The organism is Tsukamurella pulmonis, from assembly GCF_900103175.1.
In the GTDB taxonomy this organism is placed as follows: domain Bacteria; phylum Actinomycetota; class Actinomycetes; order Mycobacteriales; family Mycobacteriaceae; genus Tsukamurella; species Tsukamurella pulmonis.
Genome location: NZ_FNLF01000002.1, coordinates 2,262,545 through 2,375,278, shown reverse-complemented (window position 1 = coordinate 2,375,278; position 112,734 = coordinate 2,262,545). Strand labels below are relative to the sequence as shown.

The following is a 112,734-nucleotide window of genomic DNA, read 5'->3' as shown; positions in this document are numbered from 1 at the left end:
GCCGCCATACCCCGATCCTGCCAGAACCGGACATCCCCGGCGAGGCCCCCACCGTGTTAGGTTCGCCCGGACACCGACGACGGGGACCTCATGCACACGCAGGGCGACAGCACGTACCTTCCGACCCGCGACGGCCGGCAGCTGCACGCCGCGGTCCTACCGGGGCCGGTCGACGCCCCGGCGGGCAGGCCGCTCGTGGTCTTCGAAGCCGGCGCGGGCGGCACCCGATCCACCTGGGGCACAACGCAACCACTCCTGCGCGACGCCACGACGACGGTCGCGTACGACCGTTCGGGGCTCGGTCGCAGCGAGCCGGATGCCGCGGACCGCACCTTCGGACGGATGGCCGACGACCTCAACGACCTCCTCGACGGCCTCGCCGCCGGCGATCCGGACCGGCGATTCGTCCTCGCCGGCCACAGCCTGGGCGGGGTGATCTCGCGCCTGGCCGCGTCCCGGCGGCCCGAGCGCATCGCCGGGCTGGTTCTCGTCGATCCGTCGGAGGAGGGCGCTGAGGACGTTTTCCGTGGGAACCCCGAACGGCGCGTAGCGATCTCGAAGGTCGTGATGCGGGTGCTGGCGCGCACCGGGCTCCTGCGCCTGCTCGGCGGCATCGCCTTCCGCCGCCTCCCCGCGGACGTGCGCGCCGACCTCGCCGCCGAGGCGACCACGCCGCGGGCGGTCGCGACGATGGAACAGGAGCTCGCGACCTTCTACACCGAGCTCGCATCCTGGCGGCAGAGCGCACCCGACCTGGGCGGGCTTCCGGTCACCGTGATCTCGGGTGTCAAGAGCGGCGGACTCGGCGCGAAGGTGCGACTGCGGGTCAACGAGGCCCACGCCCGCCGCGCCGCGGCGTCCCCGCACGGGCGGCACGTGCTCGCCGAGGAGTCCGGCCACCAGGTGCCCCTGACGGAGCCGGCGCTGGTCGCGGCGGAGATCCGGCGGATGGTCGAGAACGCCTGAGTCAGAGCGGATACGGCGGCGCGCCGACACCGACGAGACGGTAGGTGCCCCACACCGTCTTATCGGTCACCAGGGCGGGCGACGCGTCTCCCCCGCCGACCGAGACCGTGACGCTGCCGCGCGGCATCTTCTTGAGCGCCGCACCGATATCGAGGTCGTCGACGGTGCCGTACCAGTGGTAGTTGCCGTCGAGCGGCTCGAGATGGCCCGCGAGCCGCACCGGCGAGACCGCCTCGTAGTCGCCCGACCGGAGGACGGCGTCGCCGGCGTAGACGCCCTCGTCGCGGACGTGGTCGTTGGACAGGTCGATCGCGTCCCGGTCCGGGCGCGACGGGAGGCGGCGCCCGCGCTGGATCCACCGCGCAGTGACCGGCGGCCGCGACACGATGCGTGTGGCGGCCTCGGCGTACATCCAGCGCAGCCAGGTGTGGAGCGTGTCCAGTTGCGCCTTCGATCCGTCGGTGAGCACGAGGTTCGGCACACCGTCGACCAGCATGCCGAGGTACGCGCGCTCGGCGTCGGCGGGCCCGACGGTGCTCGGCGCCTCGACCCGCGGGTCGAGCGCGGGGACCGCGATCTCGGCGGTGGTGCCGGGCAGGACCACCAGGTCGTAGTCCGTCTCCCCCGCGTGCGTGGACAGGGTCCAGGCGTCGCGGTCGGGCCGGAATCGCAGACCCACCACCTCCGACGGTGCCACCACGGCCCCGTCGAGGCCGGGCGGGCGGGAGCCGACGACGACGATGCGCGGCTGCTCCTCCGGGCTCACGCGAGGAACCCGGCCTTCTTCCACGACCACCGCGCGAGCGGGCCCATGAGACCGACGGAGTCGAGGAAGCGGCCGAGGTCGCGGAAGCCGTCCTGCTTGGCCCGCCGGTGCTCCGGGTTGGTGATGGCGGCGCGGTAGGCGGCCTTGGGATCGAGTCCGACCCGGGCGTACATGCGCGGGTTCGCGAACAGCATGCGGAAGCCGAACGCGGCCCCGGCGTGCAGGTTGCCGACGAGCAGCGTCTGCAGGCGGCTGCGATCGGCGACGCCGCGGCGGGCACCGTCACGGGCGTAGCCGATGTGCCGGGCCTCCTCGGTGACGTGGATCTGCATCAGTCGCGCGACGATGGGCTGCAGCTCCGGATCGTCCTTGATCTGGCGCTGCTGCGCGTCGAAGATCTCCTCGCCGACGAGCGCGGCGATCCACACGGCCTGGCCGCGGATCACCGGCGCGAGGACGTACTTCACGACCGCGAGCTGCCAGCCGCGCAGGCGGTAAGGACGCTCACCGATGCGGTCGATGACCTTGCCGAACATCACCATGTGCCGGCACTCGTCCCCCATCTCGGTGAGCGAGTAGAACGCGTCGCGCGAGGTGGGGTCCTTGGTGAGGAGGTCACGCAGCAGCAGCCGGTTGAGCAGGTTCTCGAACCAGATGCCCATCGAGAGCAGGTTCACCATCTCCTGCTTGGAGAGGGCGATCTGCTCCGCGCGGGACATGCCGTTCCAGATGTCCGTGCCGTACAGGGTGCACATGTGCGGGGGCAGGAAGAACTTGTCGGGGTCGATCGGGGCGTCCCAATCGATGTCGACGACGGGCGCGTAGGAACGCTTGACGGAACCACCGAGAAGTCGATCGGCCACGCTGTCGCGGGTGCGTTCGGGCAGTGTCGTATCGGTCATGTGGCGAAGGTAACACCAGCGATGGACACTGTCCAGCATTCTGTCTATTCGCGCAGCGTGTCCGCGTGACTACCCCACGAACTGCGCCCGGGCGGGGATGACGAACGTCTGCGCGTACCGTCGGCCCGCCTCGACGTTCGCGGCGCTGGGACCGCGGTGATCGGGCTCGTCCTCCACGCCCTGGACCGGCGGCAGCGGCGTGAGCAGGAGCGAGTGCAACTGCCGCACGAAGAAGTCGGCGAGGGCATCGACGTCCGCGTCGTCGCGGTACTCGCCGCGCCGGATCTCCTGCAGGAAGAAGCGCCGGCCCTGCTGGATCTGCGGGGAATCGCCGTGGATGTAGGGCAGGATCAGCGCAGGATTCATCGCCATCACCCGCTGCAACGCGCGGTGCTCGCGCAGGTACGCGTACGCGAAGGCGAAACCGGCGGCGAGCCGCTCGTCGTTGTCCTCGATCGGATCGGCGTAGTCGTGGATTCGGCCGTAGAACTTGTCCAGCTCACTGGTCACCACCGCTTCGACCAGGGCGTCCTTGCCGGTGAAGTGCTGATAGAGCGTGGCCCGGGCGAGCCGGGCGCGTTTGGCCAGCGCGCCCATAGAGATCCGCGTCAGCCCCGCTTCGTCGACCCAGTCGAGCGCGGCTCGCAGGATCTGCTGCCGGGTGTCGGGTTTCGTCGTCGGGGTCGATGCCACCTGCGGATTCTAGCCCGACCAGCCGGTTCCCGGCGTCAGTCCTCCGGCTCGGTGACGAAATCGACGAGTCGCTCGACCGCCCCGATCAGCGAGGCGTCCAGGTCGCGGAACGAGGTGACCGCGCCCTGGACCCGGCGCCAGCCGTCCTGCGGCGTGCCCCAGCCCAGGCGACGGCAGGTGCCGGTCTTCCAGTCCTCGCCCCGCGGAACGGCGGGCCAGGCGTCGATGCCGACCGACGCGGGCTTGACGGCGGCCCAGATGTCGATGAACGGGTGGCCGGTGACCATGACGTACTTGCCGAGCGCCTGCGTCATCCGGGACTCCTTCGAGCCCTCCACCAGGTGATCGGCGAGCACGCCCACCTTCCGGCCCGGCCCCGGCTGGAACTCGGCGAGCCGCGCGCCCAGGTGGTCGAGCCCCTCGAGCTGCTCGACGACGACGCCCTCGACCCGCAGGTCGTGGCCCCAGACCCGCTCGACGAGCGCCGCGTCGTGGATGCCCTCCACCCAGATCCGGCTGGGCAGCGCGACGCGCGCCTTCACCCCCTCGACGCGGGTCGAGCCCGACGCGCTGCGCTGCGGGCCCGACGGTGCCTTCGCCCGCGGCTTCACGAGGGTGACCGGCTTCCCGTCGATGAGGAAGGCGGCTTTGCGCATCGCGAACACGCGGACCGCGCCGCGGGCGTCCTCGAGCTTGACGAAGTCGCCGTCGTAGCTCTTGTCGAAGCCGACGACCGCCCCGCAGAAGCCCGTCGCCGCGTCCTCGACGACGAGGTCGCGGTCGGCCGGAACCTCGGGGATCACGCGCGCCTTCTTGCTCGCGTGCCCGGCGTAGATGTCTCCATAGCTGTTCGCCACGGCGATCCACGGTAGCCGAGAAGCGACCCCGATCCGGGGATCTACGGCGCCGGGTCGACGTAGTGCGTGAAGCCGTAGCGCTCGTGCGGGCCGATGGCGCCGAACTCGAAGAGCCCCTCGCCCCGCTCGGTGCGGCCGTCGGGGTGGCGGACGGTGCAGGTGGCGAGGTACTCGACCGGCACCAGCATGGTGAGGTTCACGTCGAGCTCGGACACTCGGAAGCGCCGCCCCTCGACCTTCTCCTCGCCCTGCCACATGCCGTGCCGCCAGTCCTGGTCGAGGCCGTAGCCGGTGCCGAATCCGAAGTGGTTGGCGGTGAGGATCGCGATGTCGACCTCGGTGCGCGCACCGTCGGCCCCCGTGAACGCGAGCCGTGCGGCCCGGGCCTGCCGGGTGCCCGAGACGAAGTCGATCTCGTGCGCGACGTGCCCGAGCCAGCGGGGCTCGGCACCGTCGTGCGGGATCCAGGTGGCGTCCTCGACGACCGGCCGCCCCGTCGCGTCCTCCTGGAGGACCACGCAGACCGTGGCCTCCGGCAGGCGGAGCACCGAGTAGATCCAGAAGAAGTTCCCGGCCTCGGTGACGCGGCGCCCGGGCGGCTCCGCCTCCCCGACGGGACGCACGCCCCACGAGCGGTCGCGGTTGCCGCGCCAGGTGCTCACATCGAACCGCTCACCGGCGACGGTCAGTTCCCCCGACCAGTCGCCGACCTGGACGAAGCGCTGGGTGTCGAAGGTGACGCGCTCGATCTGGCGGTGGAAGTGCCGCGGTTCGAGGTGCGCCGGACCGGTGGCGTCGAAGGTGAGATCGAAGGCGAGGTCGTAGTCGTCGCCGGCGGCGAGCACCACGCGCAGGCGGGAGAGCCCGTCGAGGACCTCCAGCCGCAGCGGCCCGACGGTCGTGTCCGCCCGATCCGCGCCGAGCGCCTTCGACGCGCGGAAGACGATCTGCTCGTCCCCGTGGCGGGCGACCGCGAAGCAGTCCATCACCCCGAGGTTCGGATAGACGCCGAGGCCGAGCACGAGGAACGGCGACTGCACGCTGCCGTCGTGGGCGTTGAAGTAGTAGCGGTCGTAGAAGTTGCGGTCCGAGGTCGCGGGGTGGCGGATCACCTCGGCGACCTGGTGCACGGGGTAGTCGTCCGCCGGGGACAGCGGCGAGCCGGCCCACCGCGTCACGGCACGGCCTCCCAGTACGTCCCGTCGAGCATCTTCTCGATGCTCGCGCGGTGCAGGATCATGTCGTCCGGATCCTCCGGCGCCGCAGACGCCCCGAAGTCGATGGCCCGCGTCTGGATCCGGTACATGATGACGCCGTGCACGATCGCCGCGTAGGCGGTGTAGAAGTCCATCTCGCGCGGGACGTGGCCGGTGCGATCGGCGTACCGTCGCTCCACGTCCGGGCGCCGCAGGAAGCCCGGCAGGCCGGGCAGACCGGCGAGCTCGGCGAGGTCCTGGAAGAAGCGGTGCAGGTAGACGAACCAGCCGAGGTCCAGCTCGCACGGCCCGACGGTGGCCATCTCCCAGTCGAGCACCGCGACCGGCGTGTTGCCGCGGTAGAGCAGGTTGCCGATCCGGGCGTCGCCCCACGTGAGCACGGCGTCGGCGTGGCCGGGCAGCCGCTCCCGCGCCCAGGCCAGCGCGCGGTCGAGGACCGGCGCGCGGCGATGCCCCTCCGCGGCCCAGTCGTAGAAGTCGCACAGGCGGCGCAGGTGCGCGGCGAGCGCGGTCTCCCCCGGTGCGGGCATCGGGATCCGGACGCCGTCGGGCGGAGGCACCGCGTGGATGGTCGCGATCACGTCGACCGAGGCGTCCGCGAGTTCCCACAGGTCCGCATCGGTGGACTCCGGCCGCCACGCACCGAAGGTGTACGGCATGACGTCGGGCGGCACCTCGCCGTCGATGCGCTCCATGACCAGGAACGGGGCGCCGATCACCCCGGGATCCTCCTCCACCCACAGGCAGGCCGGGGCCGCCACGCCGTACGCCGCGACGTGCCGCATCACCGCGAACTGCGCGGGCAGGTCGTAGGTCGGGAAGACGGGGTCGGACTCGGCGCGCGGAGCGACGCGGATGACCAGGCGCCGCTCCTCGTCCGCGAGCCGGACCGTCGCGAGCAGCGTCTCGCTCGACATGCCGTTGCCCTCGGGCAGCTGGAGATCGAGCACCTGCGCGTCCGGCTCGCGCGTCGCGAACCACTGCTGCAGCCGGGCACGCAGCTCGTCCGGCGTGCGCTGCGAGGAGGCCGGGCGGGCCTGCTCGGCGAAGGTGTCCGAATCGCTCATGCGGGTCAGGGTAGAGCCGCGACCGCTTTGCTAGAACATGTTTCAGCAATCTCGTACGGCGTTCTCCCGGTCACCGGAAACCCCGGGCCGGGCCGACGCGACTACGCTTGACCGTCATGAGCTCCCCCGTCGCCACCCTCGCCCGTCGTGCCACCGCGGGGCCCGCCCAGGGCTTCGCGGTGTGGTCCGCCGCGTGGCTCGCCGGCGCGGCGGGGACGGACGAACTGCTCGCGGCGCTCGGCGAGTGGGCGCCGGTGCAGTCCGTCGTCGACGGTGATCTGCCCGACCTGCTCGCGGAGATCCGGGCCCTGCAGCCGCACACCGTCCGCCTGCTGCTGCCCGCGCCCGGTGATGCGCGGGGACTGCCCGCCGGCACCGATCTGGAGCAGGCGGCGATGGCGCGGGGCGAGGTGGTGCTGTTCGACGGCGAATCGGCCACGATCGCGCTGGTGCCCACACCCGAGGCCGGCGACGTGATGCGGTGGCAGGCCTACCTGCACGAGCCGCCGCTCGTCGATCCCGAGCCGGTCTCGCTGGGCGCCGCGGAACACGCGCTGCGGGACGCGGTGCGCGAGGCACCGTCCGCGCTGGCGAGCCTGCCGCCGGCACCCGATGACGCCTCGGACCCCCGCGGGGTGGTCATGGAACTGACCCGCTACCTCGGCGCGCACCGACTGCCGCGCAGCGCCTCCGAGCGGGCGCACCGCGTGCTCGACAGCGCGGGCATGGTCGAGGCGATCCTGCTCGTCGCGGGCGCGGAGAATCCCTACGCCGGGCTCACCCTCGCGTCCGCACAGGGCGGCGACGCCGCCTACCGCGACCTGTGGCGCACCGTCCGGGCGGCGCGGGTGGCCGCGGTCAACGCGGTCTGCCGCGACGAGCTCAGGCGCTGATCCCCGCTCACGATGTCGCGTTCTGCCGCGGTACGAGTGCGCTGCGGCACGCGTACCCGTCGCGAACACGACATCGTGAGGCAGCGGATCAGGTGCGCGCGGGCCGGCGCACCGCCGGACAGCAGCCCTCGACGCACGAGGCGCCGTTCACGCTGACGCCGAGGCCGGTCGACCTGCCGGCGAAGGCGTCGTCGACCAGATCGGCGACCATCGCGGCGAACCGCGGGTCGGCCGACGGCGTGGCGGCGCGGGCGAACGGCATGCCCAACTCCGCCGCGAGCTCGCGGGCCTCCGTGTCGAGATCCCAGATGACCTCGAGATGATCGGAGACGAAGCCGATCGGGACGACGGCCGCGCCGGGCACCCGCTCGTCCCACAGGGCCTTGATGTGATCGCAGATGTCGGGCTCGAGCCACGGGACCTGGGCAGGTCCGGAGCGGGACTGCCAGACCACGTCGCAGTCCAGGCCGAGCCTGGCGGCCACGTTCTCGGAGGCGTCGCGGACCTGGGTCGAGTAGAGGCGTTCCACCTCGGGCGGGCCGGCGTTGACGTCGGCGGCGTCCGGGATCGAATGCGCGGTGAACACGAGACGCGCGCCGGACGGCAGTGCCGACAGCGCCTCCGCTGCGGCGTCGGCGAAGCAGTCCAGGAAGAGCGGGTGATCGTAGAAGTGCGGCAGCTTCGTCAGCCGCGGGGCGCCGTCGCCGACGGCGGCGAGGGCACGTGTGATGTCCTCGTCGTACTGCCGGCAGCCGGAGAACCCGCCCCACGCCGAGGTGGCGAAGACGAGCGCGTTGCGCACGCCGTCGTCCTTCATCCGCTGGACGGTGTCCTCGACCATCGGGTGCCAGTTCCGGTTGCCGAAGTAGATCGGCAGCTCGCGGCCCCGTCGGCCGAACTCCCGGGTGATCGCCTCGATGAGCGCCCTGTTCTGGGCGTTGATCGGCGAGACGCCGCCGAACCGCAGGTAGTGCTGTTCGACGGCGTCCAGTCGTTCGGGTGGCACGCCGCGACCACGCACGACGTTCTCGAGGAACGGTCGCACGTGGTCGGGGTGTTCGGGTCCTCCGAAGGAGAGGACCAGCAGCGCGTCGTACGCGGTGGACACGTCTGCTACTGCTGGTTGATGAAGTCCTCGGGGAACCAGGTGTTGTGGCTGGCGCCGCCGTCGACGTAGACGATGGAACCGGTGGTGCCGGGCAGCCAGTCCGAGAGCAGGGCGCACACGCTCTTGCCCACGACCTCCGGGTCGTCGACGTTCCAGCCGATGGGCGAGGCGCCGTCCCAGTAGGTGTTGAGCATGTTGAGCTTCTTGGCGTCGTCGGTCGCGGTGCCCGAGATCGCCTTGGCGGCCAGCGTCTTGATGGGGCCGGCGGCCACCAGGTTCGAGCGGATCTTCTTGGCGTAGCCGACCTCGCGGGCGACGTACCGGTTGACCGACTCGAGGGCGGCCTTCTGCACGCCCATCCAGTTGTAGTCGGGCAGCGCGGTGCGGGGATCGAAGTCCATGCCCACGATGGAGCCGCCCTCGTTCATGACGGGCAGCACGGCGCGGGCCAGCGAGGCGTAGCTCCACGCGGAGATCTCGAAGGACTTCGCCACGTCGGGACCGGGGCCCTCGAGGAAGGGCAGCGCGTCCGGGCCCATGAGGGTGCGGGGCGCGAAGGCGATGGAGTGCAGCACGCCGTCGATGCCCTCGGGCGCGAGCTCGCGGACCTTGTCGGCCAGCGCGCCCAGGTACTCCTCGTCGGTGATGTCGAGCGGGATCGCGGGCGGCACCTCCTGCGGGAGGCGCTTGGCGATGCGGTCGATCAGGCGCAGTCGCTCCGGGATGCCGGTGATGATCACCTTGGCGCCCTGCTCCTGGGCCACCTTGGCGGCCGAGAAGGCGATGGAGGCATCGGTGATGATGCCGGTGATGAGGATGGTCTTGCCTTCGAGCAGTCCGGTCACGGACGTGCCTCCTTCAGGTTTCTTCGGTGCTGCAGGGCTGGTTCGACGGTGCGCCGCCGGCGTGCGGGACGGGCCTAGTGGCCCATGCCCAGGCCACCGTCGACGTTGATGACGTTGCCGGAGACGTAGGCGGAGTCGTCCGAGGCGAGGAACGAGACCACGGCCGCGACCTCCTCGGGCTGGCCCATCCGCTTGGCGGGGATGGCCTGCTTGACGGCACCCTCGACGTACTCGGCGGGCAGCTCGCGGGTCATGTCGGTGTCGATGAGGCCGGGCGCGATCACGTTGGCGGTGACGTTGCGGGCGCCGAGCTCGCGGGTGACGGAGCGCGCGAGGCCGATCACACCGGCCTTGGACGAGGCGTAGTTCGCCTGGCCGGGCGTGCCCATGAGGCCGACGACCGAGCCCAGGTAGATGAACCGGCCCCAGCGCTTCTTGAGCATGTCGCGTGTGGCGGCCTTGGTCACCCGGAAGGCACCGGTGAGGTTCGAGTTGATGACCTTCTCGAAGCTCTCGACGCTCATCCGCATGAGCAGGGTGTCCTCGGTGATGCCGGCGTTCGCGACGACGACCTCGACCGGTCCCTGGTGCTCGGCGACGGTCTTGAACGCGGCCTCCACCGAGTCGTTGTCGGTGACGTCGCACTGCACGCCGAACAGGCCCTCGGGGGCGCCGGAACCGCGGTGGGTGACCGCGACCTTGTGACCGTCGGCGGCGAGACGCTGTGCGATCGCGAGGCCGATGCCGCGGTTGCCGCCCGTGACGAGGACGGACCGGGGCGTGAATTCAGAAGTCGACATGGAAGCCAACTTATCAATCGCGCTCGCGAGCGGGGAAATCTCCGCTCGCGCGAGTCGCGGACCGGCGCCCGCCCGCGGCTGCCGCGATCACGGCAGGCGACGGTTGAACGCGACGGCCCCGGCCGCCCCGAGCACCAGCAGGCCCGTGGCCCAGAGCACCCAGACCCGCGAGTTGTCGCCCTTCTGCATCTCCCACCCGATCTCGTCACGCAGCGTGCCGTAGGCCTCGTTGAGGTCGCTCAGCGACGATGCGGAGAAGAACTGGCCGCCCGAGAGATCCGCGATCTTCTTCAGCGAGGCGTCGTCGACGGGGACGGGGATGCTCTGCCCGTCGATGTTCACCACACCGTTCGGCGTGCCGAAGGAGATGGTGGAGATGGGGATCCCCTCCTCCTTGGCCTTGCGGGCCGCCGTGAAACCGCCGCGGGGATCGTCGAGGTCGGTGGGCACCGTCTGCTTGCCGTCCGATTCGAGGATGATGCGCGCGGGCGGGGCGTTGTCCTTGCCGCCCAGCACGTCCCGGATGTTCTTGATCGACTGGATCGCCGAGTAGATGCCCTCGCCGGTGGCGGTGCGGTTGGCGGTCTCGAGGTGGTCGATGGCGTTGGTGGCCAGCGAGCGGTCCGGTGTGGGCGAGACGAGCAGTTGCGCCGTGCCGGCGTAGGAGACGATGCCGAGGTTCATCCCCTGGGGCAGCTCGGTGACGAACTTCTTCGCCGCCTCCTTGGCCGCGTCGAGCCGGTTCGGGCTGACGTCGGTGGACTCCATCGACCGCGAGACGTCGACGACCAGCACCACGGTGGCACGGCTGCGCGGTACCTTCCGCATGGCCTGCGGCCCGGACAGGGCGACCATGAGCAGGATGAGGCCGATGCTCAGCAGCGCGATGGGCAGGTGCCGCCAGCGGTTGCGCCCGGGCGGCGCCACGGAGTCGAGCACCGACATGTTCGCGAACTTGAGCGCGCGCTTCTGCCGCCGCCGCTCGTTGTAGACGTACCCGGCCACGATGGCGAGCACGACCGGGATGCCGAGCAGCCAGATCGGGGTGGCGAGCGAGGTCAGTCCGCCCATGTCAGGAAGCACCAGCCAATCCACGTCGACGCGCGGCGACGAACCGCACGATGTCGGCGAGCCAGTCGCGGTCGGTCCGCAGGGCGAGGATCGGCGCACCGACGCCGCGCAGCGTGCGGGCCACTCGCGTGCGGTGCTCCTGCGCCGCGGCGGCGAACCGCTCCTGCAGCTCGGGGGTCACGGTCAGTTCGCGGACGGCGCCGGACTCGGCGTCGCGCAGCGCGATCTCACCCACGTCGGGGAGCTCGACGTCGCGCGGGTCGAGCACCTCGACGGCGAGCACCTCGTGGCGCGCCGCGAGGCCGCGCAGCTCGCGGACGTAGTCCACGTCGCCGAGGAAGTCGCTGATCACCACGACGAGTCCGCGCGGCTGCTCGGGGCGGCGCAGCGCGTCCAGGGCGATGCGCAGGTCACCGCGCGTCCCCTCGACGGCGCGGGGCGCGGAGGCGATCGCGCGCAGCACCTTCTGCCGCTGCGCCCGGCCGGACTTGGGCTGCACGCGGATCAACTGCGCACCGTTGGTGACCAGGCAGCCGACGCGGTTGGCAGCGCCGCTGACCAGGTGCACCACGGCGGCGGACGCGGCCACCGCGAGGTCGCGCTTCGTGCCGCCGGTCGAGCCGAAGTCCATCGACGCGGACAGGTCGACCACGATCCAGGTCTGCAGCTCGCGGTCGGCGATCATCTGCCGCACGTGCGGGTGCGTGGTGCGGGCCGTGACCGACCAGTCCATCAGGCGCACGTCGTCACCGGGCGTGTACGGGCGCGACTCCCCCGGCTCCGAGCCGGGACCGGGCAGGAGCCCTTGGTGATCGCCCTTGAGCACGCCGTCGAGCCGCCGGCGGACCAGCAGTTCGAGCATCTTCAGCGAGGCCTGCATCCGCGCCTCGTCGACCATGCCGCCGGCGAAGCTCGGCAGCGGCGTGTGCGGCGCGGCGGCACCCGTCGGCCGGTCGGGGGGTGTAGCCGGCATCGTCAGCCCTGCGGCTGCTGCGCGGGCGCGAACTGCTGCGGGGCGTGCGGCGGCTGCTGCGGCACGGGCTGCCCGACGACCTGCGGCAGTGCGACGGTCTGCAGCACCCGATTGATCGCCTGGTCGGCCGTGACCTCGTCCGCCAGGGCGTCGTAGCTCATCACGAGGCGGTGGCGCAGCACGTCCGGGATGATCTCGACGACGTCCTGCGGGACGACGTAGTCGCGGCCGCGGAGCAGCGCGAGGGCGCGGGCGGCGGCGACGATGCCCAGCGTCGCGCGGGGCGAGGCGCCGTAGGTGATCCAGGACGCCACGTCGTCGAGCCCGAACTCCCGCGGGGTCCGGGTCGCGGCGATGACGCGCACCACGTAGTCGACGAGCGCGTGGTGCACGAAGACCTCGCTCGCGGCGCGCTGCAGGCGCTGCACCGAGGCGGGGTCGAGCACCTGCGAGGGCACGGGCGGAGTGGTGCCCATGCGGTAGACGATCTCCCGCTCCTCCTCGATCGACGGGTAGCCGACGACCACCTTGAACAGGAAACGGTCGCGCTGCGCCTCCGGGAGCGGGTACACGCCCTCGTTCTCGATGGGGTTCTGCGTCGCGAGCACGAGGAAGGGATCGGGCATCGGGTAGGTCTGGCCGCCGATGGAGACCTTGCGCTCGGCCATGACCTCGAGCAGCGCGGACTGGACCTTCGCGGGGGCGCGGTTGATCTCGTCGGCGAGCAGGAAGTTGGCGGAGACCGGGCCGATCTCCGTATCGAACTGCTCCTTGCCCTGCCGGTAGATGCGGGTACCGATGAGGTCGGAGGGCACCAGGTCGGGCGTGAACTGGATGCGGGAGAAGGAGCCGCCGACCACGGTGGCGAAGGTCTCGACGGCCAGGGTCTTGGCGACGCCGGGAACGCCCTCGAGCAGCACGTGCCCCTTGGCGAGCATGCCCACCAGGATCCGCTCGACGAGCTGGTCCTGGCCCACGATCACGCGCTTGACCTCGTAGACCGCCCGCTCGAGCAGCTTGACCTCATCGCTCGAGGCGATCTCCGGTCCCTGTGAGTGCGTCACGCATTCCCCTTCGTCGTCGTTCCCCCGGCCCGTGCGGGCCCGTCCGAGCGCGGGCCGCGACGGCCCGTTCCCACGAGCGTACTGAATCCCCGGCGGTCAGCTGTTGATCACACGCACGCCCTGCGACAGGAACGTCGAGGCGTCGAAGGGGGCGATCCGCACGGCGCCGCCGGACTGCGGGGACTCGAGGATCTGGTTGTTGCCGAGGTACATCGCCACGTGCTGGGTGCCGCCCGGGCCGCGGAAGACCATGTCGCCGCGCTTGAGCTGGCTGATCGGCACCTTGTTGCCCGTCGTGTACTGGTAGCCCGAGTACTTGGGCAGGGCGATGCCGACCGCGGCGTACATGTAGGCCATCAGGCCCGAGCAGTCGAAGCCGACGCGGTTGTAGTCGCCGAAGCTGTCGGCGACGCCGCCGTCACGGACGCCCTTGGTGGCGCCCCAGGCGTTGCCGCCGCCCCAGGCGTACTGCACGCCGATGACGGACATGCCGCGCTGGATCACGGTCTCGATCATCTGGGCGCCGCTCATGCCGGCAGCACTGGTCGCCGCCTGCACGGCGGGCGCCGCGGCCTGCGGCGCGGGTGCCTGCTGGCCCGTCAGCGCACCGAACGGGTTGGTGAACAGCGACGACGCCTGGCCCACGATGTTCTGGGCGAACGACCGGGCCGCTGCGAGCGGGTCCGCGGAGTCGACCGCGCCGGCCTGCGGAGCCGCGGCCTGAGCGGCGGGGGCCTGGCCGGCGGGCGCCTGCGCTTGCGGCGCCTCGGCCGGGGCGGCGGGTGCCGCGATCTGCTGCGTCTGCTGCTCGTCGACCACGTACTGCGCGTAGATCTTCTGCTGTGCCGCGCGGTCATCGGCGCGCTTGGCCTCGTCGAGTGCGCGCTGCGCCAGTTCACGCTGGGCGCTGAGCTTGGTCTGCTCCTGCTCCTGGGTGGAGAGCGCGGCGACCGTCGTGGTGATGGAGTCCTCGGCGGAGCGCTTGCGGTCGACGGCGGCGGCGGTCGCGGCATCGGCCTGGACCTTGGCGGCCCGCGCCGCGGTACGGGAGGCCTCGGCGCGCGATTTCGCGGCCTGCAGGTCGCCCAGTGCGGCACGCTGCTTGTCGGCGACGATGCGCAGGGTGGACGCCCGATCGACGGCATCGCCGGGATCGTTGCCGCCGAGGGTGTTGATCAGGGCGCCGGCACTGTTGCCCTGGGCGTACGCGGCGCGCACGACGGTGTCGAACTTGTCCTGCGCGGTCTTGATCTTCGCGTCGGACTCGGCGACCGCTGTCTCGGAGACCTTGATCGCTCCGGCGGCGGCGGTCGCGGCGTCGCGCGCGGACTGCAGATCGACCACTGCGCGGTTGACGGACTGCCGCTTGGACGCGACGTCACCGCGCAGGTCCGCAATGCGCTGATCGGCCTGCGCGATGCGGTCGACCAGTGCGGCGACCACATTGGCGGGGTTCGCGTCGGTGCCGTTGGGCTCGGCGAAGACCGGTCCCGCGGCAGCGACGGATCCGGCCACCAGCGAGCTGGTGGCCACGACCGCGAGCAGCGACCGCGCAGCGAGATTCGTGGCGGGGTATGCCGTACGCCTCAAGGTGTCTCCCTCAACTCAAGACTTGTTCAGACCCGATGAGTACGCGTGGGCAACACGCACAACATTGGCTTCAGACGTACCGTACGGCACTTTCACAACAAGAGAAAACAGCAACCACAAATTACACAGGTGTGAGTTTCTTGAAGACCGCCTCTACCAGGGCGTATGACAAAACTGAGAATGGTATTCGAATCGGACAGCGTGATCGAATCACACAGCTGGAATTTCGAATGAATGTGCGTTATTCGTTCGATCGAACGGCGGAGGCGCCATTCTCTTCGGACGCGCTCGACGCCGAACCGGGCGTCGCGGACGCCGGGATGGGGCCGTCGGTCGCCGAACCCGCGCCCGCAGAGGAGGCCGTCCGGCGCTCCGCGTCGACCTCACGGCTGCGCCGCCGGGTCACGACGCGAGCGACGCCGGCCAGTGCGGCGACCAGCAGCACCAACACCACGGTGAACCCCGTCCACGGGAAGGTGGCGTCGTTCGCGACGTCGGCGAAGTCCTCGGCGGCCTTCGGCGGGTTGTGCAGCGCGAGCCGGCCGGTGTGGCCGTCCTGGCCCTTCTCGATCTGGTAGCGCGAGAGCTGGGTGGAGTAACCGGCCACCTGGCTGGGCGACATCACGAGGACCGTCATCGGTCCATCCGACTGCTTGCCGAGCTGAGTCCCGAGATCACGCAGCGAGGTGTCGGGGTTGTAGTCGTGCGCGAGCACGACCACCTGGAAGTTCTCGATCCCCTGCGCGCGTGCATCCTTGACGACCTGCACCAGCTGCGGCGCGGAATCGGCGTGCGCCGGGTTGAGCACGGCGACGCCGTCGACGGCGAGATCCGCCTGCAGCGCGGACAGATCGACGTCGGTCGGCACTTCGGTGAGAATCGGCAGCGGACCCATGGGCCTCACAGTACGACACGCCCGCGAGGGTGCCCGGAACGAGGCACAATGAGCTACGTCCCGCGAGTTTCAGCCCCGACGACTCTCACAGGACAAGCGTACTGTATTATCGACTTCAGGCACCGACACAGCCCGTCGGTGCACACCACAAACGTTGAGTGGAGCTGACGTGAGCAAGAGCATCGATTCCTTCTCGTCGCGCGGCACGCTCGAGGTGGGCGATCAGTCATACGAGATCTTCCGCCTCAGCGCCGTGCCCGGCACCGAGAAGCTGCCCTACGCCTTGAAGGTCCTCGCAGAGAACCTGCTGCGGACCGAGGACGGCGCGAACATCACTACCGATCACATCAACGCCCTGGCGAACTGGGATCCCTCGGCCGAGCCGAGCGTCGAGATCCAGTTCACGCCGGCGCGCGTGATCATGCAGGACTTCACGGGCGTCCCGTGCATCGTGGACCTCGCCACCATGCGCGAGGCCGTCACGGCCCTGGGCGGCGACCCCAACAAGGTCAACCCGCTCTCCCCCGCCGACATGGTCATCGACCACTCGGTGATCCTGGACGTCTTCGGCACCGCCGACGCCCTCGAGCGCAACGTCGACCTCGAGTACCAGCGCAACGGCGAGCGCTACCAGTTCCTGCGCTGGGGCCAGGGCGCGTTCGACGACTTCAAGGTCGTCCCCCCGGGCATGGGCATCGTCCACCAGGTCAACATCGAGTACCTCGCGCCGGTCGTCATGACCCGCAACGGCCAGGCCTACCCGGACACCTGCGTCGGCACCGACTCGCACACCACGATGGAGAACGGCCTGGGCGTCCTGGGCTGGGGCGTCGGCGGCATCGAAGCCGAGGCGGCCATGCTGGGCCAGCCGGTCTCCATGCTCATCCCCCGCGTCGTCGGCTTCAAGCTCACCGGTGAGATCCAGCCGGGCGTCACCGCCACCGACGTGGTGCTCACCGTGACCGACATGCTGCGTCAGCACGGCGTCGTCGGCAAGTTCGTCGAGTTCTACGGCAAGGGCGTCGCCGAGGTGCCGCTGGCCAACCGCGCCACCCTGGGCAACATGAGCCCCGAGTTCGGCTCCACCGCCGCGATCTTCCCGATCGACGAGGAGACCATCAACTACCTGCGCCTGACCGGCCGCACCGACGAGCAGCTCGCGCTCGTCGAGGCGTACGCCAAGGAGCAGGGCATGTGGCACGACGCCGACCACGAGCCCGCCTACTCCGAGTACCTCGAGCTGGACCTCGGCACCGTCGTGCCGTCGATCGCCGGCCCGAAGCGCCCGCAGGACCGCATCCTCCTGTCGGAGTCGAAGGTCGCCTTCCGCAAGGACATCCACAACTACGTGGAGACCAACCACCCGGCCGAGCACACGCAGCTCGACGAGGCCGTCGAGGAGTCCTTCCCGGCGTCCGACCCCGCCGCCCTGTCCTTCGCGGACGACGGTGCCGTCAACGTCCAGTCGGCCGCCACCGGTGCCGAGGGCCGTCCGTCTAAGCCGGTCACCGTGACCGGTGAGCGCGGCACCTTCGTGCTCGACCACGGCGCGGTCGCGGTCGCGGGCATCACGTCCTGCACCAACACCTCGAACCCGTCGGTCATGCTGGGCGCGGCCCTGCTCGCCCGCAACGCCGTCGAGAAGGGCCTGACCACCAAGCCCTGGGTCAAGACCAACATGGCCCCCGGCTCGCAGGTCGTCAACGACTACTACGAGAAGGCCGGCCTGTGGCCGTACCTCGAGAAGCTCGGCTACTACCTGGGCGGCTACGGCTGCACCACGTGCATCGGCAACACCGGCCCGCTGCCCGACGAGATCAGCAAGGCCGTCAACGACGAGGACCTGACCGTCGTCGCGGTGCTCTCGGGCAACCGCAACTTCGAGGGCCGCATCTCGCCCGACGTGAAGATGAACTACCTGGCGTCCCCGCCGCTGGTCATCGCCTACGGCCTCGCGGGCACGATGGACTTCGACTTCGAGACCGACGCGCTGGGCAAGGATCACGACGGCAACGACGTCTTCCTCAAGGACATCTGGCCGTCGGCGCAGGAGATCGACGACACGATCAAGAGCGCCATCAACCAGGACATGTTCCGCAAGTCCTACTCGACCATCTTCGCCGGCGATCACCGTTGGCAGAACCTCGCCACCCCCGAGGGCGACACCTTCGCCTGGGACGAGGACTCGACGTACGTCCGCAAGGCGCCGTACTTCGACGGCATGACGATGGAGCCGGAGCCCGTCTCCGACATCTCCGGTGCCCGCGTCATGGCGCTGCTCGGCGATTCGGTCACCACCGACCACATCAGCCCCGCCGGCCCGATCAAGCCCGGCACCCCCGCGGCCCAGTACCTGGACTCGCACGGTGTGGCGCGCAAGGACTACAACTCGCTGGGTAGCCGTCGTGGCAACCACGAGGTGATGATCCGCGGCACGTTCGCCAACATCCGCCTGCAGAACCGCGTTCTCGACACCATCGGTCTCGAGGGCACGCAGGGCGGTTACACCCGCGACTTCACGCAGGAGGGCGGCCCGCAGTCGTTCATCTACGACGCGTGCATGAACTACCAGAAGGCCGGCACGCCGCTGGTCGTCCTGGGCGGCAAGGAGTACGGCTCCGGCAGCTCGCGCGACTGGGCGGCCAAGGGAACCAGCCTCCTCGGTGTCAAGGCCGTCATCGTCGAGTCGTTCGAGCGCATCCACCGCTCGAACCTGATCGGCATGGGCGTCGTCCCGCTGCAGTTCCCGAAGGGCGAGTCGTGGAAGTCCCTCGGGCTCGACGGCACCGAGACCTTCGACATCGCGGGCATCACGGAGCTCAACAACGGCGTGACGCCGAAGACGGTGCACGTGACCGCCACGAAGACGGACGGCACGAAGGTGGAGTTCGACGCGGACGTCCGCATCGACACCCCCGGTGAGGCCGACTACTACCGCAACGGCGGCATCCTGCAGTACGTCCTGCGGAACATGGTCAAGAGCTAGTAGCGACGGTCTCGACCAGTGACGGCGGGTCCGGCCCCAGCGGCCGGGCCCGCCGTTCGCGTAGCCGACACGACTGAACCGTTCCCCGTTCGATCAGGAGCATCGACATGCCCAAGGTCAGCGACGATCACCTCGCCGCGCGGCGCCGTCAGATCCTCGACGGTGCGCGGACCTGCTTCGCCGAGTACGGCTACGACGGTGCCACCGTCCGCCGGCTCGAGGCCGCCACCGATCTCTCCCGTGGCGCGATCTTCCACCACTTCCGCGACAAGGACGCCCTGTTCCTCGCGCTGGCGCGGGAGGACGCGGAGCGGATGGCCGACATCGCCGCCGAGGAGGGGCTGGTGCAGGTCATGCGCGACATGCTCAGCCACCCCGAGCGTTTCGACTGGCTGGGCACGCGCCTGGAGATCGCCCGGCGCCTGAAGAACGACGGCGATTTCCGCGCCGAGTGGACCGAACGGAGCGCCGAGCTCACCGAGGCGACCCTGCGCCGCCTCGAGCGGCAGAAGGAGCGCGGTCGCCTGCGCGACGACCTGCCGACCGACGTGATCCTGGCCTACCTGGACCTCGTCCTGGACGGCCTGGTCACGCATCTCGCCTCCGGCCGCCCGACGGCGGGGCTGGAGGCCGTCCTCGATCTCGTCGAGGAGAGCGTGCGCCGACCGTGACCGACCATCGGTCGCCTGTGCTCAGTGGATGGACCGGGCCTAGCGTCCCTCGGGCGGCGTCGCGTAGAGGAAGACGGCGCCGCCGGGATCCTTCGCGGACCCCATCGTGGCCCACGGGGTGACCTCGGCGGCCCGCAGGATCTCGCCGCCCGCGTCGACGATGCGCCGCTCCGCGGCCGCGGTGTCCTCGACCGTGAGGTAGACCTGCCAGAACGAGGGCGTCGCCTCACCGAACACACCGGACTCGAACAACGGCGCGGCGTCCATGATCCCCGCGACCCCGTCCTGCGCACCCTCCGGGCCGACGAGAACCTGGCTGTAACGGTCCGGCCCGAAGGAGCCCTCCTTGCCGCCGCTGCCGATCTCGTGCAGCGTCCAATCGAAGACGGTGCGGTAGAAGGCGCCCGAGGAGTCGTAGCTGCGGCTCATGCAGTCGAACCAGTACGGCGTGCCCGGCACGCCGCGCTCGACGAAGCCGGGATGCGTTCCCGGCTGCCAGACGCCGATCGCCGCGCCGACCGGGTCGACGAAGAAGCCGAACCGGCCCAGGTCGCCCACGTCCGAGGCGGGAACGATGATCGAGGCACCCGCGTCCACCGCGGCGGCGAGAGTGGCCTCCGCATCGTCGGTGCGCAGATAGGTCGACCAGACGTCGCCGGGGCCCTCACCGCCGTCCTCCGGCGCCATCAGGCCGGCGACGAGGTTGCCGTTCACGCGGAAGTTGCGGTAGCCGCCGAAATCGGGACCGGCCGGGTCGGCCTCCCATCCGAACACGGCGCCGTAGAACTGCACCGCCGCCTCCACGTCGGAGGTCATCAGGTCGATCCACACGGGTGCGCCGGGCTGGGCGTGGTACGCGGTCATGCGGGATACGTTCGCACAGCGGTCCGACACCTGCCGGATTTCCGTGCGGAACCGTCTCAGATCTTCGCCACGCCGCGGGCGTCCCGGTAGACCGCCGCGACACCGCTCGCCGACATCGGCCCCGACTGGATCTTGGCGTCCGAGGCCACGACGGCCTGCAGGGTGATACCTGCGACGAGGAAGTCGGCGACCGAGCGGCGGGTGTGATCGGCGGAGGTGACGAGCACGGCGCCGTTGCCGAAGCCGTTCTGCTGCATGAGCACCGCGGTGTTGATCGCGTTGCCCTGGGTGGACCCCGCCTTCTCCTCGGTGTAGATGCGCGTGCCGGAGACGCCCTGCCCGAGCAGCCACTCCTTCATCGCCGCGGCCTCGGTCTTGCCCGCCTTCGGCGCGCCGCCGGTCACCACGATCGGGAAGGACGGGTACGCCTGCGCGACCGCGAGCCCCTTCATCAACCGCTCGACGAGGATCGGCCGCAGGGCGCCGTTGTCCTCGAGGCCGTAGCCCAGGATCACGATCACGGTGCCGGGGGCGACGCCGCCGGGAACCTGATCGGTGAGCGGGAAGGTGAGCGCCTTGTTGACGTTCGTCATCAGCGCCACCACCTTCTGCGCCTGGTCGATCGGCATCTGGTTGACGGCGGCCTGCGCGCCGGCGGTGTCGCCCGCGGCCTGGCGCTCGATCGCCTGGTCGGTCAGCGACGACGTCGACGTCGAGGCCGACGGTGCCGCCCCCGCGGTACCGGAGGTCGCGGTCGCGATCGCGGCGACCGCCACCGTCGCCGACAGAACCGAGCGGATGAAACCAGAGACACGCATCTTGACCTCCGTGACAAATGTGACTGCTGGTGGAAAACTACACCACCGAGGTCTGTGTTGCACACGTGAAGCGTGACATCTGTGACCGAGCAGGCGTTCCGCACTGCCGGCCGACCGGATCAACCGGCGGTCAGCTGATCTCCCAGCTGTCCTCGCCGGTCATCGGGCCGACCTTGAGGGTCAGCGTCCCGGTCGCCCCGCCTTCGGCCTTCACCGGGCAGGTGAACGACCCGCCGGGCGCTTCCGCCTTCAGGCCGGTGCCGCAATCGACGGTGACCTTCTGCTTGGTCTGCTCCGAGACGCTGGGTGCGAGTTGCGCACCCAGAGTGCTGAGGTTGAAGAGCTTCTTGGTGGTCACGAACGACGAGTTCATGTCCTCATCCTTGACGGTGACCTCCACCGGAACCGTCGCCTCACCGACCTTCGCGTCGCACATGAACTTCGAACCCGGCTTCGGGCTCTTCTCCGACTCGTCGCACGTCACCGAATCGACCTTCTGGCCGATCTTCCCGTACTCCGCGTCCAGCTTCTCCGTGATCTGCTTCTCCACCTTCGAGAAATCGATCGTGGTGCCGAACAGCGAGCAGCCCGCCATCGCGGGCGTCAGGACGGCGAGGGCGAGAAGTGTGGATTTCGTCTTCATGAATCGAACATATCGCATACACGAAGAGCAGCGAACCCCGCCTCAACTCGCCGCGGGCAGCGCCATCCCGAGTTCCCGGAACACCGCGCGGGCGCGATCCGGGTAGTCGGTGATGAGCCCGTCCACCCCGTCGTTCAGCAGCGCGCGCATCGTCGCGGGATCGTTGACGGTCCAGGGGATGACCTTCAGCCCCTGATCGTGGGCACGCCGGATCAGGGCCGCGGTGGTGAAGCGGACGAAGTCCGCGTCGCCGATGCCGCCGTCCTGCGGATCGCCCTGCACCGGCGAGATCGTGGTCAGGCCCGGAATCGTCGTCTTCGCGGCCCGCACCCAGTCGCCGTCGTAGTCGTCCACGTCGAGGCCGAGCCACGGCGACGCACCGGCCTTGCCGGTCTGCAGGAACTGCTCGCCGTTGGTGAGCGCGATGAGCCCGACGCCCGGCAGCATCGGGCCGATCTCCCGCAGGGCCGTCCAGTCGAAACTCTGGATCGTCACCTGTCGGGCGAGGCCGGAACGCGTGATCTCCTCCGCCACCGCCCGCACGAACTCACCGCGCGGCGCCGTCTCCGACGGTGCCCCGGCCTCCACCTTGGTCTCGATGTTCATCCGCACCGGCGAGCGCCGGGCGCGGACGAGGTCGAACAGTTCACGCAGTTCGGGGATCCGGGCCCCGCTGACCACTCGCTGCGATGCGGCGAGCTTCTCATAGCCGCAGTTCATCGTGCGGATCTGCGCGTAGGTCAGGTCGCGAACGTACTTGCCGACGTACGGGTACTGCGGGTCGCCGGGTGTCGCCGGCGCGGTGTCGACGCACTTGCGCGCATCCACCTTCCGGTCGTGCGTGATCACGACCTTCCGGTCCTTGGTCACCTGCGTGTCCAACTCCAGCGTGGTGACGCCGAGCCGCATCGCGGCGGAGAAGCCCTCCAGGGTGGACTCCGTCTGCAGGCCGAGCCCACCCCGGTGCGCCTGCAGGTCGACGGTCCGCGGCGCCGCCCCGGCCGGGGCCGCCCCCACCAGCAGCGCGAGGCACACGGACACGATCGACAACCGGCGCAGGTTCATGGCTCGCACGCTAGGCGGCGACGGTGAACCGGACCTGTCCGCGACGTTACGTGCGCCCCGATACACTGGACCGTCGCACACGCAAGGGGAGGTACACGATGGCGCAATCACGCCGCCCGCTCGCGTCGCTCCCGGCGCGGATGTCGGCCGCGCAGCTGTACGCCGCGTTCACGGACAACGCCGACAATGACGTCGCGCTCCGCCTGCTCCGCTCCCCCAACGCCGTCGCCTACCTCGCGCTCATGGCAGCGCGACTGGGCACGGGGCCCGTCGACGCGGAGGAGCTGGGGGACGCGCTCACCGTCGACCTGCAGTCCCTCGCGCACCACTTCACCGACCGCGCCCGTCCGGTCCCCGCCGGCCCCGATGTCCTCGACAGCTGGGTCAAGGCCGGGTACGTCTCGCGCACGCTCGACGAGGACGATCGCGAATCCATCCAGCTCACCCGCGGCGCCACGACGGCGCTCGGCCAGGTGCAGGCGGTCTCGCTGGACCGCAACGTCGCCACCGAGACCGCGCTCGAGCTCGTGACGGCCCGACTGTCCGCGGTGGCGGTCACCGTCAGCGCCGATCCCGACGATCACCTGCGTGCTCTGGACGAGCAGATCGCCGAGCTCACCCGCCGCCGCGAAGCCCTCAAAGCCGGCCTGGTCCCCGAGTACGACCGGGACAAGGTGGTCGACGACCTCAAAATCGTCAGCTCGCTGGCCGAGCGCATGCCGGCGGACATCCTGGGCTACGGCGAGAAGCTGCGCGAGCACACGCGCGCCCTGCTCACGCACGGGCTCGACGCATCCGATTCCAGCGAGGCCGAGGCGTACGCCAAGACGCTCCAGCGCCTCTTCGACGGCCACGACGAGCTCGCGAACACCCCGGAGGGCAAGGCCTTCGACGCCTTCTACACGCTGCTCTCCGACCATCGCCTGCGCCGCCAGCTGGAAACGTCGGTCGCGTCCGTCGTCACCGAAGTCCAGTTGCCGGACGACCTCAGGGACTCCCTCACCGGCTTCCTCGACCGCATGTGGATGCAGGTCCAGCGGGTCGACGAGATCCGCGGGCAGGTCTACCGGCGCATCAACACCTTCGTCAAGGACGGCGACTTCCTGCAGTACCAGTCGCTGCGCGCCCGGATCACCGAGGCGCAGCGGGCGGCAGTCGACGCGTTCGACACCACCTCCGCCTCCCGCGACACCGGCCTCGCCGTCCCCATGTCCGCCGTCGACACCAGCTCCGTCGGCGCGCTGCGCTTCCACGACGGCATCGTCACCCTGCCGCCCGAGGTGCGGGAGACCTCCGGCGAGTTCACCATCGACCCCGCCCGCCTCGTCGGCCGTGAGGCCATCGACTGGGACGCGCTCGCCACCGCCGTCAACGAGGCCGTCCGCGCGTCCGACGGTGCGACCCTCACCGAGATCCTCGCGGCGATCGACGCGCCTCGCGCCGGCGACGTGGTCGGCGTCTGGTCACTCGGCGCGCGGTACGGCACCGTCGACGAGGACCGCCTGGTGACGATCCTCGCGCACACGGCCCGCGGGCCCCGTGAGATGACGGTGCCGCACGTGGAGTTCGCCGCCGCGCTCCCGCCCCTGACCCCCGCCTCGGCCGCGCCCGAGCCGACCACCCTGTTCGAGGAGTGAGAGTGACCGACGAGACCGTGGACGACTCCCTGGACATCGCCGCCGACGAGGCCCTGCCCGAGATCGACCTCGCCGACTTCAGCATCGCGGACGACGAGGCGGTGAAGTCGCTGCGCGGCGCCGACACCGCGCCCCGCTTCGACGGCGACACCTCCGCGCTGCCGAACTCGGTCTGTTACGCGCTGCAGGAGCTGATCGCCGCGCCGCACGTCTCCGCCAGATCCAAGAACTGGGCGGTGATCGAGGCCGAGGAGACGCTGCTGCGCAGCCGGCTCTCCGAGCTGAACCTGCTGCTGGAGATCAACCGCGAGACCAAGCACGCCTTCACCCGCCAGGTCAGCGAGAACGACCCGCGGCAGCGGAACCTGCTGCGCGCGCAGAGCCTCTCGCTCGCGGCGTCGGTGCTGGCGCTGTTCCTGCGCCTCAAGCACCTCTCCAGCCCGGACGAGACCGCCGTCGTGGAGCGGCAGGAGATGATCGACCACCTGCTGACCTTCCGCCCCGCCCGCGACACCGACGAGGCCGGCTTCGTGAAGAAGGCCGATGCGGCGATCAACCAGCTGGAGACCCGCCGCCTGATCCGTCGCGTGGGCACGAGCGACCGGTACGCCGTGCACTCGGTGATCGCCTCGCTGCTCACCCCCGAACAGGTCGACCTCTACACCGCCGCGTACCGCGACCTCGCCAGCACCGATCAGGACCTCGGCGAGGCCGCCGCGCCCGTCGACGGAGCGGATGAGCCGGACGGCGAGGACGGCACCGTCGACCTCGATTCCGCACCCGAGCACGAGACGCAGGAGCAGCAGTGACCCGCAAGCATCTCGGCCAGTACCGCCTCACCCGCCTGCAGGTGGTCAACTGGGGCACCTTCGACGGCTACAAGGACTTCCCCATCGACGAGCGGGGCGTGATCCTCACGGGCCCGTCGGGTTCCGGCAAGTCCTCGCTGATGGACGCGCACTCGGTGGTACTGCTGCCCACCTACGACCAGTCCTTCAACGCCTCCGCCGACATGACGGCCAAGGGCGCCAAGCGCGCCGCCCGCTCCATGGCGGACTACGTGCGCGGCGCCTGGTCGGTGAACGACGACGAGCACCAGCAGTCCAAGGTGCAGTACCTGCGCGGCGAGTCGGCGACGTGGTCCGCGGTGGCCGCGACCTACGACAACGGCGCGGGCAACGTCACGACCGCCGTCGCCGTGAAGTGGTTCCCCGGCTCCGGCACCGATGGTGCCTCGCTCAAGTCCTGGTACCAGATCCACACCGGCGCTTTCGATCTCCTCGACCTGCAGGGCTGGGCGACCGCGGGCTTCGACACCCGCGGCTGGCGCGCGCGGCACACCGGTGTCGAATCCTTCGACACACAGGCCGCCTACCAGGACGCGCTGCGCCGCCGTGTCGGCATCGGCACCTCCAGCGCCGCGCTGGCGCTGCTCGGCAAGGCGAAGGCGATGAAGAACGTCGGCGACCTGGACGCCTTCATCCGCACCTACATGCTCGACCGGCCGCAGACCTACGCCCGCGCGGAACGACTGGTCGAGAACTTCACCCAGCTCGACGAGGCGTACCGGGCGGCGGCCCGCGCCGAGGCGCAGGAGAAGGTGCTGCGGCCCATGCCGGAGGCCTACGCCAAGTACCGTTCCGCCACCGTCGGGACCACCCGCGCCGCCGACCTGCTGGGCGCGCCTGTGCGGTCCTACCTGCGCGGCCACAAGCTGCGTCTGCTGCAGGAGCAGATGGACCGGATCGAGGGCGAGCGCGCCGGCATGGACGGGCAGATCGCTCGCTGGGAGGACCGGGCCGAGGAGCGCAAGATGCGCTACAACGAGCTGCTGCACCGGCTCCGGCAGGAGCAGGGCGAGGTCGGTGTGCTCGAGGCCGAGCTGCAGTCCCGCGAGCTGCAGACCCAGGCCCGCCAGCGCGCCTACGAGCGGTTCGCCGCGGCCGTGGAGAAGCTGGGCGAACGCGCGCCGGAGTCGGCGGAGGAGTTCGCCGCTCTGCGCGAACAGGTTCCGGGCATCCGCGACCGCGCGACCGAAGCGGCCGAGGCCCTCGCGGGCCGCGTGCACTCGGCGTACACCGACGAGTCGGACGCCCGCCGCGCCGTCGAGTCCGTCGACGACGAGCTCTCCGTGCTCGACCGCCGCGCCTCCCTGCTGCCGCCCGCCCTGCTGGATCAGCGCGACGCGATCGCCCGCGCCACCGGCGTTCCCGCCGAGGAACTTCCGTACGCGGCGGAGCTCATCGACGTCCGGCCCGAGGAGCAGGCGAGGTGGGCCGGCGCCGCCGAGCGCGTGCTGCGCCCGCTCGCCACCACGCTGCTCGTTCCGGCGGAGCACCAGCGGGCCGTCGCCGATCACGTCAACGCCACCCGCGTGCAGGGCGTCCTCACCTATCAGGTGGTCGACGGTGCCGATTCCACCCGCCCGGCACCGGATTCCCTCGCGGCCAAGCTGACGGTCGACGAGTCGAGCGAGGCCGGCCGGTGGCTGGCCGGCGCGGTCGCCCGCGCCGCGCGCCACACCTGCGTGGACTCCCCCGCCGAGCTGGAGCGGCACGAGCAGGCCGTCACCCCGGAGGGACTGGTCAAGGGCGCGGGCGGCCGGTTCCGCAAGGACGACCGCCGGGCCGTCTCCGACCGCTCGCAGTGGGTGCTCGGCACCAACACCGGCTCCAAGCGCGAAGCGCTGCAACGCCGTCGCGACGAGCTGGCCGCCGTGCACGCCAAGGCCGCCGAGGCGTCCGCGACGCTGCGCGACGACCTCGCCGAGCACAAGGCAGTCGCCGACAGCGCAGCCGGCGTCCTCGGCTACACGTCGTGGGCGGAGCTCGACCACTGGGCGGCGAAGGCCGAGGCCGAGGAGCTGGCCGACCGGATCTCCGACGCCCGCTCGGGCAACGCCGATCTGGGCGAGCTTGAGCTGCAGGCCGACAACGCCTACGGCGAGCTGGCGGAGGCGCAGACCCGGATCGGCGCACTCACCGAGACCATGAACCGCGCCGGCACCGAATTCGACGACCTACTGGCCGAATTCGAGAAGATCGACGGCGAGAGCGCGCCCAGGCTCACGGAGGAGGACGAGGACTTCCTCGCCACGGCGCTGTGGCACCTGCTCACCGCCGACGAGGCCCGCCCCCGGCGGCTCACCCTGGAGACCTTCGGCGAGATCCGGGCCGACCTGCGGGCCGAGCTGGAGCGCCAGCAGAACGCGGCGACCGCGGAGCGCGACGCCGCCGAGGCGCGGATCGTGCGCACCGCGGAGCAGTTCCTGCGCGAATGGCCGGACGCCTCCACCGAACTCACCGCCGACGCGGCCTCCGCGCCCGACTTCGTCGCGGTGCACGAGAACCTCGTCGCACACGGGCTCGCAGCCGCGACGGAGAAGTTCCGGCGGCTCATCACCACCGACGTGAGCCACTCCGTGTCGAACCTGTTCAAGGAGGTCGACGACACGCACCGCGCCATCACCCGCGGCATCGCCGACGTCAACGCCGGCCTGCGCCGGGTCGAATTCAACGAGGGCACGTACCTGCAGATCGCCTACGCCGCCCGCCCCACGCCGGAGGCGACGGAGTTCGCGAAGCTGGTCGACGACATGGTGCGCGACGCCCCCGCCGCGAAGCGCGCCGAGCCCGCGGCGATGGCCGCGCAGTTCAAGCGGATCCGCGGACTGGTGCTCCGGCTCACCGGCGACGACCCGGAATCGCGGCGCTGGACCGAGAACGTCCTCGACGTGCGCACCGGCTACTCCTTCTACGGCCGGGAGAACGCGGTCGGCGCCGAGCCGGACGCCCCCGCCGTGGTCACCTACCGCAACACCGCGACGAACTCCGGTGGCGAGCAGGAGAAGCTGGTCGCCTTCTGCCTCGCGGCGGCGCTGAGCTTCGCCCTCGGCAGCCACGGGATCGACGGATCGAACGAGCCCGCGTTCGCGCCGCTCATGCTCGACGAGGCGTTCAGCAAGTCCGACGAGCGGTTCTCCGCGCAGTCTCTGCGCGCCTTCGAGCAGTTCGGCTTCCAGCTGATCATCGCCGCCCCGATCCGCATGGTCGGCATCGTCGAGCCCTTCATCGGGCAGGTCATCCTCGTGGACAAGCAGGTCACGCCCGACGGTGCCCGTTCCGACGCCCGGTACGCCACGTTCGGCGAGCTCGCCCCGTCGCGCTGATCGAACGCCGAGTCAGTCGGCGGCGCCGGCGCGGTGCGCGCGCGGCGTGCGGCCGAACCGCCGGTTGAACGCCGTGCTGAAGGCACTCGCGGAGCCGTAGCCGACGGAATCGGCGATGAACGCGATGCCGCGGGCCGCCCAGCGCGGATCGGTGAGCCGGTCCCGGGCGAGCTCGAGGCGCTCGCCGCGCACGGCGTCGGAGAAGGTCTCGCCGGTGCGGGAGAGCACCGCCTGGATGTGCCGCGCCGACCAGCCGACGGCCGCGGCGACACCGGCGAGGCTGAGGTCCGGCTCGGTGGCGTGCGCGCGCACGTGGCGCAGCACCGCGGCCCGCACCTCGTCGTCGGCGGTGCCGGCACCGTCGGCCTCCCCGCTCGCGGCGAGGCAGAACAGGTCCACGGCGCGATCGCACGCGGCGTCGAACTCCGCCGCCGTCAGTTGCTCCCGCTCATCGATGAGCGCCGCCGCCAGATCCCGCGTGACGCGGCCCAGCCCGCGTCCGCCGCGCAGCCGCACGCCCTCCTTGGCGACCGAGCCGAGCGTCCGCGAGACCCGGTGCTCGGGGATGAGCAGAGCCAGCGCGGAGGCGTCGTCCTCGTGGGCCAGCACGAACGGCGAGTCGATCGAGACCAGCACCATCTCCCCCGGCAGCAGGGCGCTCTCGGTGACGTCGCCGCCCACGTGCAGCGCACCCTTCAGGGGCATGAACAGCTCGTAGTGGCCGCGCGGGTCGTTGCGGATGCCCCGCGCGTCGCGGCGCACGTGCTCGCGCTGGCTGGTCCACGACACGAGCTGGTACTCGTCGGTGCGCTGGCGCAGCACGTCGCCGCGGTAGCCGTCGCCGTCGAAGGAGATGTCGAACTCGCCGTGGACGCCGCTGCACCAGTCGCGCCACGCGCCGTGGGCGCGGGCGCCCGTGAGGCGCCGCTCGGCCCCGGTGACCAGGCCGTCGATCGTGTACGGCACGCCCGCTCCTCCCCTCTCGCGGCGCATGCGCCTGCGCGAAAGAACCGTGCGCGCGGGCGAACGTTCCGCCGTCGCGCGCTTCCTACCTTCGATTGTGACACGCATCACCACCGGCCGAGCCCGGTGCACCGTCAGGAGGACCGATGACCGATCAGACCGTGACCGCACCCGCCCTCGGCGACCTGCTCGCCGAGGCACCGTCGAACTGGGGCAAGTGGGGCCCCGACGACGAGGTGGGCTCGCTCAACTACCTCGGACCGGAGCAGGCGGTGGCCGCTGCGGCGCTGGTCCGCAGCGGCAAGGTCTTCACGCTGCAGCGGCTCATCGGCGATCCGAAGGGCGACCCGGTGTGGCCGGGCCGCAGCCCCGCGGTCCGCACGCAGATCATGGACGAGGCGACGTGGGACGGCGCGGAGGCGCCGCAGTTCCCGGGTGGGCTGCACTACGCGGACGACAAGATCGACGCCTTCCTGCAGGGGTCCACGCAGTACGACGCCCTGGGGCACGTCTGGTACGACGGCAAGCTGTGGAACGGCTTCGACGCCCGCACCACCGTCGGCGGCATGGACGTCGCCAGTGTCGAGCCGATCGCGCAGCGCGGCGTCGTGGGACGGGGCGTGCTCCTCGACATGGCGCGCTTCCGCGGCAAGGACCATCTCGACACCGCCGAGACCTTCGACCACACCGATCTCGAGGCGTGCGCCGCCGCGCAGGGCGTGCAGCTGCGCCCGCGCGACGTACTGCTGATCCGCACCAACTACCTTCAGCTCTTCTTCGAGCTGGGCGATGCGTTCTACGAGGGCTTCTGCGAGCCCGGCCTGCAGTACAGCCCGGAACTGGTGCAGTGGTTCGCGGACAACGAGATCCCGAACCTGGTGACCGACACCATCGCCAACGAGGTGACCACCGACCAGAACAACGGCGTCGCGCTCACGCTCCACTGCGCGCTGATGCGGAACCTCGGCGTCGTCTTCACCGAGATCACCGATCTCGAGGCCCTCGCGGCCGACTGCGCCGCCGACGGCGTCTACGAGTTCATGTACACCGCCGCCCCGCTGAAGATCGCGCAGGGCAGCGGCGCGCCCGTCAACCCGGTCGTGGTGAAGTGACCGCAGTGACGGGGTATGCGCAGCGGTCGTGGGCGGGCCGGTACGAGACGCTGCCCGCGGACGTGGACATCGCCTTCGACAGTGCACTCGAGATGTTCCGGGCCGGCGTCGCGAGCCACCCCGACCAGGCGGCGATCCGCTACTTCGACGGGACGATCACCCGCCGCGAGCTGGACGAGCTGACGGACGCGCTCGCGGCGGGCCTGCTGGCCGAGGGATTCTCGCCCGGGGACCGCCTCGCGCTCTACCTGCAGAACGTGCCGCAGTTCGTGATCGGGATGGTCGCCGCGTGGAAGGCCGGCGGCTGCACCGTCTCGATCAATCCGATGAGTCGCACGCGGGAGCTGGAGAACCTGCTCCTCGATTCCGGTGCGACCGCGCTCCTCGCGCTCGACGACCTGTACGAGGACGTCGCGCGCGACGTGGTGCCCGACACCGCCGTCCGCACGGTCTTCACCACCAGCGGGCTCGACCTCCAGAGCCGGGCCGATCGGCGACTCTTCCCGGCCCCTCGGCGCGCGACGCCGGACGGGGCGACGGACCTGCTGGAGTTCGTCGCGGCGCACCGCGGCGAGGCCCCGCCGCCGGTGACGCCCGCTCCGGAGGACACCGCCTTCCTCACGTACACCTCGGGGACGACCGGCAAGCCCAAGGGCGCGATCAACACCCACCGCAACGTGGTCTTCACTGCGACCGTCTACCGCGACGCCGCGAAGTTCGCGCCGGCCCCCGACGCGGCGGTGTTGGGGATCGCTCCCCTGTTCCACATCACGGGGCTGATCGGGCACATCGCGCTGAGCATGCTCGCCCCGATGCCGCTGATCCTGGCCTACCGGTTCGATCCGGCGGTGATGCTGGAGACGATGCGCGAGCACCGCCCCACGTGCACGATCGGCGCGGTGACGGCGTTCAACGCGCTGCTCAACCACCCCGACTTCGACCGGGACGCGTTCGCCTCGCTCACGTCGGTGTACTCGGGCGGAGCGCCGATCTCGCCGACGGCCGCCCGCCGGTTCGCGGACGCCACCGGCCGCCCGCTGCACAACGCCTACGGGCTCACCGAGACGACGAGCCCGATGACGGTCTCGCCGTACGGCGTGGAGATCCCGGTCGATCCGGACTCCGGCGCGCTGTCGGTGGGGCTCCCGGCACCGTCGACCGTGGTGCGGATCGTCGGGGACGACGGTGCCGACCTCCCGCTCGGAGAGATCGGCGAGATCGTCGCGGAGGGGCCGCAGGTGGTCGCCGGGTACTGGAACAAGCCCGAGGAGACCGCGGCCGGGATCCCCGGCGGGGCGCTGCACAGCGGCGATGTGGGCTTCATGGACGAACGCGGCTGGGTGTTCATCGTGGACCGCAAGAAGGACATGATCAACGCGTCGGGCTACAAGGTGTGGCCGCGCGAGGTCGAGGACGTGCTCGCCGAGCACTCCGCGGTCCGGGAGGCCGCCGTCGTCGGCGTGCCGGACGAGGTCCGGGGCGAGACGGTCCGCGCCTTCGTGAGCCTCATGCCGGGCGTCGAGGCCGCCCCCGAGGAGCTCATCGCGCACTGCCGCGAGCGGATGGCCGCGTACAAGTACCCGCGTGACGTGCGGATCGTCGACGAGTTGCCGAAGACGGTGACCGGCAAGATCCTGCGCCGCGAGCTCCGGGACGCCTGACCGGCGCCGGCCCGTCGTCGCTTCTGAGCGCCGACGGCGGGCCGGGCCGGTTGTGGAACTGCTATACAGAGCGCATGTCCTCGGTCGTCGCGCTCAACGCCCATCCGGACGACGAGACGTTGCTCGGAGGCGGCACGCTCGCACGACTCGCGGCGGAGGGTCACCGCGTGGTGATCGTGGTCGCCACCGACGGGATGATGGACGGCGACGAGGAGAGCGATCCCCGCCTGCGGCTCGACGAGTTGAGCGACGCCGCCGCCGAACTGGGCGTGCACGAGGTGCGCTGGCTGGGCTACGCCGACAGCGGCCACGGCGGCGAGCTGTACCCCGACCCGGCGGGACGGGTGCGGCTGGCCCGCGCGGGGATCGACGAGCCGGCGGAGCGCCTCGCCGCGATCCTGCGCGAGGTCTCGGCCGAACTGCTGGTCGGATCCGACGAGGCCGGTGGCTACCGGCACCGCGATCACATGGCGGTGCACCACATCGCGCGCCGGGCGGCCGCCCTGACCGGGGTGCGCCTGGTGGAGGCGACGGCGCCGAGGGAGTCAGTGCTGCGCATCCTCACCGGGGTCGCCAGGATCCGCGTGATGTCGCGCGAGGACCTCGACCAGGCGCGCACCTGGTTCACGCCGGCGGCGGAGATCACGCACCGCATCGATGTGCGCCGGTACGTCGCCGCGAAGCAGCGGGCGCTCGCCGCGCACCGCTCCGAGATCGCGAAGGACGGCACGATCGCGCGGGTGCTCCGCACGGTGTCGCGTGTGCCCGCCTGGACCATCGCGCCCATGGTGGGGACGGAGTACTACGTGGAGCCCGCGGGTCCCACGTCGCCGCCGGATCGGCTCCTCTAGCGGCGTTAGATCAACTGATCTCTTCTTAGATCATGCGATCTACAGGGTCGTTCACAGAGCAGGCGCGGCGTGCGCAGATCGCGCAGTGCGCCATCGACAGCATCGCCGAGCTCGGCTACGGCCAGGCGTCCGTCCGCAAGATCGCGGACCGCGCAGGCGTCGCGATGAGCGTGGTGCTGTACCACTTCGGCGACAAGGACAGCCTGATCGTCGCAGTGGTACGCGAGTGCTACTCCGCTCTGCTGGCGGAGATGGTGCCCGCGGTCACCGCGGCACCCACCGCCGCCGCGAAGCTCGAGGCCCACATCCGCACCCACCTGGAGTACATGCGCACCCACCGCAACCACCAGATCGCGCTCACCGAGATCTCGGGCGGATTCCGCACCAAGGACGGCGGTCGCCTGCAGGACGTCGCCGTCGACGCGAGCCACGATGAGGACCGCGCCCGCGTAGAGCTGGACGTGATCCTGGCCGGCGGCGTCCGATCCGGCGAGTTCCGGCCGCTGAGCGTCCCGTCGACGGCGAGCGCCGTGCGCGGCGCGATCGGGGCGGCGATGCTCAGCGTCCTCGCCGATCCCGCCTTCGACCTCGACGTCTACGCCGACGACCTCGTCGAACTGTTCACCCACGCGATCCGCGCCGACAGCTAGGAGCCGGGATGGCCCACGTCCTCATCGCCACCTACGGCTCCCGCGGCGACTGCACCCCACTCGCCGGGGTCGGCCAGCGCCTGCAACGCGCCGGGCACACCGTCACGATCACCACCAACCACGAACTGGAGGCCGAGATCAGGGACCTCGGCCTCGACGCGCGCGGGGTCCGGCCGGACCTCGGGCCGGAGTCGGTCGATCCCTCGCTCAAGGACGCGCTGAAACTGGTGAAGCCTGCGGGCATCGCGTCTCTCAGCCACGCACTCCTGGACGCTGTCGGCGACGTGGCCGCTGACGTCGTCCTCGCGCACCCTTTCGCGGAGCCCGCAATGCACGCCTACGCCGAGGCCCGGGGTATCCCGGTGATCGGCACCCGGTTCCAGCCGATCTCGGCGACCACCGAGTACCCGCCCAGCCTCATCGGCGCCTGGTCCGCGGGCGGGACCGTCAATCGTGCCGCCGGGCGGCTCGCCGGACGCACCGTCGACCGGATGTACGAGGGCGTTGTCGCGGACCTGCGCCGCGATCTGGGCCTCCCGACGCGGTCCACCCGGCGGCTGCGGGAGGACCGCACCGCAGCGGGATGGCCGATCCTCTACGGCTACTCGCCCAGCGTCCTCCCCCGCCCCGCCGATTGGCGCGCCGGCATCGACGTGGTCGGCTACTGGTGGTCACCGTCGCCCGAGGACTGGTCGACGCCACAGGAACTGGCGGACTTCCTCGACGACGGTCCGCCGCCCGTCTTCATCGGTCTCGGGTCGCTCATGGTTCCGGCCACGGAGCGCGAACGCCTCTCCGCGGTCTTCGACGAGGCGCTCTCCCGCGCGCGGGTCCGCAGCGTCGTCCAATCCGGAGGAGCCGGCCTGCGCATCCCCGACCGCGCCGACGTCCTGAACATCGGCGCCGTGCCCTACGAGCACGTCCTGCCGCGCGTCGCCGCGATCGTGCACTCGTGCGGCGCCGGCACGACCGCTTCCGCCCTGCGCGCCGGGATCCCGACGGTGCCGCTCCCGTCCGCCGGCGATCAACCGTTCTGGGCACGACGGCTCCATGCGCTCGGGGCGGCCACCGCGCCGCTGCCCCGGACGAAGGTCACGGTTTCCCGCCTCGCGGAGGCGATACGTGCCGCCGTGGACGATCCACGCCGGCACGCCGCCGCGGACGCGCTGAGCAGGAGCATCACCGCCGAAGACGGTGCCGCGGCGGTCCTCTCGGCGGTGCAGCGCGCCATAACGATCCAGTAACGCGGCTAACGGATCTCGCTGCGGACCCCGATCTTCCTCATGTCGGCGGACATCGCCGTCGGGGGAACGACCGAGGAGGACGCGATGCGGAAGACCAACCGGAGGAACCGGATTCGGAGCGCACTGGCGGTGCCGGCCGCGCTGATCCCGATGCTGGGAGTGCTGCCGGCCGTCGCGGGCGCGGACCCCGGCACACCGGCGCCCCCGCCGGTCACGACCGAGCAGCCCGCCACCACCTCGGCGCCCACGCCGACTACCCCGCCGGCGACAACGCAGCCCACGACCCAGGCCCCGCGACCGAGCACACCGACGACGAGCGCACCGACGACGACGATCACACTGCCTACCTCGCCGCTGCCGACCACCACGACGCCGCGACCGCCCGGGCGGCTCACCGTCGCCGCGGTTCGGATCATCGACGCGAAGACGCAGGGCGTCGGCGTCCCCGGCGCAACGGTCTACGTGCAGGGTTGCAGCGGCGGTCCCGCTGCGTCCCTGTCCGACGGCGGCTCCACGACAGTGACGGGTCCGTGCGTGCACGCCAAGATCGACAGGGTCCCGACCAACTGGCGGATCGTCGGCAACCGAGCCACGACCCGCACCAGCGACACCGGACGGGTCGAGTTCCTCTTCAGCCTCGAACGCGGCGGGATCGTCCCACCGACGTCGACCACCCCGCCGCCGAACAAGCAGGTGCGGTTCGCCCTCTCCGCCCGCGACCAGGACGGCCGGGGTGTCGCCTCCGAGTACGCGGTCGCCGAATGCGACACCTGGCGACCCCTGGGCGGCGCGCGCACCGACAGTGCGGGCGACGGGGGCGGCGCCTTCCCCCGCGACTGCGTCAGCGTGGTGCCCACCGCGTGGCCCTCCTCGTGCGTCCTCCTGGGACCGAACGCGTACTCCCGTGTCGAGGGCAACGGCGTCAACCGGCTCGCCTTCCGGTTCCGCTGCGGCGTCACCGTCCCGCCCGGCGAGGTCGAGACCGACGGCATCCTGGTCAAGACCGACCGCATCACCGGCGCCCCACTCGCCGGCGCGTCCTTCGTGATCTCCCGCTGCGGGTCCGACGAGGCCGTCCGCGCCGTGACCACGGGCGAGAACGGCATCGCCGCCTTCGCGCTGCCGTCGGGCTGCTACCGGGCGATCGAGACCGCCGCCCCGGCCGGATACGTCCGCGACGCCGCGGCCGTCGCCTTCGACGTACGCCTGACCCCGCGATTCGAGGTCCGCGTGACGAACTCGAAGATCGGAGCGGGCCCCGTGGTCCGCAACCCGAGCGTCCGCGTCCCGATCGCGTCGGTCCCGTCCGGACGGACCGCGTGATGCGCGGCGCGCGGTACCTCGTCGTCACGGCTGCGGCGGTGCTCGCCCTCACGGGCTGCGGGGGCACCGTCGAGGGGACGGCGGCGGCACCGTCGTCGGACCCGAGCGCCCAGAGCGACCTGCGTCCCCCGGTCAACGCGACCGCGGCCGAGCCGACCGCGCCGGTCACCGTCACCGTCGACGGCGCCGCGGCCCCGATCGACGCCGTCGCGACCGACGCACAGGGAGCGTTGTACCCGCCGACGGACGTGCGCCGCGTCGGCTGGTGGGTCGACTCCGCGCTGCCCGGGTCAGGGGCCGGATCGGTCGTCGTCACCGGGCACGTCGACGACGCCCGGCAGGGCACCGGCTACGCCGAGCGCTTCTCCGGCCTCGCTCGGGGCGCCGAGGTCACGCTCACGGGCAAGGACGGCACGGCCGTCCGGTACCGGGTCACCCGGACCACCTCCGTGCGCAAGGGCGTGCTCCCGACGGACGACCTGAACCGGCTCGACGGGCCGGAGACGCTGATCCTCGTCACGTGCGGCGGGAGATTCATCGGCCCACCGATGGGATACGAGAACAACGATCTCGTCTACGCCGAGCGCGCCTGAACGGTACGGCACTAGGGTCGGAAGCATGCGTATCGACCTGAGCGGGCGCACCGCCCTCGTGACCGGATCCACCCAGGGCATCGGCCTCGCCATCGCCACCGGCCTCGCACGGGCGGGGGCGCGGGTGGGTATCAACGGGCGTTCCGAGGAACGAGTCGCGGGCGCGATCACCGCACTCCGCGAGCAGGCCCCGGACGCCGACCTGGTCCCGGTGGTGGCGGACGTCACCGTCGAGGTCGAGGCCGAGCACGCGGTCTCGGAACTCGGCCCCGTCGACGTCCTCGTCAACAACCTGGGCGTGTTCGGCGCGGAGGACCCGCTCGAGATCTCCGACGAGGAGTGGCGCCGCTACTTCGACGTGAACGTCCTTGCGGCGGTGCGACTCACACGCCTACTACTGCCGGGCATGATCGACCGGAGCTGGGGCCGGGTGCTCAACATCGCCAGCGACTCGGCCATCGTCGTCCCCGCCGAGATGATCCACTACGGCGTCTCCAAGACCGCCCTCCTCGGCGCCTCCCGCGGCTTCGCCAAGGCTGCGGCCGGGACCGGGGTGACCGTGAACTCGGTGATCGCCGGGCCCACGCACACCGGCGGCGTCGAGGACTTCGTCTACCAGCTCGTCGACAAGGACCTGCCGTGGGACGAGGCGCAGCGCGAGTTCATGCGCCTGCACCGGCCGCAGTCGCTGATCCAGCGGCTCATCGAACCCGAGGAGATCGCCAACATGGTGGTGTACCTCAGCTCGCCGCTCGCCTCCGCCACCACCGGCGGTGCCGTGCGGGTGGACGGCGGCTACGTGGACTCGATCCTGCCCTGATGATCGGCGCGACTCAGGCCAGCTCGATGAGCTCCTGGTACTCGGCGTTCCAGTGGTCCTCGGTGCCGTCGGGCAGCAGGATCACGCGCTCCGGGTTCAGGGCCTCGGCGGCGCCCGGGTCGTGCGTCACCAGGACGACGGCGCCCTCGTAGGAGCGCAGCGCCTCGAGCACCTGCTCGCGGCTGACCGGGTCCAGGTTGTTGGTGGGCTCGTCGAGCAGCAGCACGTTCGCGGCCGACGAGACGAGCCCGGCCAGCGCGAGACGCGTCTTCTCACCGCCGGACAACGTGCCGGCGGGCTGCTCGAGCTGCGGGCCGGTGAACATGAACGCGCCGAGGAGGCCGCGCAGGTCCTGCTCCCCCGCGTCGGGCGAGGCGTGCCGGATGTTGTCCCACACCGAGGCCTCGTCGTCGAGGGTGTCGTGCTCCTGCGCGAAGTAGCCGATCTTCAGACCGCGCCCGGGCTCGAGGCCGCCGGTGTCCGGGGTCTCGACGCCGGCGAGCAGCTTGAGCAGCGTCGTCTTGCCCGCGCCGTTGAGGCCGAGCACCACGACGCGCGAGCCCTTGTCGATCGCGAAGTCCACGCCGGTGAAGATCTCCAGCGAGCCGTAGGTCTTGGTGAGATTCTTGACCATGAGCGGCGTCTTGCTGCACGCCGCCGGGGCGGGGAACTTGATCCGCGCCGTCTTGTCCTCGACGCGCACGTCGTCGAGCTCGCTCATCATCCGCTCAGCACGGCGCAGCATGTTCTGCGCCGCAACGGCCTTCGTGGCCTTGGCGCCCATCTTCGCGGCCTGCACGCGCAGGGCGCCGGCCTTCTTCTCCGCGTTGGCGCGCTCACGACGGCGGCGCTGCTCGTCGGTGGCGCGGGCGTCGATGTACTTCTTCCAACCCATGTTGTAGACGTCGGCTTCACCGCGCACGGCGTCGAGGAACCACACACGGTTGACCACGTCGTTGAGCAGTTCCACGTCGTGGCTGATCACGATGAGCCCACCGTCGTGGTTCTGCAGGAAGGTGCGCAGCCATCCGATGGAGTCGGCGTCGAGGTGGTTGGTGGGCTCGTCGAGCAGCAGCGTGGTGTCGGACTTGCCGCCCGAGCCGTCGGAGGCTGCGAACAGGATGCGCGCCAGCTCGACGCGACGGCGCTGACCACCGGACAGCGTGCGCAGCGGCTGCTCCAGCACGCGCTCGGGCAGCGCCAGGCTGTTGCAGATCCGCGCCGCCTCGGACTCGGCCGCGTAGCCGCCGAGCGAGGAGAAGCGCTCCTCGAGGTTGCCGTACTTGCGCACCGCGGTGTCGAGTTCGTCGCCGACCAGCTCGGCCATGCGCACCTGCTGCTTGGCCATCTGGGCGACGATCTGGTCGAGGCCGCGCGCGGAGAGCACGCGGTCCTTGGCGAGAACGTCGAGGTCGCCCTCGCGGGGATCCTGCGGCAGGTAGCCGACGTCGCCGCTGGAGATGATGCGCCCCGCATAGGGCTCGCCCTCGCCTGCGAGGATGCGCATGGTGGTCGTCTTGCCGGCGCCGTTGCGGCCGACGAGGCCGATCCGGTCGCCCGCCTGCACGCGCAACTGGTCGCCCGGCGCGGTCAGCAACGTGCGGACGCCGGCGCGCACTTCAAGGTCGGTCGCGGTGATCACAACGGTCCAGCCTACCGCCCCAGCCCCGCGGTTCTCATCTCTGTTTCCCGAGGGTGATAGCAGTCACCGTCGGAATGCAACCGGGGCGACACCTAGACGGGCCGATCAGCCTCCGACCGGCTCCTGCTCTCCGACTGCCGAAGGGGACCCGAGAATCCGAATCGCCATCGATCGATCGGCACTGCGCTTCGCCTCGTACAGGAACGCGAGACCTCTGACGGACGGACGACCCGCTCGCGGCGGTCTACATCACGTCGGAACATGAGGTGTCCGGCGACAGTCGACGCACGATCACTGCCTCACGCGGCGATCGCTTCGCCTCGTAGAGCACTTCATCTGCTTTGAGAGCCAGCAAGTCCATTCGGTCCGGATCCGTCCACGGCGCGAGCACAACGCCCAGACTAGCCTCGATTCGCTCCCCACCGGAGTGGCCCCGCGCGACCAGTAGATCCCGCAATTCGTCGATCGTCCTCGCCGCATCGTCAAGTCTGTCGCGGAACGCGACGACGACGAACTCGTCGCCACCGTAGCGGCCAACGATCAGGCGAGGCACAGAGTGCAACGCAGCCGCTACCTTCCTGAGCAACTGATCTCCGGCGAGATGTCCGTACGTGTCGTAGTAGCGCTTGAAACCGTCCAGGTCGAGGGCCCCCACCAGAACAAGCCCATCGCGATTGGCGCGTCTAGCCACCCTCCGGATTGCCAAGCTCATTCCACGACGACTGTAAACGCTGGTAAGACTGTCGACATTCCACTCCTGCGTCAACTTGGCTGCGCCGTGGCGTCCAGTCTCGATGACTACCTGGATCACCACAGGAAGTCCCACCACAGTCGTGATCGCGGGCGTGGTGTAGACGTACAGGCCCAGCAGCGTTTGCCCCTCCACGATAATCGCGTACATGGTGAGACCGGCGATCAACAACATCGAGTAGACGCAATGCACGAGAAGGATCCGCCACCCGAGCAGAAAGCCCGCGAACAGCCCAAGCATCGCCAGATGAATTGTGCCGCAGATCCGCGCGGTCGGATCGGAGAGAATCCCGACAGCGATTCCCAAGAGTACGTCGGAGATCACCAGGAACCACGTCGCTTCCCGCGCCGTCGGCCATCGTCCGACCAGCCAACGAATCCCGAGCAGAAAGCCGAGGACTGCAACGGTGACGTGCACGACCCGGGCCACGACGCCGTGCGGTCCCATCGGATTGAACTGCATCACTAGCGCGAGAGGAAGCATCATCATCGCCAGCAGGGCGACCGCCAGTCGCAGCGCGCGCTCGCCGTGCAGGTAGCGGATCGAGGTCCGCATGTATGCGTACTCCTGCTGCCCGGCCACGCGCCACTGCGCGCCGTCGAGCAGGGCCCGACGGGCGCTACGAACGACGCGCCCCCAGGTCGGCCGCCGCCGTCCGCGCCTGGGGGCGACGGGGGGCTCAGACGCCGCGGACACCGGCGGCGAGCTCAGAGGTCAGGGATCGCACCGCAGCGAGTGACTCACCAGCCGCACTGACCAGGGCGGAGCCGACGATCACCGCGTCCGCGTACCCGGCGATCTCCGCGGCCTGCGCGCGCGAACGCACGCCCAGACCCACGCCGACGGGGATGTCGGAGACCGCGCGGATCCGCGCGACCAGCTCCGGCGCGACGTTGTCCACGGTGTCCCGGGCCCCGGTGACACCCATCGTCGACGCCGCGTACAGGAAGCCCGACGAGGCCTTCGTGGTCAGATCGAGACGCTCCGGCGTCGACGACGGCGCCGCCAGGAAGATCTTGTCCAACCCGTGCCGGTCGGCGGCCTCGATCCATTCGCCCGCTTCCTCGGGGATCAGGTTCGGCGTGATCAGACCCCGGCCGCCCGCGGCGGCGAGGTCACGCGCGAAGGCCTCGACGCCGTACTTGAGCACGGGGTTCCAGTACGTCATCACCACCGGCGCACCCCCCGCGGCGGCGACGGCCTCGGCGTAGGTGAAGACGTCGTGCACCCGGATGCCGCCGCGCAGTGCGTCATCGGCCGCGCGCTGGATGACGGGGCCGTCCATCACCGGATCGCTGTAGGCCACACCGAGCTCGACGATGTCCGCGCCCGATTCCACCATCGCGACGACGGTGTCGATGCCGCCCTGCTTGGACGGGTACCCGCAGGGCAGGTAGGTCACGAGAGCGGCGCGGTTCTCCGACCGGCACTGCTCGAAGACCGGTGCCAGTGCGCTCACTTGTTCTCCCCCTCGAACTCCGCGTTCCGCAGTTCCGTGTTCAGGTCCTCGCCGATCACCTTCTGGTCGACGACATCGCCGTGCTCGTCGAGCAGGCCGAACCACTTGCCCGCGGTGTCGACGTCCTTGTCCCCGCGTCCGGAGAGGTTCACCACGATCACGGCGTCCGGGCCCAACTCACGCCCGAGGTCGAGCGCGGCCGCCACGGCGTGCGCCGACTCGATCGCGGGGATGATGCCCTCGGTGCGGCAGAGCAGGGCGAACGCGTCCATCGCCTGTGTGTCGGTGATCGGGACGTACTCGGCCCGGCCGGAGACCTTGAGCTGCGCGTGCTCGGGCCCCACACCGGGGTAGTCGAGACCCGCGGAGATCGAGTGCGACTCGATGGTCTGGCCGTCCTCGTCCTGCAGCAGGTACGAGTAGGCACCCTGGAACGCACCGGGGCTGCCGCCGGTGAACGTCGCGGCGTGCCGGCCGGTCTCGACGCCGTCGCCGGCGGCCTCGGCCCCGACGAGACGCACGCCCTCGTCGGAGAGGAACGGGTGGAAGATGCCGATCGCGTTGGAACCGCCGCCGACACAGGCGACGACACCGTCGGGGAGGCGGCCTTCGGCCTCCAGGATCTGCTGCCGCGCCTCGAGCCCGACGATGCGCTGCAGGTCGCGCACCATCAGCGGGAACGGATGCGGCCCGGCCGCGGTGCCGAAGCAGTAGTAGGTGGTGTCGGCGTTGCTGACCCAGTCGCGCAGGGCCTCGTTGATCGCGTCCTTGAGGGAGGCCGACCCGGACGCCACGGCGATCACCTCGGCCCCGAGCAGCCGCATCCGCGCGACGTTGAGCGCCTGCCGGTCGGTGTCGACCTTGCCCATGTAGATCACGCACTCGATGCCGAGGAGCGCGCAGGCGGTCGCGGTCGCGACGCCGTGCTGTCCCGCACCGGTCTCGGCGATCACGCGCGGCTTGCCCATTCGCTTGGCGAGCAGGACCTGGCCGAGGACGTTGTTGATCTTGTGGCTGCCGGTGTGGTTGAGGTCCTCGCGCTTGAGGTAGACCCTGGCGCCACCGGCGTGCTCGCCCAGCCGCACGCACGGGTACAGCGGCGACGGACGGCCCGTGTACTGGCGCTGCAGCCGATCCAGCTCGTCGAGGAACTCCCGGTCCGAGCGGATCTTCTCGAACTCGGCGGTGACCTCTTCGATCACGGCCATGAGTGCCTCCGGCACATGCCTCCCGCCCCAGGCTCCCCAGTGACCGGTCCCATCCGGCTCGAAAGCCGATCGTTCGGACAGTCCGCTGCTGGCTACTGGAAGGCTCACAGCATCGATTATCCCCATGCCGTCAAAGTGGAATCACGGCGACGCCAAACATTCCGCGAATCCGACTCCGCGACGAGTGTTTCCGGGCATGACCTCCACCCTCGGAGACGTCCTCGACGATCCCGTCCGCGCTTCGCTGCACGGCGCGCACGCCCGGTTCCGCCTCGGTGACGGGGCGGTCGTGCGGTACCGGCCCGACGTGGCGCGATTCGTCGGCCATCCGAAGCAGCCCAGCGCCGCCGAGTTCGCGGCACTGGCGCGGCTCGCGGTGCCGGGGACACCGTTGTCACTGCGGGACGTCCGGGTGCCGCTTCCCGTGGGGTGGCGGGTCGTCGAGGAGATCGAGCTGGTCCAGTACGACGGTGCCGCCCTCGCCACGACCCCGGACGACGAGGCCGAAGTCCTGGGACCGCGCAACGCCGACGAGATCCTCGATCTGATCGCGCGCACCCGTCCCGGCCCCTTCGAACGACGGACCGTCGAACTGGGGCTCTACCTGGGACTCCGCGACCGTTCCGGCCGGTTGATCGCCCTCGCCGGCGAGCGCCTCCGCCCGCCGGGGTGGACCGAGATCAGCGCGGTCTGCACCGATCCCGATCATCGCGGGCACGGCTTGGCCGGCCGGCTGGTCCGCGCGGTCGGACACCACATCCGGGCCCGGGGCGACCTGCCGTTCCTGCACACCGCCGCAGCGAACACCCCCGCCCGCGCGCTCTACGAGAACCTCGGATTCGAGCTGCGCGCCACGATCCCGCTTCGTCTCGTTCGCCCACCCGCCCCCGATCCCACCGGAGCGTCATGACACTCGCCCTCACCCGGTCCCCGTCGACCGATGCCGACCCGGAGCTCGCCGCGTTGGCCACCCTGCCCGTGCGCCACCGAGTGCAGTGGGGCCGCTGGCTCGCCGTCGCGGTGGCGGTGGTGCTCCTGGCCCAACTGACCGTCTCCGCCGTCACCAACCCCCGTTTCGATTGGCCCACCTTCGGCGCCTACCTGGTCAGTCCGACGATCCTCGAAGCGCTGTGGTTCACGATCCAGCTCACCGCGATCGGCGCGGTGCTCGGATTCCTCCTGGGCGGCCTGCTCGCTCTCGCCCGGCTGTCCGGCAACCGGGTCCTGGCAGGATTCAGCTTCGGCTTCGTCTGGGTGTTCCGCTCCGTCCCGCTCATCGTGCAGATCCTGTTCTGGGGCTACCTCGGCGCCCTCTACCCCACGATCGGGCTCGGCATCCCGTTCGGTCCCACCTTCGTCGACGCGCCGACCAAGGATCTGCTCTCCCCCTACACCGCCGCCGTCATCGGCATCGTGCTGCACCAGGCGGCCTACGGATCGGAGATCGTCCGGGCCGGGATCCTCGGCGTCGCCGACGGTCAGCACGACGCCGCCCGCGCGCTCGGTATCCCACCGGGAGCGCACCTGCTGCGGATCACACTGCCGCAGGCGTTGCGCACCATCGTCCCGCCCGCGGCGAACGAGGTGATCGGGCTGCTCAAGGGCACCACCGCGGTGTTCATCCTGGCTCTGCCGGACCTGTTCTACCAGGTCCAGGTCATCTACGGCCGCAACGGCCGGATCATCCCGCTCCTGCTGGTGGCCGTCGCCTGGTACGCGGTCCTCACCACCGTCCTGTCGATCGGCCAGCACTACCTCGAGAAGCGTCTGGCGCGCGGCTACGGGGCGTCCATCCGCACCACGAAGGAGAACGCCGCATGAGCGTCACCGATCCGCGTCCGCGCCTGGAGGCGGTGGGCCTGACGAAGCGGTACGGCCACGACGAGGTGGTACGCGGGGTCGACCTGACCATCGCGCCCGGCGAGGTGGTCTCCATCATCGGGCCCTCCGGCTCGGGGAAGTCGACGCTGCTCCGGCTCCTCAATCACCTCGAGGAGCCGAACGCGGGCATCGTCCGGGTCGATGGCGAGCTGATCGGCGTCCGCCGTCACGGCGGGCACCTCGTCGCGCTCCGCGAGCGCGCGCTCCGGCGGCAGCGAGCCCGGATCGGCTTCGTGTTCCAGCAGTTCAACCTGTTCCCGCACCTGACCGCTGCGCAGAACGTGGCACGTCCGCAGCGGCTCACCCTCGGACGCAGCCGCGCGGAGGCGGACCGTCGCGCGCACGACCTGCTCGAGCGGGTCGGTCTCGGCGCGCACGCCGGCCACTACCCCGGTCAGTTGTCCGGCGGACAACAGCAACGCGTCGCGATCGCCCGCACCCTGGCGCTCGACCCCGACCTGATCCTCTTCGACGAACCCACCTCGGCGCTCGATCCCGAGCTGGTCGGCGAGGTGAACGCAGTGATCGCCGAGCTGGCGGCCGAGGGCCGCACTCTCGTGGTGGTGACCCACGAACTCGCGTTCGCGCGCCGCATCTCCGATCGCATCGTCTTCCTGGACCGGGGCCGGATAGTCGCGGTCGGGTCCCCGTCCGCCGTGCTCGACCGACCCGCCACCGACCGCACCCGCACCTTCCTCGCCCACTGGACCGCCAAGGAGACCGCATGACCACGCGCACGACCGCCCGACGACGCCTCCCCGCCCTGCTGGCGGCGATCGCCCTCACCGGCGCGACTCTGGCGGGATGCGGCGACCGGGCCACCGAGGCGACCACTGCGACCGTGACCGGCGCTGCGGGCCAGCAGCTCAACCTCACCAGCAAGCAGGACCGCATCGTCCCAGGGAAGAACGAGGCCGCGGCGGCGCTGCTCCCCCAGGCCGTCCGAGACCGCGGCACGCTGCGGGTGGCGCACGGCTCGGGAGCGGGCAACGCGCCGTTCTACTTCCCCGCCACCGACGACGAGCGCGTCTTCATCGGCGACGAGTCGGACATCGCGCAGCTCATCGCCGGAACACTGGGCCTGCGGCTCGAGGAGTCCAACACCTCGTGGGAGGGCCTGTTCCTCGGCATCGACAGCGGCCAGTTCGATCTGGGCGTCTCCAACATCACCGTCACCGAGGCGCGCAAGCAGAAGTACGACTTCGCGACGTATCGCAAGGACGACCTGGCCGTCGAGGTGCAGGAGTCCTCCTCGCTCACCTTCAACGGGCCCGACTCCTTCTCCGGGAAGACGGTGGCCGTGGGCTCCGGCACCAACCAGGAGCGGATCCTGCAACGCTACGACGCCGACCTGCGGGCGGCGGGGAAGCCGGGCATCACGGTCAAGAACTACCAGGACAACACCGGCGTCTACGCCGCGCTCGCGTCGGGACAGATCGATGCGTACTTCGGTCCCAATCCGATCTCGGCGTTCCACGTCGCGCAGACCAAGGGCACGCCGAACGCGACCAAGATCGTCGGGCGGGTCTCCGGTGCCGGGTCGACCCTGCAGGGCCTGATCGGGGCGACTACACGCAAGGACAGCGGCATCATCCGTGCGGTGCAGGCCGCGCTGGAGTCGACGATCCGCAGTGGCGACTACGCGAAGGTGCTGGCCCGCTGGGGGCTGGAGGCCGAGGCGGTGCCCGCCTCGGAGATCAACCCGCCGGGACTGCCGATCACCGACAAGTGACGGACCGCGGCGGCAGGCGCACGGCTACGACGCGGGCGTACTCGCGCGGGCGACGAACTTGAAGCGGTCGCCGCGGTAGACGCTGCGCGTCCACTCGAGCGCGATCCCGTCGGCGTCGCGGCCCAGACGGTGCACCATCAGCAGCGGATGCCCCGCCGTGACCCCGAGCAACTCGGCCTCGCCCGGCGCCGCGAGCGCGGTCTCGACGGTGTCCTCGACCGCGGTGATCGCTCGCTCGTACTGCTCGCGCAGCACTTGATAGAGCGACGCCTGCTCCTCCAGGCGCGCGGCGAGGCCGCGCAGCGGGCCGCGCAGGTGCGCCACTTCGATCGCCAGCGGCTCGTCGTCGACGATGCGCAGGCGGGTCACGCGATACACGCGCGCCCCCCGGGCCAGCTCCAACGCGGCCTGCGCCTCCGCGTCCGCGGTGACGTGCTCGCAGGACAGGAGGCGGGACTGGACGGCCTTGCCGTCGACGCCGAAGTCCTCGCTCAGCGACGTCAGCTGGCGGACCCGCACGACCTTGGGCGGCGCGACGTAGGTGCCGCTGCCGTGCTCGCGGCGCAGCACCCCTTCGGCGGAGAGCTCCGCGAGGGCCTTGCGCAGGGTGGTCCGCGAGACGCCGAGCTCCTCGGCGAGGCGACGCTCGGCCGGCAACGTGTCCCCGTGTCCGAGGTCGCCGATCCGGCGCTGCAGTTCGAGCTTCGCGCGGAAGTAACGCGGCGGCTCCGTCTGCGACGGCGAGGGAAGGCTCATGTGCCCCACGTTACCCCTTGACGACCAAAGTGGTCTATGCCACTCTTGGTCTACTTCAAGTGGTCTACACCAATTGAAGCAGACCTCAAGGAGAAGACATGAGCGGTACGCAGGCTGCGAAATCCAGCGCGGTCCTCGTCGGCATCGCGGCGGCGAGCCTCGGTGTGATCTACGGGTACGACACGTCGAACATCGCTGCGGCGAAGGACTTCATCCGCGCCGACTTCGGCCTCGGTGACGGCATGACGCAGGCACTCGCCACCGTCGTCGTGGTGGGCGAGATCCTCGGCGCCATCGCCGGCGGCTGGTTCGCCAACAAAGTCGGCCGCCGCAAGGCGATGATCGCCGTCGCCGCGGGCTACAGCGTCTTCGCCCTGTTCGGCGCGCTGGCCCCCACGGTGCCGCTGCTGCTGATCGCGCGGTTCCTGCTCGGCCTGACCGTCGGCGTCTCGGTCGTGGTCGTCCCGGTCTTCGTCGCGGAATCCGCCCCCGCCAAGCGACGCGGCGCGATGCTGGTGGCGTACCAGTTCGCCACGATCGTCGGCATCATCCTGGGCTACATCCTGGGGTACCTGCTCGCCGGCCTGGGCACCACGTCGTGGAAGTGGATGCTCGGCCTCGCCGCGGTCCCGGCGATCATCGTCACCCTGCTGCTCGTCCGCCTGCCCGACACCGCCCGCTGGTACATGACCCGCGGCCGCGAGCACGAGGCCCGCGCCGCCCTGATCTCGATCGAGCCCGATTCGACCGCGGCGGACATCGAGGCCGAGCTCGACGAGATGCGCGCCCAGCTCTCCGACGAGTCCGGTGGCAAGCTGAGCCAGCTCTTCCACAAGCCCTACCTGCGCGCCACCTTCTTCGTGGTCGTCCTCGGCTTCTTCATCCAGATCACCGGTATCAACGCGATCATCTACTACAGCCCGGACATCTTCGCCTCGATGGGCTACGACGGGAACTTCGGCAAGTACATGCTGCCCGCGTTCGTGCAGCTCTTCGGCCTCCTGGCCGTGGTGATCTCGATCTTCACCGTGGACAAGTTCGGCCGCCGCCCGATCCTGCTCGGTGGAATCGGCACCATGATCCTCGCCTTCGCCGTGATGATCCTGGCCTACCGCATGGCCGACGGCGACTTCACGAACCACCAGACCGCGGGCGTCGTCGGTTTCGCCGGCCTGGTTCTCGTGGTGATCGGCTTCTCGTTCGGCTTCGGCTCGCTGGTCTGGGTCTACGCCGGCGAGGCCTTCCCCGCCCGGCTGCGCGCTTACGGCTCGTCGGCGATGCTCACCTCCGATCTGGTGGCGAACGCCATCGTCGCGCAGGTCACGCTGACGATGCTCAACAGCCGCCTGCTCGGCGGCACCGGGACTTTCGCGGTCTTCGGCGCGCTGTCCGTGGTCGCCTTCCTGTTCGTTCTCAAGTTCGCCCCGGAGACCAAGGGCCGCAAGCTCGAGGACATCCAGTACTACTGGCAGAACAACGCCACCTGGCCCGCCGACGACGACAAGGCCGGGGCGCCGGCCCGATGAACACCGCTGTGATCGGCCTCGACATCGGGGGCTCCAAGACGCAGGCGGTCCGCGCCGAGAACGGTGTGGTGGTCACCGAGGCCCTGTCCGGCAGCGCGAACATCTCCTCGGTGGGCCGCGACGAGGCCGGGCGCCAGCTCGACATCGCCCTCGCCCGCCTCGGCGTCGACGGGGTGGGGGCGGTGTGCGCCGGCGCGGCCGGGGTGGAGACCCCGGCGGGCGCGGCCACCCTGACCGCGCTGCTCGCCGAACGCGTCCCGGGGGCCCGCATCCGGGTGGTGCACGACAGCCAGCTCATCCTCGCCGCGGCCGGCGTCCGCGACGGCATCGCCGTCATCTCCGGCACCGGCGCCGTCGCCTGGGGACGGAAGGACGAGCGGCGCGCCCGCGCGGGCGGCTGGGGCTACCTCCTCGGGGACGAGGGCAGCGGTTACTGGGTCGCCAAGGAGGCGGTCCGCCGCACCCTGATCCGACTCGACCGCGACGAGTCCGCCGATCACCTGGGCCAGCAGCTCGCCGCGGACTGCGGCCTGCAGGGGACGGAGGAGCTGCTCGATCACTTCTACGCGCAGCAGGAACGGCGGTACTGGGCCGGTCGCGCGCGCGTCGTCTTCGAGCTGGCGCAGTCCGGCGATGCGGCGAGCATCGAGATCGTCGAGGAGGCGGCGCGCGCACTGACGGACATCGCGGTGTCGGTGGCCGAGCGGATCGGCTCGACGGGGCCGGTGGTCCTCGCCGGGGGGCTGGCGGTGCACCAGCCCGCCCTGCAGCGCCGCGTCCGGCACCACTTGGGCATGCGCGGGATCTCCGATCTGCGCGTGCTCACCGTCGACCCGGTGCGGGGCGCCGTCCAGATCGCGTTGCGCGAACTGGGACGACGGGGCTCGCAGCGCTAGCGCGCGGGGCGCGGGCAGCTCGGGTGCGAGCCGGCGGTCACCAGGTCGGCGACGGCGGTGCGGGGGTCGCCGGCGGTGACCAGGCCCTCGCCCACGAGCACCCCGTCGGCACCCTGGCCGGCGTAGGTGAGCAGGTCGCGGCTGTCGCGCACGCCCGACTCGGCGATCTTGATCACCGACGAGGGCAGGCCCGGCGCGATCCGCGCGAAGGAGTCGCGATCGACCTCGAGGGTCTTGAGGTTGCGGGCGTTCACGCCGATCACGGTGGCCCCGGCCTCCATGGCGCGATCGGCCTCGTCCTCGGTGTGCACCTCGACGAGCGCGGTCATGCCCAGCGATTCGATCCGGTCCAGCAGCGAGACCAGGACCGGCTGTTCGAGCGCCGCGACGATGAGCAGCACGATGTCGGCGCCGTGCGCGCGGGCCTCGTGGATCTGATACGGCGTGACGATGAAGTCCTTGCGCAGCACGGGGATCCGCACCCGCTCGCGGACCGCGTCGAGATCGGCCAGCGAGCCCTTGAAACGGCGCTCCTCGGTGAGCACGCTGATCGCGCGTGCGCCCCCGGCCTCGTACTCGCAGGCGAGCATCGCGGGATCGGCGATCCCGGCCAGATCGCCCTTCGACGGGCTGGCGCGCTTGACCTCGGCGATGACGGCGATACCGGGCTCACGCAGGGCCGCGGTGGCGTCGATCGCGGGCGGCGCGGCCTTGGCGGCCGCCTTGATCGCGGCGAGGTCGACGAGGGCCTCACGGGCCGCCAGGTCCGCGCGCACACCCTCGATGATCGAGTCGAGAGCAGTGGGTGAAGTCACGGCTGCGGGCCCTTCCTGAATCGTGGAGCGTGCTCCAACATTAGCCCTCGGCCCGGGGGCGCTCCGGTCCGGCCCCCCGCTCCGTCTCCGGGCGCGTGCCCTCGGTCTCCGTGGGGTCGTCGCCGCCGTCGAGCGCGTCCCACAGGTCGCGCTCGGAGGACGGTTCCGCGGCGGCGCCGTCGAAGACGCGCTGCTCGAGCTCGGCCCGTCGCGCGGCGGGCGAGACGTACTGCGAGCCCATGCCGCCGCGCCGGAGGCTGCGCATGAGCAGCGTCGCGGCGAGCACCGCCAGCACGGCTCCCAGGATCGCGACCCACGGGCCGGCCAGGGCCGGGTCCACCTGGGAGATGTAGTCCTTGTTGCCCATGATCACGCCGCCCGCATCACCGTCGGCCGGCGCATCGCGCAGGATCTTCTCCAGGTAGCCGATGTCCGGCTCCTGCGTGAGCACCGTGACGGCCGGGTAGGCGGTGCCGATCGCGGCCACCGCGACGATCACGGCCACCACGCCCCGGGCCCAGTTCTTCAGCGCCAGGCCCGCGGCGATCGCTGCGAGGAAGACCAGCCACAGTGCCGCCAGTGCGGGCGCCCAGGTGTGCCCGGCGACGTCCACGGATCGCTCGACGGTCAGCCCGTCCGCGATCGTCACGCCCATCCACGACATCCGGCTGGATCCCCAGACGGCGCCCGCCGCCCCGGCCAGCAGCAGCGAAGCGATCGCGAGGTTCCGCTTGGCGTTCATCGGGCCTCCCCCGTCACGCCGCGCAGCGTGTTGGCCGCGGCGACGGCCTTGAGCGCCGCGAGCGCCTTGTTGCGCGACTCGTTGTACTCGTACTCGCCGACGGAGTCGGCCACGACGCCGCCGCCGGCCTGCACGTACGCGGTGCCGTCTTTGAGCACCGCGGTGCGGATGGCGATCGCGGTGTCGGCGTCGCCGGCGAAGTCGAGATAGCCGACGATGCCGCCGTAGAGGCCGCGCCGGGTGATCTCCGCTTCGTCGATGAGCTCCATCGCGCGCACCTTCGGCGCGCCCGTGAGAGTGCCCGCGGGGAAGCAGGCCGCAACGGCGTCGAGCGCCTGCCTCCCCGGCGCGAGGTCGCCCGAGACCGTCGAGACCAGGTGCATGACGTGGCTGTAGCGCTCGATGCGGCGGTAATCGGTGACGCGGACGGTGCCGGGCGTGCACACGCGGCCGAGATCGTTGCGGCCGAGGTCGACGAGCATCAAGTGCTCGCTGTTCTCCTTCTCGTCGGCCTGCAGGTCCTTCTCCAGCAGCAGGTCCTCCTCGGCGGAGGCCCCGCGCCATCGGGTGCCCGCGATCGGGTGCGTGGTGGCGGTGCCGTCGGAGACGGTGACGAGCGCCTCGGGGCTGGAGCCGACGATGGAGAAGGCGACGGAGCCGTCGGGCGCGGGGACCTGGACGAGGTACATGTACGGACTGGGGTTCGACGCCCGCAGCACCCGGTAGACGTCGATCGGGTCGGCGTCGCTGGGGACCGAGAAGCGCTGTGAGGGAACCACCTGGAAGGCCTCGCCGGCCTCGATGTCGCCGACCAGTTTCTCGACGATCGCGCTGTACTCCTCGACGGTCCGCTGCGCCGTGTACTCGGGCTCGGGGCGGGTGAAGGACGCCACCGACGACGCGAGCGGCGCGGCCAGCGCGGCCTCCATGGCGTCGAGCCGCGCGACGGCGTCGGCGTACGCCTCGTCCACCCGATCGGCCGAGCCGTCCCAGTTCACCGCGTTGGCGATGAGGGTGATGGTGCCCTCGTGGTGGTCGATCGCCGCGAGGTCCGTCGCGAGCAGCCACACCATCTCGGGCAGGTGCAGGTCGTCGACGGTGGTGTCGGGCAGGCGCTCCAGGCGCCGCACCGCGTCGTAGGCGAGGTAGCCGACCATGCCGCCGTTGAGCGGCGGCAGCCCCTCGATCCGCTCCGAACTGAGCAGCCGCAGCACCTCGCCGAGGGCCTCGATCGGATCCCCGCCCGACGGTGCGCCCGCGGGCGCCTTCCCGATCCAGGTGGCGGCACCGTCGACGACGGTCAGCGCAGCGGGCGCGGGGGCCCCGACGAACGACCATCGACTCCAGGACTGCCCGGCCGCGGCGGATTCGAGCAGGAAGGTGCCGGGTCGGCCCCCGGCGAGCTTGCGGTACGCCGAGAGCGGCGTCTCGGCGTCGGCGAGCACCGTGCGGATCACGGGCACCACGCGATGCCGGTCCGCGAGCGCGAGGAACTCGTCTCGGCTGGTGGTCGCGCCGTCGGGCTGCAGGTTCGGCTGCTGTGCGGTACTCATCGCCTGCCAGTATCCCAGCGCCGGTAGGTTCGTGGCCATGCGCATAGGCCAGCAGGCCCCGGACTTCGCACTCCCCGACCGCACCGGCACCGTTCGCACGCTCTCCGAGCTCCGCGGCGACGGCCGGGCGGCGGTCTTCTTCTACCTCACCGCCGGGCTCCCGGTGTGCGTGGCCGAGGTCGGCCGGTTCCGCGACGCGGGTGAGGAGTTCGACCGCCGCGGCACGGCCCGGATCGGGATCAGTATGGACCCGCTCGTGCGGACGCAAGCGTTCGCGGACGTCATGGAGCCCGGGTTCCCCCTGCTCACCGACGCCGACGGTGCCGTCGCCGCGGAGTACGACGTCAAACGCGGGAAGTTCGCGGTGGCGCCGGTGCGGCGGCAGACCTTCCTCATCGACACCGACGGGACGGTGCTGCACATCGTCGTGGGCGAGCTGCGGGCGGTGGCGCACGTCGAGGAGACGCTGGCCTTCCTGCGCACGCTCAGCGGCTGACGATCACTCCGCCCCGAGGAGCAGGTCACCGTCGAAGCAGGTGTGCGTGCCCGTGTGGCACGCGGGCCCGGTCTGGCGGACCGTGAGCAGAACCGTGTCGCCGTCGCAGTCGAGCCGCACGCCGCGCACCTCCTGCACGTGGCCCGAGGTCTCCCCCTTGACCCACAGCTGCTGCCGCGAGCGCGAGTAGTACGTGCCCTTGCGGGTCGCGAGGGTCATCGCGAGGGCCTCGTCGTTCATCCAGGCCATCATGAGGACGTCGCCGGTGCCCTCCTCCTGCGCGATGGCGGCGACGAGTCCGTCGGCGTTGCGCTTGAGCCGGCCGGCGATCGCGCTGTCGAGCTCCGTCATCGCCGCACCACCAGGGCGTGCTCGGCCATCTCGTCCTTGACCTCACCGATCGTCATGTCCCCGAAGTGGAAGACACTGGCGGCGAGCACCGCGTCGGCACCCGCCTCGACGGCGGGCGCGAAGTGCTCGACCGCACCCGCGCCGCCGGAGGCGATGACGGGGATGTGCACGGCCGCGCGGGCGGCGGTGATCATCCGCAGGTCGAAGCCGGCCTTGGTGCCGTCGGCGTCCATCGAATTCAGCAGGATCTCGCCCACGCCGAGTTCCTCACCGCGGCGGGCCCATTCGATGGCGTCGATGCCGGTGCCCTTGCGGCCGCCGTGCGTGGTGACCTCCCAGCCCGACGGTGTCGGCTCCTCGCCGTCGGGGACGGTGCGGGCGTCGACGGAGAGCACGATGCACTGGCTGCCGAACCGGTTGGACAGCTCGCGCAGCAGTTCCGGGCGGACGATCGCGGCGGTGTTCACGGAGACCTTGTCGGCGCCCGCGCGCAGCAGGGTGTCGACGTCCTCGACCGAGCGGACGCCGCCGCCGACGGTGAGCGGGATGAAGACCTGTTCGGCGGTGCGGCGTACCACTTCGAGCATGGTGCCGCGGCCCGAGCTCGATGCGGTGACGTCGAGGAAGGTCAGTTCGTCGGCGCCCTGCGCGTCGTACGCGGCGGCCAGCTCGACGGGATCGCCCGCGTCACGCAGGTTCTGGAAATTGACGCCCTTGACGACGCGCCCGTCGTCGACGTCCAGGCACGGGATCACGCGCACGGCCACCGTCATCGGTTCCGCCTCCTTCGAATGTCTCTAGTAGCCCAGGGTTCCGGGGTGCCCCGGATCGCCGCGGAAGTCCGACGGTGCGCCGACCGACCGGACGATCGCCGCGAGCTCGTCGTAGACGCCGGGGGCGCCCGCGAGGACGGAGTCGGAGCCGACGTGCCATTCCTCGCCCGCGAGGTCGGTGACGCGGCCGCCGGCGGCGAGCACGAGCGCGGCACCCGCGGCGTTGTCCCACGGATGGTGGCCGAAGACCACGGCACCGCCGAGCGCGCCGGCGGCGGTGTAGGCGAGGTCGACGCCCGTCGACCCGAACTGGCGCACGCGCGCCACGCGGCGCGAGACCTCGCCGAGGATGGCGTAGCGGTAGTCGCCGGGGAAGTGCCCGTTGCTGCCGCGGCTGAAGCTGCCGACGGCGATCATCGCGTCGTCCAGCCCGCCGTCGCTCAGTGGCGGCAGTGCCTCGCCGCGGTTGCGGACGGGGCCCGCGACGTGGCCGGCGAAGGCGTCGCCCACGAGGGGGAACCAGGCCAGGCCCGCAACCGGTTTGCCGTCGTGCAGGAGGCCGAGCAGCGTTCCCGTGGCGGGGTATCCGGCGGAGTAGTTGAAGGTGCCGTCGATGGGATCGAGGACCCACACGGTGCCCTCGTCGACCGGGGCTCCGCCGTACTCCTCGCCGTGCACCGGAACACCCGTGGCCTCGGCGACGGCCGCGGTGATCCGCCGCTCCAGCTCGAGGTCGAGATCGGTGGCGAAGTCGGCCGGGCCCTTCGCGACGGACGCCGGCGCGCCGACGCCCTCGATGAAGCGGGGCGCAGCGGCGTCCAGCGCCTCGCCTGCGAGGGCGAGGAGCCGGTCGGGGTCGGCGGTGAAGCCGTCGGGCAGGGCGGCCACTAGCGCGACACCGCGTCGAGGGCCTCGGGGAGGGTGAACCGCCCGGCGTAGAGCGCCTTGCCGATGATCGCGGAGTCCACGCCCTGATCGACGAGGGTGGCGATCGCGGTGAGGTCCTCCAGCGCGGAGATGCCGCCGGAGGCCACGACGGGCGAATCGGTGGCTGCCGCCACGGCCGACAGCAGGTCGAGGTTGGGGCCGGTCAGGGTGCCGTCCTTGGAGACGTCGGTGACCACGTAGCGGCTGCAGCCGTCGTTGTTCAGCCGCTCGAGGACCTCCCAGAGGTCGCCGCCGTCGGTGACCCAGCCGCGGCCGCGCAGCCGCCACTGCCCGTCGATCTGCTTGACGTCGAGGCCGACGGCGATCTTGTCGCCGTAGCGGGCGATGGCGCTCGCGCACCACTGCGGGTTCTCGATCGCCGCGGTGCCCAGGTTCACGCGGGCACAGCCGGTGGCGAGCGCCGCCGCGAGGGAGTCGTCGTCGCGGATGCCGCCGGACAGCTCCACCTTGACGTCGAGCTCGCCGATGACGCCGGCCAGGAGCTCGCGGTTGCTGCCCTTACCGAAAGCGGCGTCGAGGTCCACGAGGTGGACCCACTCCGCACCGTCGTTCTGCCAGGCGAGGGCGGCGTCGCGCGGCGAACCGTAGGCCGTCTCGCTGCCGGCCTCCCCCTGCACCAGGCGCACGGCCCGGCCCTCGGCGACGTCGACTGCGGGAAGAAGTACCAGACTCACGCGACCAGCCTAGTGCGTCGAGTCATCCGGGTTTCCGGGCTCCCGGTCCTCGGCGCCGTCGACGGCCCGTCTGACCATCGTCTTGGAGACCGCCCCCATGGCCGCGACCGCGCCGATCAGGCCGACCGCCACGATGAGCAGCCCCACAGCCGGGCTCGGGCGCAGCACGTTGAGCAGCAGGACGCAGAGCCCGAGGACCGCGACCGCCGCGCCCACCGAGAAGAGGGCGAGCCGCCCGAGCGAGAGCCCCTGCCTGCCGCTCACAGCGTGTCCACCCAGTTCCTCAGCAGCACCGCGCCGGCGTCGCCGCTCTTCTCGGGATGGAACTGCGTGGCCCACAGCGGGCCGTTCTCGACGGCGGCGACGAACCGACCCCCGTGATCGGCCCAGGTGACCTTCGGGGCGCGGATGTGATCGGCGATGTCGAGCTCCCACTTCTGCACCGCGTACGAGTGCACGAAGTAGTAGCGGGTGTCGGCGTCCGTGCCGGCGAACAGGGTCGAATCCTCGGCGACCTCGACGGTGTTCCACCCCATGTGCGGGACGACCTCGGCCTGCAGTCGTTCGACGGTGCCGGGCCACTCCCCGCAGCCGTCGGTCTCGACGCCGAACTCGATGCCCTTCTCGAACAGGATCTGCATGCCCACGCAGATCCCCATCACGGGACGCCCGCCCGCGAGGCGCTCGCCGATGATCCGGTCGCCCTGCACGGCCTTGAGGCCCGCCATGCACGCCTCGTAGGCGCCGACGCCGGGAACGAGCAGGCCGTCGGCGGCGAGGGCGATCTTCGGGTCCGCGGTCACCGTGACCTCCGCGCCGGCCCGCTCCATCGCACGATGCGCGGAACGGATGTTGCCGGAGCCGTAGTCGAGGATCGCCACCTTCTTCATGCTCGCCAGCCTAATCGGCCCCGATGATGCGGTGCATCGCAGTATTACGCTGGCGACATGGGGGTGTTCGACAGGGCGGACGAGGGCAGCGACGAGGCGGAGGCCTATCGCGCTGAGCTCGCGGCGGAGAACAACCGCCTGGCGGCGCGCGACGACTCCGCACAGGCAGCCCGTCCCGCATGACCGAGTACCCGCCGCGCACCGCGGAAACGGTGCGTCGCAGCATCACCGACGGAGTCGATCCGATCCCCGGGGAGGAGCCGGCGGCGCTGCTCGCACTCGGCAGCCCACTCATCACCGATGCCCCGGACGATCCGCAGCTCGTGCGGGCGCTGTTCGTGTGGCACGGAGTATCCGGTGATCCGCCCGGTGCGGTGTACCTCTGGGTGAACCGGCTGACCGACAAGGGGCATATCGATCGCGGCATGATGCGGCCGCGCGGCGGCGGACTGTGGTTCGTCGAGCTCACCGTTCCCCGCGACGTTCTCGCGACGTATCGGTTCCTGCCGCTCTCAGCGGGTCAACGAGGGCAACAGCAGGTGCCCCCACCGCGCGAGTTGCTGCGCTTCGCGGAGGTCGATCCGGAGAACGCGACCGCCGCCGCGGGGTCGCCTTTCGGATCGGTCCTTGCAGGCCCTGCTGCGCCCGGAATCGAAGCCTGGACGTCGCCGGCGGCCGTCACGTCGACCGTGGTCGACCGCACCGTCGATGTGGGCCCGGTTTCGGTGCGGCACCGGCTCGCCGTGCCACGCGGGCCGGCACCAGCGGATCTGCTCGTCGTCTTCGACGCGGACTCCTGGTTCGACCGGTTCCGCCTGCCGGACGTCCTCGCCGCCGCGGGCCGACGGTGCGCCGTCCTCGGGATCGACTCCCCCGCCGATCCCGCTGCGCGCCTCCGGTTTCTCAGCGCCCACGACGGCCTGTTCGAAGCGATGGAGGCGCAGGCGGTCCCCGACGCGCGTTGTCGGATCGGCTCGGGCCGGGTGGTGGTCGCCGGTCAAAGCCTGGGCGGCCTCGCAGCACTCGCGTTCGCAGCGCGGAACCCCGATCTCGTCGACGAGGTCCTCGCCTACTCACCCTCGGTGTGGTGGCGCCCCGGCATCATCGGCCGCCCGGCGGACGTCACTGCGCGGCAGGCCTGGGTCCACGATCTGGTCCGCCGGTGCCCGCCCGGCGCGTTCTCGATCCGTCTGGCGTCCGGGGCCTTCGAGGAGGAACTCACGCCGGGCGTGCGCGATCTGGCCGCGACGGCCGAGGCCGCGGGCCACCTCGTCGAGCACACCGTCTACACCGGTGGACACGACGAAGTCCAGTGGGCCGCTCACCTTCTCGCGCATCTGGCGGCCGCGCCCCAGCACTAGGGGATCAGGATGAACTTCCCGATCGGATGCGCCGCTTGCAAGTCGGTGTGGGCCCGCGCGGCGTCGACGAGCGGGAAGGTCTTCGCGACCGCGTTCACCAGCTTCCCCTCGCCTGCGAGGTCCAGAAGCGGTCCACGGGCCTCGTCCCGGATGCGGGCACTGTCCGGGTCGGGCCCACCGATCGCGAGGAAGCCGTCCTGCGCGGCGCGGCCGAACCCCGCGATCGTCACGATCCGCTTCCGGTCGGCGACGAGTGCGAGGGATACGTCCGCCGCCTCGTCGGTACCCACCGTGTCGATGGCCGCAGTCACGCCCTCCGACGCCACCGCGCGCACACGCTCCGCCAGTCCGTCGCCGTACTCGACCGGGATCGCGCCGAGGCCGCGCAGGTAGTCGTGGTTCGCCGCGCGCGCGGTGCCGATCACCGTGGCTCCGCGCAGCCGCGCGAGCTGCACCGCCAGCAGTCCCACCCCGCCGGCTGCCCCGTGGATCAGCACGGTGTCGCCGGCGGCGACTCCGATGCGCTCGACCGCATCCCACGCGGTGGCGCCCGTGAGCAGGAGTCCCGCCGCGTCCTCCCAGCTCACCCCCGCCGGCTTCGGCAGCACCGCCTGCGCCGGTTGGATCGCGGCCGAGGCGTAGACGCCGTCGCCCCGGTAGACGACGACCTCGTCGCCGACGGAGATCGGACCCCGCGGCCCGACGGCATCCGTACCGACCGCGGTCACCACGCCGGCCCCCTCGCTCCCGACCGGTTGCGGCAGCGTCGACGGGTCGTCGCCGTACGCTCCGCTGTAGAGCTTGTAGTCGATGGGGTTCACGCCGATCGCCCGGAATTCGACGATCACTTCGCCCGGCCCCGGAGCGGGCAGCTCCCGCTCGATGACCTCGAGGACCTCGGGCCCTCCGAACGCCTGTGCCACTACTGTTTTCGCCATCACCTGCACAACTCCGCGCGTCCGCACTCCATTCCAATTCGACTCACCGGGACCGAATATCCGTTGCCGCCGGGCGGCGGCTCTGAGTACCGTCGGCCAGCACCGGACAACTCACCGGACTGACAAGGAGTGGCACGCACGATGGCCGTCACCCAGTTGCTGGCCCGCATCGCACCCCAGTACCTCGACGCGTGCGGACAGTCGGTCGATGAGCTCGACCGCCTGTGCTCGTTCATCGTGAGCGAGGACGACTACCTCGATCTGAACTGGTCGGGTCCATACATCGCCCGGGTGCTCACCAGCCTGGGTACGTCACCCGCGGATGTGGCATTGGTCGAACACGCCTGGACGGGCACCGTTGAAGTCAATCCGTCGTACCGGGAGCCGCACCTTCCCGTCGACCAAGCGCCGATGGCGATCTGTCCCGCTGACGTATCCGACATCGCCCACGCCCTGTCCTCGATAGACGTCGAGAAGTTCGCGCTCGCGATCCCGCCGGAGCAGACGGAAGCCACAACGTTCTTCGACGCCGAGGCTCCACTAGACCCACGCGGATTTCTCGCCGGACACCTCGTCACGCTTCGCGACTTCTACATCGCGGCGGCGGCCCGGCGTCTCGCCGTCATCGAATGGCTGGACTGATCGTCAGATCTCGCGGGCGCCGATGAGGGCGTCGGAGATGATGCCGGTAGCCCGCTCGAGAGCGGGGATCGCGCGGTCGACGAAGTCGTCGCCGAGGCGGGAGACGGGGCCGGAGATGCCGACGGCCATGGGGGTCGGCGCGCCGGGCACGGCCATGGCGTAGCAGCGCACGCCCACCTCCTGCTCCTCGTCGTCGATCGAGTAGCCGCGCGCGCGGACCTTCTCCACCTCGGCGAACACTCCGGACAGCGTGCTCACGCTGTTCGCGGTGGGCGCCGGGATCCCCGCCTGGCCCACCAGCTTGACGATGCGGGCGTCGTCGAGCTCCGCCAGCACCGCCTTGCCGACCCCGCTGTTGTGCAGGTTCACCCGGCGGCCGGCCTCGTTGTTGGTGCGCATGCTGTGCTGCGAGGGCACCTGGCCGGTGTAGATGACCATGTCGCCGTCGAGGACGGCGAGGCTCGCCGTCTCCTCGAGCTCGTCGACGAGCGACTGCAGCACGGGCACGGCGACAGCACCGAGCTGACGGTTCGCGACCTCGCCGAGCCGGATCAGCCGCGGGCCGAGCGCGTACCTGCGGTTGGGCAACTGCCGGACGTAGCCGATGCCGACGAGGGTGCGCAGCAGCCGATGGATCGTGGGCGGCGGGAGCGGAGTCCCCGCCGACAGTTCGCTGAGCGAGCACTCGCCGCCCGCGCGCCCCATGAGCTCGAGCAGTTCGAAGGCCCGCTCCACCGACTGCACGCCCGAGGTGGATTTCCCCGCCATGATCGCCTCCCCAGAGATCGGATCGTTCCGCTGTTCCATCGTGACGGTACGCGCACAGTTCCATCTTGCGTTCCGTATTGCGGTATTGATCAGCATCCACGGACGTCCCGACACCAGAATCGCGACCGCAGTACGCACCTTCTGCACCACGATGCGGAACGGCACCGAGGTTCGCACTCGCGAGCACCGCGCACCGCCGGCGGGGACCGTTCCACGGCAAGCGTTGTCGCACGGCGGAAGTCGCGGAGAATCGCGAAGAAGATCTGCTTGACAGCCCCCGGAGTGCATGTTTCACTCGACGTGACCGGAATCACATTTCCGGAGGGCGGAACGCAATCTGCGAAGCCCCTTACGATCGCCACCACGCATCGTCATCGATCAGCCCCATCCCCCACCGCTCCCCGGAGCACCTGGACCGCGCCGGGCCCGCCCGGCGTTCGGACCGAGAGGACCACCATGACCAGCCAGCAAGAGCAGAGCGGGACGGACGAGCGCGACGACGCCCCATCCCCTCCGAACACCTCCGCGTTCCTCGACCGCTTCTTCGAGATCACCCGGCGCGGTTCCACGATCCCCCGCGAGATCCGGGGCGGCCTCGTCACCTTCGTCGCGATGGCCTACATCGTCGTGCTCAATCCGCTGATCCTGAGCAGTTCGGCGGACGCGGCCGAAGGCACGCTGGGCTTCGTGCAGGTCACGGCGGTGACGGGACTGACCGCGGGCGTCATCACGATCCTGTTCGGCCTCGTCGCCCGGCTGCCCTTCGCTCTGGCCGCGGGCCTGGGCATGAACTCCTTCCTCGCTGTCGCGGTGGTCAAGGACGTCACGTGGCCCGAGGCGATGGGCCTCGTGATCATCAACGGCGTGATCATCGTGGTCCTCGGCGCCACGGGCATCCGCACCGCGATCTTCCGCGCGGTGCCGGCCGAGCTCAAGACCGCGATCACCGTCGGCATCGGCCTGTTCATCGCCTTCATCGGATTCGTGAACTCGGGCTTCGTCACGCGGACACCCGCCGGACCGCCGGTCCAGCTCGGCCACGACGGGTCGATCGACGCGCTCCCCACCGCCGTGTTCATCTTCGCGCTGCTGCTCATCGCCGTCTTGGTCTCGCGCCGCGTGCCGGGCGCGATCCTCATCGGCATGATCGTCGCGACGATCGCGGCGATCGTCATCCAGCACTTCGCCAAGCTCGGCACCGTCGGCGATCCGAACCATCCCGACCCCAAGGGATGGAACCTCAGCGCCCCCGAGCTGCCCAGTCAGATCGTCGCGCTGCCCGACTTCAGCCTGATCGGCCAGTTCGACCTCTTCGGAGCCTTCGAGCGCGTCGGCGCACTCGCGGCCACGATGCTCGTGTTCACGCTGGTGTTCACCAACTTCTTCGACGCGATGGGATCCATGACCGGCCTGGCCCGTCAGGCGGGCGTCGGCCAGCCCGACGGGACGTTCCCGCGCATCCGTTCCGCGTTCGTGATCGAGGGCATGGGCGCGGTCGCCGGCGGCGCCACCTCGGGCTCGTCGAACACCGTCTTCGTCGACTCCGCCTCCGGCATCGCGGAGGGTGCGCGCACCGGCCTCGCCGCCTGCGTGACCGGCGTCCTCTTTCTCGGTTCGATGTTCTTCGCCCCGGTCATCGGGGTCATCCCGATGGAGGTCGGCGCCGCGGCGCTGGTCGTGGTCGGCTCGATGATGGTGGCGCAGATCCGGGAGATCGACTTCACGCACTTCTCGGTCGCACTGCCCGCCTTCCTCACGATCGTCACCATGCCCCTGACCTACTCGATCGCCAACGGCATCGGCGTGGGCTTCATCACCTGGGCGCTGCTCAGCGTCCTCAGCGGTCGCGGACAGAAGGCGCACTGGCTACTGTGGGCGGTCTCGGTCGGGTTCATCCTGTACTTCGTCCGAGGACCGATCACCGCGTTCATCAGCGGCTGACCTGCAACGGCGCAGGTCCGAGCCGGACGGCCCCGCACCCACACTCCGTGATGCGGAAAGAAGATTCCGAAACCTCTTCCCGATGTGACCTCCGTCACCTAGAATGACAAGCACTGGATCGTGTTCGCATGGAAAACCAGCGGTCCAGCTCAGCCTCGCAAACCATGCCTGTCGGAACCGCGTGCCGCGGTTCAGTAGGGATGCAGCGGTGACCGAAACGCTGACCGGATGCCACGTGACCGTGAACGGCCGTTCCCGACCCTTCACCGGCCCGGCCCACACCAGCGCCCTCGATTGGCTGCGTGAGCAGGGCCTCACCGGAGCCAAGGAGGGCTGCGCCGAAGGCGAGTGCGGCGCCTGCTCGATCCTCGTCGCCCGCCCCGGCGATGGCGATACGCCGCAGGATCGCACGCGCTGGACCGCGATCAACGCCTGCCTCACGCCCGCCGCGGCCCTCGCCGACCAGGAGGTCATCACGTCCGAGGGGCTCGGCGAGCCGGACGCGCTGCACCCCGTGCAGACCGCGATGGCGCTGCGCGGCGGCTCCCAATGCGGCTACTGCACACCGGGATTCATCTGCAGCATGGCTGCAGAGTTCTATCGGCCCGACCGCGCGGGGGGCGAGGAGCAGGCGTCGGAGGACGAGCGCTGCACGGCGCACGACGAGCACGGCGCCAACGGCTTCGACCTGCACGCACTGTCCGGAAACCTCTGCCGCTGCACCGGGTACCGGCCGATCCGCGACGCCGCGTACGGCTTGCCCGCCGAGCCGGCGCCCGACGACCCGCTCGCCGCGCGCCGCACCGAGCCCGCACCCGAACCCACGTCGACCGAGGTCGTGGGCCCGCAGGGCCGCTTCGTCCGCCCGGCCGCTCTCGACGACGTGCTCGATCTGCTGGCCGGCGGCGAGTCCCCGGTCCTGGTCGCGGGTTCCACCGACTTCGGCGTCGACGTCAATCTCAAGGGGCGGCGCGAGCCGCTCGTGGTCGCGATCGACCGGTTGCCCGAGCTGCGCGGGTTGCGCTGGGAACAAGACGAGCTCGAGATCGGTGCGGCACTGACGCTCTCGGAGATCGAGCGCCGCCTGGGCGGGCGTGTTCCGCTGCTCGCCCAGGTCTTCCCCCAGTTCGCCTCCCGCCTCATCCGCAACGCCGCCACGCTGGGCGGCAATCTCGGTACCGGGTCACCGATCGGCGACACCCCGCCCGCTCTGCTCGCGCTCGACGCCCGCCTCGTCCTCGCCTCCCGGGAGGGTGAGCGCACTGTCCCCCTCGCCGAGTACTTCACGGGCTATCGCGCGACGGTGCGCCGGCCCGACGAGCTCATCAAGGCGATCCGCATCCCGCTGCCCCAGAGCCCGCTGACGGCGTTCCACAAGATCGCCAAACGCCACTTCGACGACATCTCGAGCGTCGCGGTCGCCTTCGCACTCACCGTGGAAGCGGGCACCGTCACCCGGGCCGCCATCGGGCTCGGCGGTGTCGCCGCCACCCCGCTGCGCGCCACGGCCACGGAGCGGGCCCTCATCGGGCGCCCGTGGACCGAGGAGACCGTGCGCGACGCCGCGGCGGTACTGCGCGCCGAGGGAACCCCGATGGACGACCACCGCGCGTCCGGTCGCTACCGCTCGGCGATGTTGGGGCGCTCACTCGAGAAGGTCTTCGCCGAGTCCACGGCCCGAGAGGAGCTGTCATGAGCCACTTGTCCGAACGCCCCGCGAGCGCGATCGTCGGGCAGGAGGTACCGCACGAGAGCGCGACGCTGCACGTGACCGGCACGGCCCTCTACACCGACGACCTCGTCGGCCGCACGCCCGGAATCCTGCACGCACACCCCGTGCAGTCCGACTGCGCCCACGCCCGGATCCTCGCGATCGACACCGCGGCCGCGCTGCGCGTTCCGGGGGTGGTCCGGGTATTGACGGCGGCCGACGTGCCCGGTGTCAACGACGCCGGGGTCAAGCACGACGAGCCGCTGTTCCCCGAGGACGAGGTCATGTTCTACGGGCACGCGGTGTGCTGGGTGCTCGGTGAGACGCTCGAAGCCGCCAGGCTCGGTGCCGCCGCGGTGCGTTTGGACCTGGAGCCGCTTCCCTCCCTCGTGTCCCTGCGCGACGCGATCGCGGCGGACAGCTTCCACGGCGCCCGCCCTACCGTGCGCCGCGGCGATCTGGAGTCCGGCTTCGCCGAGGCGGCGCACGTCTACAGCGGCGAATTCGAGTTCGCGGGCCAGGAGCACTTCTACCTGGAGACGCACGCCTCGCTCGCGCAGATCGACGAGAGCGGCCAGGTCTTCGTCCAGTCGAGCACGCAGCATCCGTCGGAGACGCAGGACATCGTGGCGCACGTGCTGGGCCTGCCGAGCAACGCCGTCACCGTGCAGTGCCTGCGCATGGGCGGCGCATTCGGCGGCAAGGAGATGCAGCCGCACGGCTTCGCCGCCATCGCCGCCCTGGGCGCGACGCTGACCGGGCGCCCCGTGCGCCTACGACTGGACCGCACCCAGGACATGACGATGTCCGGCAAGCGGCACGGCTTCCACGCCACCTGGCGCGTCGGCTTCGACGAGGACGGGCTCATCACCGCCCTCGAGTCCACGCTCACGGCCGACGGCGGCTGGAGCCTCGACCTCTCCGAACCGGTCCTCGCCCGGGCACTGTGCCACATCGACAACGCCTACTGGGTACCGAACATCGCCGTACACGGCCGGATCGCGAAGTGCCACAAGACCTCGCAGACCGCTTTCCGCGGGTTCGGAGGCCCGCAGGGCATGCTGGTCATCGAGGACATCCTCGGCCGGTGCGCGCCCCGGCTCGGCCTGTCGGCACGCGAGTTGCGGCGCCGCAACTTCTACGGCGACGGGCAGAGCACCCCGTACGGCCAGCCCGTACGGCACGCCGACCGCGTGCGCACGGCGTGGGAACAGGTCGTCGCCACGGGCGAGATCGAATCCCGCGAGGCGGAGATCGCCGCGTTCAACGCCGCGCACCCGTCCGTGAAGCGGGGGCTCGCGCTGACCCCGGTGAAGTTCGGCATCTCGTTCAACCTCACCGCGTTCAATCAGGCCGGCGCCCTCGTGCTGGTCTACAAGGACGGCTCGGTCCTCATCAACCACGGCGGCACCGAGATGGGCCAGGGCCTGCACACCAAGATGCTCCAGGTCGCGGCCACCACCCTCGGCGTACCGCTCTCGCGCGTACGGCTCGCCCCGACCCGGACCGACAAGGTGCCCAACACCTCCGCCACCGCGGCGAGCTCCGGTGCGGACCTCAACGGCGGCGCGGTGAAGAACGCCTGCGAGCAGATCCGTGATCGACTCGCTGCGGTCGCCGCGTCGCTCATCGGGACCAATCCCGCCGACGTGCGGTTCGGCGACGGCACGGTCAGCGGCCTGGGTGCGTCGGCGCAGAAGCTCACCTGGGAGGAGGTCGTGCACGCCGCGTACTTCCAGCGGGTGCAGCTCTCCGCCTCCGGGTACTACCGGACCGAGGGGCTGCACTGGGACGCGAAGGCGATGCAGGGCGAACCGTTCAAGTACTTCGCCTACGGCGTCGCCGCCAGCGAGGTAGAGGTCGACGGCTTCACCGGGGCGTATCACCTGCGGCGCGTGGACATCGTGCACGACGTCGGCGACTCCCTCTCCCCCATGATCGACATCGGGCAGATCGAGGGCGGCTTCGTGCAGGGCGCCGGCTGGCTCACCCTCGAGGACCTGCGCTGGGACGAGAGCGACCGCCCCACCCGCGGCCGGCTGCTCACGCAATCCGCCAGCACCTACAAGCTCCCCAGCTTCTCGGAGATGCCGCCGGACTTCCGGGTCTCATTGCTCGACAAGGCGCACGAGGACGGTGCCGTCTACGGCTCCAAGGCCGTCGGCGAACCGCCGCTCATGCTCGCGTTCTCGGTCCGGGAGGCACTGCGCCAAGCGGCGGCGGCGTTCGGCCCGCCCGGCACCGCCCTCGAGCTCGCCTCGCCCGCCACCCCCGAAGCGGTGTACTGGGCGATCGAGGCCGCCCGGGAGGCGGGCCCGGAGCGCAACGGGCACCGTCGGACATCCGTCCCCGCGACCGGAACCGCCGCCCCGGCGGCACCGGCCCCCGCGCCGCTCGGCTGAGCCCGCCATGACTTGGCTGGGCGACGCCGCCCGCCTGCGTCGGCGGCGCGTCCCCGCGGTCCTGATCACGCAGATCGGAGTCCGCGGGCACGCGCCCCGCGAGGCCGGCGCCAAGATGATCGCCACCGCCGACGACGTCTTCGGCACCATCGGCGGCGGCAACCTGGAGCTGACCGCGATCGACCGGGCGCGGGAAATGCTGCGCGAGAACGGCGTCGCGCCGACGACGCTCACGCTGCGACTGAACGACAAGGCCCGCAACGAACACGGGCGCCAGTGCTGTGGAGGTGAGGTCGTGGTGCTGTTCGAGCCCCTGCCCGTGGTCCCTGCGGTCGCGATCTTCGGCGTCGGCCACGTCGGTCTCGAACTCACGCGCATCCTGTCCCGGCACGACGTGGAGCTGTACCTGACCGACTCCCGACCCGAGCAGATCGAGGCCGCCCGCGCCCTCGAGCCCGGCGAGGCGACACTGCACCTGCGGCACTCGATGCTGCCCGAGGAGGTGCTCGAGGACCTCCCGCAGGGCGCGCACGTGCTGATCATGACCCACGACCACGCGGAGGACTTCAGCCTCTGCGACCAGGTCCTGCGCACCCCGGGTCTGGGGAGCGTCGGACTGATCGGCTCCGCGGCGAAGTGGAGCCGGTTCCGCGGCCTCCTCGCCGACGCCGGCCACAGCGCCGCGAGCATCGCGACCATTCAATCCCCCATCGGGCTGAGCACTCTCGGCGGCAAGAACCCGGCGACCATCGCCGTGAGCGTCGCCGCCGACCTCCTCTCCCGCTTCCCAGCATCCGTACAAGGAGACCCGACATGACCATCTATCGCGCACGCGTCCTGGACACCCCCGACGACCCGTTCACCGGCGGAGCCCTCCGCGCGGCGGACGACGCGGGACTGGCCGTCGAGGACGGCGTGATCGTCGACCGCGGCGACTTCCGCGCCGTCGCCGATCGTCGTCCGGGTGCGACGGTCGTGGATCTCCGCGACGGGGTGCTCCTCCCGGGCATGGTGGACACGCACGTGCACTACCCGCAGATCCGAGCCATCGGCGGACTGGGAATGCCGTTGCTGGACTGGCTGGATCAATGCGCCCTGCCCGAGGAGTGCAGGCTCGCGGACGTCGAGTACGCCCGCACCGTCGCCCGCGAATTCTTCACCGGTCTCACCGCTGCGGGTACCACCACCGCACTCGTGTTCGGCTCGCACTTCGCCGACGCCGTCGACGCCCTGTTCACCGAGGCCGACCGGGTGGGCGTGCGCGTCACGGCGGGCCTGGTCACCAGCGACCGCCATCTGCCGGAAGCCCTGCTGAGCACACCGGAACGTTCCTACGACGAGGGCCGCAAGCTCGCCGAACGCTGGCACGGGCACCGACGACTGCGGTACGCGGTCACGCCGCGCTTCTCGTACTCGACCTCGCCCGACATGCTCGAGAGCGGCGCCGCGCTGGCTGCGGACGTGCCGGGCCTCTGGTTCACCTCGCACATCAACGAGAACCCCGCGGAGATCGCGGCGGTCATCGACCAGTTCCCCGGTTCCGCGGACTATCTCGACACCTACCACCGGCACGGCCTGATCCACGAGCGCTCCGTCCTCGCACACAACGCCCATCCGACCGACGCCGAGTTGCGTCTGATGGCCTCGTCGGGAGCGTCCGTCGCGCACTGCCCGACCTCGAACTCCGCGCTCGCCAGCGGCTCCTTCCCCCTGCGCCGCCACCTCGAGCACGGCGTCACCGTGGCGCTGGGCACGGACGTGGGTGCGGGCAGCGGCTTCTCACTCTTCAAGGAAGGGTTGCAGGCCTACTACATGCAACAGCTGCTGCACACGGACGGCGTCCCCCTCACCGCCGCGCATCTGCTGCACCTGGCGACCCGCGCGGGCGCGACAGCGTTGGGCCTCGACGAAGTGGGCGACCTGTCCATCGGGAAGCAGTTCGACGCGGTGCTCGTACGCCCGACGCACGGTCACCCGCTGGACGTGGGCCTGCGCCACGCCGACAACGCCGAGAACGCGCTCGCGAAGATCTTCTCGCTCGCAACGCCCGCAGACGTCGCCCGCGTCTGGATCGGCGGCGACGAGATCGCCGCGTAGGTGCGCGACCGTCGCCTCCCCCTCACGAAATCCTTGTGCGGAGCGTAGGACCGTCGTAGACTCCACCATACGGAATTATTCTTCCATTCAGTCCAGACGGAGGTCCCATGCCCAGTCGCTCGCTCACCGACGACGCCCTGGCCGCGATCGAGCGTCGGCTGGCGGCCACCGACGAGCTCCTCGCCGCGGACTACCCGGGCGATGACGGCCGTCGGCAGCCGGTGCACACCGTCTACCTCCCCGCGGACCGGTTCACCCCGGCCACCGCGCAGGAATGGGGCGCGCAGGCCCTCGCCGCGGCGGACGCGGCGGGCGGCCTCGCGGAGGTGGCACGCACCGTGGGCCTGACCGATCCGGATCTCCCGGACCTGGTGCGCCGCAAGCTCACCGAGGAGCCGATCGAGGACCTGCGGCTGGACTTCGAGGACGGCTACGGCGATCGCGGGGACGAGGCGGAGGACTCCGATGTCGCGCACGCGGTCGAGGCGGTCGGCGCAGCGGTCCGCGACGGTTCCGCGCCGCCGTTCATCGGCATCCGGTTCAAGTGCCTGGAGGCCCCCGTCCGCGCCCGGGGCCTGCGTACGCTCGACCTGTTCATCAGCGGCCTCGCCGCCGCGGGCCCGCTGCCCGAGGGACTGACCATCACGCTGCCCAAGGTCACCACCGTCGGCCAGGTCGAGGCGATGGTCGACGCGAGCCGCGCCCTCGAGAGCGCGCTGGGGCTGGACGAGCGGCGGCTGCGCTTCGAGGTCCAGGTCGAGACGCCGCAGGTCATCCTCGGCGCCGACGGCACGGCGCCGGTCGCCTCGCTGCTGCACGCGGCGGACCGTCGGGTCACCTCGCTGCACTACGGCACCTACGACTACTCGGCCTCGCTCGGCATCGCGGCCCAGTACCAGTCGATGGAGCACCCGGCCGCCGACCACGCGAAGAACATCATGCAGCTGGCCGTCGCCGGCACGGGTGTGCACCTGTCGGACGGCTCGACGAACATCCTCCCGATCGGCGAGCCCGCCCACGTGGCCGACGCGTGGCGCCTGCACGCCCGGCTGGTCCGCCGACACCTCGAGCGCGGCATCTACCAGGGCTGGGACCTGCACCCGGCGCAGCTCGTCACGCGGTTCCTGGCCACCTACGCCTTCTACCGCGACGGCTTCCCCGCCGCGGCGCTCCGACTGCGGAACTACGTGCACCGCATCGACTCCGCGATCCTCGACGAGCCGGCCACGGCCCGCGCGCTCGCGTCCTTCATCCACCGCGGCGTGACCTGCGGCGCGGTCACCGCCGCCGAGGTTTCCGCCGCAGCCGAGGTCACCGTCGAGACGGTCCGCGACCTCGCCCTCAACCGCCCCCTCACCACCCAGCCCCAGGAGACCCGATGAGCTCGTCCGCACCCGTCTACTACTCGCCGCAGGGCGGCCACCCGCCGCAGACGGACCTGCTCACCGACCGCGCGATCGTCACCGAGGCCTACACCGTGATCCCGCGCGGCGTCATGCGCGACATCGTCACCTCGGTCTTCCCCGGCTGGACCAACACGCGCGCGTGGGTGCTCAACCGTCCGGTCGCCGGCGGCTCGACCACCTTCGCGCAGTCGATCGTCGAGGTCGGCCCGGGCGGCGGCTCCGACGCCCCCGAGCCGCAGCCCGAGGTGCAGAGCTTCCTGCTCCTGACCCAGGGCACGCTGCAGGTCACCATCGACGGTCAGGCGCACACCCTCACCGAGGGCGGGTACGCCTACATCCCCGCGGGCTCGCCGTGGTCGGTCGCCAACACCGCCGACGGCGCCGCCGTGTTCCAGTGGATCCGCAAGCGCTACGAGCCGCTGGCCGGCCACACCCCGCGCGTCGCGGTCGGCAACGAGCGCGACATCGAGCCCTCGCCGATGCCCGGCACCGACAACAAGTGGCGCACCACCCGCATCCTGGACCCGCAGGACCTCGCGTACGACATGCACTGCAACATCGTCACGTTCGAGCCGGGCGCGTCGATCCCGTTCGCCGAGACCCATGTGATGGAGCACGGCCTGTACGTCCTCGAGGGCAAGGCCGTCTACCGGCTCAACGGCGATTGGGTCGAGGTGCAGGAGGGCGATTACATGTCCCTGCGCGCCTTCTGCCCTCAGGCCTGCTACGCGGGCGGCCCGTCGAACTTCCGGTACCTGCTCTACAAGGACGTCAACCGCCAGATCATGCTCTGAGATCGCCGGAACGACGGTGCCGCCTCCCGGATTTTGGGAGGCGGCACCGTCGTTTCGTAGGGGCGGCCGATCGCTCGATCCTGCTTCGGTGTCGATGCGGGCCGTCAGAGCGAGAAGGGCCAGCCCGTCACGACCTTCGGCCGCGGCGGGGCGTAGGTCCGGACCTTGGAGGTCTTCAGTCCCATCCGCACGAGACCCTCGGCGATCGTGACGGCGGAGCGGACACCGTCGACGATGGGGACGCCGGTGGCGGCGGAGACCTTCTCCTCCAGCTCGGCCATGCCACCGCACCCGAGGCAGATCACCTCGGCGTGATCGCGCTCGACGGCCTCGCGGGCCTGGGCGACGATGGCCTCCACGGCGCGCTCGGGCTCGGACTCGAGTTCGAGCACCCCGAGGCCCGACGCCCGCACCGAGGCACAGCGCGCGTCGAGTCCGGCGAGCTTGAGCCGGTCCTCGATGAGCGGGACGGTGCGATCGAGAGTGGTGACGACGGAGTACTTGTGCCCCAGGTACATCGCGGTGGAGGCCGCCGCCTCGGTGATGTCCACGACGGGCACGTCGAGCAGTTCCTGCAGGCCCTCGCGGCCGTGCTCGCCGTATCCGGCCTGGATCACCGCGTCGTACGGCCCCTCGTAGCGCGTGATCGCGTCCATGACCGCGATAGCGGCGAGGTACGACTCGAAGTTGCCCTCGCAGGAGTCGGCTCCGAAACGCGGTGTGATACCGACGATCTCGGTGCCCGGCGACGCTGCCGATCGTGCGGACTCGGCGATCGCATCGGTCATGGACGCGGTGGTGTTGACGTTGGCGACGAGGATGCGCATGGCGAGTGCTCCTTAGTGCGTGCTGGGGACGGCGATCGGCTCGCCGGAGACGTCGACGAACGGTCCACGACGGTCGGCCACCACGAGGTAGACGACGGCGCCGAGACCGGCACCGATGAACCAGGAGTAGTTCGACACGACGTGGAAGGCGGGCACGAAGGCCATCAGCAGGGCCGCACCGGCGGTGGGGACGAGGGCGATCACCGCGCGCGGGTTCACGCCGCGCCGGTAGTAGTACGGCGCATCCGGAAGGTCGCAGTACAGGTCGGGCACGTTGACCTTCGACGTGCGGATGAGCCAGTAGTCGGCCATGACGATGCCGAACAGCGGGCCGAGCAGCGCCCCGAGCCCGCCGAGGAAGTAGGTGATGACAGCCGGCGAGTCGTACAGGTTCCACGGCAGGATGATCAGCCCGATGACGCCCGAGATGATCCCGGCCCGACGGAAGTTCAGATGCTTGGGGAACAGGTTGTTGAGGGCGTAGATCGGCGCGACGAAGTTCGCCATCAGGTTCACCGCGACGGTGAGCACGAGCAGCGCCAGGCAGGCGAGCACCAGCAGCAGGGTGTTGGGCACGGTCTGGACGATGTCGGCGGGCGACTCGATGACGCGGCCGTCGATCCGGAACTGCGCGCCCGCCAGCGTGATCACGATGGCACCGAAGAGGAGCATGTTGAGCGGGATGCCGAAGAAGTTGCCCCGCACGATCGACCGCTTGGAGGTCGCGTTGCGGGTGAAGTCGCAGAAGTTGAGGACGAAGGTCCCGTAGATGGCGACCCAGAGACTCGCGCCGCCGACGATCTGGAGCCACATCTCCACACCGGTCGTGGAATCGGGCGTGGTCCAGGCGATCGAGAAGTCGGCCTTGCCGAACATCCAGATCGCCAGTGCGGCCATCGTGATCAGGATGACGGGACCGGCGAAGGCCTCGTACTTGCGGATCATCTCCATGCCGTAACTGACGATCACCAGCTGCACGGCCCACAACACCAGGAAGGCGATCCAGCCGAGGGTGGACAGGCCGAGGAATCGGTTCTCGTCCAGCGTCGCGGCGCCGGGGATCACCGCGACGATCATGATCCGCAGTACGACCGACGCGAGGTAGGTCTGGATGCCGAACCAGGCGATCGCGACGACGCCACGGATCAGCGCCGGGATCTGTGCCCCGCGGATCCCGAACGAGATGCGACTCATCACCGGGAAGGGCACGCCCGTCTTCTCCCCCATGAACCCGGAGAGATTGAGCAGCAGGAACAGGAAGATCGCACCGAGGCCGAGGGCGACGAGGATCTGCCAGCCACCGAGGCCCAGGGCGAACAGGCCGATCGCGAAGGCGTAGTTGCCGAGGCTGTGCACGTCGTTCGCCCAGAGGGTGAAGATGTTGTAGCCGCCCCAGGTGCGCCCGGCGCGCTTCGTCGGTGCCAGATCCTGGTTGTAGAGGCCGGCGCTGAGCCGGTTCAGAGCGTCCACGTCCGGGACGCCGCCGACCGCGGCGTCACCGAGCCGGATCGGATTCGCCTCTGCTGCCGGTGCGACGCCGGTCGAGGGAATGTCTGTCATGCTGAGCCTTCGTTCCTCCGGGCTGACCGCGATCAGGAATGTTCCATCCTGCGGAAAGTGTGTTCCACACGTGCCGATAAGTAAGACCTATCTCAGCCACCCTGTCAAGAGCGATGTCGCATGTCGGAATATAGTGATCGCAACGCGGAACAGTCGTCTTGACGAGTGGCGCAGGTCACACCTACTCTTCTCGCAGTCACGGACACCGGATTCCGCCGCGGAACGATCGAAGGAGCCACCCCATGAGCACCGAGCCCACCGAGTACGACCTGGTGGTCCGCGGCCGCCGCATCGTCACCACCGCGGGAACCGTGGCGCGCGAGGTCGGCATCCGGGACGGCCGAGTCGCCGCCATCGAGCCGCTCGGCAACGCGCTGGCCGGCCGCGAGGTCATCGAGCTCACCGACGATCAGGTGATGATCCCCGGCCTCGTGGACACGCACGTCCACGTCAACGAGCCGGGACGCACCGAATGGGAGGGCTTCGAGTCCGCCACCAAGGCGGCCGCGGCGGGTGCCGTCACGACCCTGGTCGACATGCCGCTCAACTCGATCCCGCCCACCGTCGACCGCGACGCCCTGCGCCTCAAGCGCGAGGTGGCCGGCCCCAAGGCCTACATCGACGTCGGCTTCTGGGGCGGTGCCGTGCCGGGCAACAAGGATCAGCTGCGGGGCCTGCACGACGACGGCGTCTTCGGCTTCAAGTGCTTCCTGCTGCACTCGGGCGTCGACGAGTTCCCCGCGCTGACCGTGGACGAGATGCAGGAGGACATGGCGGAGCTCGCCACCTTCGATTCGCTGATGATCGTGCACGCCGAGGACGCCTGCTCGATCGAGCACGCCCCGGAACCGACCGGCGCCGACTACTCGGGCTTCCTCGCCTCGCGCCCCCGCGGCGCCGAGAACAAGGCGATCGCGGACGTCATCGAGCGTGCCCGCTGGACCGGCGCCCGCGCGCACGTCCTGCACCTGTCCTCGTCCGACGCGCTGCCGATGATCGCCTCCGCGCGACGCGACGGGGTCAAGCTCACCGTGGAGACCTGCCCGCACTACCTCACGCTGCTGGCCGAGGAGATCCCCGCCGGCGGCACCGCTTTCAAGTGCTGCCCGCCGATCCGTGAGGCGTCCAACCGCGAGCTGCTGTGGCAGGGCCTGCTCGACGGCACCATCGACTGCATCGTCTCGGACCACTCCCCCTCGACGATCGACCTCAAGGACGTGGAGAACGGCGATTTCGGCGTCGCGTGGGGCGGCGTCGCCTCATTGCAGCTCGGCCTGCAGCTGATCTGGACCGAGGCGCGCAAGCGCGGCATCTCCCTCGAGCAGGTCCTCGAATGGATGTCCGCCAATCCCGCCAAGCTCGCCGGGATGACCCGCAAGGGCCGCATCGCCCTCGGCTTCGACGCCGACTTCGCCGTCTTCGAGCCCGAAGCCGCCCAGGTCGTCGACGTGCACCGCCTGCACCACAAGAACGCCATCACCCCCTACGACGGTCGGGCGCTCGCCGGCGTCGTCGCCGGCACCTGGCTGCGCGGCGAGAAGATCGACTTCGCCACGCCGCACGGCCGCCTGCTCCGCCGCGGCGAGGCCTGAGCCCGGACTACGGACGGCTCGCCAGGATCCGGCTGAGGTAGTCCGGCGTCCCGTCGATGCGCTGCAGATGCGGGTAGCGCGGCCCGTCGTGGTAGTCGATCTCGACGGTGCGGGTCTGGTCGAAGTCCTTGACCTGGAGACGGATCGGCGCCGGGTTGGTCTTCGCCGCCTCGAGGGCGGTCTGCATCGTGGCCTGCGAGTACGCCGCGTCGTTGACCGCGAGCACCGTCATCCCCGTGCCGACCTTCGCCTTGAACGCCGGTCCGTCCCAGCGCACGTCGGTGACCTTGCCCGCTGCGGAGACGTTGAGCCCCAGGGAGTAGGTGTAGTTGGCCGCGCCCTGCGCCTCCTTCATCTGCGCGGCCAACAGAGCACCGGGGTTGCTGTCGTAGACCAGCTTCCAGCCGGTCTTCTCCACGCTCGACGCGAAGGGCTCGGTGCCGTCGAGGCGGTCGCGCAGGTACTTCGCCCAGTCGTCCGCGACGACGCCGTTGAGTGTCGAGACCACCTCGTCGAAGTCGTAGGTCTTCTGCTTCTCCCACTGCCCGTCGTCGACGCCGAAGAAGGCGCGGGCGAAGTCGTCGAGCGACTTGGTGTCGCCGGTCAGCTCCCGGATCCGCGCGTCCACGCCCAGCCAGACGAGCTGGCCGCCCTGGTAGTAGTCCTCGCTGAGCTGCCACGACCGGTACGGCTTGGTGCGGCGCTGCGCGATGATCGGATCGTTGGTGGTGTCCTGCAGGCTGCGCCAGGACAGGCCCGGCCGGCCGTCGGTGTAGGTGGCGACCACCGAGGCCAGCGCGTCCCGGGATACCTCGGGCGAGCGGAGTCCCGCACGTCCGGTGAGAACGTTGCCCCAGTACTGGGTCTGGCCCTCGTAGACCCACATCAGACTGTCCTGCATGGGGGTGTTGAAATTCGGAGTCCACAGGTCGGCGGGTCGCCGGAACTTGCCGTTCCACGAGTGGGTGTACTCGTGACCGAGCAGATCGTCACTGCCCAGCTCCGGGTTCCATCCGGTGAAGTAGTCGGTGGGCTGGCCGTTCTCACTCGATCGCTGATGCTCGAGCCCGTTGGAGCTGAGCTGGTCCGAGAGCGAGAGCAGGAAGTCGTAGCGGTTGTAGTGCTGCGATCCGTACAGCTTGAGCGCCTGCTGCACGAGCGCCCGATGCTGCTCGATGTGCTCGGGCTTCGCGTCGAGTTGCTCCGGGGCATCGGCGAAGACCTGCAGCCGCACCGGGACCTTCGCCCCCGGTGCCAGGTCGAACTCCCGGTGGAACCGGCCGGCGTAGACGGGCGAATCGACCAGGACGTCGAGGGGAACGGTCTTGTAGTCGACGGTGTCCCCCTCGCGCCGATCGACGTCGAGTGCGGTTCCGGCGTCGAATCCCGGCGGGTAGGTGACGCTCGCACGGAACGGGATGTCGGCGGCGGGCTTACCTTCGGGGTAGAGCAGCACGGCGTTCCACTGCAGGTTCAGCATGGACGGCGTCATCACCACCCGGCCCTGCGTGCTGTCCGTCGGGGTCAGGTACTGGAAGGCGGCGTCGAGCGAGGTGACCCCGTCGGGCACCGAGACCGTGAGCTTGTAGACGTCGAGCGGATCGCGCTTCCACTGCAGCTTCTTCCCGTTCCCCGAGAAGGTGATACCGGCGATCTTGTCGATCGGGCCGGACGGCGAGTGATTGCCCGGAAGCCACTGCGGGAAGAGCAGAGTCGTCTCGCCCGGGCTGACGGGGATCGTCTGCTTCACACCGATGATCCGCTGCGGAAGGTTCGTCACGTCGACCGCCACCGAGATCGGCTGCTGTTCCCCCGCGCCCCCTTCCGTGCGGTCGGGCGAGCCGCAGGCGAACAGCCCCGCCAGAAGGACGATCACGATGCTGACGGCACTGAGGCCTCGACTCCTGGACACCGGCACTCCCGACTTCCGCAGACAATTTTGTTGATCCTACAAAAGAGATCCGTTCCTCGCTGCGCGAAAACCGACGGGATCCTCTCCGGGCACGGGTTTCTCGACAATCGTCCACGAACGTACGGTCTCGGCGTACTGTGCCGTCGTACTGCTTCACCGCCGGGGGCGGGGAAACGGACTGGATTCACGTATGCCGTCGGGCCGAGAGGCACCGACAGGGGTGCCGCGGCCCCTGCGACCGGGAAACGGCGCTCCGCCGATCTCTGCGCGTAATCTGCGAACCGCCACGATCATCATGGGGATCCTGGCTGTCGCCTTCATCGGCGCGGCTGTCATCGATCTACCGAAGAGCACGCGAGCCTACCTCGGTCCGCCGACCTGTGGCTTCGTCGCCATGCAGCCGGCGGACCTGTGCCGGTACGAGGAACCGAGCCTGTCCCGTCGGTCGCGCGGACGCAACGAGTACCGGGAAACCTTGTTGCCTGGCGGATCCATCCCGCGGGACGCTGCGGCGACAACGCGAGACGTCAGCATCTCGGACTACAACGAGATGCGCGACATCCGCCGCCGCGAAGTCCGGAAGAACCTCATCGGCCTACTCATCGCGAGGTCACTCCTCCGGCGCGGGGTCGCACGGCTCCGCGCGGCGCGCGGCGTCGCACCGGCAGCGGGTCGTTAGAGCGTGCCCTTGGTCGACGGGACGCCGGTGACGCGCGGGTCGGGCTCGACGGCGGCGCGCAGCGCGCGGGCGACGGCCTTGAACTCCGCCTCGGTGATGTGGTGCGGATCGCGGCCGTAGAGCACGCGGACGTGCAGCGCGATCCGGGCGTTCATGGCGAGCGACTCGAAGACGTGCCGGTTGATCACCGTCGAGTACGGAACGCCGGGGTAGCCGCCGATCACCGAGCTCACCAGGTAGTCGGGCTCGCCGGTGTGCACCGCGTACGGCCGGCCGGAGACGTCCACCGAGGCGTGCGCGAGCGTCTCGTCCATCGGGATGAAGCAGTCGCCGAACCGGCGGATGCCCTTCTTGTCCCCCAGCGCCTCCGCGAAGGCCTGGCCGAGCACGATGGCGGTGTCCTCGACCGTGTGGTGCGCATCGATCTCGATGTCGCCCTTCGCCTGCACGGTCAGATCGAAGCTGCCGTGCTGCCCGAAGGCGGTGAGCATGTGGTCGAAGAACGGCACCCCCGTGGAGATCTCGGTGCGGCCGGTGCCGTCGAGGTTCAGCTCGACGACGATGGACGACTCCCGGGTCGTGCGCTCGATGCGGGCGATGCGATCGGTCATGAGCGGTCTCCGTCGTTCGTCGGTGCCAGCTTCGCGCTGATCGCGAGGAAGGCGTCGTTCTCGTGGTCCAGGCCCACCGTCACGCGCAGGTGCCCCGGGATGTGCATGTCGCGCACCAGGACTCCCCCGTCGAGGTAGGTGCGCCAGGCGGCGGCCTCGTCGGCGAACCCGCCGAAGAGAATGAAGTTGGCGTGCGATTCGATGACGTCGTAGCCCAGATCGCGCAGCCGCCCGGCGATCCGGTCGCGCTCGGCCGAGAGGTGCGCGACCGAGGCGAGGGTCTCCGCACGGTGATCGATCGCGGCGATCGCCGCGGCCTGGGTGAACACCGACAGGTGGTACGGCAGGCGCACCAGCTGGATCGCGTCCACGATCGCCGGCGCGGCGACCAGGTACCCCACGCGGCCGCCCGCGAACGCGAAGGCCTTGCTCATGGTGCGGCTCACGATGAGCTTGCCGCCGAACCGGTCCATTAACCGCACCGCGGACGGCCCGGCGCTGAACTCGCCGTACGCCTCGTCGACGATGACGATGCCGGGCGCCGCCTCGATGAGCCGGATCAGATCGTCCTCGGCGATGAGATGGCCCGTGGGGTTGTTCGGGTTCGTCAGGAACAGCACGTCGGGCCGGAGCTCGTCGATCGCGCCGACCGCGTAGTCGATGTCGAGGGCGAAGTCCTCCGTGCGCTTGCCCGCGATCCAGTGCGTATCGGTGCCGTCCGAGATGATCGGGTGCATCGAGTAGCTGGGGACGAACCCCATCGCGGTGCGCCCCGGACCGCCGAAGACCTGCAGCACCTGCTGCAGGATCTCGTTGGAGCCGTTGGCCGCCCATAGGTTCTGCGGTCCCACGACGGTGCCCGTCCGCTCCGTCACGTACTCCGCGAGGCGGTTGCGCAGCGCGGCGAGGTCGCGATCCGGGTACCGGTTCATCGCGGCGGCCGCCTCGCCGACGGCCTTGGCGATGTCGGCGACCAGCGCCGGGCTCGGCGGGTGCGGGTTCTCGTTGGTGTTCATCGCGGCCGCCACCGGGAGCTGAGGCGCACCGTAGGGCTCCTTGCCCCGCAACGTGTCCCGGATGGGGAGCTGCTCGAGGCTCACCGCCTCGCCGGGGAGCGGGTTCACGCGCGACCCCCCTCGAGCGATTCGAACCGCAGCCGCACGGCCTCGCCGTGCGCCGGCAGATCCTCGGAGTTCGCGAGCGTGATGACGGTGCCCGCGATGTCCTTGAGCGCCGCCTCGTCGTACTCGACGACGTGCACGCCGCGCAGGAAGGTCTGCACCGACAGGCCCGAGCTGTGGCGGGCACAGCCGGCGGTGGGCAGCACGTGGTTGCTGCCGGCCGCGTAATCGCCGAGGCTGACCGGCGAATGCGGGCCGACGAAGATCGCCCCCGCCGCGCGGACGCGACCCGCGACCTCCCGCGGCTGCGCGGTCTGGATCTCGAGGTGCTCCGCGGCGTAGGCGTTGACCACGGCGAGTCCCTCGTCGATGTCGTCGACGAGGACGGTGCCGGACTGCGGCCCGCGCAGGGCGGTGTCGACCCGCTCGCGGTGCCGGGTGACCTCCAGCTGGGCCGTCAGCGCTGCGTCGACCCGGTCCGCGAGATCCGCCGACGTGGTGACCAGCACCGACGCCGCCATGACGTCGTGCTCCGCCTGGCTGATGAGATCGGCCGCGACGTGCACCGGGTCGGCGGTGTGATCGGCCAGGATCGCGATCTCGGTGGGCCCGGCCTCCGCGTCGATGCCGACGAGGCCGCGGCACAGCCGCTTCGCGGCGGTGACGTAGATGTTGCCGGGGCCGGTGATGAGGTCGACGGGGGCCAGCTCGGCACCGTCGAGATCGGTACCGCCGTGCGCGGCGAGGGCGATGCCCTGCGCGCCGCCGGTCGCCCAGACCTCGTCGACGCCGAGCAGCGCGCATGCGGCGAGGATCGTCGGGTGCGGCAGGCCGTCGAAATCCTTCTGGGCGGGCGAGAGGACGACCAGGGAGCCGACACCGGCGATCTGTGCCGGGACCACGTTCATCACCACGGAGGACGGGTAGACGGCGTTGCCGCCGGGAACGTAGAGACCCACCCGGTCCACCGGGATCCAGCGCTCGGTGACGGTGCCCCCGGGGACCACTTCGGTGACGGTGTCGGTCCGCCGCTGATCGGCGTGCACCGTGCGAACGCGGTCGATCGCGGTCTGCAGGGCCTCGCGGATCGCGGGATCGAGCTCCGCGAGCGAGCGCTCCAGCGCCGCTGCGGGAACCCGGACGGTGGGCGGGCGCACGCCGTCGAACTTCTCCCCGAACTCCAGGGCCGCCTCCGCGCCGCGCTCCGCCACCGCGTCCACGATCGGGCGCACCCGAGGCACCACCGCGTCGACGTCGACCCCGCCGCGCGGCAGGGCCCCGCGCAGCTCGGTGAGCGACGGGCGACGCCCCCGCAGGTCGAGACGGCTCAGCTGCAGTTCAGACATGCCCCCATTCTATGGGTCCGGTGCCACCGGGTTTCCGGCCAGGGCATCGGCCACCTCCGCAGTCGAGAGGACCTGGACACCGATCATCCGGAGGTCGTCCAACCGCTGCTCGGTCGCCTGGGACGTCGCATCGGCGACGACGGCCGCGCGGTAGTCCCGCTCGGAGGCGTCGAACAGGGTCGCCCGCGGGCAGTTGGGCAGATTGCACCCCGCCACGACCACCGTGTCGACGCCGAGTGCGCGCAGGTGTTCGTCGAGCCGGGTCCGGTGGAACGCCGACCACCGCGGCTTGAAGAGCACCGCCTCCGCTGCGCCCACCTCCTGCAGTGCGCCCGACAGCAGGAGCTCGTGATCGAGTGGGGCGTCGAGGAGCATCGGGGGAATCCCGGCACCCGCGCTCCCGGGTGCCGCGATCCGCGCGCCCGCCTCCACGGCGGACCGTCGGACGGGATCGACGTCGGAGCCACCGGGCACGTACAGGCGGATCACGTGCACGACGGGGCGACCCGCCGCGCGGAAGGCGGCGGCCAGTCGTGCCATCGCCGGCACCGACTCCGCGGTGCCCGGGATCGGCGCGGCGCCGGAGACGAAGTCGTTCTGCACGTCGATGAGGACGAGCGCGGACCGATCCCAGTGGGGCGCCGTGTAGTCGGGCGCCGATGTGGAGGCCGTCACAGGCCCATCGTGCCCTACGCCTACTGCTCCCGACCACACCTGACGGTCCGGTAAGTTATCCGCCATGGGTGAGACCAACCACGGCGACCAGGGCCTCCTGTACTGGCTGATCAAGCACGTTTCGGTGGGACCGACGATCCGGGTGGTCAACCGCCCCACCGTCGAGGGGCTCGAGAACATCCCGGCCGAGGGTCCGGCTCTGCTCGCCGGTAACCACCTCTCGATCGCGGACTGGCTGTTCGTTCCGCTGGTGGTGCCGCGCCGCATCTCCTACCTCGCCAAGAGCGACTACTTCACCGCGCCGGGCATCTCCGGCAAGCTGCAGAAGTTCTTCTACACCCAGACCGGGCAGGTCCCGATCGACCGCAGCGGCGGCGACGCCGCGACCGCCGCGCTCACCACCGCGAAGAAGCTGCTCGACGAGGGACGGCTCGTCGGGATGTACCCGGAAGGCACCCGCTCCCCCGACGGCCGCCTGTACCGCGGGCGCACGGGCCTCGTGCGGATCGCGTTCGAGGCGAACGTGCCGATCATCCCCGTGGGCGTCATCGGCACCGACAAGGTCTCGCCCCCCGGCCCCTTCAGCTGGCACGCCGAGCGCGTGCAGGTGAAGTTCGCCAAGCCGATCGAGCCGATCGAGTACGACATCCCCTCCGACCCCGACGAGCGGCACGCGCTCGAGCGGTCCGTCACGGATCGTCTGATGCAGGAGATCCAGGCGCTCACCGGCCAGGAGTACGTCGATGAGTACGCCAAGAAGTGGCGCCCGGGTTCCTGACCGGGCGCAGCGCGCCCGCGATCTCGCCGTCCTGCGGCGCGTCCGCGACCGGATCGACCGCGAGTTCGCGCAGCCGCTGAACGTCGAGGAGCTGGCGCGCGGCGCACACATGTCGGCAGGACACCTCAGTCGCGAGTTCCGGCGCGTCTACGGCGAATCGCCCTACTCGTACCTGATGACCCGGCGGATCGAGCGCGCCATGATGCTGCTGCGCCGCGGTGACGTCTCGGTGACCGACGCGTGCTTCGCGGTGGGGAGCTCCTCACTCGGCACCTTCAGCACCCGCTTCACCGAGCTCGTCGGTGTGCCGCCGAGCGTCTACAAGCGCGACCACCGCGCCGCCGCCGAGGGCATCCCCGCGTGCCTCGCGCGCCAGGTGATGCGACCGGTCAGGAATCGAGAAGCGCCGCCGTCCGCACCGCAATAACGTGAGCGGCATGGACATCACGATCTCCCTCGCCTATCTGCCCCACACCGACGCCGAGGCGGCGCTCGGCTTCTACCGGGACATCCTCGGGTTCGAGGTCCGCAAGGACGTCGGCTACCAGGACATGCGCTGGCTCACGGTGGGCCCCGTCGGGCAGCCGCAGACCTCGATCCTGCTGCACCCGCCCGCGATGGACCCGGGTCTGACCGAGGGCGAGAAGGCCACCGTGCTCGACATCATCGCCAAGGGCGCCTACACGGCGATCACGCTCTCGACCGACGATCTGGACGGTCTGTTCGAGCGCGTCGCCGGTGCAGGCGCCGACGTGGTGCAGGAACCGATGGATCAGGATTACGGCGTGCGCGACTGCGCCTTCCGCGATCCCGCGGGCAACCTGATCCGGGTCAATCAGCTCTAGGACCCGGCGGTGGCCGGCGCCTCGAGGGTCGCGGTGTCGATCACGAAGCGGTACCGGACGTCCGAGGCGATCACGCGCTCGTAGGCCTCGTTGATCTGATCCGCCGAGATCAGTTCGATCTCGGAGCCGATGCCGTGCTCGGCGCAGAAGTCGAGCATCTCCTGGGTCTGCGCGATGCCGCCGATCATCGAGCCGGCGAAGCTGCGCCGGTTGCGGGTCAGGTCGAAGACGTTGACGGGCACGGGGTGCTCGGGCAGGCCGACCTCGACGAGGGTGCCGTCGACGGCGAGCATGCCGAAGTACTGGTGCATGTCGAGATTCGCGGAGACGGTGTTGATGATGACGTCGAACTGATTGCGCAGCACCTTGAAGGTGTCCGGGTCAGAGGTCGCGTAGTAGTGCGCGGCGCCCAGGCGCAGGCCGTCCTCCATCTTTTTGAGCGACTGGCTGAGCACCGTCACCTCGGCGCCCATGGCGGCGGCGAGCTTGACGCCCATGTGACCGAGACCGCCGAGGCCGATGATCGCGACCTTGGTGCCCGGTCCCACGTTCCAGTGGCGCAGCGGGCTGAACAGCGTGATGCCGGCGCACAGCAGCGGCGCGGCGGCCGCGTAGTCGATACTCTCCGGCACGCGCAGCACGTAGTTCTCATCGACGACGATGCCGGTCGAGTAGCCGCCCTGGGTGGGCTGTCCGTCGCGACCCTTGGCGTTGTAGGTGCCGACCATCCCGCGCTCGCAGTACTGCTCCTCGCCGCGCACGCAGGCGGCGCACTCCCGGCAGGAGTCGACGAAGCAACCGACGCCGACGCGGTCGCCGACGGCGAACTTCGTGACCTCGGAACCGATCGCCGTCACCTCACCGGCGATCTCGTGACCGGGGACCACCGGGTAGCGGGCGGGGCCCCACTCGCTGCGCACGGTGTGGATGTCGCTGTGGCAGATACCCGCGTAGCGGACGGCGATCTGGACGTCGTGCGGGCCCGGGTCGCGGCGCTCGACGGTCATCGGTGTGAGCGGTTCGGTGGCGGAGGTGGCCCCATATGCGTTGACGATCATGCTTCCCATTGTGCGCCCGGAGTCGTTGCCCACGCTCACCGCCTCCGCGGTCTGCCGGTGACTCGTCCATCACATCGTCTTGCAATCGAGAAACTTCGCTGGTTGCGCCCTAGAATCACCGCATGTCGATGCCGTCACACCACGCCGCCGACGGTGCCGCGGGGGCCGCGCCTCCCGCGACTCCCGCGGCTCCAGCGAAGAAGTGGTGGGCGGGTCGCGCCAACACGCGTCGGATCCGCACCGGCTCGATGCTCGTCGTGGGCGTCGCGGCCGGCATCGCCACCGGATTCCTCGACGTGTGGCGGCATGCTCCCGCGGTCGGTTGGGCGTTCGCCGCTGGCATCTACGACCTCTGGATCTGGACGATGACCTCGAAGATGGATGCCGCGGAGACCGCGCTGCACGCCACCGAGCAGGATCCGCGGAAGAGCCAGACGAACTTCCTGACCACGATGGCCGCGCTCATCAGTCTGGCCGCGGTCGGTGTGGTCATGGTCGACGCGCACACCGCGCCGTCCAGCGCCCGCCTCGGCCTGGCGGCGCTCGCACTGGGGACCGTCGCGCTCTCGTGGATGATGATCCACCTGCTGTACATGCAGCGGTACGCCGACATCTACTACACGGACAACCCGCCGGGCGGCATCGACTTCAACCAGGAGGCGCCGCCGCGGTACACCGATTTCGCCTACGTCGCCCTGACCTTCGGGACCGTCTACGCCGTCTCGGACACGGTGATCACGTCGAGTGAGATGCGTAACGCGACCCTGCGCCACACGCTGTTGTCGTTCATCTTCGCGAACGGCATCCTGGCCAGCACGATCAACCTGGTGGTCGCACTCGCCAACGCCGAATGACCTACGCCGAAGGCACTCTCAGAGATCGAGCCCCAGGTCCAGGGCGCGCACCGAATGGGTCAGCGCCCCCACGGCGAGGTAGTCGACACCCGTGCGGGCGTAGTCGGCGGCCACGTCCAGGGTGAGCCCGCCGGAGGATTCCAGCTTCGTGCGCGGTGCCAGCTTCTTGCGGCGCTGCACGGCGGACTGCGTCATCCACAGCGGCATGTTGTCGAGCAGGACCAGGTCGACGCCGAGCGCGAACGCCTCCTCGAGTTGTTCGAGCGAATCGACCTCCACCTCGAGCGGGACGCCGGGTGCGCGGCGCCGCACCGCCTCGATCGCCGCGGTCACCGAACCCGCCGCCACCACGTGGTTGTCCTTGATGAGCGCTTCGTCCCCGAGCCCCATCCGGTGGTTCACTCCCCCGCCCGCGCGCACGGCGTACTTCTGCAGGGCCCGCATCCCGGGCAGCGTCTTGCGGCTGTCGCGGATCTTCGTCCCGGTGCCCTCGACCTCCCCCACCCAGGCGGCCGTCGCGGTCGCGATCCCGGACAGGTGCGTGACGATGTTGAGCAGTGTTCGCTCCGCGGTGAGGAGAGCGAGGGTCGGCGCCTCGATCGCCATGGCCACGTCACCGGGCGCGACGACGGTGCCGTCGGCGATCTTCGCCGGCACGCGGTAGTTCCCGGGACCGACCACCTCGTCGAGCACCCATTCCGCGACGGGGATGCCGGCGAGCACGCCGTGCTCGCGGCTGATGACCTTGGCCAGGGTGGTCGCACCGTCGGGGACGGTGGCCTCGCTGGTCACGTCCGGGCCGTAGCGAAGGTCCTCGTCGAGGGCGGTGCGGATGAGCCGCACCACCTCGGCGCGGTCGGGCTCGAGCGTCAGCTCGGTCACGGGCGTACCTCCAGTACCTCGGTCACGGATTCCTGTCGGGTCAGCGCCTGCCCCACCATGCGTCGCGCCACTGCGGTGAGCACGGCGTCCTCCCGGTCCCGGGAAGATACCGCGGGTCCGTCGACGACGAAGGCGGGATCGGCGAGCAGCCCGCTCAGGTCTGTCAGTCCGGCGACGGTCCGCCGCACGCCGCAGGCACCGGTCATGGCGTCCTGCAGCGCATCCCGTTCGGCGCGGGCCTGCGCGGGAGCCACCTCACGGACCGCGCCGCCGGGCAGTGCGGGTGCACGCCGCGCGGCGGCCGCGACCCGCAGCCCCATCACGAGGGCCTCGAGGAGACTGTTGGAGGCGAGACGATTGGCCCCGTGCAGCCCCGTACGCGCCACCTCGCCCGCCGCGTACAGGCCGGGGACACCGGTCGCACCGTGCAGGTCGGTGACCACCCCGCCGCACAGGTAGTGCGCGCCGGGGACCACCGGGATCAATTCGGTCTGCGGATCGATGCCCGCGGCGCGGACCGCCTCCGTCACCGTCGGGAAGCGCTGCGCGACATCGGGGATCATGGTCGCGTCGAGGTATGCGCACGGGGCACCTGTGCGTTCCATGGCGGCGGTGACAGCGCGCGCCACCACGTCGCGGGGCGCGAGATCGCCCATCGGATGCACGCCGTCCATGACGCCGGCGCCGCGCGCGTCCACGAGATGCGCACCCTCGCCGCGGACCGCCTCCGAGATCAGCGGCCGCCGGCCGCGCGCACCGGGCGTGTAGAGCATCGTCGGGTGGAACTGGACGAACTCGAGCTCGCGCACCTCCGCGCCCGCGGCCTCCGCCAGCGCGATGCCGTCGCCGGTGGCCCCGAGGGGATTGGTGGTACTCGAGAACAGGTGTCCCGCACCGCCGGTGGCGAGCAGCACGGTGCGTCCGAAGGCGTCCCCTTCGGCCGTGCGCACCCCGACGATGCGGTCACCGTCGGCGAGCAGCGCGTACGCCTGCGCGGGGCGGGCGGTGACGTTCGGCCTCGCCCTCGCGGCAGCGGTGAGGGCGCGCTGCACCTCGGCGCCGGTCGCATCGCCGCCCGCGTGGATGATCCGCGAGACGGTGTGCCCGCCCTCCCGTGTCCGCTTGAGACGGCCGTCGGCCCGGCGGTCGAACTCCGCGCCCCAGCTGATCAGCCGGTCCACGGCGGCGGGCCCGTCGGCGAGGATGGAGCGCGTCGCCACGACGTCGACGAGCGGACCGCCCGCCGCGACGGTGTCGGCCACGTGCCGGTCGACGCCGTCGGTCGGATCGGACGGATCGACCACGGCGATGCCGCCCTGCGCGTACGCCGTCGAGGTCGACGGTGCGCCGCCGACGGAGGGCTTGAACAGCACCGTCACCGTCAGCCCGGCGTCGGCCGCGGCCACCGCGGCGGTCAGGCCGGCCACGCCCGCGCCGACGACGAGCAGATCGGCCGGGGTGCCGGTCCCGTTCGCTCCGCCCCCGGCGCGCGTGGTCATTCCCCGCCGCCGGGCTGCCCGATCCCGATCATCCGAGTCACCGCCCGGCGGCCCGCGTCGGCCGTCTCGGCGTCGACGAAGACCTCGTCCGCGCCCTCGACCAAGCAGCGCAGGAGCGCCGCGGGGGTGATCATCTTCATGTACTTGCACGAGGCGCGGTCGTTGACGGCGCGGAAGTCGACTCCGGGCGCCGCCATGCGCAGCTGGTGGAGCATGCCCACCTCGGTCGCCACCAGCACCTCGCGGGCACTGGTCTCCCGCGCCGCGTCGAGCATGCCGCCCGTGGAGAGGATCTTGACCCGGTCGTCCGGCACGGCGCCCTCGCCCGCGAGGTAGAGCGCCGAGGTCGCGCAGCCGCACTCGGGGTGCACGTAGAGGTCCGCATCGGGGTGGGCCTTGGCCTGCGCCGCCAGCTCGTCTCCGTTGATGCCCGCGTGCACGTGGCACTCGCCCGCCCAGATGTGCATGTTCTGCCGGCCCGTGACGCGCTTGACGTGGGCGCCGAGGAACTGGTCGGGCAGGAACAGGATCTCGGTGTCCTCGGGGATCGACTGCACCACCTCGACGGCGTTGCTCGAGGTGCAGCAGATGCCGGTGAGGGCCTTCACCTCGGCGGTGGTGTTGACGTAGGAGACCACGACGGCGCCTGGGTGCTCGTCCTTCCATTCCTGCAGCTCCACGGCCTTGATGGAATCGGCCAGCGAGCAGCCGGCGCGCTGATCCGGGATCAGCACCGTCTTCTCGGGGCTGAGGATCTTCGCGGTCTCCGCCATGAAGTGGACGCCGCAGAAGACGATCGTCGACGTGGTGACCTCGGCGGCGATCCGGGAGAGTGCGAGCGAGTCGCCCACGAAGTCCGCGACGTCCTGGATGGCGGGAAGTTCGTAGTTGTGGGCGAGGATCGTGGCGTCGCGGAGCTTCGCGAGGCGCTTGACCTCCGCCGCCCACTCGCGGTCGCCGTCGACGCCGGTGTACATACCGCCGCCCTCGACGATCCGCTCGGCGAGCGGCGAACTGAATGCGGTGGCGGCGGACGTGGCTGTGGTCATCGCGGCGCCTCCCTTTCTCGTCGGCTATTTATCGACCTATGATCGATATATGGCCGATGCTAGCACCGCACCCCCGATGCGTGTCGCACATGAAGTCCTCTCGACGGTGTTCCGGGTCGCGCCGGCCATCGGCGGCACGGGGGCAGCGGGCGGACTCGAGGTGCTGCTGTGGCAGCGCGCGATGGCCCCGGACCAGGGCGCGTGGTCACTGCCGGGCGGTCTGCTCGGGCCGCGCGAGGACCTACCGGCCAGCGCGCGTCGACTGCTGGCCGAGAAGGTCGACCTGACCGAGGTGGCGCACCTCGAACAGTTCGCGGAGTTCTCGGACCCGCACCGGGTTCCGGCCACTGCTGACGCCGATCGCACCCTCGCCTCGACCTTCCTCGGCCTGGTCCGCTCGGGGACCGACCCGCGCCTTCCCGAGGACACGACCTGGCACCCCGTCGAAGCCCTGCCGACGATGGCCTTCGACCACGCCGCCATGGTGCACCGCGCCCGGGCGCGGCTCGCCGCCCGGCTGTCCTACTCCAACATCGGCTTCGCGCTCGCCCCGCGCGCCTTCCCCATCTCCCAGCTCCGCGACGTCTACGTCGCCGTGCTCGGCTACCCCGTGGACGCGACCAACCTCCTGCGCATCCTCTCCCGGCGATCGGTGATCACCGCGACCGGCGAGACCGGCCAGGCCACCCGGGGACGCCCACCCGCCCTGTACCGGTTCACCGATTCGTACCTGCGCATCACCGACGAGTTCGCCACCCTGCGCCCACCCGGCTGAGGCCCGGCCACCCGGACCCGCGCGATCGGCCCACCTGCGCCCGCGTGTGTGCTTACGCTCCGCAGGTGACCGAGCCGGAGAGCGACGCGCAGGATCGCATGTCGATCAATCTCGCCGAAGCGACGGACGCCCGCATCGTGCGCACCCTGGGAACGGGTGCCACCATCGCCGTCCTGTTCGTCGTGCTGCGCCTGCTCGTCGTGTCCGAGTGGGATTGGCGCGTGGCGTCGCGGATCATGGCCGTGACCGACGTCAACAGCGCCCTGACGATCGTGCTCGGCACGCTCATGAGCGATCCCGAGTTCACCAGCGCCCTCGTCATGGTCCTGCTCCCCCTCTCGGTCCTGAGGCTCGCATGGCGCGTGCACGCGAAGTCGCCCACCAGCGTGTGGTCCGCGCTCCTGGTCGCGGTCCTCACGACCGCCTGCGTCGCGCTGACCGTCACCTACGGCTACGTGTGGGTACCCATCGGAGCGGCGGTCATCGCGGTGGCGGTCCTCGCCGTCAAGCACTGGTTCGCCGAAGGGCTCAGCGGGCGGACCGTCGACTTCGCGATCCGCGAGGTGGGATCGATCGCGGCACTCGCCGTGCTTCTGCTCGCCGCCGTCGAGCGCACGCCCTGGTCGCCCGCCGAACGGCTGCACACGAGAACCGGTGTCATCACCGCCCACGTGCTCAAGGTGGAGTCCGGCTTCGTGACCGCCTTGACCGAGTCGGACCGCGAAGTGCTCGTCATCAACTCCTCGGACATCGTGCGTCGAGAGCCGATCTGATCTCGGCGTCGGGCCTCGCCGCTCTCCGGCCGAACCGACGCCGCGAACGGCGCGACCTCCCGGAAATAGATACGGACCGCGGTCCGTTACAGTGATCGAAGGGTCCGCGAGGGACCCGAACGGGAAGGATCGACATGCAGTTCGGAATCTTCAGCGTCGGCGACGTGACCACCGACCCGACCACCGGCACCACCATCAGCGAGCACGACCGCATCAAGGCGATGACGGCGATCGCCGTCAAGGCCGAAGAGGTGGGCCTGGACGTGTTCGCGACCGGCGAGCACCACAACCCGCCGTTCGTGCCGAGCTCGCCGACCACGATGCTGGGCTGGATCGCCGCCCGCACCGAGAAGCTGCGCCTGAGCACCGCCACCACGCTCATCACCACGAACGATCCGGTGAAGATCGCGGAGGACTACGCGATGCTGCAGCACCTGGCCGACGGCCGCGTCGACCTCACCCTGGGCCGCGGCAACACCGGCCCCGTCTACCCGTGGTTCGGCAAGGACATCCGGCAGGGCATCCCGCTGGCGATCGAGAACTACCACCTGCTGCGGCGGCTGTGGCGCGAGCCCGTCGTCGACTGGGAGGGCCAATTCCGCACCCCGCTGCAGAGCTACACCTCGACGCCCGCGCCGCTCGACGGCACGCCGCCGTTCGTCTGGCACGGCTCGATCCGCTCGCCCGAGATCGCCGAGCAGGCCGCGTTCTACGGTGACGGCTTCTTCCACAACAACATCTTCTGGAACACCGAGCACACCGAGCAGATGGTGCGCCTGTACCGGCAGCGCTTCGAGCACTACGGCCACGGCTCCGCCGACCAGGCGATCGTGGGACTCGGCGGCCAGGTGTTCATGGCGGAGACCGAGGCCGAGGCCAAGCGCCGCTTCCGCCCCTACTTCGACAACGCGCCCGTGTACGGGCACGGACCGTCGCTGGAGGACTTCGAGCAGATGACCCCGCTCACCGTCGGCACACCCGAGCAGGTGATCGAGAAGACCCTCGGTTTCGCGGACTACGCCGGCGACTACCAGCGCCAGCTGTTCCTGCTCGACCACGCGGGCCTGCCGCTGGACCAGGTCCTCGAGCAGGTCGAGATCCTCGGCACCCAGGTGGTCCCCGTGCTGCGCAAGGAGTTCGAGCTGCGCCGCCCGGCCCACGTCCCGTCGGACCCGCCGACCCACGACTCGCTCGTCGCCGCGGGCCCGGATTCGCCCCATCACCTGGTGCTCCCCGCCCAGGACCTCGTCACATCGAAGGAGGCCTGACCATGACCCGCTCCCTGGTGGTCGTCGCCGCCGGTGTCTCCGAGCCCTCGTCGACGCGATTGCTGGCCGATCAGCTCGCCGACGCCACGCGGGCCGCTGTGTCCGCCCGCGGCGAGGCCGTGGACATCACGGTGATCGAGGTCCGCGAGCTCGCCCGCGACCTCGCGACGGTGATGACGTCCGGCGTCCCCACACCGGCGCTCACCGCGGCCAAGGACGCGATCGCCGCCGCGGACGGGCTGATCGCCGTCTCGCCGGTGTTCACCGCGAGTTACAGCGGCCTGTTCAAGATGTTCTTCGACGCGCTCGACACCGACGCGCTGACCGGCGTCCCGGTGCTCGTGGCAGCGACGGCCGGCACCGCGCGCCATTCGCTCGTGCTCGATCACGCACTGCGCCCGCTGTTCAGCTACCTGCGCGCGCAGATCCTGCCGACCGGCGTCTTCGCCGCCACCGAGGACTTCGGTTCCTCGGAGCTCGCATCGCGGATCTCCCGCGCCGGCGCGGAACTCGCCGGCGCGCTCGTCCAGGCCGACGGTGCCGTGGCCGGCTTCGGCGGACCGTCGGACCTGAGTGCCCCGCGGCGCTCCGGGAAGTCGCTGGACCTCGGCCCGGTGGCCGATTTCGCGGACCTGCTGCGCGGCCACACCGGCGACTGAGCCCGCCCCCGGCCGTCAGTCGGCGGGCGGGTCCGGATAGCGCGGACCGTCTCCGACGCTCCAGCCGGGCAGCTCGCCGTACTCGCGGAAGGCGACGGGATACGCCCGACGGCGGGCGGCCAGTGATCGCAGGCCGCCGAACCACCGCACGTACGCGTCGTGGCGCGGATCGCGATCCGGCACCAGGCCCCGGTCGAGATGCCGCAGGACCGCGGCGGCGACTTCGACCGGACTCGTCCACGGTTCGACACGCATGTCCAGGTAGTCCTGCCCCGCGGCCGACGAGTAGCGGGCGACGGGATCGGCCGCGGCCCGCGCACCCGCGACGGTGATCTCGGCGCGCCAGTGTCCGGTGGCGTAGACGTACGGCGTACAGCGCACCTGTCGATAGCCCGCCTCGTGCAGCTGCACGACGGCGTCGAGGATCCGGTACGGCACCCAATGCGCCGCGAGCCCGGCACCGAGAAGATCACGCACCCGCGCCTCCACGGTGTCGTCGAACACCACCAGCGTGATGACGTCCAGATCGCCCGGAGTCTCGAGGATCGTCTCGAGGGCGATGGAGACCGCCTCGTCGAGCGGCCAGCGGTAGACCCCGGCACTGATCAGCGGCACGGCCATGGAACGGGCACCGAGATCAGTGGCCGTCCGGATGGCACCCGAGTAACACGACCGCAACAGGGCGGGGTCGTCCTCGCCCGCACCGTGGTTCGGGCCGACGGCGTGCACGACGTACCGGGCCGGCAGCTCGCCCGCCGCCGTCCAGCCGACGCCACCGGTGGGCAGGCCGTCGGGGAAGCGCCGGATGCAGTCCTCGAGGATCGAGGGACCCCCGACCCGGTGGATCGCACCGTCGACGCCGCCCCCGCCGCGCATCGCGCGGTTCGCGGCGTTGACGACCACCTCGGCGCGGATCTGCGTGATGTCACCGCACACCACGCGCAGGAGCGGGACCGACGCGGTCATGAGGACGGCGTCCGTACCGGCGGAGCCTCGACCTGCGCTCCGCTGGGCGCGTGCGCGGGCTCGTCGTCGGGAAGCCGTCCGAGGAGGGCGAGCACGACGCAGACCAGCGCGGTGATGCCCGGCCACACGAGAACGAGCACCCACGAAGCCAGATCGCCGAGAGTGCCGCCGGAGTGGTCGGCGAGGGCGAAGACGTTGGCACCCTCGAGGCGGATCGACGGTGCGGCGGTGAAGTCCAGACCGGGTGCTCCCGGGCCGGTGAACCGCGCGTTCACGACTGCCTGCCCGAGCAGCACCGCGATCAGCACCCCGAGGGTGGCGGCGCCGAGCGTCAGCGCGACGCCGCGCGGGGTGCGCCGCGCGCCGCGGAACAGGCCCAGCGCCGTGAGCAGCCCGCCGACCGCGGACACCGTTACGAACAGCACCGTCGCGATGAAGAAGTTGTCGAACTGGTCCGTGCGGAGCACCGGCTGGCCGGTGTCCAGAACGACCCCGCGCACGCCGGGCGCCGTCGTGCCCCAGACCAGCGCCGCGGCGGCCCCGAGCACCGCCCCCACGACGAGGGGGACCACGACGTGGGAGGCGGAGCGGGTCGGCGTGTGAGTAGGCATCGACAGCAGCCTATCGAGCGGACCCGTGCATCGGGATCAGCGTTCGCGGCTCTTCGAGTCGAGCTCGCCGTGACGCGAGCAGCGCGCCGTCCACCCGTCGGGGCTGACCTGCACGATCATCCTGCGTGCGCAGTAGGCGCAGTACCGCGGGGGCTCGAGCCCGAGTTGCGCCGCCGCGAAGACGGGCCCCCCGTCCGCGAGGGGCTTGCCGGTGAACTCGTTGTACACCGGCTCCTGGTCCGCCACGAGTGTCACAGGGTGTCGTTGAGGGCCTTGATCGGCATCTTGAGCTCGCCGAGCAGGTCCAGATCGGTCTCGGCCGGGCGGCCCAGGGTGGTGAGGTAGTTGCCCACGATGACGGCGTTGATGCCGCCGAGGATGCCCTTCTCGGCACCCAGATCACCGAGGGTGATCTCGCGGCCGCCGGCGAACCGCAGGATGGTGCGCGGCAGGGCGAGACGGAACGCCGCGACGGACTTGAGCGCCTCGTTCGGCTCGAGCACGTCCAGGTCGCCGAAGGGCGTGCCGGGGCGCGGGTTGAGGAAGTTGAGCGGCACCTCGTCGGGCTCGAGCTCGGCGAGGTTGGCGGCGAACTCGGCGCGCTGCTCGAGCGTCTCCCCCATGCCGAGGATGCCGCCGCAGCACACCTCCATGCCGGCCTCGCGGACCATCTGCAGGGTGCCCCAGCGCTCCTCCCAGGAGTGCGTGGTGACGACGTTCGGGAAGTGCGACTTCGACGTCTCGAGGTTGTGGTTGTAGCGGTGCACCCCCATGGCCTTGAGCTCGTCGACCTGCTCCTGCGTGAGCATCCCGAGGCTGCACGCGATCTGGATGTCGACCTCGTTGCGGATGGCCTCGATGCCGGCGGCGACCTGGCTCATCAGGCGCTTGTCCGGGCCGCGCACGGCGGCGACGATGCAGAACTCGGTGGCGCCGGTCTTGGCGGTCTGCTTCGCCGCCTCGACCAGCGACGGGATGTCGATCCACGCGGACCGCACCGGCGACTCGAACAGGCCCGACTGGCTGCAGAAGTGACAGTCCTCGGGGCAGCCGCCGGTCTTGAGGCTGATGATGCCCTCGACCTCGACCTCGGGGCCGCACCACTTCATGCGGACCTCGTGGGCCAGCTGGAGCACCTCGTCGAGCTTGTCGTCGGGCAGCTGGAGGACGGCCAGAACCTGCTCCTCGCTCAGCCCTTCACCGCGCTCGAGCACCTGCTCGCGCGCGATCTCGATGATGTCGGCCAGGACCCCGGTCATGTGAATCTCCTCGTCGGCTGTGTCGATCGGCTGTGCTGCGGCACCACGGTGCCGCGACTACCTGCACTGTACAGCGTTCAATTCGTGAACAGTGTTCAAGACGCACGCGAGCGTGGCGGGAAACGTTCATCGACTCGACCGAAATAGTTTCCTTCCCTTTTCTATGTATCAACGCGACAGTGTCTGCATGACGCTTCGCTCGAAGAAGATCCTGGTCGCGACCGTGATCGCCGCATCCTTGACCACTCCGCTCGCCGTGACAGCGAGCCCCGCGGAGGCCGCTCCCCCGACTGCGTGCGCGTTCACCCCGCAGGCTGCGCCGACATCGAGCCCGGTCGCCGCCGGCGCGATCGCGCCGACCGCCGAGGCGAACTCGTACATCGATCAGCTGGCGGCCTTCTCCCGCCTGCCGAAGTCGGTGCTCGCCGCGAACCTCGACGCCGCCGTCGCGACCAATCGCACGGCCACCGCCGCCGAGCAGCGCGCCGCGGTCGCCGACAATTACGGCCTCCTCGACGACTCGATCTTCTCCGCTCTGGGCAGCCGCCTGACCCCTGCCTTCCATGCCGCCGAGGCCGCGGGCGAACTGCCGAAGACCACGGCACTGCTGATCGGCAAGAAGGCGCTGATCAACGCGTACGTCGACACCTCGGCGGCCAAGAAGCACTTCCAGTACCAGCGCCCGTTCGAGGTCGCGCCGGACCGCATCACGCGGTACGGGGACGGTCGAGCCGACCTGTACGAAGCGGTACGCGGCTCGGGCTCCTACCCGTCCGGGCACACCGCGTGGGGGTACGCCGAGGCGATCGTCATCGCCACCCTGCTCCCCGAGCTCGGCCCGCAGCTGCTCGCGCGCGGCGCCGACTACGGCAGGCACCGCGTCGTCCTCGGCGTGCACTACCCGCTCGACGTGATCGGCGGCCGGATCCTCGCGCAGGCCGCGGTGGCGGACGCGCTCGCCGATCCCGGTTTCGCCGATCTCGTCGCGCAGGCCCGCGCGGAGCTGCGGGCCGCGCTGGCCGCGCGCGCCGGCGGCCCCATCGAACGCGTGGTCGCCTGCCAGCGCAACTACGCCGAGACCGGCGCCGCCGCAACGGCGTACCGGCGCGATCTGAGCTGGGGCCTGCCGCGCGTGGGCGGCGACGCTCCCGTTCAGGTCCCGGCCGGGGCGATCACTCTGCTGCGCGCGGCGCACCCGGGCCTGAACGACGCCCAGCTGCGCGAGCGGATCGCCCGCACCGCGGGCCCCGCGGGCTACCCGCTCGACGTGACGGGCGGCTGGCAGCGGATCGACCTGCTCAGCGCCTGGATCGCGCGCTGAGCCAGTCCGCGTCGAACCACGACGGCGCGGCCGCCGCGAACCGCTCCGGCGGCAGCGCGGCCGCCCCGTCGGGGATCCGCCCCACGACCGGCACGCCCGTGAGGTCGGGCAGGTCGACGAGGTTGCATCGCTCCGCCAGGCCCGGCTGATCGGGCCAACGCGAGAGCACGATGCCCGCGCACGCGACACCGCCGGCGGCGAGGGCCCGGATCGTCAGCTCGGTGTGATTGAGGGTGCCGAGCGCAGGGTCCGCGACCACGACCACCGGCGCCTCGAGGTCGGCCGCCAGGTCCACGAGGGTGAACGGCGTCCGGGCGTCGTCGAGGCCGAGTCGCACGAGCACACCACCCGCGCCCTCGACCAGCACGCTCCCCTGCGCGCGCCGGACGACCGCGGCGGCCTCGTCGCGCCCGAGGGGCGCCAGCCCCGCTCGGCGCGCGGCGGTGAGCGGGGCGAGCGGTTCCGGGTAGCGCCGGTGCTCGACGGTGACGGCCCCCGGCGCGAGCCGCGCGACCTCGGCGGCGTCGGCGAGCTGCCCGTCCTCGTCGCGCGCGGCGCCGTCGGCGAACCCTGTCTGGGCGGGCTTGACGACGGTGACCGGCCCACTCGGCAGCAGCGCCGCGGCGAGGGCGGCAGTCGCGACGGTCTTGCCGACGCCCGTGGAAGTGCCGGTGACGCAGAGGATCACGCGACGGCCCGCCGGATCACGTCGACGGCCCGCGCGACCTCGTCGTCCGTCAGATCGGCACGCACGGTGATCCGCAGGCGGGACGTCCCCTCCGGCACCGACGGCGGGCGGAAGCAGCCGACCTGCACCCCCTCGGCCGCGCAGGCGTCCCGCGCGGCGACGGCGCGCTCGGGTTCGCCGAGCACCAGCGAGACGACCGCCGAGGTCGGCTCGGGCGCACCGATCCCCGCAGCCACGGCACGGGCGCGGTCGAGCACGCGACCGGCGAGCGCGGGTTCCGCACGCAGTTCGGTCAACGCGGCGCCGGCGGCGGCCACCGCCGACGGTGCGAGACCGGTATCGAAGATGAAGGGCCGCGCGGCGTCGATGAGATGCGCGCGCACGCGCTCGGGACCGAGGACGACGCCGCCCTGCGAGCCGAGGGCCTTGGACAGGGTCGCGGTCACGACCAGGTCGGGCTCACCGGCGAGCCCCAGTTCCTGCACGAGGCCACGACCGCCGTCGCCGCGAACGCCCAGGCCGTGGGCCTCGTCGACGATGAGCGCGGCGCCGTGGGCGCGCGCCGCCGCGTGCAGCTCCGCGACGGGAGCGAGCACCCCGTCGGCGCTGTAGACGGAATCGGTGAGGACGATCGCGCGTTCCTCCGAGCGATCCGCGAGCGCGTCTCGAACAGCGTTCACGTCGCCGCGCGGGGTGACCACGATGCGTGCCCGGGACAAGCGGCAGGCGTCGACGAGCGAGGCGTGCGAGCCGCCGTCGGAGACGACGAGCGCACCGCGGCCGGCCAGGGCGGTGACCACGCCGAGGTTGGCGAGGTAGCCCGAGGAGAAGCACAGCGCCGCCTCGGCGCCGAGGAAGTCGGCGAGGTCGCGCTCGAACCGCTCGTGCAGTTCCGTCGTTCCGGTGACCAGCCGCGAACCGGTCGATCCAGCGCCCCAGACGCGGAGTGCATCCGCGGCGGCGTCGAGCACGCGGGGATGACGACTCAGGCCGAGGTAGTCGTTCGAGGCGAGATCGAGTCCCGCGACCCCGGGCCGCCGCGCCGTCAGCGAGCGGCGCAGACCTGCGGCCGCGCGGTCCGCGGCGTAGCCGTCGAGCCAGCCGAGCGCATCCAGTTGAACACCGTTCATGTCCTCACTGTAGCGCCGCGTGCACCGCGGCCGTGACTCCCCGACAGATCGCGGCGACGTCGTCGGGCGTGCTGATGAAGGGCGGCATCGTGTAGACCAGGTCGCGGAAGGGGCGCAGCCACACGCCCGCCGCGACCGTCGCATCCGTCGCGGCCGCCATGTCCACGGACCGGTCGAGCTGCACCACGCCGATCGCGCCCAGCACGCGCACGTCCACCACGCCGGGCACGGCGCGCAGCGGGGCGAGCCCGTCGCGCAGCCCCTCTGCGATCGCCGCGACCCGCGCCTCCCAGTCCTGGGCGAGCAGCAGTTCGGTGCTGGCGACGGCGACGGCGCAGGCCAGCGGGTTCCCCATGAACGTCGGGCCGTGCATGAGCGCGCCCTGATCCGAGTGCGAGATGGCGAGCGCGACCTCGTCGGTGCACAGCGTGGCGGCAAGGGTGAGGTAACCGCCGGTCAGGGCCTTGCCGACGCACAGGATGTCGGGCGTGATCTCGGCCGCGCCGCAGGCGAACAGGGTGCCGGTGCGTCCGAAGCCGGTGGCGATCTCGTCGCAGATGAGAAGGACGTCGTACCGGCGGGTGATCTCCCGCAGCGCCGCGACGTACGCGGGCGGGTGGAAACGCATGCCGCCGGCGCCCTGCACGACGGGCTCGATGATGACCGCGGCCAGCTCGTGCGCGTGCGCCCCGACGAGACGGTCGAGCTCGGCGACGTAGGCCTCGTCGTACTCGGCGGGCGGCGCGGGCGCGAACACCTGGGTGGCGAGGACGTCGCTCCACAGCGAGTGCATGCCCCCGTCGGGATCGCAGACGCTCATCGGGGTGAAGGTGTCGCCGTGGTAGCCACCGCGCCAGGTCAGAAGGCGGTTGCGGCCGGCGACGCCGCGGGCGCGCCAGTACTGCAGGGCGGTCTTCACGGCGACCTCGATCGACACCGACCCGCTGTCGGCGAGGAAGACCCGGTCGAGGCCGGGCGGGGTGATCCGGACGAGCAGGTCGCCCAGCCGGGCGGCGCTCTCATGGGTCAGGCCGCCGAACATGACGTGCGACATCGTGTCGATCTGGGCCTTCGCCGCGGCGTCGAGCACGGGGTTGCGGTAGCCGTGGATCGCGGCCCACCAGGAGCTCATGCCGTCGATCACCCGCGACCCGTCGCCGAGGGTCAGGCGCACCCCCTCCGCGGAGGTGACCACCCGCGCGCCCGCGCCGCCGACGGCGCTGTACGGGTGCCAGAGCGTCCGGGTGTCCAGGGCGAGGATCTCGTCGGGCGTCATGTCGGGCCACGTTAGCGGGGGCCGCGACCGCGCCGCCATCCGCCGGGCCGCACGGCGCACCCGCGGCCGGTTCGGTCCGCAATGGCATGATCGGGCGCATGGCTACCGGCGAACCGCGTCCCGTCGGCGCGACCTACCGGCTGCAACTGGGGCCGTCCTTCACCTTCGACGACGCCGCCCGTCGCGTGCCCTACCTCGCCGATCTCGGGGTCACGCACCTCTACCTCTCCCCCGTCCTCGAGGCGGTGCACGGCTCGACGCACGGTTACGACGTGACCGATCCGACGACGGTGCGCGCCGAGCTCGGCGGCCGGAAGGGGCTCGAACGTCTCGCCGACGCGGCGCACGTCGACGGCCTCGGGCTGGTCATCGACATCGTCCCGAACCACCTCGGCGTCGGTCGGGCGGAGCAGAACCCGTGGTGGTGGGACGTTCTGCGCAGCGGGCGCGAGTCCGCCTTCGCGCACTACTTCGACATCGAGTGGGACCCCCGCAACGGCGCCGGCGGCAAGCTCGCCCTCCCCGTCCTCGCCTCGGAGGAGGACGCCGCGGCGATCACCGTCGACCGGAGCGGCCCCGAGCCGGTGCTGCGCTACCACGACCGCACCTTCCCCCTCGGGCGCGACGTGGGCGGCCTGGACGTGGAGCGGCTCCACTACGCGCAGCCCTACCGCCTCGTCCCGTGGACGTCGCCCGTGCGTTCCTACCGCCGGTTCTTCACCGTCGACGACCTGGCCGCGGTCCGGGTGGAGGATCCCGAGGTCTTCACCGCGACGCACGCCGAGGTCGGGTCGTGGTTCGCGGACGGGATCGCCGACGGCCTGCGCGTCGATCACCCGGACGGGCTCGCGGATCCCGTCGGCTACCTGCGCATGCTGCGCGAGCTCACCGGACCGTCCGCATGGATCGTGATCGAGAAGATCCTCGAGGCCGACGAGCCCGTGGAACCGGAGCTGCCCGTCGACGGGACCACCGGCTACGACGCACTGCGCGAGATCGGGCACGCCCTGCTCGACCCCGCCGGCGAAACGGGGCTGAGCGCGCTGCACGAGCGGTGGACCGGGGACGACGGTGCCGTCCGCTGGAACTCCGGCGCGACGCTGCGCCTGCGCGGCGAGCTCGCCGCCGCGGACCTGCGACCCGAGTTCCTCCGGTTGGCCCGCGCGATCCACCGCGAGATCGCCACGGCGGTGCCCCTCGACGACCTCGCCGACGCCGCGCTGTTCTGGATGAACGAGATCCCGTACTACCGCGACGACTACCCGGTGCTCGCGGCCCGATCCGCCGCGGCTCGGCGGCGCGCGCTGGACGCAGCGGGTTCGGCCGGCGCCGAGCCGGGCCTGCGACCCGCCCTGGAGGCGGTCGCCGCCGCCCGCGATCGCGGTGGCGAGTCCGCCCGGCGGTTCGCGCAGCTCACGGGCGCACTGTCGGCGAAGGCGCTGGAGGACACGGCCTTCTACCGCTCGGCCCGGCTCGTCTCGCTGCAGGAGGTGGGCGGCGCACCGTCGGACTTCGGGCCAAGCGACCCGCACCCGGCCCTCGCCCGGCGCGCCACGGACCGACCCGCGGCGATGACGGCCCTGACGACCCACGACACCAAGCGCGGCGAGGACGTGCGCGCCCGCATCGGCGTGCTGAGCCAGTGCCCGTGGGACTGGGCGGTGACCGTCGACCGGTGCCTGTCCCTGCTCCCGCCGCCGCCCGATCCGATGACGGGGCTGTTCCTGCTGCAGAACGCGTTCGGTGTGTGGCCGGAGGACGGGGTGGCTTCCGACGCGCTCCGGGCGCGCCTGCACGCGTACGCCGAGAAGGCGATGCGCGAAGGGCGCATCGGCACGTCCTGGCGCTCGCCCGACGATGCCTTCGAGGCAGCCGGGCACGCCTTCCTGGACTCCCTGTTCGACGGTCCGGCCGGCGCCGCGATGACGGAGCTGGTGGGCGAGCTGGCGCGGCACGGGCGGTCGGACGCGCTCGCGCAGAAGCTGCTGCAGCTCGCAGGCCCCGGGGTTCCCGACGTCTACCAGGGCACGGAGCGCTGGGAGGACTCGCTGGTCGACCCGGACAATCGCCGGCCCGTCGACTGGTCCGGCGCGGACGAGGCGCACCCCAAGCAGCACCTCGTGCGCACCGCGCTGCGACTGCGGCGGGAGCGCCCGGACAGTTTCGTCGGTGGTTCGTACCGCCCGCTCCTCGCGGAGGGGCCCGCCGCCGACCACCTGCTCGCCTTCCACCGCGGGCCGGACGCCGGCGCGCCGGACGTCGCGGTTCTCGCGACGCGCCACTCCCTCCGCCTGGAACGCGCCGGCGGCTGGCGCGACACGCGGCTCGAGCTGGGCGACGGAGCGTGGACCGACCGGCTGACGGGACACGTCGCCACCGGTCGGACGGCGCTCCAGGAGCTGTTCCTCGAACATCCTGTCGCCCTGCTGGTGCGCGAGTAGAAAACTTGTCAGTGGGTCCGCGCACACTTGCGGACATGAACAGCGAAACCCCGCGGCCGCTCACCACGGCACTCGTCCAGTCCGCCACCGCGCGCGCCGGCGTCAGCGGCAACCGGATCCGCGCCTCGTCGCTGGCGCGGGTCGCGGAATCGCTGCGGGAGCACGGCCTCCCGGCCGATCTCCTGCCCACCGGCCGCCTGGTCATGGTCGCCGGCACGTCGCGGCTCACCGCGCAGCGGCTGCCCGGCGGCGCCATCGAGGTGCGCGCGTTGCGCGAGGGCCGCAACTCGATCCTCGGGCTGCTGGAGGATGCGGAGGAGGTGGCCCACCTGCTGATCCGCTGCGCCGGGATGGCCTCGGCGTGGGAACTCACCGCGGAGATCCACGACCGGCTCATCCTCGCGGGCGATCGCACGGTGCTCTCCGAGGTGCCGATGAGCGACACGCTCTACGTCCGCCTCGGCGAGCGCACCTTCGCGGAGATCTTCGCCGAGGACGCCAGCGCCTGCCTCGATGTGCCGGCCGAGGTCACGCTCACCACCCACGTGTGCACCCACTCGCTGGACGAGGTCTGGCGCTTCCGCTCGCTGGATCAGCACGACTTCCGGCCCATCGGGTGCATCACCGGCGGCCGGCACGCGACGGCGGAGTCGGCGCTCGCAGCGATCGAACTGCACCGCGCCCGGACCGCGGAGTGGGAGAGCCTGCACTGACGCTATCGTTGCGAACCGATGCCCACCTCGCCCGTCGCCGCCGACCACGCCTTCGAGGTGTGGGCGCCGCGGCCGCACCGGGTCCGCCTCTGGCTCGACGGCGCGACGCACTCGATGGTCCGCGGTGCCGACGACTGGTGGCGGATCACCCTCCCGGCGGAGCCCGGTGCGCGGTACGGCTACCTGCTCGATGACGACGAGACGGTGCTCCCCGATCCGCGCTCACCCCACCAACCCGACGGGGTGCACGGTCCTTCGGCGCTGATCGCCGAGTCCGACGCCCCGCGGTGGTCGGGGCGCGCGCTGCGCGGCGCCGTCGTCTACGAGCTGCACATCGGCACGTTCACCCCGGAGGGCACGTTCGACGCCGCGATCGAGCGGCTCCCGTACCTGCGCGACCTCGGCGTCGGTTTCGTCCAGGTGATGCCGGTCAACGCGTTCAACGGCGCGCACGGCTGGGGCTACGACGGTGTCGGGTGGTTCGCCGTGCACGAACCGTACGGCGGACCGTCGGGGCTGGAGCGCTTCATCGCCGCGGCGCATCGCCTGGGCCTCGGCGTCCTGCTCGACGTCGTGCACAACCACCTGGGTCCGTCGGGCAACTACCTCGGCCGGTTCGGCCCGTACGAGAGCGACGGCGCGAACCCCTGGGGCAACACGATCAACCTCTCCGGCGAGGGCAGCGCCGAGGTGCGGCGGTTCCTCCTCGACGACATCGCCTGGTGGCTGCGCCGCTACGGCGTGGACGGACTCCGGCTCGACGCGGTGCACGCCCTCGTCGACCACGCGGACCGGCACATCCTCCAGGACGCCGCCGCGCTGACCGCGGAGCTCTCCGTGGAACTCGGCCGCCCGCTGGCCCTCATCGCGGAGTCCGACCTCAACGACCCGCGCCTGGTGACCCCGGCGGCGCACGGCGGATACGGGCTCGCCGCGCAGTGGAACGACGACGTGCACCATGCGATCCACACGATCGTCTCCGGCGAGCGCCAGGGCTACTACGCCGATTTCGGCAGCCCCGAATGCCTCGCGACCGTCCTCACCGAGGGCTTCTTCCACGCCGGCACGTACAGCTCGTTCCGCGGCCGTGTCCACGGCCAGCGGATCGATCCCGACCGGGTGGCACCGTCGCAGCTGCTCGCCTACACCTGCACGCACGACCAGGTGGGCAACCGGGCGCGGGGCGACCGTCCGTCGGCGTACCTGACCGCCGGGCAACTCGCCGTGAGGGCCGCGCTGGTGCTGTTCTCCGCGTTCACGCCCATGCTGTTCATGGGCGAGGAGTGGGGCGCGCGGACCCCGTTCCGGTTCTTCACCAGCCACCCCGAGCCCGAGCTCGCCCGCGCCACCGCGGAGGGCCGCACGGCGGAGTTCGCGGAGCACGGCTGGCCTCCGGGCGAGGTGCCCGACCCGCAGGATCCCGATACCTTCGCCGTGTCGCACCTGGATTGGTCCGAGCCGGCGCGCCCCGGCCACGCGCGACTGTCGGCGACGTACCGCGACCTCATCGCACTGCGCCACGACCCCGGCCTCGCCGACGACGATCTGCGCACCGTCGGCTGTGACCATCCGGGCGAGGCCACCTGGTTCGCGGTGCACCGCGGCGCACTGACACTGCTCGTGAACTTCTCCCCCGCGCCGGTCACCGCACCGTTCTCCGGCGACGAGGTCCTCGCGTGGGAGCCGCCGTCGCCCCAGGGCGCCACCACGACTGTGCCGGGCCACTCCTTCGTCGTCCTGCGCCGCGGAACCTGACCACAATCCCCGGGCACTCTGTCGCTAAGCGGTTGCTTTGTGAGAACCTTGCGCGTATGCGAATCGGATTGGGCATCAACTACACGGACGGGTTCAAGGCCACGGCCGACGAGGTCCTCGACCTGGAGCGGGCGGGACTGGACATCGTCTTCGTCCCCGAGGCGTACTCGTTCGACGCGGTGAGCGCGCTGGGCTACCTCGCCGCCAAGACGGAGCGCGTGCAGCTGGCGTCCGGCATCCTGCAGATCTACACCCGCACGCCCACGCTGACGGCGATGACCGCCGCGGGCCTGGACAACGTCTCCGACGGCCGGTTCATCCTCGGCCTCGGCGCCTCGGGCCCGCAGGTGATCGAGGGCTTCCACGGCGTGAAGTACGACGCACCGATCGGCCGCACCCGCGAGATCATCGAGATCTGCCGCCAGGTGTGGCGCCGCGAGCGCCTCGAGCACCGCGGCAAGTTCTACCAGATGCCGCTCACCGCGGAGGACGGCGGAACGGGCCTGGGCAAGCCCCTCAAGCTGATCAACCACCCTGTGCGCGAGCGCATTCCGGTCCTGCTCGCCGCGCTCGGCCAGAAGAACGTGGCGCTGGCCGCCGAGGTCGCCGAGGGGTGGCAGCCGATCTTCTTCCTGCCGGAGAAGGCGAAGGACGTGTGGGGCGACGCCGTCGCCGAGGGCAAGGCCAAGCGCGATCCCGCGCTTGGCGAACTCGACGTCTACGCCGGCCCCGCGCTCGCGATCGGCGAGAACGTCGATCACCTGCTCGGGTTCGTCAAGCCGCACCTCGCGCTCTACATCGGCGGCATGGGCGCCAAGGGCAAGAACTTCTATCACACCCTGGCCACCAACTACGGGTACGGCGCCGAGGCCGACCGGATCCAGGAGCTGTACCTGGGCGGCGACAAGGCCGCCGCGGTGGAGGCCGTGCCGGACGAGCTGGCCCGCAGCGTGTCGCTGATCGGCCCGAAGGGCTACGTCAAGGAGCGGGTCGCCGCGTTCGCCGAGGCCGGCGCCACCGTCCTGAACGTCGTGCCGATCGCCGAGGACGCGGCCGGCCGCGTGAAGCAGGTGGAGGCGCTGCGCGAGCTGATCTGACGGCTGTCGGAGGACACACGGGGGGCGGTCCGGGAATGTTTTCCGGGCCGCCCCCGGTTGTCCCTTCTGTGACCGAAGCACCCTTCCCCCGCCCTCGCCTGTCCCTACTCGACCTCGCCCCCGTCGTCGACGGTGCGTCCTTCGGTGACGCCCTCCGCGACACCGTCGCGACGGCGCAGGCGGCCGAACGTCTCGGCTACGAGCGGGTCTGGGTGGCCGAGCACCACTCGATGCCCGGTATCGCCAGCTCGTCGCCCGCCGTGCTCATCGGGCAGATCGCCGCGGCGACCGAGACGATCCGGGTGGGCTCCGGCGGCGTGATGCTGCCGAACCACCAGCCGCTCGTCGTCGCCGAGCAGTTCGGCACGCTCGACGCCCTGTACCCCGACCGCATCGACCTCGGTATCGGTCGCGCCCCCGGCACCGATCAGCTCACCGCGCACGCGCTGCGCGGCGGCAGGGTCAGCGAGTCGGTCGACGACTTCCCCCAGGCGCTGGCGCATCTGCGGGCCTTCCTGCGCGACGACTTCCCCGCCGATCACCCCTACGCAGCGATCACCGCGACGCCCGGCGTCGGCGCGCATCCCCAGATGTGGCTGCTGGGCTCATCGACCTTCAGCGCCAAGCTCGCCGGCCTGCTGGGGCTCCCGTTCGCCTTCGCGCGGCACTTCGCGCCGCAGGCGACGCTGCCCGCGCTCGCCGAGTACCGCGAGACCTTCCGCCCCGGCGATCTCGACGCACCGAACGCGATGCTGACGATCACCGTGATCGCCGCGGACACCGACGAGGAGGCGCAGCGCCTGGCCGGCCCGGCGAAGGCGTCGATGTACCGGGTGCGCACCGGCAATCCCGGCCGGATGCTGACCTACGATCAGGCCGCGGCGCAGCCGCTCACGCCCGAGCAGGAGCATGCGATCGCACCGACGACGTCGGCGTGGATCGTCGGCTCGCAGGAGACGGTGCGCGACGAGCTGCGCGAGCTGCTGGTCCGCACGCAGCCGCAGGAGCTGATGGTCTCCGGCATGCTCCCCGGCCTCGCCGAGCGCACGCGCAGTCTGGAGCTGATCAAGGACGCCGTCGACGAGTTGTTCTGAGGTCTAGGCCGTCACGTCGCCGTTGAAGAGCACGCGGGTCGGGCGCACGCGCACGACGATCTCCTCCGGCACGGCGTTGCGGCGGCCGAACTCCTCGCCGCGCTCGGCGCCCATGTAGCGGACGCCGCACGCGGTGCAGATCGTCAGCAGGTAGTCGGGGTCGTCGACGAACTCCGCGATCCCCTGGACCTGTGCGAAGGCGTAGGGCGGCTCCTGCAGGTCCACCGAGACCGCGACCCGCGGGTCCTTCGCCAGCAGCCGCCCCTTCGACGTGTCCCGGCCGGTGGCGAAGACGAGGGCCCCGTCGTCGATCACGAACCAGACGGGCGCCGTCAGCGGGCGTCCGTCGCGGGCGAGGTAGCTCAGGTGCCCGGTCCGCGTTCCCGCGGAGAGGAAGTCGACGACGGCGGGCGTCAGGTTCTCGCTGATCTGCATGGGACGAGGCTACGTCTCCACCCGGATCTCCACCCGTCGGTCGATCCGCCGGGGGCGTGATCGCGGCACAGTGATCGCCATGAACACAGCCACCATCGCCGTCATCTCCGTCCTCGCCATCGGCTGGATCTTCTACCGCCAGCTGCAGGCCCGGCCGCTCAAGGACAAGACAGCCCGCATCGCGCTGGTCCTGGCCGCCGTCGGCCTCTACCAGACGGTCCAGTACGTGGCGAACGGCGGCGACGTCGGTGCCGGCCACGTGGTGGCCGCGGTCATCGGCCTGATCATCGCCGTCGCCCTCGCCTACCCGCGGGCGCTGACCACCAAGGTCTTCCCCGGCCCCGACGGCCGGTACCTGCGCCAGGGCACCGCCGCCACCATCGGCCTGTGGATCGTGGCGATCGCGCTGCACGTGGGCGTCGACGTGCTGGTCCCCCTCGCGATGGGCGACCACACCGGCCGCGGCTTCGCCGGCGTCACGACGATGCTGTTCATCGGCATCACCCTCTACGCGCAGCAGTGGTTCCTCCAGCAGCGCGTGGCCGCGCACCGCGCGCAGCAGACCGCCGTTCCGGTCGCCTGACCTCGGTCAGGCGCGCCCCCGCCCGGTGATCGCCTCGGCAACGACCACCCCGTCGAGCAGCTCCGGCGCGATCGGGGCCCCGGCGCGGATCACGCTCAGGGAGCCGCGCGACTCCAGGACGACGGCCGCCACCTCCGAGCGATCCCGTACTCCGGCCTGTCGGAGGTGGGTGAGCAGATCCGAACGCGACACGTGCGTCTTCGCGAGCCGGTCCTCGAGGATCTCGGGCCCTGCCATGAGCAGAACCGGCCGATTCGTCACCAACCGCTCGCCGAACCGGGTGCGCCGTGCGAGCCCCAGCATCGCCTGGATGACGATCAGGGTGACCAGAGCGACGACGCCGCTCCCGAGTCTCGGCATGTCCCCCAACGCCGCGCGACCGATCACCGATCCGAACGCGATCACGGCCACGAGATCGAACGAGGACATGCTGGCGAGCACCCGCTGCCCGAGGATGCGCACGACGATCAGCAGCGTCGCGTACATGCCGACCGTGGCGAGGACGACGTCCGCCGCCTCGCCGACGGTGATTCCCAGATCGTTGAGGATCACGGGCCTCCTCGCGTCGTCCGTGCGTGCGTCAGGTCAGGTAGCGGTAGGCGGGCGAGCCGGGCTCGAGCCGCTCGCAGTGCAGGCGCGAGGAGTCCATCCGCTCCAGCAGGGCGCCGAGATCACCGGCGGTGCCGAGCTCGATGCCCACGAGCGCCTCGCCGGTGTCGCGGTTGTTGCGCTTGACGTACTCGAACAGGGTCACGTCGTCGTCGGGGCCGAGGACCTCGTCGAGAAAGCGGCGCAGGGCGCCGGGCTCCTGCGGGAAGGCGACGAGGAAGTAGTGCTTAAGACCCTGGTGCACCAGGGAGCGCTCGATCACCTCGTTGTAGCGCGAGACGTCGTTGTTCCCGCCGGAGAGCAGGCACACGACCGTCGAACCGGGCTCAAGCCGCAGCTGCCCCAGCGCGGCGACCGACAGCGCCCCCGCGGGCTCCGCGATGACGCCCTCGTTCTGGTAGAGATCCAGCATCGCGGTGCAGATCGCGCCCTCGTCCACCTCGACGATGCCGAGCTCGGCGGCGGCCACGTCGCGCACCTCGTGCGCGGGCCACACCCGCGCGCCCTCGGAGACGGCCACGTCGTAGCCGATGCCGCCGATCTTCTTGACGGCGGCACCGTCGACGAAGGGGTCGATGGTGGGCAGGTCGATCGGGCCACCGTTCTCGAGGGCGCGGGCGAGCGACGGCGCGCCCGCGGGCTCGGCGCCGACGATCGTCGCGGACGGCGACTGCGAACGCAGGTACCGGGTGACGCCGGCGAAGCAGCCGGCGCCGCCGACGGGCATGACGGTGACGTCGGGGACGCCGCCGAGCTGCTCGACCAGTTCGACGCCGATGGTGCCCTGCCCGGCGGTGGTGCGGGGGTCGTCGAAGGCGTGCACCCAGGTGGCGCCCGTGGACGCGACGTCGGCCTGCGCGGCGGCGGCCGCGGCGTCGTAGGTCTCGCCGGTGGCGATCAGCTCCACGTACCGGCCGCCGTGCGCGCGGATGCGGTCGCGCTTCTGCTTGGGCGTGGTGGTGGGCACGTAGATGCGCCCGTGCACCTCCATGGCGCGGCACGCGAAGGCGACGCCCTGGGCGTGGTTGCCGGCCGAGGCGGCCACCACGCCGGCCGCCTTCTCGGCGTCGGTGAGCTGGGCCATCAGGTTGTAGGCGCCGCGGATCTTGTACGAGCGCACGACCTGCAGGTCCTCGCGCTTGAGGTAGACCTTGGCGCCGGTCAGCGCGGAGAGCCGCTCGCAGTGCTGCAGCGGGCTCACCGACACCACCCCGGCGAGCCGCGCACGGGCATCGATGATCGAGTGCACCGTCAGGTCGGCGGCGGCACTGGACATCGATGACGTAGACATGGGAGCCATTTTCCCACTACCACCGACGCGCTGCGCACTCCGCCCGCCGGTCGGGTGTCGTGCCGCGCCGTTCCGACACCGGGCGGTCCGTAGCACCGCGCACGATCGCGTGCCATCATTGCCGGGTGCTGGACGGCATCCGGACGAGGCTCACGCTCGTCATCGCGGCGGTGGGCGTCGTGGTCGCAGGTGCGACCCTCGACTTCCACCGGCATTCGCCGTGGACCGCCGCCCTGTTCGCTCTCGTCGCCGCCGGCGTCGCGGTCCGCTGGGTCCCCGAGGACCGGCTCCCCGAGCCGCTGCGCATCGCCGTCGACGCGATCACCGCAGTCGCCGCGGGCGCGCTGTTCGCGATCGAGCCGAACGCGGGGCTCGGCGTCGTGCTCTATGTCTCGACGGTCCATTTCGGCGCCGTCCACCCCTCCCGCATCGCGGTTCCGCTCGCCGTTCTCGCGGGCGGCAGCGTGACCGCGACGGCGGCGCTGACGGGCCGCACCGACTTCAACGCCATCTGGATCGGCGTGTCCGTCATCGCGACGGTCTGGGCCGGGATCGCCGGACGCAGCCGCAGCGAGCGCACCCGGGCGCTCGAACAACTCGTGGAGCAGTCCCGCCTCACCGCCGAGTCCGAGGCCCGCAGTAGTGCGCTCGCCGAGCGCGCCCGCATCGCCCGCGACCTGCACGACGTGCTCGCCCACACCCTCTCCGGCGCAGGGATGCAGCTCGAGCTCGCCGACGCCCTGCTCGAGGCCGACCGCCCCGGCGACGCCCGCGCCGCCGTGCAGCGCGCCCGCGGCGCCATCGCGAACGGGGTCACCGAGGCCCGCGGCGCCGTCCACGCCCTGCGTGAGGACACCGTCGACCTGCCGACCGCGCTGGCCGCCCTCGCGAACGGCCCCGAGGAATCCGTGCAGACCCGGCCGGTCGACGTCACGGACGCGCAGAGCCGCGCCGTCCTGGGGGTGGCCCAGGAGGCCATCACGAACGCCCGACGGTACGCCGGGGGCGCGCCCGTCACGGTGCGCCTCGTCCCGATCACCGACGGCACCGAGCTGACCGTGACCAACGGTCGCGGTGCGGCGAGCGGGGCCCGGGGCTCCGGCATGGGGCTCATCGGCATGCGCGAGCGCGCCGCCGAGGCGGGCGGCACCGTGCACGCCGGGCCCACGGCGGACGGCGGCTGGCGCGTCCGGCTGTCCCTGCCCCGTTCGTCCGACCCGATCAAGGAGCTGTGAATGAGTGACGCCGAGCAGGACGCGCCCCGTGCGGACGAGGTCCGCGTGGTCGTGGCCGACGATCAGGCCGCGGTCCGCGAGGCACTCGCGGCGATGCTCGATCTCACGCCCGGGATCGCCGTGGTCGGCGCCGCCGCCGACGGGGTCGAGGCCGTCGCGCTGGTCCGCGAACACCGCCCCGACGTGCTGCTGACCGACCTGCGGATGCCCAACCTCGACGGTGCCGGGGCCACGGCCCGGGTCCTCGCCGATGCGCCGGACACAGCGGTCGTCCTGCTGACGACCTTCGACGACGAGGAATCGATCCTGCAGGGGCTCCAGGCCGGCGCCCGCGGGTATCTGACCAAGAACGCGGGCCGCGCCGAGATCGCCGCCGCGATCGTGGCCGCCGCCGCCGGGCAGTCCGTGCTCGATCCGGTCGTGCAGCAGCGGTTACTCACCTCGGCGACGGGGCGCGGCGCGGCGCGTCCGGCACCGTCGGAGCCCGCGGCGGTGCCGCCCGCGGACCTCACGCCCCGTGAGAGCGAGGTGCTGCGGCTGATCGCCGACGGCCTCACCAATCGCGACATCGCCGCGCGACTGTTCGTCAGCGAGTCGACGGTCAAGACGCACATCAACAATCTGTTCGCGAAGGCGCAGCTCCGGGACCGGGCACACGCCGTCCGCTACGCGTTCGATTCCGGGATCGTCGCCTCCGGTCAGGACGATTGAAAACCTTCTGCTCTGCGCGCCAACGACTTACGGTCGACCATCATGGCGACAACGATTCTCTCCCCGGCGAGCGCCGGGGTGGCCCCCGCCGCGGGCGAGCATCCGGACGCGGTGCGCCTCGTGCCGCGACGACGGCCCGGCCGATGGGCGGCGGCGGCCGTGGTGGCGGTGCTCGGCGCGATGCTCGTGCACACCCTGCTGACCAATGAGCGCTTCGAATGGCCCACGGTCGCGCGCTACTTCACGCAGGAGTCGGTGCTCCGGGGGCTGTGGCTCACGCTGTGGCTGACCGCGGTGACCTTCGCCGCCGGTTTCGTCCTCGGCATCGGCCTGGCGGCGATGCGGCTGTGGGGCGGGCCGGTGCTCCAGGCGGTCTCGTTCGGCTTCGTGTGGATCGTGCGCTCCGTCCCGCCGCTGGTGCTGCTGCTGTTCTGGTTCCAGCTCGCCTCGCTGTACCCGCAACTGTCGCTGGGTATCCCGTTCGGCCCTGAGTTCGTCACCGTCAACACCACCCACCTGATCTCCGCGCTGGTCGCGGCGTTCATCGCGCTCACCATCGACGTGGCCGCGTTCGCCGCGGAGATCGTGCGCGGCGGGCTGGTCTCCGTCGATCCCGGACAGACGGAGGCCGCGCGGTCCCTGGGCCTGAGTCCGCGCCGCATCTTCCGCCGCATCGTTCTCCCGCAGGCGATGCCCGCGATCATCCCGGCGTCCGGCAACCTGCTGATCGGGCTGCTGAAGTCGACGTCCCTGGTCAGCGTCATCGCGGTGACCGACCTGCTGTACTCGGTGCAGCTGGTCTACAACCAGAACTTCAAGGTCATGCCGCTGCTGCTGGTCGCGACCATCTGGTACATCGTGATCACCTCGGTCCTGGCCGTGGGCCAGTACTTCGTCGAGCGCCGCTTCAACCGGGGTCGACGGGACGCCCGCCCCTTCCGCGAGATCCTCGCCGACGCGGCGCGCCTGCGGCCGCGGCTCCCCCGCACCCTCCGCACGGCGGGCGCGCACCGATGAGCGCCATCGAGATCCGCGGACTGCGCAAGTCCTTCGGCGGCAACGAGGTGCTGCGCGGCGTCGATCTCGACGTCGCCCCCGGCGAGGTGGCGATCATCCTCGGCCCGTCGGGCTCCGGGAAGTCGACGCTCCTGCGGTGCATCAACCACCTCGAACGCCCGGACGCCGGATACGTGCGGGTCGACGGTGACCTGATCGGCTACCGCGCCGCCGGGCACAGGGGCGACGCCGCCGTGCTGCGCGAACTGCACCCGCGCGACGTGGCCCGGCAGCGCCGACGGATCGGCATGGTCTTCCAGCAGTTCAACCTGTTCCCGCATCTCACGGTGCTGGAGAACATCACCGAGGGACAGCTCGCCACCGGCGTCCCACCCGCTGAGGCCGCCGAGCGCGGGCGCGAGCTGCTCGCCCGGGTGGGGCTCGCCGGACGCGAGAAGGCCTACCCCTCGCAGCTCTCCGGCGGCCAGCAGCAGCGCGTCGCGATCGCCCGCACGCTGGCGATGCGCCCCGACGTCGTGCTCTTCGACGAGCCCACCTCGGCGCTCGACCCCGAGCTCGTCGGCGAGGTGCTGGCGGTGATCCGTGATCTCGCCGAGTCCGGCATGACGCTGCTCGTGGTGACCCACGAGATCGGCTTCGCACGGGACGTCGCCGACACCGTCGTGTTCATGGACGACGGCCGCATCGTCGAGACCGGCCGTCCCGAGGCGATCTTCGCCGACGCCGAGCACCCCCGCACCCGCGAATTCCTCGCGGCCGTGCGCTGATCCCCTGCTAGTCCCCCGCCAGACCCGAGTCCAAGGAGACCCC

General features: G+C 71.0%; 110 protein-coding genes (1 of these 110 running past the window's edge). 53 read left to right on the top strand and 57 right to left on the bottom strand.

Features of this window, described 5'->3' with window-relative positions; all coding sequences use genetic code 11:
• Nucleotides 1-8, bottom strand: partial view of an NfeD family protein gene (locus tag BLQ62_RS11635; RefSeq protein ID WP_068534616.1) — the 5' portion only. The gene continues 424 nt to the left of window position 1, outside the view; only the first 8 of its 432 coding nucleotides appear in the window; the start codon lies at nt 6-8; the stop codon falls past the left edge of the window.
• 82 nt (nt 9-90) lie between these two features.
• Here BLQ62_RS11635 and BLQ62_RS11630 point away from each other — a divergent pair, with 82 nt between their 5' ends.
• Complete coding sequence (locus BLQ62_RS11630; RefSeq protein WP_068565344.1) at nt 91-966, top strand: alpha/beta fold hydrolase; 876 nt, start codon at nt 91-93, stop codon at nt 964-966.
• A 1-nt stretch (nt 967) separates the two neighbouring features.
• Here the strand turns inward: BLQ62_RS11630 and BLQ62_RS11625 are convergent, their stop codons facing one another.
• The 6 genes from BLQ62_RS11625 to BLQ62_RS11600 form a co-directional block, all read right to left on the bottom strand.
• Nucleotides 968-1,732, bottom strand: a complete 765-nt coding sequence (locus tag BLQ62_RS11625) for a DUF4873 domain-containing protein (RefSeq protein ID WP_068534621.1) — start codon at nt 1,730-1,732, stop codon at nt 968-970.
• On the bottom strand, nt 1,729-2,634 hold the full coding sequence (locus BLQ62_RS11620; protein WP_068534623.1) for an AurF N-oxygenase family protein: 906 nt from the start codon (nt 2,632-2,634) through the stop codon (nt 1,729-1,731). Before BLQ62_RS11620 ends, BLQ62_RS11625 begins: the two co-directional genes overlap by 4 nt.
• 69 nt (nt 2,635-2,703) lie before the next feature.
• On the bottom strand, nt 2,704-3,327 hold the full coding sequence (locus BLQ62_RS11615) for a TetR/AcrR family transcriptional regulator (protein ID WP_068565346.1): 624 nt from the start codon (nt 3,325-3,327) through the stop codon (nt 2,704-2,706).
• A 35-nt stretch (nt 3,328-3,362) separates the two neighbouring features.
• Nucleotides 3,363-4,184 carry a DUF3097 domain-containing protein gene (locus tag BLQ62_RS11610; RefSeq protein WP_414929911.1) on the bottom strand — a complete coding sequence of 274 codons (822 nt, stop codon included), beginning with the start codon at nt 4,182-4,184 and terminating at the stop codon, nt 3,363-3,365.
• A gap of 41 nt (nt 4,185-4,225) precedes the next feature.
• On the bottom strand, nt 4,226-5,362 hold the full coding sequence (locus BLQ62_RS11605) for an Rv3169 family protein (RefSeq protein ID WP_068565348.1): 1,137 nt from the start codon (nt 5,360-5,362) through the stop codon (nt 4,226-4,228).
• Nucleotides 5,359-6,468, bottom strand: a complete 1,110-nt coding sequence (locus BLQ62_RS11600) for a phosphotransferase family protein (RefSeq protein WP_068565350.1) — start codon at nt 6,466-6,468, stop codon at nt 5,359-5,361. The genes BLQ62_RS11605 and BLQ62_RS11600 overlap by 4 nt, the downstream gene beginning before the upstream one ends.
• Nucleotides 6,469-6,584: 116 nt before the next feature.
• Between BLQ62_RS11600 and BLQ62_RS11595 the strand changes: the two genes are divergently transcribed.
• Complete coding sequence (locus tag BLQ62_RS11595; RefSeq protein WP_068565352.1) at nt 6,585-7,361, top strand: hypothetical protein; 777 nt, start codon at nt 6,585-6,587, stop codon at nt 7,359-7,361.
• Nucleotides 7,362-7,449: 88 nt separating this feature from the next.
• On the opposite strand, the gene BLQ62_RS11590 is transcribed toward BLQ62_RS11595, so the two are convergent.
• The 8 genes from BLQ62_RS11590 to BLQ62_RS11555 form a co-directional block, all read right to left on the bottom strand.
• Entirely contained in the window at nt 7,450-8,469 is a 1,020-nt protein-coding gene (locus BLQ62_RS11590) for a ferrochelatase (protein ID WP_068565354.1), read from the bottom strand.
• A gap of 5 nt (nt 8,470-8,474) precedes the next feature.
• Entirely contained in the window at nt 8,475-9,314 is an 840-nt protein-coding gene (inhA, locus tag BLQ62_RS11585) for an NADH-dependent enoyl-ACP reductase InhA (RefSeq protein WP_068534640.1), read from the bottom strand.
• Nucleotides 9,315-9,388: 74 nt separating this feature from the next.
• Nucleotides 9,389-10,114, bottom strand: coding sequence for a 3-oxoacyl-ACP reductase FabG1 (gene fabG1 / locus BLQ62_RS11580; RefSeq protein WP_068534642.1), 726 nt, complete (start codon nt 10,112-10,114; stop codon nt 9,389-9,391).
• An 87-nt stretch (nt 10,115-10,201) separates the two neighbouring features.
• A complete protein-coding gene (locus BLQ62_RS11575; protein WP_068534648.1) occupies nt 10,202-11,185 on the bottom strand; it encodes a VWA domain-containing protein in 984 nt (327 codons plus the stop codon).
• A 1-nt stretch (nt 11,186) separates the two neighbouring features.
• Nucleotides 11,187-12,158, bottom strand: coding sequence for a DUF58 domain-containing protein (locus BLQ62_RS11570; RefSeq protein ID WP_068565355.1), 972 nt, complete (start codon nt 12,156-12,158; stop codon nt 11,187-11,189).
• 2 nt (nt 12,159-12,160) lie between these two features.
• Nucleotides 12,161-13,309, bottom strand: a complete 1,149-nt coding sequence (locus tag BLQ62_RS11565; RefSeq protein WP_082756411.1) for an AAA family ATPase — start codon at nt 13,307-13,309, stop codon at nt 12,161-12,163.
• Nucleotides 13,310-13,318: 9 nt separating this feature from the next.
• Nucleotides 13,319-14,812: a C40 family peptidase gene (locus BLQ62_RS11560; protein WP_139184190.1), complete on the bottom strand. Its 1,494-nt coding sequence runs from the start codon at nt 14,810-14,812 to the stop codon at nt 13,319-13,321.
• 241 nt (nt 14,813-15,053) lie between these two features.
• Nucleotides 15,054-15,707 (bottom strand): Rv1476 family membrane protein, encoded by a 654-nt coding sequence (locus BLQ62_RS11555; protein ID WP_068565357.1) that lies wholly within the window; start codon nt 15,705-15,707, stop codon nt 15,054-15,056.
• A 169-nt stretch (nt 15,708-15,876) separates the two neighbouring features.
• Between BLQ62_RS11555 and acnA the strand changes: the two genes are divergently transcribed.
• Nucleotides 15,877-18,693 (top strand): aconitate hydratase AcnA, encoded by a 2,817-nt coding sequence (gene acnA, locus BLQ62_RS11550; RefSeq protein WP_068565358.1) that lies wholly within the window; start codon nt 15,877-15,879, stop codon nt 18,691-18,693.
• A 107-nt stretch (nt 18,694-18,800) separates the two neighbouring features.
• Nucleotides 18,801-19,364 (top strand): TetR/AcrR family transcriptional regulator, encoded by a 564-nt coding sequence (locus tag BLQ62_RS11545; RefSeq protein ID WP_068534664.1) that lies wholly within the window; start codon nt 18,801-18,803, stop codon nt 19,362-19,364.
• Between the two features lie 39 nt (nt 19,365-19,403).
• Here BLQ62_RS11545 and BLQ62_RS11540 read toward each other — a convergent pair whose 3' ends face one another.
• The 4 genes from BLQ62_RS11540 to BLQ62_RS11525 form a co-directional block, all read right to left on the bottom strand.
• Nucleotides 19,404-20,228 (bottom strand): VOC family protein, encoded by an 825-nt coding sequence (locus BLQ62_RS11540; RefSeq protein WP_068565359.1) that lies wholly within the window; start codon nt 20,226-20,228, stop codon nt 19,404-19,406.
• Nucleotides 20,229-20,284: 56 nt separating this feature from the next.
• Nucleotides 20,285-21,046 (bottom strand): YdcF family protein, encoded by a 762-nt coding sequence (locus tag BLQ62_RS11535; protein ID WP_068534670.1) that lies wholly within the window; start codon nt 21,044-21,046, stop codon nt 20,285-20,287.
• A 130-nt stretch (nt 21,047-21,176) separates the two neighbouring features.
• Nucleotides 21,177-21,689 carry a DUF4333 domain-containing protein gene (locus BLQ62_RS11530; protein WP_068565362.1) on the bottom strand — a complete coding sequence of 171 codons (513 nt, stop codon included), beginning with the start codon at nt 21,687-21,689 and terminating at the stop codon, nt 21,177-21,179.
• Between the two features lie 42 nt (nt 21,690-21,731).
• Nucleotides 21,732-22,754: a glycerophosphodiester phosphodiesterase family protein gene (locus BLQ62_RS11525; RefSeq protein ID WP_068565364.1), complete on the bottom strand. Its 1,023-nt coding sequence runs from the start codon at nt 22,752-22,754 to the stop codon at nt 21,732-21,734.
• A gap of 98 nt (nt 22,755-22,852) precedes the next feature.
• Between BLQ62_RS11525 and BLQ62_RS11520 the strand changes: the two genes are divergently transcribed.
• The 3 genes from BLQ62_RS11520 to BLQ62_RS11510 are packed head-to-tail and all read left to right on the top strand — an operon-like array spanning nt 22,853 to nt 28,559.
• Complete coding sequence (locus tag BLQ62_RS11520; protein ID WP_231857587.1) at nt 22,853-24,391, top strand: DUF3375 domain-containing protein; 1,539 nt, start codon at nt 22,853-22,855, stop codon at nt 24,389-24,391.
• 2 nt (nt 24,392-24,393) lie between these two features.
• Complete coding sequence (locus tag BLQ62_RS11515) at nt 24,394-25,200, top strand: DUF4194 domain-containing protein (RefSeq protein WP_082756416.1); 807 nt, start codon at nt 24,394-24,396, stop codon at nt 25,198-25,200.
• The gene (locus tag BLQ62_RS11510; RefSeq protein ID WP_068565365.1) at nt 25,197-28,559 is read left to right on the top strand and encodes an ATP-binding protein; all 3,363 of its coding nucleotides are present in this window, start codon (nt 25,197-25,199) and stop codon (nt 28,557-28,559) included. The genes BLQ62_RS11515 and BLQ62_RS11510 overlap by 4 nt, the downstream gene beginning before the upstream one ends.
• Nucleotides 28,560-28,571: 12 nt before the next feature.
• Here BLQ62_RS11510 and BLQ62_RS11505 read toward each other — a convergent pair whose 3' ends face one another.
• On the bottom strand, nt 28,572-29,525 hold the full coding sequence (locus tag BLQ62_RS11505; RefSeq protein WP_068565366.1) for a helix-turn-helix transcriptional regulator: 954 nt from the start codon (nt 29,523-29,525) through the stop codon (nt 28,572-28,574).
• 143 nt (nt 29,526-29,668) lie between these two features.
• On the opposite strand from BLQ62_RS11505, the gene BLQ62_RS11500 reads away from it, so the two are divergent.
• From BLQ62_RS11500 to BLQ62_RS11460, 8 genes are all read left to right on the top strand, one after another.
• Nucleotides 29,669-30,634 carry a cyclase family protein gene (locus BLQ62_RS11500; protein ID WP_068565368.1) on the top strand — a complete coding sequence of 322 codons (966 nt, stop codon included), beginning with the start codon at nt 29,669-29,671 and terminating at the stop codon, nt 30,632-30,634.
• A gap of 5 nt (nt 30,635-30,639) precedes the next feature.
• Nucleotides 30,640-32,295: an AMP-binding protein gene (locus BLQ62_RS11495; RefSeq protein ID WP_068566202.1), complete on the top strand. Its 1,656-nt coding sequence runs from the start codon at nt 30,640-30,642 to the stop codon at nt 32,293-32,295.
• Between the two features lie 74 nt (nt 32,296-32,369).
• Complete coding sequence (locus BLQ62_RS11490) at nt 32,370-33,146, top strand: PIG-L deacetylase family protein (RefSeq protein ID WP_068534690.1); 777 nt, start codon at nt 32,370-32,372, stop codon at nt 33,144-33,146.
• Nucleotides 33,147-33,178: 32 nt separating this feature from the next.
• Entirely contained in the window at nt 33,179-33,796 is a 618-nt protein-coding gene (locus tag BLQ62_RS11485; RefSeq protein ID WP_068565369.1) for a TetR/AcrR family transcriptional regulator, read from the top strand.
• An 8-nt stretch (nt 33,797-33,804) separates the two neighbouring features.
• Entirely contained in the window at nt 33,805-35,040 is a 1,236-nt protein-coding gene (locus BLQ62_RS11480; protein ID WP_068565370.1) for a glycosyltransferase, read from the top strand.
• An 84-nt stretch (nt 35,041-35,124) separates the two neighbouring features.
• On the top strand, nt 35,125-36,363 hold the full coding sequence (locus tag BLQ62_RS23330; protein WP_139184188.1) for a prealbumin-like fold domain-containing protein: 1,239 nt from the start codon (nt 35,125-35,127) through the stop codon (nt 36,361-36,363).
• The gene (locus tag BLQ62_RS11465; protein ID WP_068534694.1) at nt 36,363-36,956 is read left to right on the top strand and encodes a class F sortase; all 594 of its coding nucleotides are present in this window, start codon (nt 36,363-36,365) and stop codon (nt 36,954-36,956) included. The genes BLQ62_RS23330 and BLQ62_RS11465 overlap by 1 nt, the downstream gene beginning before the upstream one ends.
• A gap of 25 nt (nt 36,957-36,981) precedes the next feature.
• Nucleotides 36,982-37,776 carry an SDR family NAD(P)-dependent oxidoreductase gene (locus BLQ62_RS11460; protein WP_068565373.1) on the top strand — a complete coding sequence of 265 codons (795 nt, stop codon included), beginning with the start codon at nt 36,982-36,984 and terminating at the stop codon, nt 37,774-37,776.
• Nucleotides 37,777-37,789: 13 nt separating this feature from the next.
• On the opposite strand, the gene BLQ62_RS11455 is transcribed toward BLQ62_RS11460, so the two are convergent.
• The 4 genes from BLQ62_RS11455 to trpB form a co-directional block, all read right to left on the bottom strand.
• Nucleotides 37,790-39,418, bottom strand: coding sequence for an ABC-F family ATP-binding cassette domain-containing protein (locus BLQ62_RS11455; RefSeq protein ID WP_068565375.1), 1,629 nt, complete (start codon nt 39,416-39,418; stop codon nt 37,790-37,792).
• A gap of 244 nt (nt 39,419-39,662) precedes the next feature.
• On the bottom strand, nt 39,663-40,751 hold the full coding sequence (locus BLQ62_RS11450) for a GGDEF domain-containing protein (protein WP_068565377.1): 1,089 nt from the start codon (nt 40,749-40,751) through the stop codon (nt 39,663-39,665).
• A gap of 97 nt (nt 40,752-40,848) precedes the next feature.
• The gene (gene trpA, locus BLQ62_RS11445) at nt 40,849-41,628 is read right to left on the bottom strand and encodes a tryptophan synthase subunit alpha (protein WP_068565379.1); all 780 of its coding nucleotides are present in this window, start codon (nt 41,626-41,628) and stop codon (nt 40,849-40,851) included.
• Complete coding sequence (trpB, locus tag BLQ62_RS11440) at nt 41,625-42,962, bottom strand: tryptophan synthase subunit beta (RefSeq protein WP_068534707.1); 1,338 nt, start codon at nt 42,960-42,962, stop codon at nt 41,625-41,627. The genes trpA and trpB overlap by 4 nt, the downstream gene beginning before the upstream one ends.
• Nucleotides 42,963-43,032: 70 nt before the next feature.
• On the opposite strand from trpB, the gene BLQ62_RS11435 reads away from it, so the two are divergent.
• From BLQ62_RS11435 to BLQ62_RS11420, 4 genes are read left to right on the top strand one after another with little or no spacing between them, the layout of a single operon-like run.
• On the top strand, nt 43,033-43,746 hold the full coding sequence (locus BLQ62_RS11435; protein WP_068565381.1) for a GNAT family N-acetyltransferase: 714 nt from the start codon (nt 43,033-43,035) through the stop codon (nt 43,744-43,746).
• On the top strand, nt 43,743-44,657 hold the full coding sequence (locus BLQ62_RS11430) for an amino acid ABC transporter permease (protein ID WP_068534711.1): 915 nt from the start codon (nt 43,743-43,745) through the stop codon (nt 44,655-44,657). Before BLQ62_RS11435 ends, BLQ62_RS11430 begins: the two co-directional genes overlap by 4 nt.
• A complete protein-coding gene (locus tag BLQ62_RS11425) occupies nt 44,654-45,445 on the top strand; it encodes an amino acid ABC transporter ATP-binding protein (protein WP_068534714.1) in 792 nt (263 codons plus the stop codon). Before BLQ62_RS11430 ends, BLQ62_RS11425 begins: the two co-directional genes overlap by 4 nt.
• The gene (locus tag BLQ62_RS11420; protein WP_068565383.1) at nt 45,442-46,449 is read left to right on the top strand and encodes an ABC transporter substrate-binding protein; all 1,008 of its coding nucleotides are present in this window, start codon (nt 45,442-45,444) and stop codon (nt 46,447-46,449) included. Before BLQ62_RS11425 ends, BLQ62_RS11420 begins: the two co-directional genes overlap by 4 nt.
• A gap of 24 nt (nt 46,450-46,473) precedes the next feature.
• On the opposite strand, the gene BLQ62_RS11415 is transcribed toward BLQ62_RS11420, so the two are convergent.
• The gene (locus BLQ62_RS11415) at nt 46,474-47,205 is read right to left on the bottom strand and encodes a GntR family transcriptional regulator (RefSeq protein WP_068565385.1); all 732 of its coding nucleotides are present in this window, start codon (nt 47,203-47,205) and stop codon (nt 46,474-46,476) included.
• Between the two features lie 98 nt (nt 47,206-47,303).
• Between BLQ62_RS11415 and BLQ62_RS11410 the strand changes: the two genes are divergently transcribed.
• Together BLQ62_RS11410 and BLQ62_RS11405 are read left to right on the top strand one after the other, a co-directional pair.
• Entirely contained in the window at nt 47,304-48,731 is a 1,428-nt protein-coding gene (locus BLQ62_RS11410) for a sugar porter family MFS transporter (protein WP_068534719.1), read from the top strand.
• Nucleotides 48,728-49,627: an N-acetylglucosamine kinase gene (locus BLQ62_RS11405; protein WP_068565391.1), complete on the top strand. Its 900-nt coding sequence runs from the start codon at nt 48,728-48,730 to the stop codon at nt 49,625-49,627. Before BLQ62_RS11410 ends, BLQ62_RS11405 begins: the two co-directional genes overlap by 4 nt.
• Here the strand turns inward: BLQ62_RS11405 and trpC are convergent.
• The 3 genes from trpC to BLQ62_RS11390 are packed head-to-tail and all read right to left on the bottom strand — an operon-like array spanning nt 49,624 to nt 52,737.
• Entirely contained in the window at nt 49,624-50,442 is an 819-nt protein-coding gene (gene trpC / locus BLQ62_RS11400) for an indole-3-glycerol phosphate synthase TrpC (protein ID WP_068534725.1), read from the bottom strand. The genes BLQ62_RS11405 and trpC overlap by 4 nt on opposite strands.
• Nucleotides 50,443-50,482: 40 nt before the next feature.
• A complete protein-coding gene (locus BLQ62_RS11395) occupies nt 50,483-51,184 on the bottom strand; it encodes a TIGR02234 family membrane protein (protein WP_068565393.1) in 702 nt (233 codons plus the stop codon).
• On the bottom strand, nt 51,181-52,737 hold the full coding sequence (locus BLQ62_RS11390) for an anthranilate synthase component I (protein ID WP_068535853.1): 1,557 nt from the start codon (nt 52,735-52,737) through the stop codon (nt 51,181-51,183). Before BLQ62_RS11390 ends, BLQ62_RS11395 begins: the two co-directional genes overlap by 4 nt.
• 37 nt (nt 52,738-52,774) lie before the next feature.
• On the opposite strand from BLQ62_RS11390, the gene BLQ62_RS11385 reads away from it, so the two are divergent.
• On the top strand, nt 52,775-53,233 hold the full coding sequence (locus BLQ62_RS11385; RefSeq protein ID WP_068534726.1) for a peroxiredoxin: 459 nt from the start codon (nt 52,775-52,777) through the stop codon (nt 53,231-53,233).
• Between the two features lie 3 nt (nt 53,234-53,236).
• Here the strand turns inward: BLQ62_RS11385 and hisI are convergent, their stop codons facing one another.
• From hisI to hisH, 6 genes are read right to left on the bottom strand one after another with little or no spacing between them, the layout of a single operon-like run.
• Nucleotides 53,237-53,584, bottom strand: a complete 348-nt coding sequence (gene hisI, locus BLQ62_RS11380) for a phosphoribosyl-AMP cyclohydrolase (RefSeq protein WP_068534728.1) — start codon at nt 53,582-53,584, stop codon at nt 53,237-53,239.
• Nucleotides 53,581-54,357, bottom strand: coding sequence for an imidazole glycerol phosphate synthase subunit HisF (gene hisF / locus BLQ62_RS11375; RefSeq protein WP_068565395.1), 777 nt, complete (start codon nt 54,355-54,357; stop codon nt 53,581-53,583). Before hisF ends, hisI begins: the two co-directional genes overlap by 4 nt.
• A 24-nt stretch (nt 54,358-54,381) precedes the next feature.
• The gene (locus BLQ62_RS11370) at nt 54,382-55,245 is read right to left on the bottom strand and encodes an inositol monophosphatase family protein (RefSeq protein ID WP_068565396.1); all 864 of its coding nucleotides are present in this window, start codon (nt 55,243-55,245) and stop codon (nt 54,382-54,384) included.
• On the bottom strand, nt 55,245-55,979 hold the full coding sequence (priA, locus tag BLQ62_RS11365) for a bifunctional 1-(5-phosphoribosyl)-5-((5-phosphoribosylamino)methylideneamino)imidazole-4-carboxamide isomerase/phosphoribosylanthranilate isomerase PriA (RefSeq protein ID WP_068534738.1): 735 nt from the start codon (nt 55,977-55,979) through the stop codon (nt 55,245-55,247). The genes BLQ62_RS11370 and priA overlap by 1 nt, the downstream gene beginning before the upstream one ends.
• A gap of 9 nt (nt 55,980-55,988) precedes the next feature.
• On the bottom strand, nt 55,989-56,243 hold the full coding sequence (locus BLQ62_RS11360; protein WP_068534740.1) for a hypothetical protein: 255 nt from the start codon (nt 56,241-56,243) through the stop codon (nt 55,989-55,991).
• Complete coding sequence (gene hisH, locus BLQ62_RS11355) at nt 56,240-56,869, bottom strand: imidazole glycerol phosphate synthase subunit HisH (protein ID WP_068565398.1); 630 nt, start codon at nt 56,867-56,869, stop codon at nt 56,240-56,242. The genes BLQ62_RS11360 and hisH overlap by 4 nt, the downstream gene beginning before the upstream one ends.
• 57 nt (nt 56,870-56,926) lie before the next feature.
• Between hisH and BLQ62_RS24350 the strand changes: the two genes are divergently transcribed.
• The gene (locus BLQ62_RS24350) at nt 56,927-57,052 is read left to right on the top strand and encodes a hypothetical protein (protein ID WP_269451313.1); all 126 of its coding nucleotides are present in this window, start codon (nt 56,927-56,929) and stop codon (nt 57,050-57,052) included.
• Nucleotides 57,049-58,230, top strand: a complete 1,182-nt coding sequence (locus tag BLQ62_RS11350) for an alpha/beta hydrolase-fold protein (protein ID WP_068565400.1) — start codon at nt 57,049-57,051, stop codon at nt 58,228-58,230. The genes BLQ62_RS24350 and BLQ62_RS11350 overlap by 4 nt, the downstream gene beginning before the upstream one ends.
• On the opposite strand, the gene BLQ62_RS11345 is transcribed toward BLQ62_RS11350, so the two are convergent.
• Nucleotides 58,227-59,168, bottom strand: a complete 942-nt coding sequence (locus BLQ62_RS11345; protein ID WP_068566208.1) for an NADP-dependent oxidoreductase — start codon at nt 59,166-59,168, stop codon at nt 58,227-58,229. The genes BLQ62_RS11350 and BLQ62_RS11345 overlap by 4 nt on opposite strands.
• 141 nt (nt 59,169-59,309) lie before the next feature.
• Between BLQ62_RS11345 and BLQ62_RS11340 the strand changes: the two genes are divergently transcribed.
• Nucleotides 59,310-59,810, top strand: a complete 501-nt coding sequence (locus BLQ62_RS11340; RefSeq protein ID WP_068565401.1) for a DUF1877 family protein — start codon at nt 59,310-59,312, stop codon at nt 59,808-59,810.
• 3 nt (nt 59,811-59,813) lie between these two features.
• On the opposite strand, the gene BLQ62_RS11335 is transcribed toward BLQ62_RS11340, so the two are convergent.
• Complete coding sequence (locus tag BLQ62_RS11335) at nt 59,814-60,578, bottom strand: IclR family transcriptional regulator (protein WP_068535857.1); 765 nt, start codon at nt 60,576-60,578, stop codon at nt 59,814-59,816.
• Nucleotides 60,579-61,034: 456 nt separating this feature from the next.
• Here BLQ62_RS11335 and BLQ62_RS11330 point away from each other — a divergent pair, with 456 nt between their 5' ends.
• The 7 genes from BLQ62_RS11330 (at nt 61,035) to BLQ62_RS11300 (ending at nt 70,929) form a co-directional block, all read left to right on the top strand.
• The gene (locus BLQ62_RS11330; protein ID WP_068565402.1) at nt 61,035-62,519 is read left to right on the top strand and encodes an NCS2 family permease; all 1,485 of its coding nucleotides are present in this window, start codon (nt 61,035-61,037) and stop codon (nt 62,517-62,519) included.
• A 208-nt stretch (nt 62,520-62,727) separates the two neighbouring features.
• Nucleotides 62,728-64,215 carry a xanthine dehydrogenase small subunit gene (locus BLQ62_RS11325; protein ID WP_231857588.1) on the top strand — a complete coding sequence of 496 codons (1,488 nt, stop codon included), beginning with the start codon at nt 62,728-62,730 and terminating at the stop codon, nt 64,213-64,215.
• Entirely contained in the window at nt 64,212-66,632 is a 2,421-nt protein-coding gene (gene xdhB, locus BLQ62_RS11320) for a xanthine dehydrogenase molybdopterin binding subunit (RefSeq protein ID WP_068565403.1), read from the top strand. Before BLQ62_RS11325 ends, xdhB begins: the two co-directional genes overlap by 4 nt.
• 7 nt (nt 66,633-66,639) lie before the next feature.
• Nucleotides 66,640-67,449, top strand: coding sequence for a xanthine dehydrogenase accessory protein XdhC (xdhC, locus tag BLQ62_RS11315; protein ID WP_068565405.1), 810 nt, complete (start codon nt 66,640-66,642; stop codon nt 67,447-67,449).
• A complete protein-coding gene (gene guaD, locus BLQ62_RS11310; RefSeq protein ID WP_068565407.1) occupies nt 67,446-68,729 on the top strand; it encodes a guanine deaminase in 1,284 nt (427 codons plus the stop codon). Before xdhC ends, guaD begins: the two co-directional genes overlap by 4 nt.
• A gap of 107 nt (nt 68,730-68,836) precedes the next feature.
• Nucleotides 68,837-70,111: a DUF6986 family protein gene (locus tag BLQ62_RS11305; RefSeq protein ID WP_068565408.1), complete on the top strand. Its 1,275-nt coding sequence runs from the start codon at nt 68,837-68,839 to the stop codon at nt 70,109-70,111.
• The gene (locus BLQ62_RS11300) at nt 70,108-70,929 is read left to right on the top strand and encodes a bifunctional allantoicase/(S)-ureidoglycine aminohydrolase (protein ID WP_068534764.1); all 822 of its coding nucleotides are present in this window, start codon (nt 70,108-70,110) and stop codon (nt 70,927-70,929) included. The genes BLQ62_RS11305 and BLQ62_RS11300 overlap by 4 nt, the downstream gene beginning before the upstream one ends.
• A 104-nt stretch (nt 70,930-71,033) precedes the next feature.
• On the opposite strand, the gene BLQ62_RS11295 is transcribed toward BLQ62_RS11300, so the two are convergent.
• Nucleotides 71,034-71,756 (bottom strand): aspartate/glutamate racemase family protein, encoded by a 723-nt coding sequence (locus BLQ62_RS11295; protein ID WP_068534767.1) that lies wholly within the window; start codon nt 71,754-71,756, stop codon nt 71,034-71,036.
• A 12-nt stretch (nt 71,757-71,768) separates the two neighbouring features.
• Complete coding sequence (locus BLQ62_RS11290; RefSeq protein WP_068534770.1) at nt 71,769-73,316, bottom strand: NCS1 family nucleobase:cation symporter-1; 1,548 nt, start codon at nt 73,314-73,316, stop codon at nt 71,769-71,771.
• Nucleotides 73,317-73,558: 242 nt separating this feature from the next.
• Here BLQ62_RS11290 and allB point away from each other — a divergent pair, with 242 nt between their 5' ends.
• The gene (gene allB / locus BLQ62_RS11285) at nt 73,559-74,908 is read left to right on the top strand and encodes an allantoinase AllB (RefSeq protein WP_068534775.1); all 1,350 of its coding nucleotides are present in this window, start codon (nt 73,559-73,561) and stop codon (nt 74,906-74,908) included.
• A gap of 7 nt (nt 74,909-74,915) precedes the next feature.
• Here allB and BLQ62_RS11280 read toward each other — a convergent pair whose 3' ends face one another.
• Nucleotides 74,916-76,784, bottom strand: a complete 1,869-nt coding sequence (locus BLQ62_RS11280) for a M61 family metallopeptidase (protein ID WP_231857589.1) — start codon at nt 76,782-76,784, stop codon at nt 74,916-74,918.
• Nucleotides 76,785-77,115: 331 nt separating this feature from the next.
• On the opposite strand from BLQ62_RS11280, the gene BLQ62_RS11275 reads away from it, so the two are divergent.
• Nucleotides 77,116-77,499 carry a hypothetical protein gene (locus BLQ62_RS11275; RefSeq protein ID WP_068565413.1) on the top strand — a complete coding sequence of 128 codons (384 nt, stop codon included), beginning with the start codon at nt 77,116-77,118 and terminating at the stop codon, nt 77,497-77,499.
• Here BLQ62_RS11275 and hisB read toward each other — a convergent pair.
• Genes hisB through BLQ62_RS11255 form a run of 4 tightly spaced genes read right to left on the bottom strand, consistent with a single transcriptional unit; the run spans nt 77,496 to nt 81,252 of the window.
• The gene (hisB, locus tag BLQ62_RS11270; protein WP_068565414.1) at nt 77,496-78,110 is read right to left on the bottom strand and encodes an imidazoleglycerol-phosphate dehydratase HisB; all 615 of its coding nucleotides are present in this window, start codon (nt 78,108-78,110) and stop codon (nt 77,496-77,498) included. The genes BLQ62_RS11275 and hisB overlap by 4 nt on opposite strands.
• Nucleotides 78,107-79,234 (bottom strand): histidinol-phosphate transaminase, encoded by a 1,128-nt coding sequence (locus BLQ62_RS11265; protein ID WP_068565415.1) that lies wholly within the window; start codon nt 79,232-79,234, stop codon nt 78,107-78,109. The genes hisB and BLQ62_RS11265 overlap by 4 nt, the downstream gene beginning before the upstream one ends.
• On the bottom strand, nt 79,231-80,577 hold the full coding sequence (gene hisD, locus BLQ62_RS11260; protein ID WP_068565416.1) for a histidinol dehydrogenase: 1,347 nt from the start codon (nt 80,575-80,577) through the stop codon (nt 79,231-79,233). The genes BLQ62_RS11265 and hisD overlap by 4 nt, the downstream gene beginning before the upstream one ends.
• Before the next feature lie 9 nt (nt 80,578-80,586).
• Nucleotides 80,587-81,252: a cysteine hydrolase family protein gene (locus tag BLQ62_RS11255; protein WP_068565417.1), complete on the bottom strand. Its 666-nt coding sequence runs from the start codon at nt 81,250-81,252 to the stop codon at nt 80,587-80,589.
• A gap of 64 nt (nt 81,253-81,316) precedes the next feature.
• Here BLQ62_RS11255 and BLQ62_RS11250 point away from each other — a divergent pair, with 64 nt between their 5' ends.
• From BLQ62_RS11250 to BLQ62_RS11240, 3 genes are read left to right on the top strand one after another with little or no spacing between them, the layout of a single operon-like run.
• The gene (locus BLQ62_RS11250) at nt 81,317-82,030 is read left to right on the top strand and encodes a lysophospholipid acyltransferase family protein (RefSeq protein WP_068534796.1); all 714 of its coding nucleotides are present in this window, start codon (nt 81,317-81,319) and stop codon (nt 82,028-82,030) included.
• Nucleotides 81,996-82,457, top strand: coding sequence for a helix-turn-helix transcriptional regulator (locus BLQ62_RS11245; protein ID WP_068565423.1), 462 nt, complete (start codon nt 81,996-81,998; stop codon nt 82,455-82,457). The genes BLQ62_RS11250 and BLQ62_RS11245 overlap by 35 nt, the downstream gene beginning before the upstream one ends.
• 10 nt (nt 82,458-82,467) lie before the next feature.
• Nucleotides 82,468-82,875: a VOC family protein gene (locus BLQ62_RS11240; RefSeq protein ID WP_068535861.1), complete on the top strand. Its 408-nt coding sequence runs from the start codon at nt 82,468-82,470 to the stop codon at nt 82,873-82,875.
• Here BLQ62_RS11240 and BLQ62_RS11235 read toward each other — a convergent pair.
• The gene (locus BLQ62_RS11235; protein ID WP_082756425.1) at nt 82,872-83,942 is read right to left on the bottom strand and encodes an NAD(P)-dependent alcohol dehydrogenase; all 1,071 of its coding nucleotides are present in this window, start codon (nt 83,940-83,942) and stop codon (nt 82,872-82,874) included. The genes BLQ62_RS11240 and BLQ62_RS11235 overlap by 4 nt on opposite strands.
• A 113-nt stretch (nt 83,943-84,055) precedes the next feature.
• On the opposite strand from BLQ62_RS11235, the gene BLQ62_RS11230 reads away from it, so the two are divergent.
• Nucleotides 84,056-84,787 carry a DUF1345 domain-containing protein gene (locus tag BLQ62_RS11230; RefSeq protein ID WP_197467286.1) on the top strand — a complete coding sequence of 244 codons (732 nt, stop codon included), beginning with the start codon at nt 84,056-84,058 and terminating at the stop codon, nt 84,785-84,787.
• Nucleotides 84,788-84,805: 18 nt separating this feature from the next.
• On the opposite strand, the gene nadC is transcribed toward BLQ62_RS11230, so the two are convergent.
• The 3 genes from nadC to nadA are packed head-to-tail and all read right to left on the bottom strand — an operon-like array spanning nt 84,806 to nt 88,145.
• On the bottom strand, nt 84,806-85,669 hold the full coding sequence (nadC, locus tag BLQ62_RS11225) for a carboxylating nicotinate-nucleotide diphosphorylase (protein ID WP_068565424.1): 864 nt from the start codon (nt 85,667-85,669) through the stop codon (nt 84,806-84,808).
• Nucleotides 85,666-87,168, bottom strand: a complete 1,503-nt coding sequence (gene nadB, locus BLQ62_RS11220; protein WP_068534813.1) for an L-aspartate oxidase — start codon at nt 87,166-87,168, stop codon at nt 85,666-85,668. The genes nadC and nadB overlap by 4 nt, the downstream gene beginning before the upstream one ends.
• Nucleotides 87,165-88,145, bottom strand: a complete 981-nt coding sequence (gene nadA / locus BLQ62_RS11215; RefSeq protein WP_231857623.1) for a quinolinate synthase NadA — start codon at nt 88,143-88,145, stop codon at nt 87,165-87,167. The genes nadB and nadA overlap by 4 nt, the downstream gene beginning before the upstream one ends.
• A gap of 121 nt (nt 88,146-88,266) precedes the next feature.
• Here nadA and BLQ62_RS11210 point away from each other — a divergent pair, with 121 nt between their 5' ends.
• The 4 genes from BLQ62_RS11210 to BLQ62_RS11195 all read left to right on the top strand — a co-directional run bounded on the left by BLQ62_RS11210 (nt 88,267) and on the right by BLQ62_RS11195 (nt 91,692).
• On the top strand, nt 88,267-88,992 hold the full coding sequence (locus tag BLQ62_RS11210) for an NUDIX hydrolase (protein ID WP_068565433.1): 726 nt from the start codon (nt 88,267-88,269) through the stop codon (nt 88,990-88,992).
• Nucleotides 88,993-89,057: 65 nt separating this feature from the next.
• Nucleotides 89,058-89,765 (top strand): hypothetical protein, encoded by a 708-nt coding sequence (locus BLQ62_RS11205; RefSeq protein WP_068534822.1) that lies wholly within the window; start codon nt 89,058-89,060, stop codon nt 89,763-89,765.
• A 134-nt stretch (nt 89,766-89,899) separates the two neighbouring features.
• Entirely contained in the window at nt 89,900-91,033 is a 1,134-nt protein-coding gene (locus BLQ62_RS11200) for an LLM class flavin-dependent oxidoreductase (protein ID WP_068534825.1), read from the top strand.
• Nucleotides 91,034-91,035: 2 nt separating this feature from the next.
• Nucleotides 91,036-91,692: an FMN reductase gene (locus BLQ62_RS11195; RefSeq protein ID WP_068534828.1), complete on the top strand. Its 657-nt coding sequence runs from the start codon at nt 91,036-91,038 to the stop codon at nt 91,690-91,692.
• A gap of 15 nt (nt 91,693-91,707) precedes the next feature.
• Here BLQ62_RS11195 and BLQ62_RS24445 read toward each other — a convergent pair whose 3' ends face one another.
• Genes BLQ62_RS24445 through bioB form a run of 4 tightly spaced genes read right to left on the bottom strand, consistent with a single transcriptional unit; the run spans nt 91,708 to nt 94,528 of the window.
• Nucleotides 91,708-92,658, bottom strand: a complete 951-nt coding sequence (locus tag BLQ62_RS24445) for a macro domain-containing protein (RefSeq protein WP_115391359.1) — start codon at nt 92,656-92,658, stop codon at nt 91,708-91,710.
• Nucleotides 92,655-93,269 carry a DUF2567 domain-containing protein gene (locus BLQ62_RS11185; RefSeq protein ID WP_068534834.1) on the bottom strand — a complete coding sequence of 205 codons (615 nt, stop codon included), beginning with the start codon at nt 93,267-93,269 and terminating at the stop codon, nt 92,655-92,657. The genes BLQ62_RS24445 and BLQ62_RS11185 overlap by 4 nt, the downstream gene beginning before the upstream one ends.
• A gap of 36 nt (nt 93,270-93,305) precedes the next feature.
• Nucleotides 93,306-93,497, bottom strand: a complete 192-nt coding sequence (bsaP, locus tag BLQ62_RS11180; protein ID WP_068535865.1) for a biotin synthase auxiliary protein BsaP — start codon at nt 93,495-93,497, stop codon at nt 93,306-93,308.
• 23 nt (nt 93,498-93,520) lie between these two features.
• Nucleotides 93,521-94,528 (bottom strand): biotin synthase BioB, encoded by a 1,008-nt coding sequence (bioB, locus tag BLQ62_RS11175; RefSeq protein WP_068534837.1) that lies wholly within the window; start codon nt 94,526-94,528, stop codon nt 93,521-93,523.
• A 187-nt stretch (nt 94,529-94,715) separates the two neighbouring features.
• Here bioB and BLQ62_RS11170 point away from each other — a divergent pair, with 187 nt between their 5' ends.
• On the top strand, nt 94,716-95,849 hold the full coding sequence (locus BLQ62_RS11170) for a phosphatase PAP2 family protein (protein ID WP_068565437.1): 1,134 nt from the start codon (nt 94,716-94,718) through the stop codon (nt 95,847-95,849).
• Here the strand turns inward: BLQ62_RS11170 and bioD are convergent.
• From bioD to BLQ62_RS11155, 3 genes are read right to left on the bottom strand one after another with little or no spacing between them, the layout of a single operon-like run.
• Nucleotides 95,827-96,537 (bottom strand): dethiobiotin synthase, encoded by a 711-nt coding sequence (gene bioD, locus BLQ62_RS11165; protein ID WP_068565439.1) that lies wholly within the window; start codon nt 96,535-96,537, stop codon nt 95,827-95,829. The two genes, BLQ62_RS11170 and bioD, sit on opposite strands and share 23 nt — an antisense overlap.
• A complete protein-coding gene (locus BLQ62_RS11160; RefSeq protein WP_068565441.1) occupies nt 96,534-97,667 on the bottom strand; it encodes an 8-amino-7-oxononanoate synthase in 1,134 nt (377 codons plus the stop codon). Before BLQ62_RS11160 ends, bioD begins: the two co-directional genes overlap by 4 nt.
• A 4-nt stretch (nt 97,668-97,671) precedes the next feature.
• A complete protein-coding gene (locus tag BLQ62_RS11155; protein ID WP_068565443.1) occupies nt 97,672-98,943 on the bottom strand; it encodes an adenosylmethionine--8-amino-7-oxononanoate transaminase in 1,272 nt (423 codons plus the stop codon).
• 98 nt (nt 98,944-99,041) lie between these two features.
• On the opposite strand from BLQ62_RS11155, the gene treY reads away from it, so the two are divergent.
• The 5 genes from treY (at nt 99,042) to BLQ62_RS11130 (ending at nt 106,043) form a co-directional block, all read left to right on the top strand.
• On the top strand, nt 99,042-101,384 hold the full coding sequence (gene treY, locus BLQ62_RS11150; protein WP_068566214.1) for a malto-oligosyltrehalose synthase: 2,343 nt from the start codon (nt 99,042-99,044) through the stop codon (nt 101,382-101,384).
• A gap of 35 nt (nt 101,385-101,419) precedes the next feature.
• On the top strand, nt 101,420-102,097 hold the full coding sequence (locus tag BLQ62_RS11145) for a hypothetical protein (RefSeq protein ID WP_068534856.1): 678 nt from the start codon (nt 101,420-101,422) through the stop codon (nt 102,095-102,097).
• A gap of 18 nt (nt 102,098-102,115) precedes the next feature.
• Nucleotides 102,116-103,852 (top strand): malto-oligosyltrehalose trehalohydrolase, encoded by a 1,737-nt coding sequence (gene treZ, locus BLQ62_RS11140; RefSeq protein WP_068565445.1) that lies wholly within the window; start codon nt 102,116-102,118, stop codon nt 103,850-103,852.
• Nucleotides 103,853-103,908: 56 nt separating this feature from the next.
• Nucleotides 103,909-104,949, top strand: coding sequence for an LLM class F420-dependent oxidoreductase (locus tag BLQ62_RS11135; RefSeq protein ID WP_068534862.1), 1,041 nt, complete (start codon nt 103,909-103,911; stop codon nt 104,947-104,949).
• A gap of 68 nt (nt 104,950-105,017) precedes the next feature.
• Nucleotides 105,018-106,043, top strand: a complete 1,026-nt coding sequence (locus BLQ62_RS11130; protein WP_231857590.1) for an LLM class flavin-dependent oxidoreductase — start codon at nt 105,018-105,020, stop codon at nt 106,041-106,043.
• 3 nt (nt 106,044-106,046) lie between these two features.
• Here BLQ62_RS11130 and BLQ62_RS11125 read toward each other — a convergent pair whose 3' ends face one another.
• Entirely contained in the window at nt 106,047-106,478 is a 432-nt protein-coding gene (locus BLQ62_RS11125) for a PPOX class F420-dependent oxidoreductase (protein ID WP_068534868.1), read from the bottom strand.
• Between the two features lie 79 nt (nt 106,479-106,557).
• On the opposite strand from BLQ62_RS11125, the gene BLQ62_RS11120 reads away from it, so the two are divergent.
• Complete coding sequence (locus BLQ62_RS11120) at nt 106,558-107,061, top strand: hypothetical protein (protein WP_133298859.1); 504 nt, start codon at nt 106,558-106,560, stop codon at nt 107,059-107,061.
• Nucleotides 107,062-107,067: 6 nt separating this feature from the next.
• On the opposite strand, the gene BLQ62_RS11115 is transcribed toward BLQ62_RS11120, so the two are convergent.
• Both BLQ62_RS11115 and ilvA read right to left on the bottom strand, forming a co-directional pair.
• Nucleotides 107,068-107,613 (bottom strand): DUF421 domain-containing protein, encoded by a 546-nt coding sequence (locus BLQ62_RS11115; RefSeq protein ID WP_115391360.1) that lies wholly within the window; start codon nt 107,611-107,613, stop codon nt 107,068-107,070.
• Between the two features lie 28 nt (nt 107,614-107,641).
• A complete protein-coding gene (gene ilvA, locus BLQ62_RS11110) occupies nt 107,642-108,961 on the bottom strand; it encodes a threonine ammonia-lyase IlvA (RefSeq protein ID WP_114653672.1) in 1,320 nt (439 codons plus the stop codon).
• Nucleotides 108,962-109,086: 125 nt separating this feature from the next.
• On the opposite strand from ilvA, the gene BLQ62_RS11105 reads away from it, so the two are divergent.
• From BLQ62_RS11105 to BLQ62_RS11090, 4 genes are read left to right on the top strand one after another with little or no spacing between them, the layout of a single operon-like run.
• Entirely contained in the window at nt 109,087-110,196 is a 1,110-nt protein-coding gene (locus BLQ62_RS11105) for a sensor histidine kinase (RefSeq protein WP_068565447.1), read from the top strand.
• On the top strand, nt 110,197-110,907 hold the full coding sequence (locus tag BLQ62_RS11100) for a response regulator transcription factor (RefSeq protein ID WP_068534881.1): 711 nt from the start codon (nt 110,197-110,199) through the stop codon (nt 110,905-110,907).
• Nucleotides 110,908-110,949: 42 nt separating this feature from the next.
• Nucleotides 110,950-111,924, top strand: coding sequence for an amino acid ABC transporter permease (locus BLQ62_RS11095; RefSeq protein ID WP_082756430.1), 975 nt, complete (start codon nt 110,950-110,952; stop codon nt 111,922-111,924).
• Nucleotides 111,921-112,691: an amino acid ABC transporter ATP-binding protein gene (locus BLQ62_RS11090; RefSeq protein WP_068534884.1), complete on the top strand. Its 771-nt coding sequence runs from the start codon at nt 111,921-111,923 to the stop codon at nt 112,689-112,691. The genes BLQ62_RS11095 and BLQ62_RS11090 overlap by 4 nt, the downstream gene beginning before the upstream one ends.
• The last annotated feature ends 43 nt before the right edge of the window (nt 112,692-112,734 follow it).

Bases quoted from the DNA above. Each gene is read 5' to 3' on its own strand.
- xdhC (WP_068565405.1), top strand. From the start codon at position 66,640: ATGACTTGGCTGGGCGACGCCGCCCGCCTGCGTCGGCGGCGCGTCCCC.
- BLQ62_RS11570 (WP_068565355.1), bottom strand. From the start codon at position 12,158: ATGCCGGCTACACCCCCCGACCGGCCGACGGGTGCCGCCGCGCCGCAC.
- BLQ62_RS11195 (WP_068534828.1), top strand. From the start codon at position 91,036: ATGACCCGCTCCCTGGTGGTCGTCGCCGCCGGTGTCTCCGAGCCCTCG.
- BLQ62_RS11425 (WP_068534714.1), top strand. From the start codon at position 44,654: ATGAGCGTCACCGATCCGCGTCCGCGCCTGGAGGCGGTGGGCCTGACG.
- BLQ62_RS11295 (WP_068534767.1), bottom strand. From the start codon at position 71,756: ATGCGCATCCTCGTCGCCAACGTCAACACCACCGCGTCCATGACCGAT.
- BLQ62_RS11385 (WP_068534726.1), top strand. From the start codon at position 52,775: ATGCGCATAGGCCAGCAGGCCCCGGACTTCGCACTCCCCGACCGCACC.
- BLQ62_RS11120 (WP_133298859.1), top strand. From the start codon at position 106,558: ATGAACACAGCCACCATCGCCGTCATCTCCGTCCTCGCCATCGGCTGG.
- BLQ62_RS11575 (WP_068534648.1), bottom strand. From the start codon at position 11,185: ATGGGCGGACTGACCTCGCTCGCCACCCCGATCTGGCTGCTCGGCATC.
- BLQ62_RS11460 (WP_068565373.1), top strand. From the start codon at position 36,982: ATGCGTATCGACCTGAGCGGGCGCACCGCCCTCGTGACCGGATCCACC.
- BLQ62_RS11145 (WP_068534856.1), top strand. From the start codon at position 101,420: ATGAACAGCGAAACCCCGCGGCCGCTCACCACGGCACTCGTCCAGTCC.
- BLQ62_RS11545 (WP_068534664.1), top strand. From the start codon at position 18,801: ATGCCCAAGGTCAGCGACGATCACCTCGCCGCGCGGCGCCGTCAGATC.
- xdhB (WP_068565403.1), top strand. From the start codon at position 64,212: ATGAGCCACTTGTCCGAACGCCCCGCGAGCGCGATCGTCGGGCAGGAG.
- BLQ62_RS11100 (WP_068534881.1), top strand. From the start codon at position 110,197: ATGAGTGACGCCGAGCAGGACGCGCCCCGTGCGGACGAGGTCCGCGTG.
- BLQ62_RS11520 (WP_231857587.1), top strand. From the start codon at position 22,853: ATGGCGCAATCACGCCGCCCGCTCGCGTCGCTCCCGGCGCGGATGTCG.
- nadB (WP_068534813.1), bottom strand. From the start codon at position 87,168: ATGACCACGCGCGCCGGGGGCGGAGCGAACGGGACCGGCACCCCGGCC.
- BLQ62_RS11135 (WP_068534862.1), top strand. From the start codon at position 103,909: ATGCGAATCGGATTGGGCATCAACTACACGGACGGGTTCAAGGCCACG.
- bioB (WP_068534837.1), bottom strand. From the start codon at position 94,528: ATGACCGGGGTCCTGGCCGACATCATCGAGATCGCGCGCGAGCAGGTG.
- BLQ62_RS11340 (WP_068565401.1), top strand. From the start codon at position 59,310: ATGGCCGTCACCCAGTTGCTGGCCCGCATCGCACCCCAGTACCTCGAC.
- BLQ62_RS11330 (WP_068565402.1), top strand. From the start codon at position 61,035: ATGACCAGCCAGCAAGAGCAGAGCGGGACGGACGAGCGCGACGACGCC.
- BLQ62_RS11600 (WP_068565350.1), bottom strand. From the start codon at position 6,468: ATGAGCGATTCGGACACCTTCGCCGAGCAGGCCCGCCCGGCCTCCTCG.
- hisI (WP_068534728.1), bottom strand. From the start codon at position 53,584: ATGACGGAGCTCGACAGCGCGATCGCCGGCCGGCTCAAGCGCAACGCC.
- BLQ62_RS11465 (WP_068534694.1), top strand. From the start codon at position 36,363: ATGCGCGGCGCGCGGTACCTCGTCGTCACGGCTGCGGCGGTGCTCGCC.
- BLQ62_RS11490 (WP_068534690.1), top strand. From the start codon at position 32,370: ATGTCCTCGGTCGTCGCGCTCAACGCCCATCCGGACGACGAGACGTTG.
- hisH (WP_068565398.1), bottom strand. From the start codon at position 56,869: ATGAAGAAGGTGGCGATCCTCGACTACGGCTCCGGCAACATCCGTTCC.
- BLQ62_RS11415 (WP_068565385.1), bottom strand. From the start codon at position 47,205: ATGAGCCTTCCCTCGCCGTCGCAGACGGAGCCGCCGCGTTACTTCCGC.
- BLQ62_RS11555 (WP_068565357.1), bottom strand. From the start codon at position 15,707: ATGGGTCCGCTGCCGATTCTCACCGAAGTGCCGACCGACGTCGATCTG.
- BLQ62_RS11390 (WP_068535853.1), bottom strand. From the start codon at position 52,737: ATGAGTACCGCACAGCAGCCGAACCTGCAGCCCGACGGCGCGACCACC.
- hisF (WP_068565395.1), bottom strand. From the start codon at position 54,357: ATGACGGTGGCCGTGCGCGTGATCCCGTGCCTGGACGTCGACGACGGG.
- BLQ62_RS11170 (WP_068565437.1), top strand. From the start codon at position 94,716: ATGACGCTTCGCTCGAAGAAGATCCTGGTCGCGACCGTGATCGCCGCA.
- ilvA (WP_114653672.1), bottom strand. From the start codon at position 108,961: ATGTCTACGTCATCGATGTCCAGTGCCGCCGCCGACCTGACGGTGCAC.
- BLQ62_RS11155 (WP_068565443.1), bottom strand. From the start codon at position 98,943: ATGACGCCCGACGAGATCCTCGCCCTGGACACCCGGACGCTCTGGCAC.
- BLQ62_RS11335 (WP_068535857.1), bottom strand. From the start codon at position 60,578: ATGGCGGGGAAATCCACCTCGGGCGTGCAGTCGGTGGAGCGGGCCTTC.
- BLQ62_RS11290 (WP_068534770.1), bottom strand. From the start codon at position 73,316: ATGACAGACATTCCCTCGACCGGCGTCGCACCGGCAGCAGAGGCGAAT.
- BLQ62_RS11275 (WP_068565413.1), top strand. From the start codon at position 77,116: ATGGGGATCCTGGCTGTCGCCTTCATCGGCGCGGCTGTCATCGATCTA.
- BLQ62_RS24350 (WP_269451313.1), top strand. From the start codon at position 56,927: ATGGGGGTGTTCGACAGGGCGGACGAGGGCAGCGACGAGGCGGAGGCC.
- BLQ62_RS11245 (WP_068565423.1), top strand. From the start codon at position 81,996: ATGAGTACGCCAAGAAGTGGCGCCCGGGTTCCTGACCGGGCGCAGCGC.
- BLQ62_RS11500 (WP_068565368.1), top strand. From the start codon at position 29,669: ATGACCGATCAGACCGTGACCGCACCCGCCCTCGGCGACCTGCTCGCC.
- BLQ62_RS11090 (WP_068534884.1), top strand. From the start codon at position 111,921: ATGAGCGCCATCGAGATCCGCGGACTGCGCAAGTCCTTCGGCGGCAAC.
- BLQ62_RS11420 (WP_068565383.1), top strand. From the start codon at position 45,442: ATGACCACGCGCACGACCGCCCGACGACGCCTCCCCGCCCTGCTGGCG.
- BLQ62_RS11480 (WP_068565370.1), top strand. From the start codon at position 33,805: ATGGCCCACGTCCTCATCGCCACCTACGGCTCCCGCGGCGACTGCACC.
- BLQ62_RS11395 (WP_068565393.1), bottom strand. From the start codon at position 51,184: ATGAACGCCAAGCGGAACCTCGCGATCGCTTCGCTGCTGCTGGCCGGG.
- BLQ62_RS11160 (WP_068565441.1), bottom strand. From the start codon at position 97,667: ATGAACGGTGTTCAACTGGATGCGCTCGGCTGGCTCGACGGCTACGCC.
- BLQ62_RS11125 (WP_068534868.1), bottom strand. From the start codon at position 106,478: ATGCAGATCAGCGAGAACCTGACGCCCGCCGTCGTCGACTTCCTCTCC.
- BLQ62_RS11305 (WP_068565408.1), top strand. From the start codon at position 68,837: ATGCCCAGTCGCTCGCTCACCGACGACGCCCTGGCCGCGATCGAGCGT.
- BLQ62_RS11210 (WP_068565433.1), top strand. From the start codon at position 88,267: ATGGCCGATGCTAGCACCGCACCCCCGATGCGTGTCGCACATGAAGTC.
- BLQ62_RS11430 (WP_068534711.1), top strand. From the start codon at position 43,743: ATGACACTCGCCCTCACCCGGTCCCCGTCGACCGATGCCGACCCGGAG.
- fabG1 (WP_068534642.1), bottom strand. From the start codon at position 10,114: ATGTCGACTTCTGAATTCACGCCCCGGTCCGTCCTCGTCACGGGCGGC.
- treZ (WP_068565445.1), top strand. From the start codon at position 102,116: ATGCCCACCTCGCCCGTCGCCGCCGACCACGCCTTCGAGGTGTGGGCG.
- treY (WP_068566214.1), top strand. From the start codon at position 99,042: ATGGCTACCGGCGAACCGCGTCCCGTCGGCGCGACCTACCGGCTGCAA.
- hisB (WP_068565414.1), bottom strand. From the start codon at position 78,110: ATGACCGATCGCATCGCCCGCATCGAGCGCACGACCCGGGAGTCGTCC.
- BLQ62_RS11240 (WP_068535861.1), top strand. From the start codon at position 82,468: ATGGACATCACGATCTCCCTCGCCTATCTGCCCCACACCGACGCCGAG.
- BLQ62_RS11405 (WP_068565391.1), top strand. From the start codon at position 48,728: ATGAACACCGCTGTGATCGGCCTCGACATCGGGGGCTCCAAGACGCAG.
- trpB (WP_068534707.1), bottom strand. From the start codon at position 42,962: ATGGGGATAATCGATGCTGTGAGCCTTCCAGTAGCCAGCAGCGGACTG.
- BLQ62_RS11435 (WP_068565381.1), top strand. From the start codon at position 43,033: ATGACCTCCACCCTCGGAGACGTCCTCGACGATCCCGTCCGCGCTTCG.
- BLQ62_RS11485 (WP_068565369.1), top strand. From the start codon at position 33,179: ATGCGATCTACAGGGTCGTTCACAGAGCAGGCGCGGCGTGCGCAGATC.
- nadA (WP_231857623.1), bottom strand. From the start codon at position 88,145: ATGTACACCGGCGTCGACGGCGACCGCGAGTGGGCGGCGGAGGTCAAG.
- BLQ62_RS11525 (WP_068565364.1), bottom strand. From the start codon at position 22,754: ATGAACCTGCGCCGGTTGTCGATCGTGTCCGTGTGCCTCGCGCTGCTG.
- BLQ62_RS11630 (WP_068565344.1), top strand. From the start codon at position 91: ATGCACACGCAGGGCGACAGCACGTACCTTCCGACCCGCGACGGCCGG.
- hisD (WP_068565416.1), bottom strand. From the start codon at position 80,577: ATGTCTGAACTGCAGCTGAGCCGTCTCGACCTGCGGGGGCGTCGCCCG.
- BLQ62_RS11535 (WP_068534670.1), bottom strand. From the start codon at position 21,046: ATGCGTGTCTCTGGTTTCATCCGCTCGGTTCTGTCGGCGACGGTGGCG.
- guaD (WP_068565407.1), top strand. From the start codon at position 67,446: ATGACCATCTATCGCGCACGCGTCCTGGACACCCCCGACGACCCGTTC.
- BLQ62_RS11530 (WP_068565362.1), bottom strand. From the start codon at position 21,689: ATGAAGACGAAATCCACACTTCTCGCCCTCGCCGTCCTGACGCCCGCG.
- BLQ62_RS11235 (WP_082756425.1), bottom strand. From the start codon at position 83,942: ATGGGAAGCATGATCGTCAACGCATATGGGGCCACCTCCGCCACCGAA.
- BLQ62_RS11230 (WP_197467286.1), top strand. From the start codon at position 84,056: ATGTCGATGCCGTCACACCACGCCGCCGACGGTGCCGCGGGGGCCGCG.
- BLQ62_RS11200 (WP_068534825.1), top strand. From the start codon at position 89,900: ATGCAGTTCGGAATCTTCAGCGTCGGCGACGTGACCACCGACCCGACC.
- allB (WP_068534775.1), top strand. From the start codon at position 73,559: ATGAGCACCGAGCCCACCGAGTACGACCTGGTGGTCCGCGGCCGCCGC.
- BLQ62_RS11350 (WP_068565400.1), top strand. From the start codon at position 57,049: ATGACCGAGTACCCGCCGCGCACCGCGGAAACGGTGCGTCGCAGCATC.
- BLQ62_RS11410 (WP_068534719.1), top strand. From the start codon at position 47,304: ATGAGCGGTACGCAGGCTGCGAAATCCAGCGCGGTCCTCGTCGGCATC.
- BLQ62_RS11345 (WP_068566208.1), bottom strand. From the start codon at position 59,168: ATGGCGAAAACAGTAGTGGCACAGGCGTTCGGAGGGCCCGAGGTCCTC.
- BLQ62_RS11185 (WP_068534834.1), bottom strand. From the start codon at position 93,269: ATGCCTACTCACACGCCGACCCGCTCCGCCTCCCACGTCGTGGTCCCC.
- BLQ62_RS11095 (WP_082756430.1), top strand. From the start codon at position 110,950: ATGGCGACAACGATTCTCTCCCCGGCGAGCGCCGGGGTGGCCCCCGCC.
- BLQ62_RS11620 (WP_068534623.1), bottom strand. From the start codon at position 2,634: ATGACCGATACGACACTGCCCGAACGCACCCGCGACAGCGTGGCCGAT.
- BLQ62_RS23330 (WP_139184188.1), top strand. From the start codon at position 35,125: ATGCGGAAGACCAACCGGAGGAACCGGATTCGGAGCGCACTGGCGGTG.
- BLQ62_RS11250 (WP_068534796.1), top strand. From the start codon at position 81,317: ATGGGTGAGACCAACCACGGCGACCAGGGCCTCCTGTACTGGCTGATC.
- BLQ62_RS11300 (WP_068534764.1), top strand. From the start codon at position 70,108: ATGAGCTCGTCCGCACCCGTCTACTACTCGCCGCAGGGCGGCCACCCG.
- BLQ62_RS11595 (WP_068565352.1), top strand. From the start codon at position 6,585: ATGAGCTCCCCCGTCGCCACCCTCGCCCGTCGTGCCACCGCGGGGCCC.
- BLQ62_RS11540 (WP_068565359.1), bottom strand. From the start codon at position 20,228: ATGACCGCGTACCACGCCCAGCCCGGCGCACCCGTGTGGATCGACCTG.
- BLQ62_RS24445 (WP_115391359.1), bottom strand. From the start codon at position 92,658: ATGACCGCGTCGGTCCCGCTCCTGCGCGTGGTGTGCGGTGACATCACG.